This window comes from Legionella sp. JM-2024 (assembly GCF_055389095.1).
In genome coordinates this window covers 455,172-570,514 of record NZ_AP039388.1, presented here as the reverse complement: position 1 = coordinate 570,514, position 115,343 = coordinate 455,172, and the positions used below count along the sequence as shown (strand labels likewise).

The following is a 115,343-nucleotide window of genomic DNA, read 5'->3' as shown; positions in this document are numbered from 1 at the left end:
CTCTCCTAAAAGTAGCAACATGTATAGTAGAATATCAACATGGATTTCTAGAGTTTGGCGAAGAAGCTATGAAACCATTAATACTTAATGATATAGCTTCCGCTTTGGATATGCATGAATCAACAATATCACGAGTTACAACGCAAAAATTTATTAACACACCTCGCGGTGTTTTTGAACTGAAATACTTCTTTTCTAGTCATGTCAATACTGATACTGGAGGAGAATGCTCTTCCACCGCCATCCGAGCAGTAATTAAAAAATTAATTTCAGCAGAGAATAGAAAAAAACCGCTGAGTGATAGTAAAATTGCCCAACTTATTGGTGAACAAGGCATTAAGGTAGCAAGACGTACTGTTGCCAAATATCGTGAAGCAATGGGTATTCCCCCATCCAATGAAAGAAAAATTATAAGCAGTTAATTAATTGGTCAACGAAAGGAGAGTTTTATGCAAATCAACATCACTGGACATGGTATGGATGTCACTCCTGCACTAAGAGCATTCACAGAAGAAAAATTTGATAGGCTTGAGCGTCATTTCGATCACATAAGAGCAATTAATGTGGTATTTGATGTCGAAAAATTAAGACAAATCGCAGAAGCTACTGTGTTAGTTACTAAAGGCGAACTGCATGCCAGCTCAGAATCAGAAGATATGTATGCTGCCATTGATACTTTGGTGGACAAGCTAAATAGACAACTTATTAAACACAAAGAAAAACTTCTAGCGCAAAGGGATAGAGACTAAGCTGAAATTGCATATTTTTTTAAAAGCTCAATTTTAATTTACTTAGCATTTCAGTCTTCTCAGAGTATTTTGCAAACTCTCATAAAGCGATATCAAGCTTTTGAAGTTATGCCATATGCTCTGAGAAACAGGAAACAATAACTAAGATCACTAATTTAAGCACTGTACCTGACACCAGAGTCATGATACATTGTACGCGCTATGATCAAGACTAAAATTAAGATAATTAACAGACTCGGTTTACACGCTCGTGCCTCAGCGAAATTTGTCTCAACAGCAGCAAAATTTCAAAGCCATATTGATGTAACCAAAGATACTCAAACCGTTAATGGTAAAAGCATTATGGGTGTTATGATGCTTGCGGCCAACAAAGGTAGTGAATTAATTTTAGAAATAGACGGTCCTGATGAAGAAATCATGAATACGGCTTTAGTTGAATTAATTAACAATCGATTTGGTGAAAGTGAGTAACCACCATTGACTTAACGCAATAACACCAGCCTATCCCCTATCTGTTTGAAATAGACAAGATATCCTGATTTTCTTCAGATCTTTTTCTAAATTTTAAGACTTACTTCCCTAATGTCAATGAGGGATGACAACTTATATCCGAGTTCGGAATACGAGCAGCAGATTACCTTACAAACTCTCTCAATGATGAAATATAGTTTATTTTTCCTTAAATAAACACATTGATACTGAGACTTGTTTTCGAATTCAAAATTTAATTGAGCAAACCTCATTATTTATTCATATTTCTTCTTTGTCTTCTCACTTTGTGTAATGAAATGATGGTCAACATGGGACCTGACAAAGCATAAATACCAGAGCCTACAAAAAGGACTACCCCGGGATTTGCGGCAATTGCTACAAATAAAATAATCATGAATAAAACATATAAAAATGGAACCTTACCTTTAAAATCCATTTCTTTAAAACTGTAATAGCGCAAATTACTCACCATTAAAACAGAAGCCACCAAAGATAATATCGCAGTAAATAACGAAATAATTAAGTGTTGCCATTCATTTTGAAAGCATATCCAGGCAAAAGATGCCATAACAGCTGCCGCTGGTGGACATGGAAGACCTTGGAAATAACGCTTATCCGATTTTCCAATTTGAGTATTAAAACGTGCCAAACGCAAAGCAACAGCTGCGGTGTAAACAAATGCAACTAACCAACCAAACTTTCCTAATTGATGTAGAGTTAAATTATACAGAAGCAAGGATGGTGCTACTCCGAAAGTTACCATATCGGATAAACTATCATATTGAGCGCCAAACTCGGTTTGTGTGTTAGTTAAGCGAGCGATTCGTCCATCGAGACTGTCAGCAATCATACCAACAAACATTGCTACTATAGCTGCTTCATATTGACCCTTTGTTGAGGCGACTATAGAGTAAAATGCTGCAAATAAACTGACAGTCGTCAATAAATTTGGCAACAAGTAAATCCCAGAATGATTTTCTTTGTTCATTCGCGATCATACCTCATTCATCTTAAAATCATCAACATGCTAACATAAATGTGACCAAATCTACTACGGAAAACTTATTCTTAGTCTTCATTTCGGCAAAGCGAACAGAATTAGGCAATTAGTTGTCGATTTATTGCAACAAAATAGTTAATTTTTCCTGCAGGTCTATCATGATGATGGTATACTTATCATACTGTATTTAATATGCATAGAGTTATGTCTGATCGAAAGAAGAAAACAATCGTTATTGAAGGAGTTACTCCGCAAGGTAAAACCTTTCGTCCAAGCGACTGGGCTGAACGCATGAGCGGTTCTTTAGCTATTTTTAAAAACAACAGAATTTATTATTCCCCACTTTTACAACCTAGTGTAAACAGCGAGGGGTATAAATGTGTTTTACTTGATCCCAAACTAAAAGAATCAAGCCCCCAAGTTTACCAAGCAATTCTTGATTTTGCTAAAACAAACAACCTGAAAATCTGTGGTGAAGAAGATTTGTAACACTAAAAAGTACCCATCTCCTTTTGTTTTCTTTGATAAAACACATAAAGTATAACTCTAAAAAAAACTAGAAGCCTCCCGCACTTTTTATTGTTAAAGTCGCCTTAATAAAATATTCTAAGGCAGAATTAACCATAGCTATCGTATTATCAAAATTCATTGCCAGAATACCCGCAATAAGAAATAGCAACCCCTTCGACCCTTGTTGAGTTCCTGGTTGACTGGAATGGGCAAGAAGCACACATCCACGTATAAACCATAGGACACCCCCAGTGCGAATTAAAAATCCCATTGAGCTGTATATATTAGCAGGGTTATAGTTTGAATACGTTAATACATTACCCACACCAAAAGCGGTGTTTGCCATAAGATCTAATCCGGAAGGTACATAGAATAAAAGTGCTCCAAATAGTAAATACATCATGGGAGTAAACATTCTTTCATGGGATGAAGATTGAGCCCGGTGATCTCCAATTTTTTTAAATTTGCCGATAGCAGTAAAAAAGAACAAAATACCCAATAAATAAGCCCCTCCTGTGATAAGTTTTTGCACAGGATAAAGCGATTGGCTAATATTGCCCAAGATTGTTATTAAATCTATAGAGTTCATATGTTAATTATATGCGCTTAGCTCTTGCAATGCATAATTTTTCCCCTATATTAATCACTTTACAATAAAAGTTGATGTGCCCTATGCAAATAAATACCTTCCCAATCACTCTTGAAGAATCATTTATGATCTCTCCTAAGGTAAAACACTTTATATTTAATTGTGAATTATCACCACCTTTTGAATATTTACCTGGTCAATTTATTACTATTCATTTTGAACATGAAGGTAAAAATTTAAAGCGTAGTTATAGTATTGCTAATGAACCCAAACTAAATAATCGAATTGAATTTGCAGCAGGATATTTTAAAGGAGGGCCTGGTACTGAGCTTCTCTATAATTTAAAACCTGGTGATATTATTCAGATCAATGGCCCCTTTGGGCGTTTAATTTTTAAAGATGAAATTCCTGGCAGATATATATTGGTTGCTACCAGTACTGGAACTACCCCCTACAGGGCAATGCTTAAGGAGCTTGGTAAAAGAATAGAGCAACAGCCGAATTTGCAGGTGGTAATTCTTCAAGGGGTTCAACGAAGTGAAGAGATTCTTTATCCCGAGGATTTCCGAGCATTCGCTAAAAAATATCCACAAGTAAGCTTTCGCCCCTATTTAAGTCGCGTACAACCCCAAGACTTGAAGGAGAATGAAAACATTGGTTACGTACAGCATGCTTTTCCTGAGCTCAAATTAAATCCCGCTCAGGATATGGTTTATTTATGTGGAAATCCAGGTATGATCGATGAGGCATTTAACTACTTAAAAGAGCATGGTTTTGCCATGCAACAGATTGTCCGTGAAAAGTACATTTCACGCTGAAATGCAGTATCGAAAAACTATTATGAGTCTGAATCATTCTTATGGTAAAACAGACTACATTTGCCAAAGAATAACTGAACATTATTTTAATTAAATAGGTGTCAAACCAGGTACAAGGTCAACGCCCAATAATGAGGAGATAAACGCATTATGAGTTATGAAGAACTATCAAATACTATGGAGCAAATGCTGCATGAAGAAAAAGGTATTTTAGCTGCTGATGAAAGTAATAGTACAATTGGCAAGCGTTTTGAATCAATCAATACAGAAAATACAGAGCAAAATCGTAGAGATTATCGCTTATTACTGGCGACCACCCCTGATTTGGAACAATACATCAATGGAGTTATTTTATTTGAGGAGACATTTACTCAAACTGATGATCAGGGAACACCAATTCCTGAATTGTTTGCTAACAAAGGCATTATTCCTGGAATTAAAGTAGACAAGGGGCTTGTTGATTTAGCTCACACTGAGCATGAAAAAGTTACTCAAGGATTAGATGGTTTAACAGAACGCTTGCTTCATTTTAAAAAATTAGGTGCAAAATTTGCAAAATGGCGAAACGTTTATTCAATCTCGGAATATACCCCAAGCTTAACTGCAATTAAAACAGGTGCTGAAAATTTAGGTCGTTATGCTGCCGCTTGCCAATCCGTTGGAATAATTCCAATTGTTGAGCCAGAAGTACTAATGGATGGCAATCATAGCATAGAACATTGTGCTGAAGTCTGTGAAATGGTTCTCCATGAGCTGTTCCATACCTTATTTATCCATCAAGTGGAATTGGAGCATATTATTCTTAAACCAAGTATGGTTACTTGTGGTAAAGAAAACACTCCATTTAGTGATCCTGACGAAGTGGCTGACTATACAATTAGCGTATTCCGTAACAACGTCCCAGCAGCAGTACCAACTGTTAACTTCCTCTCCGGAGGTCAAACACCCCAACAAGCTACTGCCAACTTGAATGCAATCAATCAAATTGGCCACCAACCCTGGCTACTCAGCTTTTCTTATGGCAGAGCATTACAAGAGGATTGCTTAAAAACATGGAGCGGAAATAAAACAAATATTGCTAAAGCCCAAGAGGCTTTACTGAAGAGAGCCCGATTAAATAGTATGGCTTGTCTTGGGGAATATCAAAGCGATATGGAATAAGAAATGACCAAAACGACAGAAATTACTTTTATAGAATGTCGCTTTTTTTAATCATAAGTAGCCTTTCACCACAATTTTAAAATCTTGATGAAAAGCCAGATTTGAGTGCAGGTTGAATGAAAAGCATTCTGAAAAAGCGCAGCATAGATGGCTGTGCCTTTTTCAGAATGCTTTTCGTTCAAGATGCGCCAAATAGGACTTTTCTGTGAACAGTACAGAATAGTTGCAATCATAACAACTCAAAACGCGCATATAATGGCAGGTGATCTGACAACATTCGCCAAGGCTTACCCTGTAAACAAGCAACTTCCTGAACTTTCATTCCTCGAAAATACACTCTATCAACACATAAAGCCGGTCTTATTGCAGGAAAAGAACGTGCATGTTGACCTTCTATAGCCACAAAAGCTTCTTCAATCCCTAAATTTTCGGCGAGAACTTTAGAAATAACATTACGCCAGTCATTAAAATCACCCGCCATTATCAAAGGCTCATTTTGAGGAACAACGTCTTGAATACGTTGTATCAACGCTTTACATTGCTCAGTACGTTCTGCCTTAAATAAACCTAAATGAACACATAACAGATGTATTGTATTATTATCCAATTTTAATTGGGTATGAAGTATACCTCGTGACGCTCTGTTTATGTTTGAAAGATTAATACTTTCGAAACTATCGAATGGGTATTTGCTTAAAATAGCATTTCCGTGATGGCCAGACTGATATACCGCGTTCTTCGCATAGATATAATGCGGCCAAATATTTTCAGCAATGTATTCACATTGATGAGAATCAGGCCAACTAACGATTCTTTTTTCTCGCTTTCTATGTTTGCCCTGTACTTCTTGTAAAAAAACAAAATCAGGGTTTAATCCAGTAATGGCTTCACGCATTTCTGGGAGCAAAAACCTTACAGTACCAACTCCAAAACCTTTATGAATATTGTATGTTATCAGCGATACGCTGTGCACCCCTGGTTGCATAGATAATTTACTCTCATTTAGGTTTCTATAACAAGCATAATAGTAACATGACTAATTCATTGTATTAGTTATAATTATAACCTACATTTTTGAAGTGATTGGTGATTGAGTTTATTATCCTAAAATCAGGGATTCTACGTTTTTGGACGGATCCTCTGTTCATTCGGGTTATCACTTTATCGTTTGTACAAGTAAATAGGAGGTTTCACAAAAGTGTGCAATAAATTTCATAGAGATTTTTCAATTATGCGAAACCTCATATGATTATATAGCAACTTTTGCAATCCCCCTTCATGTTTCTTTAAAGTACCGAGATAGTTTGAGTGTAATTTTTGCTTTTCTTATCAATTTCTGATGAAGGCACACCATTTTTAAAAAAAACCCCATAACCAGCCGTGGAATTGATAGATTGCTCCTCAATAGAGCAACTACTTATAGGTATGGTAACTATCTTCGCTGGTCCTTTTGTTTGGTTCTGTGGTTTACTTAAATTTGCGATTTTAAGCGCTGATTTATCTGGTTCTTGGCTTGCAGTAAACTTAGGTTTTTTATCCCTTGCAACACGATATACTACTGCTTCATGACAAAGTTCCGCTAATCCTTCAACCAAACGTTGAGTACGATTTGAGAACAAACCACCATACACAACTTTTTCATTAAGATGTATCGCTTCTAGAACACCTTTAAATTGAACGATATCAAAAGTTTGATCTTTCGAGTTGAAGCAGTTTAATACGTCTTGCAATGCTTTTATTTTGGCCTGTCGTCTGGATTTATAAAAAAAACCGAAAAATCCTTGCGACTCCTGTTGAAGTTTTCTTATGTGATCCTCAATTTTCTCTTTTGCGCTTGCTAAAGCAGAAGGTAAATTTTCCGCAAGCATTTTTTGTCGTTTTAAGAGTGTTTCCAGTCGGCTTTCCTGTAATTTCATTCCTTCTTCTAGCCAGGAAGAATCATTTAATTCACCGACGTCTGCCCCTAGATATCGCAACATACCCCAAATATTTTGATGTAATGGGACAACATTTTTAGAAAGAAATCCTTTATGAAGCCCATAATGACTAAATGCGGCCGGACGTGCCTTGCGATCTATTTCATCTGAGTTGAGAGTATAATCACCAAACAAACTGTTTGCTACCTCTATAGGACCTGTCGTACAAATAACAATTGATTTTAAATAAAGTGAACGCTCCTTTTTCATTACAGTAGCTATAAATTTGTCATCATTTTGCGACAATACTTTTTTTATTTCATTATATTCGGTTCTGAAAAACAACCATTTGATGATACCAAGCTGGCTGCCAAGCTCGTTTCTTAATCTTTGGACCACTGATTTATCTGTTTCATCCAATGATTTTCTATGAAAATTTATATATTTGTCTGGATCTGTCATCACTTCATTGATATAAGCCCTGATGCCTCTGGATGTAACAGAACCATTGGGGACTTTAAGTAAGGTTGAGCGTTGAATGTAGGTGGATTCAGCACGATTTTTCATAGCCCCCACTAAATAACGGCTAAGAAAACTGTCCTGACTAAAAGCATCGACTGTTTTCTCAATATAATCATTTTCATAATGAGTTAATTTGCGAATCATTCCTTTGTGCACTTTTTCAATTTGTGGCCTGGCTTTTTGTTCATCCACCACACCTATAAACTCATTCAGAGTCAAAACCATTTCTTTATTTCCAAATAATTTTAAACTACCAATATTCAATAGTAATGGTGAGTCAACTGACACTGTGTCAGGTAAAGTAGAGGTGTCGAGAGGTACATCTAAATCAGTATAAGAACCCAGGTGATAACAGGGTGGAAGCCATCGTAAAATATCGCTGGCAACACCTAAATTGCCTCCTTCTTTTAAATGAGTAATTTCATCCTTATATAATTTATAAAGTGTTTTTTCATCTTCTGATTGAAGTTGGGTCTTAAATTCAACGGAATCGGCATCAACAGGAACAATAGAGTTTTCTTCACAAAATTGATGCAAATCAATGCGCGCTTGTTCGTTTAGCAAACTGGAGTCGTAAATGAGATGAATCGTGTCTTTGGGATTTTTTTCACGCATTGTAATCATTCGAGTCTGATTCTCGAAATTCATAAAAACACTTGGGTTATTGCTTAGCCAAATTTTTACGTGTGAATGAGGATTAAAGTGGTAAGGCATGCGTCGTTCTCCTGGATGTAGATATCACATTGAAGTTGAGTTCAATATAGAATCGTTTGCAATTAAACTGATCAAAAACAGGTTGGTTTCCATGGATTCGAATTTTTCTATTCGACATGAGATTGGCCCCATCTCCCAAGTCCGATAGGTATCCACTTATTTTGTAGCTTATGATAAAAAAAGAAAAGGAATTTGTTTTATAAGTAAACATAGTAATCTATTTACATTCGTTACTGCGAACAATTTAAACATAAAATTCTCAAGGTTTCCATAAGATAAACGAATTGATTTTGATTTCAACTGTCATTAAAAACTGAATTTACATAGTGATACATAAAGTAATAAGCTATAGGAATTATCTACAATCAAATAAAATAAATGAAAACAGTAGAATTAAATATCCCTGGCCTATCTATAGCATGTAAAACATGGGGAAATCCTAATAATCCACCAATCGTTGCTTTACATGGTTGGCTGGATAATGCCAATAGTTTTGATGAGATTGCTAAATATTTGCAAGATAATTACTATTTTATAGCAGTAGACCTTCCTGGGCATGGACATTCTTCACATTTGCCCCAAGGATGTGTTTATCATTTTACTGATGGAATATTTACTGTTGTGGAAATTATCAATGCCTTAAAATTAGATAAGCTCCACTTATTGGGACACTCTATGGGGGCTTGCTTAGGGAGTCTTGTAGCTGGCGTTGCTCCCGAGCGTTTTCTTTCATTAAGCTTGATTGAAGGGTTAGGGCCATTTTCTCACCCAGCCGAAACCGCATGCAAACAACTATCTAACTACCTGCATTATCTATCACAAAAACAATTAAAAAAAGCAAAAGGTTATAATAAATTTGAGCAGGCTGCACTTGCTCGTTCAGTTAAAGGGTATGTCTCTCTCGACATTGCCAAGTCACTTTGTGAACGCGGGACACATAAAGAAAATGGAGTTTATTATTGGAGACATGATCGCAGGTTATTGGCCCCATCTCCATTGCAAATGACTGAACCCCAGGTTCTTTCCTGTCTTCACGAAATTAAAGCTAAAACTTATCTGATTTGGGCTAGCAAAGGATTTGCATTTGACTCAGAAAAAATGAAAGCAAGAATTCAAGCAGTAAAAGATATTAAAATCGAGCGCCTGGAAGGTGGGCATCATATCCATATGGAAAAACCAGAACTTATTAGCAAGCTTTTAACAGATTTTTATCAATCATTATAAAATAGCCTCAAGCCGCTTTTTCTCTGATGAAGAAAATAATTCCGCTGTAATGTATGTTGTATTTATTCGCTTATCCGCTTCCTTACGGTCGCGGCTCGGATTATCGTTAACCGAGCCGCGAGTAAGGAAGCAGATAATAATGACTTGTTACAAAATGACTAAAGACTATCTTAATCTATATAACAGGATTGATAATTTATGGTCACTTCACTCAATGATCTCTTAACATCATCCAGGTTATAACCTAAATCTTTAGCAGCGCTAAGCATACCGCAACCACCTTCATCAAATGTTGAATAAGGTGTCCAATAATCCATATTGGATTTCACCATCACATCAAAAGCCATACGAAGGTTCCAGTTAGGTTGATTAGCTAATATATAGAATAAATGGTTATAGACTCCACTGGAGTAATGAACATCCAAACCACCATAATAATCATCAGCTACATCAATAGACATACCGTCACGACTTGGTTTGTCCATGTAACGCAAAGCGTCATAGCCGCTGTCTTCTTTCATTATTTCAGGACCGATTTGCCAACTGCTTTTGCCAACTGAATAATATTCAGCTGCTTGAGCTGCCATATCTGAAAACGCTTCATTCATGCCACCAGATTGACCAAAATATTCAAGTCCTGAATGTTGTTCCGTAAAACCATGGCTAATTTCATGACCACCGACACCCAATGAAACCAATGGATACATCATGGTATCACCATCACCAAAAGTCATTTGTTTACCATCCCAGTAGGCATTTTCATAACCTTGGCCGTAATGAACCCTCATAACCAATTGCATTGGTGATCCATCCGATTTGGTTAATGCTTCAACGCCGTACCAATCGTGATACATGTGCTTAATGACATAACCTGCATACAAAGCATCATTGGTAGGAGAGGCTGCTCCATTATCTTTATCATAACCATCTGCAGAATACCCTGTATAATAAGTATGAGTGGATTGTGTATCCAATGTATCTTTACAAGTAAATTGCATAGGTTTGTTATTTGAATAATACTTATGGCCCATGTCTACTACTTTAACATCGGTATTTTCCATAAAGCACATTTCTACGCCAGCATCACGTGTGAGATCTAATAAAGGTAAATCCTTACCAAATTGATATTCACCCATTTTATGATTTCCACCAAACCCTGTTCCTTTCGCTTGAACTGTTTCGGTTTTCACATCATTCCATTGAACAAAAGGCTTATTGGTTTCTGCATCAATAATTGCGGTAGGACGCTCTGGAATTTTATCATAGTGAGTAACAAAAATGCTGACTTTATAAGCCCAATGAGCCTGATGCTTTTCATCAATATAAACCATTGGAACTACTTGTTCTTCGCTAATTTGTTTATTAGTGTATTTATCCTTAAATTGCTGCAATGCCAAAGTAGCATTTTTAACAAATGAAGGTTTTGGCTGGCCTAATTCCGCTTGCAAGCCCTCATAAACCATACCATTCATTTTTACATCAGATTTTGCTGTTATTAAACTATGGGTAGCATTTTTACTATGAATAATGGCATAACCACCAAAAACCGGGAACCCAACATATTGTTGCTGCATACGAACGTGAGTCACTTTATTACCATCGGTATGCTGTCTTACAAATTGCAAACTGTCAGTAGAGACTGTAGCACCTTTCATAATCCCCGGTAAGGACAATTGGAATTTTTGCCTTACTTCAGAAAACGATGATTTTTGTAAAGCTATTGGATCAGCTGCCTTAACAGGTGAGGCAATTCCTAATGCAATAGCTACAGCTAAAGGTGACAAATAATAATTTGGGTGCATTGATTCTAACTCCTTAAACTAAATTCTCATGTAGCAACTCTTCCTGGAGTGCCCAGGTTTGTTATATTACCCTGGAAATTTTCAGTTAATTTATACAATTAACCTCAAAATCAAGGATGATCCAAACTAGGAAATACTTAATAATAAAAAATCAAATATTTACCTTTGTTAATTCAATTATTTGGATAGTATCCTAATATTTTTAGGCATATAACCAACTACCATTTTTCAAAATGCAAGAACATCTTTTCCAAACTTTTCCAAACTAGCACAAATTTATTATTTTTGAAAATACTAATTTTACACTAATGCAAAAATTGACCTTATCTAATATTTCGAAAAAACCAAGGATCTATGTATTCATTTCCTACAATATTTGACAATATCTGACAACATTTCTGTTAATTTTTTCTCTGTACATGACAAAAAATCTGTCATGTACAGAGTAATTTTTTGATGAACTCACCTGAAATTAAAGGTCACTTAGTGTAATTAGCGATCAACTAATATAAATCTTCTATAATAATAAACATGAGTTATCGTTAGCATGATCAATTAATGCCTAAATCTAAAAAGCCCACAACTATACAATTTAGTGATTACATAAAAACGAGCGAACAGCAAGGCTCAAACCTGGGTGGTTTTTTTATACACAAAAAAACAGGAAAAGAATACTATATTAAATGGCTACCCGAGCACCTTTTAGAAACTGAAACTCAATTTTTTCAAGTTCAAGATTTAGAAAAAGGTAAGTATAAAGACAGGCATCGAAACCGCTTTAATAATGAAGTCTTAGCTGCAAGAATCTACGAACTTTATGGTGTTTCAGTGCCAAAAATGGAGTTTATTACATTTGTTGATGAAAAAGGCGTGACAAATTATGGAATAGCCTCTGAAAAGAAAGATGACATCATGCCACTGGATCAAACTGGACAAGATTTTGATCAAGTTCGCAACAAAGCCCAGGAAGACTTTTTAATTGACGTATTACTTTCTAACTATGATGTTGTGGGTGGGTCTATGGATAATCTGTTTTATGACTCAAGGACGAAGGACCCATTCCGCATAGATCCAGGCGCAGCATTGAGATATTACGCCCAAGGTAAGCCAAAAAAAGGGGAATTTAACGCTAAAGTGGGTGAATATGAGGACATGGAAACCGGAAGACAAATAAATACACAATTTCACCCAGGTATATTAGAGAATGCTCGAATAGTATTTAAGGGTGTATCTGATTCTCCTGCTTTGTTAATCAGCCTGAGAAAACTGTTAGCAGTCACTGATGAGCAATTAAAGGCTTGCGTGGAAAACAATGGTTTTGATATCGATGATACCGGGAAAGGCCAGAAAAAAAATATGGTAATCATTAGTCAGCTTTTGGAAAGAAAGCAAAACTTAATTGCTAAAGCAGAGTCGAAGATTTTAAATCGATTAATGAATGGGTTAAAGAGCACTGTTGAGCGCAGAGATTATTTACAAAAAGCAGGTATTTCTCAGGAAGACATAACCAAAATTTGCCTGGCCATTGATCAGAATCAACCCAAAAATGCAGTAGGCAAGCTAATTCAAGCTGCACAGACTGCTGGCTCAAAACTTGATGAAAAACAAATAATGGTATTAAAAAAGCAAATAGGTAATGATGCGATAGTCAAGCTTATATCTCGTGATAAACTTGTCAACTTATTTGCAAAAAATATTCCAGAAAGCGAGTTTCAACATTTTCTTCAGTTTTTAGAAAACCAACCTGTAAGTACTTACACTCAATATTTAAAAGACACAAGTGCTATTCATACTGATGAAAAACTGGCTCAATATCTTAAATCCGTATATAAAATCTATGTCAATAATAAAGGTTCTTTACCACTGAAACATGCCATATTAACTGATGAGCAGAAGACTATTATTCATGCAAGATCAACATGGAATAACATAGTTTCTCATTGTTTTCAGGACAATAAAGATGAAATGGCGAAGAAAGAAAATGGTGTAAGAGAGAGTATTCTAAAAAAAATCAAAGCGCTGGATCCTGAGAATCCGCATCCCGAACAAACTTATGAACGAATAGTAAGCTTTGTAAAAGAACATTCTACAATTATTTTTAGTTTTGAACTAACTCCTGATAAACTAGGAAAAATAGACACACATAGAATGCTAAACTACTTTGAAAAAACCAGCTTTACCCATAAAGGGTATGAAGAGAATCGAAATAAAGTTGAAAAGAATATGTTCGGTTTTTTTAATGGGAAACGAGGCATTGAAAGTTTTAATAAATTAGCCGCCCCAAGGTATGCTGCATTAGTTTTTTTAGACGCAGACAACACCTTGGATGAAGGAATTGCATCGGTATATGGAAAATCATATGCGGTTTTTTCACCAAAGATGAAATCTCAAGCCATTTACTATCCCAGCGATTCAATGAATGATCTTGTTCAAGATATAAAATATACACCTTCAACACTACAGTATTTTGAGATACTGCTATCACAAATGGATTATGAAAGATTCTTAAATCTTCTCTTAAAAGTGGAATATAATCAGCCTTTAAACCAAGAATTATTTTCGACAAATTATATTGAATCCCATCTTCCATCGATCAATTTACTTAATAGTGAGTTTGTCAGCCATATTCATATCAGCGAAAGGGAACTATCTCAATTACCATCCGACTTTAAAGAAACATTTGAAATAACTGGCATCACGATGACGCATGGTTACGATGGTCCATATCAGAAAATGACAAGAGAACTTTATAATTCTCTTGATGATCCTTCAAAAGTACAAGCAATTATCTCCAAATTCCCCGCAGTTTTACTTACGGCAGATAAAGAAGGTCTGACCCCCTTAGAAAAAGCAGTAGAACTTGGGGCAAGAGAGACAGTTGAAGAATTTTTAAAGTATAAAGAATATATTAGCTTTCAACAATTAAATAAGGCATTAACAATTGCCGATAAGAATGAAAACAAGAAGCTTGCTGAGCTTCTGATTAAGAATGGTGCTAATAGAAAAGAAGCCAGTTTAATTGAGGATAGAAAAAGCAATAAGAATTTATCTCCCAAATTTCCTGATTTTATCTCATATATATCTCATATGATTACTTTCAGCGACAATAAGCAAAATACGATTCGGGAATTATCGTCAGAACATAAGAATTTTATTATTAGGGATACCAATGGAGAATTAGATGATATTATTTTATGGCTTCAGGGGTATTCAACTTCCCGCCCTAAAACAAAAATAGAAGGAAAAGAGCCGCTTGCATGGGCTATTGAAAATAATATAGAGGTAAAAGGAATCCCAATTCTTCTTTACGCTGCTCAACTAAATAAAAAATTGCTAAATGATCTTTCATCACGTCAAGCTATATTTGCAGTAGAGGGAAAGGATTTGATCCTATGGGCAATGGAACATGATAAAAAACTGGGGGAAAGTTCACCTTTACAGTGGGCAATTGAAAATGACTTACCAATAGAGAGGAAGTTGCCTTTAGATTGGTTAAAATCGGCAATTATACAAAAAAATAACATAAATGGAAAACCAATTATAAATTGGGCAGTTGAAAATAAAATAAAAATCCATAATAAAGATTTTTTAGAGTGGGCAGTTGAAGAAAAGCTTATCGATGGGAGTCAGATGATGGATTACATTGAAAAGAAAAAAAGTAATTATAATGAGTCCAAAGATAAAAAATTCTATATGTCTAACAGGGATGGGATATCTTTATCTTGCATAATAAATGGTTTAAATGCGCTTGACGGAAAGGGAGCGATTATTTTAAGAATGCCTGCCGCAGTATGGTTGTGTATAAAGCATCCTGATGGAAAAGTGGAAAAAATCAACGGCAATACGGTTATTCCTAATCTAAGTGATATTCTAAAAGGAGAAGACATAACGGAACAACAATTTAGTGAATTATCCACAAAAATTTATGAAAAGTATCAAGTGAACTTGCTGACTCCAAGTGATTTTGAAGCAAAAGTGGAAAAAGGTTATAACCAAATAATAAATGACTTAAAAAATCTTGAAGAGGGGTACGCAATCTCCCCCAGACTGTTTTAGGCCGTTTTAGGTAGGACAGGACTTGTATATTGCTTTTTAACTCCTATCCATTCTGATTAATACTTGTTCTGGAGTCACTTTATCTCCTTTTTGACATAACACCTCTGCAACCACACCATTCATCGGTGCTTGTATTTCTGTTTCCATTTTCATTGCTTCAATTACTAATACAACTTGCCCTGCTTTTACCTCTTCCCCAACCTGCACATAAATTGCAATAATAGAACCAGGAATCGCTACGGTAATATCCCCAGGCCCCCTCTTGTTGTTTGTAATAGAAAGAGCCTTTTTCTCCCCAAGTTCCGCACGTTCCACGACCACTTCTTCAGGAACACCGTCAACCCATAAAAAACAGGATTGTTGACCATGCTCAATCGTTCCAAAGCCTGCGACCTTTACATGATAATTTTCACCATGAAGAATAATATCAAATTCAGACATGACAGAATTATCTGGCATGCTTGATTGAGCCAACAAAGGTTCAGGAATTAATTGATTATTTTTACGTTGTTCTAAAAATTGACGTCCAATCTCGGGAAACATGGCATAGAGAAGAACATCTTCATCGCTTAGCGCCAGATCCCCTATTTCATTACGTAATTGATTTAATTCATTAGGTAACAAATCGGCAGGCCTTATTTCTATGACTTCTGTTCTTCCAATAGCCTTCTTGCGCAAAGTAGAACTAATTTTTCCAGGAGGAATCCCATATTTTCCTTGACAGTAAAGTTTCACCTCATTCGTTATTGTTTTGTATCTTTCTCCTGTTAGAACATTAATAACAGCTTGAGTTCCAACAACTTGAGACGTTGGAGTAACCAAAGGCGGATAACCTAAATCCTTACGAACACGAGGTATTTCATTATGGACTGCATCCATCTTGTCTAAAGCATTCTGTTCTTTCAACTGATTATATAAATTAGATATCATGCCACCAGGAACCTGATACAATTGAACACGAGGATCAATATTCTGCGCTTCACTTTCAAATTGAGAATATTTCTTGCGTACCGTTTTAAAATAATCATCTATTTCTAATAAAATGTTTAAATTCAATTCTGTGTCATACGGAGTGCCTGTCAACGCGGCAACCAAAGCCTCGGTAGGTGGATGTGAGGCACCTCCCGAAAAGGATGAGATCGCAGTATCAATATGATTACAACCTGCTAGAACTGCTTCATAATGACATATACTTGCCAATCCAGAAGTAGAATGACTATGTAAATGAACAGGTAATCCTGTCACTTGTTTTAAACCAGTATATAACTCAACGGCTGCTGAGGGAGTTAACAAACCCGCCATATCCTTAATAGCAATACTGTCGCATCCCATTTCGGCCAATTTTTTCCCAAGTTCCAAAAAATTGTCCAATGTATGCACTGGGCTAGTAGTATAACAAATCGCTCCTTGAGCATGCTTTTTATGTAATTTGATTGAGTCTATAGCTACTTTTAGATTTCGTGCATCGTTTAAGGCATCAAACACCCGAAATACATCCACTCCATTATTTACCGCTAATTTAACAAATGATCTAACCACATCATCCGCATAATGTCTGTAGCCTAACAAGTTTTGGCCACGTAATAGCATGGAAAGTTGGGTGTTTGGTAATGCTTGACGAAGTTGACGTAATCTAAACCAAGGATCTTCCTTTAAAAATCGCAAACAGGCATCAAAAGTGGCACCTCCCCATACTTCCATAGCCCAAAAACCAACGTTATCCATTTTATTACAGATGGGCAACATGTCTTCAGTACGCAATCTTGTGGCAATTAAACATTGATGCGCATCACGTAAGGTAACATCTGTTATAAACGTTTTAGCCATAAAGCTGTTCCTGATACTTGAAATAAATAACAATATCACAACCCTAAAATCAGAGCATCCTTCAAACTATAGCAACTTGCTATATGCTTAATTAATTTCTCGCAAAACTTGCGGAGATCTTGCCGATATCCTCTTGGATATATAGACATATTCCTAAAGTTCAGGCAAAATCTGCAAATCTCAGACTATACTGATGTCTAATGAAAAAAATTCTAGTATTACATGGTCCCAATTTAAATCTTTTAGGTTCCCGTGAGCCATCAATTTATGGACATACTTCTTTAACTCAAATAAATTCTGATTTAATCCAGGAAGCTGAAAATGCGGGTATTCAATTAAGCTGCTATCAAAGTAATGCGGAAGCAGAGCTAATTCACGCCATTCATCAGGCCAAAACTGATAAAATCAATTACATTATCATAAATCCTGCCGCATTTACTCATACAAGTGTCGCCCTGAGAGATGCTTTAAGTGCGGTTGCTATTCCATTTATTGAGGTTCACTTAAGTAACATTTTTTCCCGTGAAACTTTTCGCCACCATTCTTATTTCTCCGATATTGCCTTAGGTATAATTAGCGGTTTTGGTGCGCAAGGGTATTTACTGGCCTTACAAGCAATTATTAAAGAATTAAAGTAGAGAGAAAAAACAAATGGATATCAGAAAAATCAGAAAGCTAATTGAACTCCTGGAGGAAACTGGCATTTCAGAAATTGAAATCAAAGAAGGCGAGGAATCATTAAGACTAAGCCGTCATGGTAACATATCAACTGAAGCCCCTCAAATTCATTACGTTGCCCCACCTCCAACAAAGCAAACGGCACCAATTCCATCTTCCGGTGTCCCGGCAGGAGAATCACATGCGGTTGAAAATAAACAATCTCTCTCAACCGCTTCAGGGCATAAAATTCGTTCTCCAATGGTTGGAACAATGTACACTGCGCCATCACCAGACAACCCCCCTTTTGTAATAGTGGGACAATCCGTTAAAGCCGGTGATACCTTATGTATTATTGAAGCAATGAAAATGTTCAATGAAATTGAAGCTGATCGCGCCGGAAAGATCGTTGAAATTTTAGTAAAAAACGGGGACCCTGTTGAATATGACCAGGCCTTGTTTATTATAGAATAGAGAGGCGTGTCTATGCTCAGTAAAATAGTTATTGCTAATAGAGGCGAAATCGCACTTCGTATATTGCGTGCTTGCAAAGAGCTTGGCATTCAGACTGTCGCTGTCCACTCCGATGTTGACAAAGACTTATTGCATGTTCGTCTGGCAGATGAAACAGTATGTATAGGGCCTGCGCCCGCTCAAAAAAGTTATCTCAATATTCCGGCAATCATCTCCGCTGCGGAAATAACTGACGCGGTAGCTATACATCCTGGTTATGGATTTTTATCTGAAAATGCTGATTTTGCAGATATTGTCGAGCAAAGTGGTTTTCGTTTTATTGGACCACGTGGCGACTCTATTCGCCTGATGGGTGATAAAGTTTCTGCTATCGCTGCAATGAAAGCGGCAGGGGTTCCATGTGTTCCTGGTTCAGATGGTCCTTTAGGGGATGATGATAACCTCAATCTGGAGCTTGCGCGAAAAATTGGTTACCCAATCATTATCAAAGCCGCTGGTGGTGGCGGTGGACGAGGAATGAGAGTCGTTCACAGTGAATCCAATTTACTTAGCGCCATTGCATTAACCAGAAGCGAAGCAAAAGCAGCATTCAATAACCCAATAGTTTATATGGAGAAATTTCTGGAAAATCCACGGCATGTTGAATTCCAGGTCCTCGGCGATGGAAAAGGACATGCCATTCACTTGGGTGAACGTGATTGTTCCATGCAGAGGCGTCATCAAAAAGTAGTTGAAGAAGCCCCTGCTCCAGGAATCACTCCTGAATTAAGAGAAAAAATTGGTGCGTCAGTAATCAAAGCTTGTCAGGAATTACAATATCGAGGTGCTGGAACCTTTGAATTTTTATTCCAGGATGGCTGTTTTTATTTCATTGAAATGAATACACGTATCCAGGTTGAACATCCAGTAACTGAAATGATAACTGGTATCGATTTAATTAAAGAACAAATCAAAATTGCCAGCGATATCCCTCTTACTTTAACTCAAAAAGACATTCAGTTATGTGGTCATGCTATTGAATGCCGAATCAACGCAGAAGATCCAAAAACGTTCATGCCTTCCCCTGGAACTATAAAATTGCTCCACCAACCAGGAGGTCCCGGCATTCGCTTTGATTCTCACATCTACAGTAGCTATGTGGTACCACCTAATTACGATTCTATGATAGGAAAATTGATAAGCTATGGAGCTACAAGAGCGGAAGCAATTGCCAGAATGCGAAACGCTCTCGATGAAATTATTATTGATGGTATAAGAACCAATATTGAATTACACCAACGTATCCTTCATGACAAATCCTTTATTGAAGGTGGCACCAATATTCACTATTTAGAAAAAATGCTCAAGGATTAATAAACGTGTGGTTTCAATTAAAAATAGAACATTGTCCCAATGAAGAGATTGAGGAAATTACTGAAGAACTAGAAGAACATGGTGCTTTATCTATTATGCTCACGGATAAAAATGACAACCCTGTTCTTGAACCAGAGCCAGGCGCCATGCCTCTATGGCCGGAGGTCATTATTCATGCCTTATTTGCCCAAGCAGAAGAAGTACAGTACGTCAGAAAGCAATTAGCCGCTAAAAGACCTTCTTTACACTGCAGCTTGGAATCACTTGCTGATAAAGATTGGGAAAGAGCCTGGATGGAAGATTTTCAACCTCATCGTTTTGGTAAACGCCTGTGGGTTTGTCCAACTTGGCTAACACCACCTGAACCCGATGCCGTGAATTTAATACTGGATCCGGGATTAGCTTTTGGTACAGGGACACATGCTACAACTTCATTATGCTTAACTTGGTTAGAGCAGGCTGATTTAAAAAATAAATCAATAATAGACTATGGTTGTGGTTCAGGCATACTCTCTTTGGCTGCTATCAAATTAGGTGCCCAACACGTCTATGCTGTCGACATAGATAATCAAGCCCTGCAGGCGACTCAGAATAATGCCCATGTTAACCATATTGTTGAGAACCAACTGTCTATCAGCTCTCCAGACGCATTACAGGATCCCGTGCATCTTATTATTGCCAACATCTTGCTAGCCCCGTTAATCAGTTTAAAAGAGCGTTTTCATCAACTTCTCCCAAGAGGTGAAAAATTAGTCACATCGGGGATTTTGGAAGAGCAAGTTCCTTTGCTCATTGAAGCATATGACTCGGCATTCACTCATGTTTCAACAGAAAATTGTGATGGATGGTCTTTGCTGGTCTTTGCCAGTAAATAATAACTGTTTTCACTAAGGTAAATGTAAATGGCTAAAAAACAAATTTTCTCTTCATTCAAACCACGTCGAGCATTATTGAGTGTCTCAGATAAAAGAGGAATAAAAGAACTCGGACAAGCCTTGCATGAGCATGGTGTAGAATTAATAGCTACTGGTAATACAGCCGCTGTATTAAGGGAAAATAAATTGCCAGTAACTGATGTCAGTGATTGCACAGGATTTCCCGAGATTATGGATGGGAGGGTCAAAACGCTTCATCCTGCAATTCATGCCGGGTTATTGGCACGTGGCGAACAAGACAAACACATTTTACAAATGCATGGGATAAAACCTATTGATTTGGTAGTTGTTAATTTATATCCCTTTGAACAAGTAATTAGCCGCCCTGATTGTGATTTTAATCAAGCTATTGAGAACATTGACATTGGTGGACCAACCATGGTTCGGGCCGCTGCAAAAAATCATGCCTACACTTATGTAGTGGTTGATCCTGATGATTATTCAGAATTAATAAATTATTTACACGATCAAAAAATACCCTCTCATTGTGGGTTTGCCTTAGCCAAAAAAGCATTCGCCCATACTGCAGCCTATGACGCTGCAATTGCTAATTATTTGACCACTCTAGATAACGATTATACGCCAACTGGATTCCCGGATATTCTCACCTGTCAATTTAACAAGATCACCGATCTTCGCTATGGTGAAAATCCCCATCAACAAGCTATTTTTTATGCCGATAAAAATTCCCATCAAGGTTCTCTAGGTACGGCAACTTTGTTGCAGGGAAAACAATTATCCTATAATAATATTCTTGATGCAGATGCCGCCCTTGATTGTGTTAAATCATTTTCCAATGAAAAATCAGTTTGCGTCATCGTCAAACATACTAACCCTTGCGGCATTGCTTTAGCGGATAGTTCACTAGGTGCTTATTTAAAAGCTTTCCAGAGCGACCCTGTGTCAGCTTATGGCGGAATTATAGCGTTCAATGGGACTCTGGACGGTGATACTGCTAAAGCCATACTTGAAAAACAATTTGTCGAAGTCATTATTGCACCTGATGCTAATGAGGAAGCAAAAAAAATTCTGGCAACTAAAGAAAATATTCGTGTTTTGCTAACAGATTTTTGGCAGCAAGGCACAAGTTTTAGATTAAATATGAAAAAAGTAGATGGCGGTTTATTAGTTCAAGAACATGATTCTCTATCTCTGGAATCCTGTGAACTACAAACCGTCACCCAGATAAAACCAACCGAGCAGCAAATAGAGAATTTAATGTTTGCATGGTTAGCAGCAAAGCATGTGAAATCTAACGCAATAGTATATGCCAAAGATTTGGCTACTATAGGTATTGGAGGCGGTCAAACCAGTCGAGTAATGAGCGCTCGAATTGGTTTATGGCAAGCAGAGCAAATGGGATTTGACCCTCTGGGCTCTGTGATGGCATCAGATGCTTTTATTCCTTTTCCAGACACTATTGAAATCGCAGCAAAAGCAGGGATATCATCAATTATTCAACCAGGCGGCTCTATCAGAGACGAACAAATTATCGCTTGTGCTGAACAATATGGTATAGCGATGATTTTTACAGGAATACGTCATTTTAAACATTAGGGTCTGTTGACAATTCGCTAGATATTATGACTCAAATTCAATTGTAAGCTTGACTAACTTGAATAAAGAGCAGTATATAACGTATCATCTTCTTTTTAATTGAAGCTTTTTGAAGACTTCTTTTGTAGGCCCTTTGGATTTTGTTATAAAGCAAGACACAAGTGTTTCGAGGAGCAAAGTTTACCTATATAAGTAAATGAGAACCATAGAAACATCTCTTTTCACCTTGCTGTAAGGCAAAAGATACAGGTTATGCAAGAAGTCTAATGCGTAATCTAATCTCATTTGGAGTAATAATATGACAACTGAGCAATACCCATCCTCACTTGTCAGCCGTCTTGCAATCACAGAACCTGCGCTAGTTCCAAGTGGATACTATCGCTCGAAATTATTTATTGCCCCATTTTCTACAAATATTTTGGTTGCAGCAGCAGGGCCATTACTGTCCTTATTAGAAAGACTTTGCTTAAGTCCATCTTTACCTCCAGTAGAAGATATACGAGAAAATATACTGCATGAACTACGTGCCTTTCACAGTAAATTAGACGCATCCAAATACCCTTTGGATATTATTAGCATTGCCCAATACTTATTATCAGCTACTATTGATGAAATATTAGGTAAAAATTATCTCAGAGTTTACAACCTGACAGCAGAATTTAAATCATTTACTCCATTATCAAGCGATGGTGCGCAACCGCAACAACGTTTTTTTGAAATACTTAATTACATTAAAGAGAGACCAAACCAATTCCTTGATTTAATTGAATTAGTTTATTTTTGTCTGATTGCCGGATTTGAGGGAGAATATCATCTAAAAGCTGATGGGCGACAAGTGCTTGATAATACAATTGAAGATTTGTATCAAATAATTCAAAAACATCGTTTCAATAAACCACTTCGCTTGTTTAATGAAAATCCTATACCTAAAACTATTAAAAAAAATTATAAAGCCACTATGATCACTACTTTTGTTGCCGTAAGTGTTGTAATTCTGGCTTTCTTTACTAGCCATATTTTATTAGAAAGTAAAGCTAAAACGGTTTTATTTGGACATACTCAACTTGCTATGCTGGAAAACTAATGGACAACTCATTACGAGCATTATGTGATGCTATAAAAAAAATTCTCTCTCAACTAAAGCCACAGATTAATCAATTATCATTTATCGTCATCACTGGAAAAAATGCCCAAGGAAAATCTGCTTTGCTAAAACAGAGTAACATGGAAGAAATGCCAGTATTTAGCGAAGAGCTTGCCAAACTTTATTTTAATCAAAGAGGAATTATAGTCGAGCTTGGTGAAAATTGGCTTACTAATAGTAAAACATTATTACTAACAACACTAAAGCAATTAAATAAATGTAATCGACATCTCAAAATTACCGGTCTAATTTTATGTGTAGATGTCAATGATTTATTAATATCCGAACCAACACAATTTGCTGAACAAAAAAAATCTCATCTACAACTCATTCATCGTTTAGGTGCTAATCTGGGATATCAAGCTGAATTAGCTTTAATATTCACTAAAATGGATACTCTGGCAGGTTTTTCTGAATTTTACCAAATGGACCATACCAACGATCTATCCAAACCACTTGGATTCTCCTTGGATTGTGTAAACCAATTAAGAAAAAAAATTGAAACTTACTCTCTACAATTCAATCAATTAATTGAAGCTATTGGGCAACAGGTTATCAATAAAATGCATCCCGTACGCTCAACGATTAAACGGAGTCTGATCCGTGAATTTCCATTGCAATTAGCAAGTTTAAGAGCACCAATTCAGACATTAATTCAAGGAATTTCACCAAAATTATTTCATCTTCACTCTATTTTTTTCACAAGTGCTGAACAGGGTGGGGTAAGCATTGACAGGCTAAACAAAAAAATACAACACGAATACGCTTTGATGGTACAAGATACCTTTCCGCAAGCAACCAATTTCAGATCTTATTTTGTGGAAGGCGCTGTAAAAACAATCCAGGAACAATGTGGTCAAATACCACACATTGCAAAATTTCCTCAAAAATCATTTATTGCTATTGCGGCAAGCTTGGCTGGCCTCAGTTTATTAATTCTAATTTATAATCACTATAAAACATCCCAGATCCTGGATGAAGCCAGCAAAGAATTACTTACCTATGAAGCACTTAACAATCAGAAAAACAATGGGGCGCAAGCTTTATATCATTTATCGCAAGCGGCAAATAAAATTAACCATATAGCCTCAAATTCTATATCTCTCCCGACGGTGCATCAATTAAAATTAAATCTTCAAAGCAATACTCAAAATCGTTTACAAGGAGAATTTCTACCTTCATTAACTAATGAGTTAGAACAAGTCATTACAAATCCCAGCAACACACCCATAACTCGCTATAAAGCCCTGAAGATTTATTTAATGTTAGGACAACCAGAACATTTTACCGCGCAACCCATATTGGATTGGTTCCAGCACCAATGGCAAGGACAAACATCAGGTACTAATCAAAAACAATTAGCTCTTCTTAAGCAGACTCTTAATAAGCCACTGCAAAATATACCCATAAAATCGCAAACAATTAGCGATGCCAGAAATTATCTTAACGCACTACCAACAAGTTATTTATACTATTCGATTGCTAAAGAGTATTTCCCCATAGAAAAACAAAAAATAATCATTGAAGGTTTTAATTTACCTACTGATGAAGTGCCTATCTATTTTACCAAAACCGGATTTGCAAAAATTATTAATGAATTGCCTAAAATTACCAATACTCTTCAGGCTGAAAATTGGGTACTCTCAAGGCAGGATTTGTCTCAACTACATAACATGCTTATTCAGGCCTATTGTTTTGATTACGTCACATGGTGGCAAACCTTCATGAAGAAATCTCAACCTCTTCGTTATCAGGATTATCAACAAGGTCGTCAATTAACCAAAATAATACAACAATCAAATTCGTTTTATAAATTTGTTAATCTTATTCAACAGGAAACAAAACCAGATTTAACTGAAAACATATCCACTTTTAACCAATTCATTGCCAATCAATTTACTGATTTAAATTTAACCACATTATCTAGTATAAAAGAATTAGGTATTAGAATTTCTGAATTGGAACGATTTATTTCGACCTTATCCGTTGTAAACGACGGAGGTAGAACCGCTTTTACCATTACACGTTCTCGTTTTATTAATGAAAACTCATCTGATCCAGTGAGCATGCTTTACAATCAGGCAAGGCAATTACCTGAACCTTTAAGTACTTGGACAAAACAAATAGCCGGTGACGCTTGGGTTATATTAATTCGTGACAGTCGTCAGTATATTAACCATCAATGGCAAAAAACAGTCTATGGGGAATTCCAAAACTCTATTGCCCAACGATATCCTTTTGATTCTTCACAAACTGCAGAAATCGATATTGCAGATTTTAACCGCTTTTTCTCGGCACATGGCTTGCTGAATACCTACACTGAGCAATATATTAAACCATTCCTGGACACTTCAACTCCTGAGTGGAAACCTAAAGCGGTTAATGGTTTTATTTTACCTATTTCAAATGAAGTAATTGATGAATTGATTCGTGCCAACATTATCACTAATATGTTCTTTCCTGATCACAGTGACACAAGTAAAATTGATTTCAGTTTGCAAAAAATAAATCTTGACCCAGTAGTTTCCAGTCTACTGCTTGAAATTGGTGAAACAAAATTAATGGATAATCAAACCAGCGATTCATTTACACGTTTCAGTTGGCCTCAAAATAATGCCAAATTAGCTCTTGATTCTATTGAAGGAAATCATTATGAGCTCACAGAGCATGGAGCCTGGGCAATATTTAAATTACTTGAGAAAGTTAATGTCCTGGTTGATGATCAAGACAGCTCTAGCCTCCAAATACTTTTTGAAGTGAATAGCAACTCTGGTCGTTATTTATTAAAAACAAACAATCAGATCAACCCCTTTACACCAGGGATATTAAATGGATTTACCTTAAACGATCACATAGTGTAATTATGGAACACAATGTAAGATGCAGCATTTTTGCTGGATTATATGGAAATGCTTTGGAATGGTATGATTTTTTACTCTATGCCAGCTTTGCCCCTGTTTTTGCAGAGATTTTTTTCCCTTCAAAAATCCATTTTGTCTCTCTTATAGCAACATTCAGCCTGTTTGCAATAGGATTTATCATGCGGCCGATTGGTGGTCTTCTGTTAGGACACTACGCTGATCATGTTGGAAGACGGAAGGCATTAATACTTTCTATGTCGGTTATGACGATATCTACCACACTGATTGCTATGTTACCTGATTTTAATTCCTGGGGAATTATGGCCCCCATTTTGTTTTCCACTTTAAGGCTTATCCAGGGTCTAGCCGTTGGAGGAGAGCTCCCAGGATCCACAACTTACCTAATTGAACACATGTTTCAACACAAAAGAGGATTGGCAGGAAGTTTAGTGTTAAGCAGCGCCTTTTTAGGTATTTTTGTAGGAGCTCTTACTGCATCCATATTCAGTACTCTATTTATTGGTAATTCTTTATTTAGCTGGGGTTGGAGATATGCTTATTTATTAGGAGGCATTTTAGGAGTTTTAGGTATTTATTTACGGATTAAGAGCTTTGAGTCGCCCACATTTCTTAGAGAGAAACACACCACAGAACTTCCTGCGAAATTAGTATTTACACGATTTAAACAACAACTGTTTTTATCCATAATGATTACGAGCATTCTTGCACTTGCCAACTATATGCTTATAGCCTATGTCACCACATTTTTAGTAAAATCTGAACATTTCCTTTTAAAAGATGCTTTATTAATTAATTTAATTGCTCTCGCTCTTTTGACGGTCCTGATCCCGTTAATGGGATTTATTTCTGATTTTGTGGGCCGTAAGCCCATTTTTTTAATGGGTTTGTTCTCCCTTTTTATACTAATATTCCCATTTTTTTGGCTCTTATTAAGTGGCAATTGGTGGAAAGCGCTAAGTTGTGAGTTATTATTGTCTATGGCATTAGCCCCTATCAATGCTACGGTACCAACTATTATTGCAGAAATGTTTCCAACCAGTATACGTGCGAGTGGAATTTCTATATCTTACAATATCGGTCAAGCATTATTTGGCGGTACCATGCCTTTAGTTGCTTTTATATTGATTGAATTAAGTAGTAATAAAATGGCTCCTGCATGGTATTTGTTCATATGGACCCTGGTTGTAATATCAATAACCTTTTCTATTCGTGAAAGCTATCAGAAGGAATTAATATAAAACATGAGGTTCAATTGGTTGTTAACTACTAATTAAGCTCATTAAAGTCAACAGCATTTGTTTTATGCTTACTAATAAAGCATATATAAAAATTGTAACCATCAGGGTATATATCTTGAATCTTGGTAGAATGCCAAAGTTGCACCCAGATTGAACAAATATGGCATTCCGTCGACACGGCGTGGATAGTTACAGTAAGCCTGTGGGCTGTGAAGCTGAGAAAATCAAGTGGTTGAGAACAAAGAGAATAGAAATATCATCGCCCTCTAGTTGATTTTTGCAGGCAAACTTTTAACGTTTGGATCTTTCGAGTAGGCATCTAGAATATCGTTCACTAGCTGATTAATAACACCGCTTCTCTCTTCCTCTTCAATTAATCCAGCTTTTTCTTTCATGCCTGCCAAACGAGATTCTAACTCCTTAGTTATCGTACCATTAGGAAATAGTGCTGCTAAAAGTCGTCTAGCTTCTGAAGGGCCTAAGTGCCTATACAGGAGATTTCTTACTGTAGCATCTTCTGCAGTGGTACTAAATGCCCATAACTCCACCGGTCCTAAAGTCAATGTCAGAAGCTGGACGTTTATTCCCGTTTTAGTAGCAAACTGAGCAAGGAAAGTAGCCCCCCCTTGTCTTGGACCATGCACTCGAGTACGTAAAGCTATTTTGGCTGTTTCAGAAAGACCAAAAATTTCGCTGGTTTTCTCTACAGCCTGAGAAGGTCCTGCATCCATTACATAAATAGCAGTAGCAAAATCAATCATCACAGGATCAAAGTCATCTACTGATTGTGATAGTAAGGCAATTTGCACCTTCCATTTTCGACCTTCCCGCATGTCAATAATAACTTGTTCACGAACTGCAGTAGATTTTGCAGTACGATGAAATTCGTCATAAACAATGCGTTTATGATCCTCACGAATCTCTAATACCCTTTGTTTATGATATTCTTTATATTGTTCTGGTACATTATTCAAACTTTCTTCAGTTAAATAGTAATGTCTTGCTAATACATACCTGGCTAACATATACATAACGGCAGTTTGCCTATCAGCCGCATCGCCACCACTTTTCGCTACTTCATCTAAATCAAGTGACACCACTCTGGCATCACCAATATCAAAACTGGTAACTCTTGATAAAATAGGATATTCACGAACAGCTGCTGAAATCATTCTGGAAAAAGCATTAATTAATGATTCACCAGTAGGTGCTGTAATCTTTTCATACAAATCTTCGATTGAGGGAGTTCTACAAATAGACGCAGCATCCGCTAATAATGGCATAGCGTATCTTTGAGCTAACAATGCTTCATGAACAAACCCTGCGGAGTATAATGAGTCCGTAACTTCCCACCAAGTGGACTTAGCATCTCTCACAAATCCAATTTCCTCCAGGATACCATCTATAAATTCTTCCAAGCCTGGGGCATAAGGAGTCGGATTAAATTCGTCTGCCAAACTTTTATATAATTCATCTACCACCATACCCGCTAAATCTGCCATTCCATCATACGGCTTTGCAGCACCTAAAGGAGTAGTTAATAAAGTCATGAAATTTACTAAGAATGACCTCTCCAAAGCTGTAGGATAGCGACATCCTAATTGGGTATCGAAAGGGTTAATTGAGTAATCTGGAGTCATCCTTAGCCGATGATATGCAACCAAATGACGTTTTGATGCCGGGAGAGCTTCTTTTAATAGTGAAATTAGACCACTACTTGAGGGACCTATATCAATAATTGCTATACGTGGTAAACGCATTAAACCACCAGACAAACAAAGCGCTAAATTTAACGCGTTTGACAAGACGGATTTACCAGAACCAGGGCGAGCATAAACCAGATCGATCCAGGTCGTTTGTTCAGTAGAACCAGGTTGAAAAGGCCACGGTTTACCATCAGGTGTTCTGAAAAGTAGCGCTCCCGTCTTCCAAGGTGAAGCTGGCCGTGTAATAGGTAACATTGTTATTACATCTGTTAGAGGAGCTACAGAGGGTACCGCAGAACTGTTTAAAGTGGCAGCCAACATACTTGACACAAAACCAGCAAATGGATCTCCACAAAGTTCAGAGACATCAGTAGAACCCCAACCTTCAACAGCTTTAACAAGTTCAGAGCTTCTTCGTCTCAGTAATGGTATATTTCCTTCCGGAGCCCATGTCGTTGCAACAACACGGAGTCGAACAATAGCCTCATCCGTATTGAGTTGTATGTATTTCAATAAATTGACAGAATCACTGATCAACCGATTCTGAGCTGAACTAAAACTTAATATGGCAGCTAATAGTCCCTTCAATTTGATAGTACTTAACCCTTCACTTTCCAACAAAAAGGAAATTTTCCATGGAACATGTGAGGGAAGAATACGAGAAAATAAACTAATAAAAGGCCTCACATCCTTTGGAAATAAATCAATGTAGGTAGTAGAATAAATTTTGTCACCAACTCGAACTGTGCGTAAATCAATGATTTCAGCATCTCTTGGCAAAATTTGTTTGGACAATGGCGGCCATAATAAATCGGAAGGATCTCCCTCAAAATTATTCAGTTCTCGAACAGGTATTTTATCTCCAGGTAATGTAGCTCGCCAATCATCAGCAGTATAATCAGGATCACCTGTCATTCGAATGGCATGCACCGCTTCATGTACCTCAAGTAACTTGGCTATAATGTTCATCGCGTCCAAATCATTAAGAATTGCGCGCACATAAGCATCATGAGTATCTCTTAATTCCGGTATCGCTGCAAAAATGGTTTGTGTATTTTTAAATGGCGGAGCCTTCATATCCTTTAACATCTTCATTTTTGCTTTATTGGCAGCCTTTAACTGATCGCCTGCCAGATTAAATGGTCTGGTATATAAAACAAAATAGACTCGCTCTTCTGCACAGTACTGTGATAAATAATTCACACGTTCTTCAAATAAATCTCTTAAATTCAGTTCAAGCCTGTTTGCTGATGCCTCTGCTGGCTCATAGATATCCTTAATCATTTTTACTATGTTTTGTTTATCATGACTAAAATAAACTTGTAGTGCATGACCAGGCCTACCCATAGCAGCCTGAAATGAGTTGGACAGGCCTTCTACCAATCGATCAAATTCTTCAGGGCCAGCTAATGCAGTAATCCCTTCAATTTTTAATACAGATAGCAAAGACCCATCATGATTTACTAACACAGTAGAGCTATCTGCTGTTTCCAAATCAATATAGGACTCAGTGGTTTGCTTCAACGAAGTACTTAACCAGGCAAAGAAAGTATCAACGCCTTCAAAAAATGATTCTGACCAATTTGCCATCCTTTGTCCTCAATTTTTTATTAATAGAGCTCTCTATTTAATCTGCAATTTCTTCTAGAGCGCTGGCAGCCCATTTTTCTATCTGTTTTCGGAATTTTGCTCTGGAGGGTAGTAACCTTATGTTCTTAAAAAGTTGAGCTCTTATTTCTTCACTATTCACGCCTGAATCAATCATTAACTGTCCAAATATTGCCGGGTCACTTGTACCCTCACCAAATTTTTCCTCGACAATTTGTGAACGAAATTTAAAACTTCTATATATATTCTGTGCACTGGATTTATATCCCGTATCATTGGTTATTGCACAAAAAAGGACATGACATAAGCTATTCAATTCAGGTTGACTTAATTCCGGAAGATAGATCAGAGTACCTCCACCATAACCGCCAACACCAACTGACTCCACAAAAAAACACTGGGCACAAAAACAACAAGATGTGACCAGATTAGATAATCTATTATTTGTATAATCACCATCCAGATTAACGATATCCTGATATAAGCGAGCTTGAAACCCACAAAACTGACAGGTATACCTATCTCTGTGAAATATTTTTTGTTCGTATGATTTAAATCGCTCATCAACTTTTCTGGCAGAATACAAACGCCAGGAACCTGGTGAAGCAATTAATTTTAACTCACATCGCTGCTGATTATCCGCCATATTTTTGGTTCACATTAAGCCAGTTTTCAAAAAAACATGTGTTTTATCTTCCTACCTGACACCAGTCAGCCTAAGAATACTTACCATATCAATAGAGGCAATCATTCATTATCTATCTATAAATTAAATTGGGTAAAGCAATAAAGCTTTACCCAAATACATGAATAATATCTCTGATTAGCTAGTCTTATATACTGTTCCAGTAGGTCCAGCAGTTTTACCTCCGCTACCACCAAACATAGTCACACCTGCTACTCCCAGAATTGAAGGAAGGAACAATAATGCAGCAGCAATAAATATCAATGCTATTGGAGTTCCGATTGGAATTTGAGTCGGGTTATCCTTATGTTGCTTAAATTTCATAATCGCACCAATAGAAAAACCAAGCCCCGCTAAATAGGAACCTGCCGTAATTAATTTGGTAAGACTTGTAAATGACGTGGTAATTGTCGAAGCCATTTTGCCTAATGATACTCCCGCTGCGGCATCCTGGCAGACTAAGGCAATTAAAGCCAAACTAACTGCGCTTAAAAACCAGTATTTATAACCTGATTTATGGGTAACCTTAATGTTCACAATTCTCTCCTAGTTTTGAATAAGTTTAAGTACCATACAAAGTATTATTAATCATATTGACAGTGCCCACAATATTGATTGCCAAAATACCACCAAATACATGAATCAAACCTTTACCCGTACCTCCTGGAGGCTGTCCTTGCGACGCTGAACGTGCAATTAATACCCACCCTCTTACAAACGCAATCAATCCAATAACCCGAATAATTATTGTTAAAGGTGATCCAACAAGACTTCCGCTACCAAATAAAGTACTTAATGCATTACTGTCGCTGTTTATACTTGTATACGACAGTGGATTACTATAGCCAAACGTTGTTTGCATAACTGATGAGACTAGCGAAGGAAAATATACTAGCAATGCTCCAACCAATAAATAAATCACTGGCTCCTTAATACTAGTATTGCTTGACATCATAGTTCTGGCTTCTCCATAAACTTTTAAACTATATATTGCTTTAAACAAAAAGGCACAACCTATCAAATAGGCTCCACCAGTAATTAACCTCTGTACAGGTTCCAGTTGGTTAGCAATATTATTTAATATGTCAGCTTGCTTTACTATCCAGCATGCTACAGTACCGCCAGTACAAGTTGGATCAGCCATATACGCCTCAACTATCTTCTTGACTAAACTTTATCACTTGTCCAGAACTTGTTAAAACTCGACCCTGCAATGAATCAATTAATTTAACTACTCCATATCCGGGAATTTTTGATCCCTCTCTAACTGTAAGTGTAGAACCATTTGAACCAATTAGCCAAGCCCTTCCTGGAATTACTGCCTGTATATAATAAATAATTCTTACAGGAACAGGTCTAGAAACTTTTACGACCCTCTTCGGTGTTGTCCTTTCCATTAAGACATTGATAACTTCAGCCTGTTTGGCCATTTGGTTCGACATATTACCAATGACCTGGTTTAAATTTACAATTTGAGTGTTTAGATTTTTAATATTATTATTAACCGCGTTTATTTGTTCGCTAAGTGCATTAACTTCAGAGCGAAGACTTTGTTGCATAACTTCTATTGTTGAAACCTTTTTCTTTAAATCTGGGTCACTTTCAATAACAGTCGGTTGTACTTGTTGGGCAGGAATGATCGTTGGTATCGTTTGTGCTGGTTGGGTTGTTGTCTGTGTTACTGATGGAATAGTTGGTTGGGGTGTAACTGGTTCGGTTTTTCCTGAAAAAAACATCCAACCTATAATTTTATACATAACCATTATAAAAACGACTATCCCGACAACAATCAGGGCATTTCGTTTAACATCCTTTTTCTTTGTTACTTCTTCTTTCCCAGATTCAGATGAACCTTGTGAATCGGAATCACCCATTTGGTCCATATCATAGGAATCAAGTTCCGCAAATTTATATTCCTCATTATTTTGATCGTGCTCTGCCATTATTATCCGCCATCAAATTAAGTTATTGTAACATCCTGAGTAAATAAAATACCTAAACCTGTGCCAGAATAAACTTCCACAGTAGTTGGTGTATTAAACAATTGCTGAGCTTGTTGACTCCAAGCTTTACCAACAGTGGCGAGTCCTATCACCGCATTTTCCAATGTTGACCGTCCCACACCATTAGCCACAGTAATATTATTACCGCCACCAGTACCACCAATAGTAATCGTTGTATTTGCTGACTGGAAGGCATTACCAAAACCTTGCAAGAAAGATGAAGCAAACAAGGATCCATATCGCATTAAGTAATGATGATTGGTTCTACTGGCCAAAGCTGTTCTTGCAGTATTTGGGTCAATTGCATAGGCAGATATTGATATAGTTTTTGCTGCCCCTGAAACTGACATCGTATTAAATGTGATCACCATCTTATCTGCATTAGATGGCAAATTAAAGCTCCCTATAAGTTTTGCTCCCTTTAGCTTACCTGTAACTATAGTAGCTAAAATAGGGCCAGGCTCATCACTGTTCACTGAGGTATCCAGAACGGCAAACATAATATCACCTGTCTTAATGATTGCTTGAGCTTCAGCACTGCCTGCACCAGCGCTTATTTGTTCTCCTCCAGTAGTAGGCACACCACCCGCTCCCTGAACAGCACCTTCACCAGGTTTTGATTCCTCTGTAGCTTCTTCATATGCCTGGGTCTCAACTCTTTTCCAGTCCTGGACTAACTGATTAGCAGCTGAAAGCATATCTGATGATCTTTGTTGAATTGTTTGCTGATATTTTTGTTCAGCTAATTGTTCATTTTGCTTTTTCAAAATCGCTTGAAGCTGTTCAGCACTAGAGGACGTTTCAGAAGGTGTCGCTCTCGGAGTACCACCAGGAATAGTTGGAATTCCTGTAATATTGGAATCAACTTGTTGTAAATTGGGGCCTCCCAATCCTGCTACAGTAGACTCTTGCGGAGTGAATCCAGCATTTCTAAGTTCAGCAGCAGTAAATCCAGCTTTACTCAGTTCATCCGCAGAGTATCCTGCGTCTTTCAGCTCTTTTGCACTATACCCTGCATTCTTCAAGTCCGAAGCAGTAAATCCAGCGTCTTTCAATTCTTTTGCACTAAAGCCTGCACTCTTCAATTCTGCGGCTGAAAAACCTGCATCTTTAAGTTCTTTAGCGGAAAAACCAGCTGCCTTTAGCTGAGCAGCTGTGAATCCGGCTGCTTTTAATTCCGCCGCTGAGAAACCTGCGTCTTTAAGATCTTTAGCACTAAAACCAGCATCTTTCAATTCCTGGGCAGAAAACCCGGCATCACGTAATTCCTTAGCTGTAAATCCAGCATCTTTTAAGTCTTTGGCACTAAATCCCGCTGCTTTTAATTCAGCCGCAGTAAACCCTGCATCTTTCAGCTCCTTCGCAGTATAACCAGCTGCCTTCAGGGCTGCAGCAGAACACCCTAGTGTTTGTTTTATTGCTAAAGCACTAACACCTGCCGCCCTCGCTTTTTTTAACGACTCCACACTACAATCAGCAACACGTCCATCCGCAATAACTGACGCAGGATTCAACCCTGCATCTTCTAATTGCTTTGGGGTAAAGCCTGCTGCAAGTAACTCTTGAGGGCTAAATCCTGCATCAGCCAAAGATTGTGCGTCATACCCTGCCGCTTTTAAGGCCGCTGCACTACAACCATTTAGCTCTTTAATACGTTTGGCTGACACACCGGCAGAAAATAGTTTTTTCAGTTTTTCGGGATCACAACCAGCTGCCTTTATATCAGCGTCACTTAAAGGATTCGCTGCTCTTATTTGTGCCGGAGTAAACCCAGCGTTCGCTAAATCCGCATCAGTAAATCCTGCTGCTTTCAGTGCCTGTGCGCTACATCCAGCATATTGCCTAATCAACGCAGCACTAACTCCTGCTTCTCTTTCTTTCTTCAAAGCATCAACATCGCAACCAGCGTTCTTGACATCTTGTGGTGTGATGCCAGGGGGTAATTCTGCTTGAGCTGCCTTAATTTGGGCAGCTGAAAATCCTGCTTTAGCAAGATCTTCAGGAGTAAACCCTGCATTTAGTAAATCTCTGGCAGTAAACCCAGCATCCTTTAATTCCTCAGGAGTAAAACCTGCTCGTCTTAAGTCTGCTGCACTGAAGCCTGCATCTTTCAATTCTTTCGCACTATATCCCGCCGCTTTTAACTGCTCCGCCGTACAGCCACTAATTTTCCTAATCGCAGATGCGCTCACCCCTGCCTGGCGCAACTTGGCCAAAGCCGCTGCTCCACATCCTGCTTTGCGTACATCGTCTGCAGTAATACCATCCGGTAGACCACTAGCTTTTGCAATTTCAGCATCAGAAAACCCGGCACCTTTTAATTCCCCATCTGAAAAACCGCCATCTTTCATTTCTTGAGCTGTAAAGCCCGCATTACGTAATTCACAAGCATCAAATCCACAACTTCTTAGGCGACCCGCGCTATAGCCTGCCTCTTTTAACTGCCTGGCATTATAACCTGCTGCTTTCAGTTCCTTACATTCACAGACTTGTTCCAGTTCATTTAAAACATAGCCGCTATCCTTTAACTGAACACAACTACAGGCTGCTTTCAAATCACTTAACTGTGCCCCTTGATTCACAACTTTTGTAATTACCGATTTGCTACAACCACCATTTTGTAACTCTTGTAGCCATAAGCTCCGTTGAGGCCCACCCAAGTCTTCTTGTGCCAGAGCAGTAAAACCTACCCCCGATTGAGCACCAATGACGCCTACCCCTTCCCCTAATGCCTGGGTGCGTATAATAGTTGGAATTGCACTCCCACCTGATTTTTCAGCGCTTTCAGCCTGGGTAACATTTTGTTCTTCTTGTAGTTTGGCGTATTGAGCAGTTGGATCCAGAACCCCAGGAATAGATTGAATCCCACCTGGAACAGTTGAGACTTCAGCAGTAGCAAGAGAATCAGCACCACCTGTGCCTCTTAATTTTAAAAAACCGATTACTACTGCAATAATTAGCAATACTGCCGTAAAAATGATAATCACTCTCGTCCGAGTGTTGGAAAACAGTGACTTTAGATTTTCTTTTTTGCTCGCCATTTGCTTATAACCCTTCTACCTTGAGCTGCATGACTTTTCCATGCCAGGACACTAACAAAACCGGAGATTTTTGCATTTCATAGGCATGCATTCCATCTGCACTAGTCATACTAGCCAACCAGCCCGGTGATAATATAGTGAGATTAGTTCTAACATACATTTTTTCATTGGATAACCAAGCACGAGCATCTCCACCACTAACGACTAAACGCTTACTGCCTGGTGGCGGTACTCCTTCTAATACATGAAGAAGTAAATCATTTGCTGATGGGGGTATACCTTCTTCCGTTGGCATACTTTTAGCGTTAGGGCCATAACCCTGAATTCTTAAATCCACTCGATAATCTACAGCTTTTTGACCAGGTATAAGAGTGAGCATTACTGGAGTATTTAATCCTTTTAATCGAACTGCCAAATTACCATAGTTATATAGTTTCGAGGCTTGTATCATTAAGGTATTACTGGTTTTATCCCACTGAATATTAAATGCAGATGGATCTCCTAAATCATATGCAGAAATTGGCCAAGGAGCACCTGTTGAATCCAGAAACACTAAAGAAGATACGAAACCTTGTGATAATCTTATGACTGGAGGCGTTGATCCGGGAGATAAATTAACAAATTGAGACGTCGCGGTAGGTTTAGGTGGAGTGCCAGGAGTTGACGCTTTGGCGTATTCAGAAGTTTCATAAATTTGTTTTAATCTAACTATTTGCTCAGGATTTAATGGATACAAATTACGTGTCATATCCTTGAATGCTTTACTATCAATAACTTCCGCATCATCTTGACTAATTACCTGACCTTCACCATCGGCGCCTGGTGCTTGATTTCGTTGAGTTGCGTTAGCTTGTCCAGCTTGGGAACCAGGTGCTTGTGTGGCTGCATTAGCATTTACACCATCACCTCCATCACTACCCCCCTGTGAATCTTGGGGTGAATTTTGCGATAATTTCTGTTGTAACAAGCGTAGTTGCTGCAATGCTTGTTGAGCGTCATCTGATTGGTCAGCAGCATATGCACTGCACGACATATAAAGTGTCAGACCAATTCCTAAACAATATTTATATAATTGAAAATATTTTTTCATAATTAGGATACCCCACCGCTGGCAGGTCCAACTACGAATTGAGCGATACCTATCCCTCTAGGGGAATTCAATGTCGAAACTCTCGTTATCAGCATCGTCACCACGTTATTTTGTTGTGTGAATTCACTGGCACTTTGATAGGTAACCAATATTGGCATTTGCACTCTCCAGGAATACCTACCATTTAACACTCCTTTTTGCAAAATGATTGGAGCTCGAGTTGCCACTGCAGAAACAACTAATTTTTTTGCCTTAACAGCATCAAGGTTATTGGATTGTTGTAATGCTCCTAAAAATTGATCCCAACCTTCCGCTGTAAAAAACCCTGAAGAGGCCTGTAGTTCATCTCGATAATTCACAAAATTATATGTGAATGCTGCAATAGCTGCCTGATTAGCCCATTGTAAAACAGCAGAGTCCGATTGGTTTGGCTCATCTAAAGGAAATAAAGGAGTAATACGTCCATTAATAGTTGTTGCAAAGTACTTTGGAGCTGGTGGATGCGTAATCATATAGACTACTAGTGAAGCTAAAACAACATTCACTAAGATAGCTACTAATAACGCTAATATTACTTTGCGCTGACTATCTTTATAAAATTTATTTCTTAAAGCAACTACTGTTAAGGCATCTTCAGCCATAATATCCTCTAAAATTATTGCGGTATAACCCTTTGTAAATTATCATTTGGTGGATCTGGCTCAAGCAATGGCTCAGATGACATATTGGGAGTCAACATTGACTTAAGCTGGACAGGAGGGGCTATTCCACTAGTTGCATAAAAATCTCGTTCAGGTTCATGTATATGAATATAATAAATCAAAACTACTAACCCGCAACTCAATCCAAGAGAAATAAGCAACAGTATTAAACCACGCCTATAAATATGGACATTAAAGTTCTTATTCCGTTTTATTAAAGCCCATGCCTCTCGACTCATTTTTACCCCAATTATGCCACAGCTCGCCTAAATGTGATCTCTACCCGTGCATTTGGTGATTTATCACCACCCAACGTATAACTAGTTATAGGTTTATCACTACCCAAGCCTTGTGTAAAGATGATCCTGCTGTCAATTCCTTGTGACCAGAGGTACTCACTTACGACCCTTGATCTCGCCAAAGTTAATGCTCGCTCTCTTTTTACTGATACATATTTACTGCTGTAACTAGTTATGGTTATTGCAATTTTACGGAATTGTTTAAGAAACGTTGAAATTTCATTCAAAAGACCATATGAAGCCCAATGTAACCGAGGAGATTGATCAGCAAACAAAGCACTCGCTGGAATACTAATTAAATAATTTTGCCCCACTGATGCAACCTTTATACCTTTTTTATTTAAATCGGTCATCATTTTGATTATGGTGGCATCACAAGCACCATCAACACGACATGGTAATGCTGGAGCCTCATTATCAGAGACATAACCAGATCGATGACAAGCACTCAGGAGTAATAAGAAAAATAATCCAGTAATTCTAAACAATACATAGATGTAGTTAGTACGAACTGATCTCACCTGTTATCCCCATCTTCGAAAATAGACTAATTGTGTTATCTATGTCTAACTATCTCAAACTTTCCATTTGATAATAAAAACATACAAATCATTACGTTACAATGAATTTAATAAAAATACCATTTTTTTAAATAATTTATTTATTTAAGACAGAGTTGACTAATAGGATAAATCCACTTATGTGAATTAAGACGCATAGACAAGTAAACTTTGAAAGATCTCGATAAATTCATCAATATCTAAAGAACAGAAACTCTCCAGGAATTATAAAAAAGCTTGAAGTGGTATAAAAGTTAAAACCATCAGTCAATTAGTTATATTAATTCTTCTTCAGTCTTTTTATTAGCTTTTTCACGCTCGATGGCAATTTTAGCTGATAAATCTCTTACAATATTGGTTAATTCAGTAGCATCAATGACGTCTCTTTCTTCAGGAGGATAACTGGTCGCAATTTGAAAATCTTTGATTAATTCGTTTGATACGGTCCCAGCATACTTATCTTTAGCTCCAGCCAAACGCTCTATCATCATCATCTGATTTCTTGTTTCATTAATTGGTAATAGTGACTCAGAAAAAGTCTCTTTATCTGCAACCAATAGAGGAGGTGCCTTGGAATCCACTCTAAGTTTACTGAAAATAGTTAATGCACCTTCAATTTCCTCTTCAACAATATCTTCTACAGGTTCAGGTTCATTTTGTCCATGGTATGCGATTAAAGCTGCAACTCCTCTTTCAATTGGTTCTTCAACATTGGCTTCTTTTAATGCATTGGTAATTAGGGTAATTTCTTCACTTTCAACTACCTTATTAATACTCAAATCACCACTTTCAAGAATACGTTGAAAAGAAGCCAATTGTTTTTGTAACTTCATTAAATATTCATCTGGCGGAGGTTCTACCTTTAAAAATTGATTAATTTTCAGTTGTTTAACGGGCTTGGGATTGGCGTAAAACATTCGGGCGCGAACAATTTTTGATTTGAAAAATATATGAGCTTCACCTTCGGTTTGTTCTTTCAAATCCAAGAGATCAACACGTGCTCTCTTTTCAAAAGAAGAACTCTTTGTATCCATGTAGCTGTTAGCAATACTTGTTTCCTTGGTTTGAAATGAATCTACTTTAGTCACATAAGCTTCACCAGCTGTTTTAGTGAAGAAATCCCAGGTTTCTGTAGGATCTTCCAATTTCATACAAATTTTAATGTTCGTGTTTGCTCCAATAGAGGCTGCTTCTTCTTTGGACGCTTTTTGGAATGCTGGTAAATCTTGCCCGGCAAAGATAGCAGAAAACCCTAAAGAACGCGCCTGGGCTGGCACTACCGCAAAACCTTGAACCGCGTAATATCCATACTCATCGAGTATGCACATATAAGGAGTTGGGGCATTGGTAGGTTTTCTTAAAATAACATCGCGATAATCACCTTCTACTTCTTCTCCTAGCCCTGCCGCCATCATGGCTTTTAATGAAGAAACGATGATCTTCCCAAGGTTAGATAATTCATCTGGTGATTTTTCCAGGGCAGGTAGTAAAACCACTAAGATGCGTCTATTTAATACCACATCCTTAAAATCGACTTCCGCTAGGTTAGTACGAATAATATGCCCATAGGTATCAGCCAGAGATGAGAAACTTCGTACAAGCTGCATGGTAATAAAACCATGCTGCTCTAAAACCTGGGAAACCTGTTTCCCTTTTTTCTCTTTATTATAACCAGGCAAAGTATTTAAGTAGTTTCGTAAAGGATCGGTTACTAATTTAGGTACTGTCTCAATATTAACGCTTTCCTGGTCGTCTCGAGGGAAAACCTTGTCAATAACTATCGACTCCAGTCTTTGTAAATCAAAGTAATTTCGAATAGTATTAGCATCAAGAAGTATTGAGCCTTCATCTCGCATGTAAACCAGCAAGCGCATTAGAGCCTCAACGAAAGCTATAGCCCGTCCTTTCCACATATCTCCATCCCCTGATTGGCCAGAAGATCCCATGAGACTAACTACTAACTGGGTTAGCATACTAGAAGAACCTTGACAAAATGGATTCAGAGTATTCGACAATCTTCTTTCCTGTGGACCAACGATATCACGAGCACCAGTCATAAAATTAATTAAAAGCAAATCGTCTTCACGCCCCATACTCCTTACTAAAGAAAATACCTTGGCATAAAGAGAGTTATCACCTTTTCCATCAACATAAATAAACCCACTTCCCTGTACTAGTGCATTATATGACAGAGAAACTAAAGTTTCCGTTTTACCACTACCAGTTGAGCCGAAGATCAAGGCATGAGTACGCATATCATCATTAGCAAACCAAAGTTCCTCGCCTGTTTTTCTGTCATTACCAAAAAAAGTTATTCCTCGAGCCATATTCGGTTTATTAATACCTGGCTTCATATCGTTATAATCTTTCACACGTGCAATTTGTGGTAATCGAAAAGGTAATTTTTGCTTTCGAGTGTAACTATAAAGAAAGAATACAAATCCAATAATCATCAAAAATGTTGCTGCTTCAGAAAAATAATATGAAACAGCTGCCAAAGAAATAAGAACAATAGAAATATTAGTTGGATCTGCAAAAAAATCCGCTAACCTTTGCGTCAGGGTACGTGTATCCCTAAGCAAAAGAGTTGGGTCTAATTCATGTCGAGACTCTATACCCCGCATCATGGCTCTAACTCCTCCATTTGACGTGGTGTTAATTTCACTTCTTTTACCGCAATTTCTAACGCTCTAATCGCTTCATCTATCATTGGCACCAAAGAACGCCGCCCCATTACTTTCTCAGCTTTCCAGTGTGCAAAAGGACCTGCAACCTCTGAATACGGAGTTTGCCTACCTACACAATTAAGCATATACCATAAACGCCTATCTACAGGTTTTAACCATAAGAATTCCGAGCTTGGTACTACACCATCCTGTCGGGCTGCCTCAAGCAAAGAAGCGATGACTGTTAGCATATAAGCATGTTTAGCGACTACCTCCTGAACTAACTCACTATTCTGATATTTTTTCATCACTGGTTTAGCAACAGAAAAATCAGGTTTCCCATCAACAAATGTTTTATCCAACACTTTAAGAATATTATTTGCTGCGTCTCTATCTCTGTTCATTCGTGCAATGAAAACAGCAGATAAAGCATAGGCCTGAGGTGAGCAACGTTCAAAACCATCCCAATAAGGACCCAATTGCATGGTAAACACTCGTTTTGCATCGCCACGCTTAACTCCTGCAGTCATTTCCTCTCCAGGTAGAGGATTATCCAGCAACGCATCATCCTTTCTTAATAAATTATATTTTCGAGCAAATTCCATAGGGGTTAATGCCATGGCCCAGGGCCCTTTATTAACGTCTTGACTCACCAAATCCTCTTTAACAACTGGCATTATAGCCGGCCAATTAAATTGCTCCTGAGCTCGCAAACTTTTCATATCATGGGCTCGACGGTACTTTAAAGTAATATTTGAATTATAAAGAAGAACAGCCAATACCACCATGACACATACAACTGGATAGCGCATGTAATCACCTACGCTGCGCGACATATTCACCATTTGCTCCCAATTTACAGTAGTAGGATCAATGGTTTGCATCAAATAAATTTGATTCGCTAAAGTCTGATTATTTAAAAATAAATTAACTAATCGCGCTTGCCATATATTGATAGTAAATACAAAATTGACAATATACTGATGAGCCAATGCCCAAATAAAATACGCTGTAATAAACAACAGTATGATTATCCATACTGGCGCCATTGAATTATCTGAACCTGACTGCTGTTGTTGCTGTGCCATCGCTCTACACAATTAATTAAGAGATTCTATATATTCAAGTATATACTGCTCAGAGATATTTTTGCGAGATTTTCGTATGGGATATCAAAAATTATAGATAAATTGAAACAATTTAACCATTTTTGATTAATCGACCATTAGTATAGCGATATACGCCACTAACATGAACGAAACGACTTATATTATCCAAACTTATGGATTTATCCTTAAGTGTTAATAAGGTTTTACCTAGTTTATCAACAGGTGCCTTATCAGAAGATAATGGTAATATATCAGATTGGTTAATATAAATGGAAACATAAGCTTCATTCTGCTTATTTTCTTTCGTTTTTAATACCGCTTTTATGTCTTCTTCATCAGCATAAATAGGTCTTGAAATCATTTGACGGGGTAAACTTGCCAGTATTTTTTCCCAAGACTGAAGGTTACGCCCATCAGAGGAATACAAAGAAACATAAATTTCTTGTTGGCCGCTTCTTAAAGCAATTCGATTGGCTAAATGCGACTCCGCTTTTAATTTTGCCTGGCTACTCGCCCCTATTCTTCTTAAAAATCGATCACGAATTGTAATCAATTTTTTACCAATAACTCTTAGAAAGTTAGATTTATCCCATGGGCCTTTTTCAATAGCTTCATTTAAAGCCTGTAAAATAGCTTCTTTTTGTTCATCTGAGAGTTGATCTTTCATAACTTCAATACTTTTGAAACCCCAAATTAGGGGAAATATAAGGAAAGTATAACAGCATTTATAGAAATCACTGCAAAGAAATTAACAGATCAAGAAGATAATTTGAATCGCTGTGCTTCTTCACTTGGTTGCTCGATAGATGGATTTTCAGGCATAGTACCTGATACTTTTTCTGTTTTTGTTAAAGCAGGTTGATTTAAAACAACTCGTTCAACCTCTGTATTTAACTCTGTTAAAATTCTAACAGCGTCGCCATTGTCCGTCCCTTCTGGATTAAAGCTGACAGCCTTTGTGGCACTTCCAATACAATCTTTCACTGGAGTAATAATTTCGCTATAGGTAGTCCCTACTGTTGCGTCGGTTAACTCAATTGCCTCTGTTGTTGCCGCACTTACCTCTTTAACACGAGGTGATGAATAAAAACCAAATAGATTTCGCGGATTGTCATCAGTATTATCACCCATTCTTACCACTCCTGAGCTTAATTACTTACTTTAATTAATGTATCAAAATATATCTTTCAAAATAACCTAGCTTTATAAAAATTTCGAATTCTTTACAAAAGACTAATCATACATTAACTCATCCAAAGGAGTATAATCACGGCTAGGACCTCCTTGAATAAGTTCATTCACTACATCTGTCATACATAACAAACGCAATACATTAGGTGTCACTTCATCAAAAACAACTCGGATACCTAACAATGCACCTTCAGCCTCGTCATAAGTTGCCCCTAAACCATAACCTAGACATAAAGAGCATAATTGATCAGCTCTCTTAGCTATTGCTGGTAGCAATCCTGTATCTGAAAAAACTTCATCAAAACTTACAAATCTGTCATTCAAGTAAAATTTGGCATTCAGACTTGCTGCAATTTTTGCCATGCATTTACTAATATCTTGTTCCATTTATCTCCACCAGGGTTTCGCAGATCTGACTGAGCCAGCCAAAAAACTTCTAATCCAACGTAAAAATACAGGGACAGTAAAACCGTAGTGTTCGATTATTCCAAAAAAAACCGCAGAAATTAAAACCAAAACACCTGTCCACACTCTTATATGCATTAGAAATAAAAATATAGGAAAGGCGGCTCTTGCGTCAACCACAAAAAACCTCGCACTTCGCGCTGAGTCACGCCAATGACTTGTTGCAGAAAACCCACCTGCCATTTTCAAACCTCAAAAACATCCTTTAAGAAAAAGTATATACCTAAAAAACAGCTTACGCACCTCAAGAAACTTGAAAAATTCAATATAAATATATAAAACAATTGAAAATTACAAATACGGCAAACTTACTTAACAAATCCAGGAGATGAAGTTCGATAACCCTAAGACTTAATCCATAGGAGAATGTTTTTTACTCGGTGATGTCCCAAGCATATTAGCTAAAACATTTTGCATATCAGCCTTAGGTTCCGGTTCAGCATTAAGTCTTAACTGAGGAACTGCATGGTCCTCAGATTGTTCGTGCTCGATAATCTCGGAACGATTTGGCCTTTTTTTTCCTTGCATTTTAGCCAACATTTTAGAAGTGCTGTGGATATTCATCTGAAATCCCCTTTTAACAACTAATATTAAGATATCACAAACAAATTAAGGAATTATTAAGAATTTGTAAAAATCCAAAAAATTTGCACCGAGCCTCAAAATCCTCCTTAAAAAATTAATTTTTCTACTAATAATTAATCATAATATTTATTAATTAAACATTTTACAATATAATATCACACTGAAAATCGTCGATAAACAAACTGCTATTTTTATAATGAACTCCAAATACTTGTACCCTTTCGCATTAATGCGCAATCTGACGTATAATTATCCTAATATTTTCAAATATGTTTTTTATTTAATCTTGTTTTTTATCTTGTTGACATCAGAAGTGTGTTGGGGGAAAAAAAATGAGAACCATACCGAGGTTATTATGAGAGGAAAAAAGGAATATTTTAAACACAAATATTCACCCAGCCATTGGTCAATTGATTTCACTCGAGCAGGTACTTCAATTGCTATCATCACTGTTCGAGACAAATATCATTATTCCGTTATTCTTAATCCCACAGATTGCAGAGGTTATCGCATCATCATTCGATACCTGAACGAAGGTGACTCTAGTCTTTCATCAGCATTTAACCGTCCCTATACAGTATCTGAGCAGCGTGGTTTAAATGATGTTGCAACCCTGATGACCCAAATTTATGAAAAATTGGGGCTCATAGTACAGTTTTCACAACTAGGGAATAACTCTCACACTTTTACTGAAGAAACTGGAGCTATTCTCATTGGAAATGAAGAAGAGCCCAGCATGCTGCATTTGCATATGTGGGGCAGAGGAGACCCTGAAATGGAGTATATTCCTGGCGTTCCTCTGAGAGGGCCAATACCTGGCTTGATGTTTGATTTAATTGCAAAAAACAAAACCCATCCTATTAATCAGTATGCGGTAAAATGGGATGAAAAAGAGCTCAAAGCAAGTCTTGCGGTGTTTCAGCTTACTTTGGCCGAATATGCTAAATCACCCGAATTTATGGAGGAATTTGGCGATATATTAAAAGTAACCATTCATGATGAAAAGACGCTTAAAGAAATGGGCGAAAGCAGTTTAGGATTTTTTAGTACCTCGACTTCTTATAAATCCCCATTCGACAGCAGTGATTCTGAAGAAAAATTCAACGAAGATGATGTAAAAAAAGTTCCTTAAAAAAAGATTTGAGAGTTACAACACATCCACATTATTTAGTTCAAATTAAAAATATGAACTTTAGCTACATTATAAAATAAACAAGGAACCATATGTTTAACCAGTATGGTTCCTCGATTTAGGTTTTACTTGGGGAAAAAACTATGTTGCATTAGCTTCCGAGGTCAATTGTTTTCTTTGCATCATGAGTCTCTGTTGTAATCTCTTCAACTTTTGTGCTCTCTGTAACGTCCTTAATCCCATCAATTTTCGTACTATCTTCACTTTTCTTGAAAAGAGAATGCGACTCAAGTGCTTTCTTGACCTGTTTTTTATTGACAAGTGCCTGAGTATAAGTGGTCACATCATTGATTGCATATTGCAAGAAACCAGCACACTCTGGATTATGTTTAAAATAAGCATAAAGATCTACTTTAACACCATATTGATTGAAAATCTCCTGTACATATGGATCATGGAGAACATCAATGACTTCTAGCATCGCATGAAAACCACGTTTAGCATACACTCCTACGATTTGGACAAGAAAGAGATTAATATCGTTTTCCAAATCAAGATCTTCTTTATGGTTTTTCATGTACTTTTCTAGCATACCCACGATATTACAAGTATGGCCAGAAATAGATCCTACATAGGCAGAGTACATGCGATCCTTATTCCAAAACCATTGCATTCCATCCTTTTTATTAGGCGCAACAGTTGATGAATCTACAAGCATATTCCGCATGGGTTCGCGTTGTGCATCATAAAAAACTGGTGAATAACCACGCATAACCCCACCACCGGAATTCCATACATCCATACCTACTTTTTCAGAATCGGTTTCGAATTTTCTCTCTTTAATCTTTGTCGATTCTTCTCGTTCAACCCGATCACGTCCTTTATGTGCTTCTGCATGGTGTAATACACCAGTAATAAATAGTACTTCTTCCTCTGAAAATTTGGAGGTGTCTTTATAACCGTTGGCAAAGATACAGATTTTTTGTTCCATCTCCCGCGGAGTATCAACCTTCCCACTATCACCTAAAAAGAATTGGAGAATTTTGTTACATGCATTAAGCGTCTTTTCTCTTAATTCTTCATCTTCCGGTTCTACAGTGTCATCACCACTTGTTATGCAGACATCGAGAGTCATTTCAGAATGGGAAAGCCCGTTAATATACTGGGCAAGACGAGTTTCAAAAAATCGTCTTGCGTCATTATGCCTCGGATCAAATGACTTAAGTTTTTGAGAGGCTGTAATTATTTTTTCAACCCTATGGATTCCTAGTTGTTCAATAACTTCTGTTTCTTTTAATTTATTTATTATTTTCATAAAGCATTTGTCGTACTGAACGAACAGGTATTCTGCCGATAATTCTTGCAAAAATTTCTCATCCCCAATTTTTTGAGAAGTAAAAAAGCCAATAGTTAATAATAGAAACTCAGAAATATCGGTATTTTTACCAATGAGGGATAAATATTTTTTAATGTCTATACTTGTTTTTATATAGCTGGTATCACCAAGCGATGGCCGGAATGCAGGTAACAAGGCATCAAATGAGATATCTGTTAATTGTGATTTAATAGATTTTGCAATGCGGGTGTCCACTTTTTCAATTAAAATTGGTAACAGCGCCTTTTTCATTTTCATGCTTAAGGTACCTGTATTGCGATCAAGAGACAGCTCAGGGATAGACTGAAATGCGTTCATAAGAATGGAGAGCAAGGGCTTCTCACTTTCAGTCGCAAGCATTATTTGTACAAATTCCAAAAGTTCTGGAGATAGTGGATGTTCTTTATCCTTACTAAAGGCACCAAGCATCTCTAAATCACTCTTATAGGGTATAAGCTCCACTCGCCTTATAACTTCTGATAATAAATGTTCATTATGAGTTAATAACCCTTTTAAAAAGAGAGATTTTAATAATATCTGATCAGATTTAGGAGCATTCCCACAGGCTTCATAAATTTTTTTAAATCGAGCGAAATGTAGATCTTTAATGAAATCATCTACGATCTGTTGAGTATCGACTGGTTCAGAGTACACTCCCATGTCATGCTTGATGGCTTTTGATACTCCTGTCAGTTTTTCAACAAGGTCATCGGATACCTTAATCACATCTTTTGCTACTTCTTTTGATATTTTACTTAACTTTTCGCTCAATGCATCAGACTCTTTCTTCAGATCTTCAATCATCTCTTCCAAGCTTCTCATACCGACCTCTAATTTCAAAATATTTACTAATTTGGTAACTTATAATCCATTGTGCATATAATAAAACACAAATATTAAGGGAATATTAAACTTTCTGTCCAAAAAAAAGTAATTACTATAAATTGAACTTTCTGAAAATGAATTGATCCAAACACCCGAATAAAAGTAAAATATATGAACAGAAGTGCTTTCATTTATACAGCCGATGTGTTAGGATGTCATTCAGTTAATTCTCACAACCTTTTGTATTTTTTTAGTAGGTGATTTTCATGGGCACAGAAATTAAAGTAGCATCAACTGAATTGCATGCATTGAATAAAGCCGTATCCAAAAGTGATTATGAAACCGTCAACAACATATTGGATAAAAATCCAGAGTTATTAAATCAATATGTACCACCTACTTATGAATCGCCCCTTGCAATAGTTTTGAATAAAAAACACATAGACTATAAAATGCTTGAGATTTTGGTCGATCATGGAGTTACATTTGATTATCCTGTCAATCATCACAAAGAATTACCTATTGAATTGGCTTGTAAGAATCAAGATCTTCAATTATGCCGATTTCTTATAGAACATGGTGCTTTCGTCTCAGGTCGAGCGCCACATTTTCTACTGGTGCATAGCACAGATATCAGATACTTAAGTGAAAATAAAATTAAAAATGTATGTCAAATCATTCAATTAATGGGTGGTATAGAAGCAGTCTCTTCAACAACAGATACTGAAGGTAAAACATTTGCAGAGCAAGCGACAAATTCTCAATTAATCAATCGGTTCGGTGGCATAGTAAAATATGATTATATGCGCTTATTACTAAATGCTTACGTTGCCCCTAATGCCAAAAGTACCGGCAAGTTAGGAATTCTTATTGAGGAAGTTACCGACAAATATACTTTAAAAGAACAATATGACCGCGACAATTTAAAAGACTCTATCAAACTTTTCTATATGACCGGTTCTGAATTAATTCCTTCAAGAAAGATACCGGATCATCCAACTGATGAGATGAGTCATGATAATGAATATTCCCCTCCTGGATTTTGTCGTTAGAATTTTTATTACTCCACGAGCATCTCTGTGCAAACGCTGAATTTATATAATGAAGTGTTTGCATATCATTGTGCCCTTACTTTACTTAATTTGGATACACTTTTGCCATTAAATAAGTCATTGCGACAGATAAATAAGCAACCAGTTCTTTTTATTTATAAAAATCAAGCTTTATTGTCATAAAATCAGGTTATTTTTTTAGCTACAATAAAAAATTTATGCCAATGTTTATAATAACCTAAGGCATCAACATCATCTTTTTCTTCTTCCTCAAAAAATTCCATCTTAAATTGAGCAAATAAATTGCAAACCATTTCACGATTTAAAAAAGTCATATCAGGCCTAACTCGCCAAGAATCATGAAGACCAAAAAATGAACCGGAAAAACGGTCACCAGAATCCAATGTTTTTAAAATAATTTTCCAAAATTTATAGAAATAAACTGGTCTGAGAAAGGGAAGACTAAAACTGGCATGAATTAAATTAGCTTTAGGAAGCGAATTCAATGTTTCGAACGAAGCTAGTTTTGTCTGTAGCTGATTTACCGACGATGCACCCTGAACAACAGAAAGCAAATTAGCTATTGCAGTACGTTGTGAATCAATGGCAAGCACAGACCAACCGCATCGCAAAAGTTCAATGGTATCAAATCCTGCACCACATCCCAGATCAATAGCAAATTTCGGTTTATTAATAACTTCCTTGTCGAAATTGGTAATCGCCTTTAGCAGAAGCCCTCTCGGCGGGGTATTTTTTTTCATTAAGCGATGGTAATAAGCAATCCAATTTCTTTCATTCATTTTTTTATCCTGTCTAGTTACCAAAAGGTAACTAATTGACTGTATATCTTTATTATCTTAGGCTCAGCACTGTTCATTTTATAAAATAAAGGAGTGTATTATGAAAGAGGAACTCATTAAAAAAATTGTCGCGCAAAAGTTATTAAAAATGAATAAGGGGTGGTGTGGCCCTGGAACTTGTGTTGGATAAAATTTCTGGAACGACAGCACGTAATTCAAACAATTCGTGCTGTAAACCTTAAACTAATAAATTTCCTATAATCATGCACCCTGATTTAAAACATTTACTCAATTACAAAAATAATAAAATTATTGCCCGATATCAGGTAGACTACCCCCATGCCGCCATGCCAGCCGAAGAAGCATGGCAAGAATTAATGAAGTTTATTTGGCTATGTCATAAACATAAAGCTGACAAATTAAGTTTTCCAAATGATACAACCCTGGATTTTTACTGTGTAATTCACATAGAAATGGCTGATATTGATAATATGTGGCATACTTTTCTTTTATTCACAAGAGACTACCATGAGTTTTGTCATACTTATCTTAATGGAGTTTTCTTCCATCATGATCCATTACCAGAGCAAAACACTCCTGCTTCTGTAGAACTTTATTCATTGGAATTGAGCCGCTATTTATCTTATATCCATGATCATTTAGGCGAAGAGACTTTGTTAAAATGGTTCAGATAAAATCAAGAATGACAATGGACCTCTTGCTTTTTTATAAATTCCTTTTCTGCATTAATTATTACATCCATATTCGTTTCAGTCCAATTTGTAAGTAAAATCAATATGGTACTTAATTCTTTACCTATGCTGGTTAATGAGTATTCAACTTTCATAGGTAAAATTGGATATGATTGTCTTTGTACAAAGCCATATCGCTCCAGTTTCAGCAATGTTTGAGTCAACATTTTAGGGGATATTCCACCAATTTCTCGTTTTAATTCACCAAAGCGATATATTTTTTTAGATAAAAGAGTAATCACCAATATAGACCATTTATCGCTAATGCCTTCAAGAACATTTTGTGATGGACATTTCTCACTATAAACACTGTATTTAGGATAAGACATATTCAATCTCTCCAAATTAGAATTAATGATTATCCTCAAATTGAATAAAATGAGTACGTGCTTTATTCATCAACAACTTAAATCGTTGTAAATGTTTTTCTGTTGTCGTAGAAGAATGTAAAACAAATTCCGAAATACATAATGCAAAGATCAATCGGCGAATTTCCCAGATGGTTTCTTGAAAAATGTCTATTCTTTTTTTTGTGTATTGACTGGTTTTAAAATCAAGTTTCAAATTTTCAGAACTGATTGATATCGGGATATAATGCTTAATGACTTGTCCGCGTAATTTTTCTACAAAAAGAAACGTATTAATCTTTTCCGTGTTACATTTTGTGATTTGTTGCACAATATCGTTTAAAAACTCGTAAGTCATTATCTGATGAAATAAATAAAGTCTTTGTGAATAGCGGAACGCTTGGAATAAAAAATAATCACCTATTAAAACAATTAAAATTCCAAGTAAAGTGCATATACCACGATTAAGAACCATTACAAATGGGCCATGAGGTGATTCTGGATTTGAAGTTTGTGCCATCAGGAAAAAAACAACTAAGGTAATAAAAAAAACGGTGATGTCATAGCGCTTTACATTAAGGGAAGCAACAGACATTCCAATTAAAGAGATAATTAACACAACAGGGATCAAGCGATAATTTAATTGCATGAAGTAGATTAATGGAACTAATATCACCAAAGCTAAAAATGTTCCACCTATCCTATGAATGGCTCGTTTGATTATTAACCCTGGTTCAATTCCCGCGCTTATAACCAATACAGTTAACAATACCCACCATTTTTCAGGGAAAGTCGTAAATAAGTAAATAAGCATTGCGACCATAAACATGATCACCAAGTGTGTAAATCGTGCGTAATCAAGCTTTCTTTTTAATTCAGCTGCTTGAAGCATAATTTATTCCAGTGTATGAACGTTTGATTGAGGCAACGTACTATATAATGTTGTAATTTGGTATCCGGTTTAAAAGATAATTCAGGCAAACCGCAAGATGTTTTAGTTTTCATCCCCAGCCTTAGGGTACAAAGATTTTTTTTTATATCACGCCAAAACACTTCATTTTTTTCTTCATAATAGAGGTTATCCAGAGAAAACTGGATATTACGAATGTTGACCGACATTCGGTAGGTATGCATCATAAACTTCAATGGGACCATACTCCTATAGGCACGAACTATACTGAAATGAACAACCTCTTCCTGAATAGGACTTTGAAAATACTGATGAGTTAAGGCCCCTTCAATATCATTTTCAAGACATTGAATGACTTTTTGTAAAGCACGGTTCCATACAATTAAATATTGATTTGGGAAAAATTTTAAACAAATAAAAATCCCAATCATAGATAATGCTATTGACGATGCTATACCGTATGCTATTTGCAAATTCGCTGGAGGAACAGTACTTAACACTATCGCACCGGTAGCAATAATAAGCATTGTTAAATTTTTTAACTGATAAAAATTGTTCAATACATAAAAATAAATACACACTAGAGAAATAATTGAGAAAAAGAAAAATATCACCCGGAACGGGTAAACAAGATAATACGAAACACTCACCAAAATAATTGCCAAGGCAATAAAAATGAGTAATTTCTCTTTTTCTTTAAAACTGGTAATGAAGGGTATCTCATAAAAAGAAGCCAACAAAAAAGGTGAGATAAATGCCATATAATTGGCTGGGCGAAATATCCAATAAACGTATGCCATTATTGTTGCAATAAAAAGAGATTTATAGAGGGCTATTCGTTGGATAGCATAGGGGTCAACCTCATCAATCCATTGACTAAACCTTGATATAAACATAAGCACTGGTTCCGACTCTAAGCGGATATTCAGGATCAGGATCAGTAACCCGAATAATCACAGGGAGACGTTGAGGTAATAAAATCCACTGATTTTCATTAATAACATTTTGCAACTGGGTGCGATTATCGACCAATTGCCTATTTGCAGACCAATAATCGGAGTCCACAACCCCATGAAACATTTTTCTGCCCAAATACATTCTTGGGAATATCAACACCTTCGAACCCTTGCGTACGTCACGCAAATCAGTCTCGTTAAAATTGGCCTGAATATAAATATTATCCTGATCAACCAATGAGAACAGTGGTTGATTAATATTCACAGGTGTTCCTATGGAAAAAAACAGATTTTGAATGATCCCATTACCTTGGGCATACACATCTGTTAGTTCCAAATTGACTTTGGCATTTTTTAATCTGGCCTGAATGGATTTTATTTCATTCTCCTGGACTGTTATTTGATGCTGATCAATTTCCAACTGTTTTAATGCCGCTTGCCATTTATCTTTGGCTGCCTTTGTTTCTTGTTGAGAATTTTGCAAAGTAATCAGGGACACTGATTTTATAGCGTACCCTTTATGGTATTTTTGATCGTCTTGCGCCAACTTGATGTATATTTTTTGCTGATTTTCACTAAGTTTCAAATCGCGTTCATACGTAGTTTTTAATACGGCCAGCTCGGCATGAGCTCCAGCCAAATCAGCACTCAACTGCTCAACCATGTATTCATAAGGTTTTCTGAATACGGTGAATAATTTTTGGCCTTTACGAACTACATCACCGTTTTGCACATAAAGATCAGTAATGTATCCGTTTGCAAGAGCAGCAACAGGACGGACATTATTCACTACAAAAGCATTATCAGTAAAAGGAATCAAATAAGAAAAAATATAGATAATTGCTGTTAGAATGCCGATAAAAATAATGACATTAGTGATCGTAATCCAATGTTTCAAATGAACAAGACGCTTTTTAATCCCTTCATAATATTCAGTTAAATTTCTCATAGAATAACCAACAAATTTTCCTTTGATTTATATAGTTCCGATCATTATCTTGGCTATTATCAAACCATACAGCTATCCAGTTAAGTACAGTATCTGGAAATGAAATCACAAGCTACATAAGCCATCACACTCTTGCCTGGTTTGAGACGACTGACTGAACCTCCGTGATCCAAGTCCTTTTACAAACCATCAAAACCACGAATGGCTTGCAAAAATATTATTTTGTCCTATTTACCCTTAAGACTAACAAGTTGAATGCCAAACCAATTATCCACTATGAGCATAACCACCGGCCAAATCTTGATACAACATAACCAGTGACATGGCCAGTTCTAGCTTAGCCTGATTTGTTGAAAGTGCCAAGTTATCCAGATAAATCTTACTCTCCAATAATTCCTTATAGGACATCAATCCTGTTTTTAACAAACCACTTTGTAACCTGTATTTATGTTGATAATCCTCTTGTGCATGCCAATAGGATAAAAATTGTTCTGTCATCCCTTTATTGGCGGAGAAAGCATCATCAACTTCTTTTAAAATTAATCGAACCGTTTTAACGTATTCTGCCACTTTCGTATGATAAACTCCCTTGCTAGCTGATACTTTGCCAAAAGTATTTGGATTTATCGTCCAGTTTAAATAAGCATCAGTGGATTGTTCGAACGTGCTATCAGGTAAATGGGCTTCTCCAATGAAGTCATCCAGCTGCATAACTGGGAAAAAATTACTATAGGCAACAAATATACCTGTGCGTGCTGCTTTTAAAGCATAATAAGCCATTTTCATATCAGGACGATTGCTTAGTACTGTAGCTGGCAGACTCCCAGGTTTAAAACGAATCAAATCCATTTGAGCAAAATTATTCTTACTTCTCACCAAGCCTGGATTTTCATTAATTAAATATCGCAGAGCATTCTGGCTAACCACAATATTATGTTTCACTGGTTTTATTTGTGCTGCAACCAATCGCTCGTTGGATAGCAACTGCGCTAAATCAATATCGTTTTTTAATCCTATCTTAATTTCTTTTTTACTCAATGCAATTAATGACTTTAAGTCTCTATCCAGTTGCTCCAACAACTTTAGTTGCTCCAGTTGAGCAATTAATGTGAAGTATGCTGCTGCTACCTGACCAATTAATGTCAAACGCACACCCTCTATAGCAGCCTGCTGATATTGAACATTATATTTGGCCTGTTTTTGTTGGGTATAAAGTTGCATAATATTCAAAGCATAATTTGGCCAAACTCCATAAAACCCTCCTGGAATACCAAGCGCCGGGTTAGTAGAATATCCTCCGAATATTTGTACATAAGGAATCCAACTCAGTTTGACTTGACGCAACTCCCCCTGAGCTTGTTGCAACTTGCCTATTGCAACCTGTATGTCCATATTATTTTTTAAGCCTGTTCCAATTAAGCGATCCAGCTCTGGATCATGAAACTGCTTCCACCAAGCCAAATAAGGCAAATTTTTAACCAGTTTGTAGTCCTTAGAGCTAGAGGGGAATTGTTCAGGTGGTACAATATTAGAAATTTGTTGATCAATACTTCGACCACAACTTAATAATCCTGCTCCCATCCATAATAAGAACATCAATTTTTTAAGCATGAAAATTATCGTTTATTTTCAAGTGAATTTTAATCATTGTAATTTATAATTTGTTTAATAGTTAGAGTACATTTAAATTTCGACAAGGAGCCATCATGATAAAAAAAATAGCATTTACTATGTACCCTGTTGAGAACATGGTCAGAGCACGGCAATTTTATGAAAAAACACTCGGGCTTGAAGTCGGGAACATTTCAGCAGAAGGCGCATGGGTTGAATATGATCTGCCTCAAGGCGGTTGTTTTGCAATTACTACTTTGGCTCAAGGAGTTATGCCCAGTGCAAATTCTGGCGGAAGTATTGCTTTCGAAGTAGAAAATCTTGATAACCTGGTATCCCAGTTAAAATCGAAAGGAATTCAATTCAAAATGGATATTTTCTCTTCACCAGTTTGCAGAATGGCAATCGCTTTGGATTCCGAAGGCAATGCAATCACTCTTCATCAATTAAAATAAGCGTTGCGCTTCAAGGAATTTATCCTGATAAAGAAAGTGTTCAACGCCAACTTATTTTATAATTTCCCATAACGTGGCAACCCGTATTCCTAGCAGAATATGGGAATCACTCCAGCATATATAGATGCAATCGCTCCTATGTTATAAATTATTATATTCCCTTATCAAATCACTCAGAGAAGACAGTATGTCATTCAGTTTACTTTCAGGATAAGGAGTAGGACTCATAGAAGATTGCCAAATACCTTGAGGCCATAGAGGATCTTTTTTTCTACGAATAACAACATGTATGTGTAATTGAGGAACGACGTTACCGAGAGCCCCTATATTAAGCTTGTCCGGATTAAAGTAATCATTAACCAAGAGAGACAATTGATTAATTTCCTCCATTAATAACAATTGATCTTCCTTTTCCAGTTGATAAATCTCATGAATATTGACTCTCCTTGGAACCAAAATAAACCAGGGATAACATGCTTCATTTTTTAGAAGAACTGTAGATAAAGGCCATTCACCAAGGATAAAACAAGACGATTGAAGTCTATCATCTATACGAAACAAAATACTCTCTCTATCAATAAAGTCGAGTTATTGTAGCAAAACCTAATATTAAAATTATATAAATTACAGATAAATTTTAATAAACCTATTGAGTAATGATCCCTTTTTGCGTTATGTTGAAATTACCTATTGCAAAATAGGCGTTTAGCAATTGTCATTTAAGGAAGAATGCAATTGATCAGCTGACTGCATATGTCAGTCGACGATTGATAAGCTTTAGCATAAGGAGGATTCATGGCTAGAGGCGAAGTCAAGTGGTTTAATAACGCCAAGGGTTGGGGTTTTATTATCCCTGAAGGTGGTGGCGAAGATATTTTTGTTCATTTCTCGTCAATTCACGGCACTGGGTATAAAACACTGGTTCCAGGACAAGTGGTCACCTATGATGTCGTCAATGGTGAAAGAGGTCTACATGCCTCCAACGTTGTTGCGCTAAGTGAAAATACTGAACAAGAAGAAATAGCTTAATCAAATTGATGTAATAAACTATTTAGCGCAGCAGTATAATTAATATTTATGCTGCTGCGACCATCAACTTAAGGTATTATGTCCCTTTTTATTTTATGAGCGGGCTTTAGCTGATGCAATGTGGTTTATTACTGATAAATCTCGGCACACCTGGCAATGCTGATGTTGCATCGGTTAGGATTTATTTGCGTGAATTTCTTACTGACAAAAGAGTTGTAGACTTACCTGCTATAGTACGTTATGTTCTAGTATATTGTCTTATTTTGCCTTTCAGAACACAAAAATCAACTCATGCCTATCAATCAATATGGACTGAAAATGGCTCGCCACTCTTACATCACAGTCAAAACCTAGTCAACCAATTACGGGCAGCATTTGGCAATAAATACAAAATTGCCTTAGGAATGCGCTATGGTAACCCATCAATTAAAACTGCTCTGGAGGAACTAAAAGATTGCTGTACTGTCACGGTTTTACCCTTATTTCCTCAATACTCTTCTGCTGCTACCGGATCAGTCATTGAAAAAATCATGAGCTACTTTGCAAAACAGGAAGTCATCCCATCAATCAAGATAATTCGTGATTTTTACCTTGAACCCGATTATATCCATGCCCAAGCAAAAATCATCAAACCTTACCTTAAAGATGATTTTCACCTTCTCTTTAGCTATCATGGTATACCTGAACGTCATATTCATAAGAGTGGATGCAATACAATTTGTAAAAAAATATGCCCTCCTATATCTGACAAAAATCAAGCGTGCTATAAAGCCCAATGCCACCAAACCAGTCTATTACTAGCAAAGGAATTGCAATTAAGAAATCACCAATACACTACTGCGTTTCAATCCAGACTAGGCAAAACCCCATGGATTAAACCTTATACTGATGAAATTCTTGTTGAACTAGCAGCCATAGGTATTAAAAACCTTATTGTCACTTGTCCATCCTTTATTGCTGACTGCCTGGAAACCCTGGAAGAAATAGGGATTCGTGCAAAAGAACAATGGTTAAAACTGGGCGGGGAGCAATTTGTATTAATTCCTTGTATGAACGATCATCCTGAATGGATAAGAGCAATTCAATCTATTGTCAACAAATGATCTCAACTTACAACATCGTCAATCCCATATTTGTTTATTTCGATAAAAATTTATCATTTTAAGGAAATTTTTTATTGTAAATCGATAATTTTTGCATATAATATGCTTAATTTCACTTTAGAAGGATAGCTATAATGCAAAAAATTAAATCAATGAGTCATTTGTTTTTTCTATTATTTAAAATATTAGCTTATGGGCTCCCCCTGATAACAGCTTACTTGATTCTTTTTCATTTAGAAAACATGCTAAATTGGGGGGCATGGCATTCACTACTATCGACTCCAGTGAAAGACCCCTCCCATTTTTTTTTGCTGCATCGTTTCATTATTTTATCTATTGAATCATTACCCTTATCAATTACTGTTCTAATATGCCATCAATTGGCAAAATTGTTTCGCTTATATGAAAGTGGGCATTTATTTGAAGAAGAAAACATTAGACTTATTAAAAATATCAGTATTTACATGATATTAGGAGAATTCATCCAATTAATTTATCAACCCTTGATTACTGCGGCTCTAACTTTCACGAATCCATCTGGTCAACGAATTGCAAGCATTACCTTAGGAACAGCTAACATATCTACTTTGATCACCGCTTTTATCATTTTAGTCGCTTCATGGATTATCAAAGAAGCACACAAATTAAAAACGGACGCCTTATTAACTATTTAAAGAGGATTCGACATAGGAAACAAGTATTTTTCTTATGTCGAAATTACCATTTTTATATCGAACTCGCAATTTGAGGAGCATTAATCTATGTCAATTATTGTTAATTTGGACGTTATGATGGCAAAAAGAAAATGCCGACTTAGAGATTTAGCCGAAGCAATAGGAATTACTGAAGCCAATTTATCCATTTTAAAAAATGGCAAAGCGAAAGCAATACGCTTTGCCACTCTTGATGCAATTTGTACTTACTTACAATGCCAACCAGGTGATCTTCTTGAATATCAACCCAACAAAGATATGGATCTTATCAGAGACAGTGCTTAATTTGAGAGGAGCTTTGTACCCCTCTTTAACAGGGTATAGGCCCTATAAAAAATGATGTTCTTTTTCTTAACCAATTATCAAAAAGTTATTGATGATAAACACATTTTACAATAATTCGCCTTAAAGACTATGGCCTGAAAAACTCATTTCCTGTACTATGACGACCTTCTTTTTTTAAAATTAACCAGGATCTGTTGACATTTCATTTTCGTGATCATACTAAAGCACCTATGTACCGCGGCTAGAGAGCAATTGTCAACAGACCAATTATTCAGGAGATTAAGTTGAAAAGGATCTTTTTTTTAATGATTTTTTTTGCCTCTCAAACCATGGCTTCAATATTTACTCATGAAGACATTCAAATATTAAAAAGAAATTTTTTGAATAATATTAAACCTAATGGAGCCATTGTAGCCTCACCTTCACAACATAACCCTAATTATTATTATGATTGGATACGAGACTCTGCAATAGCCATGGGATTAATTGAAACCTGGTACGAATCCACCGACTCAATCCAATATAAAAAGCTTTTATTAGAATATGTTGCTTGGACTGAAAAAATCCAACATCAATTTGACCCAATTCCTGGGCAAGACATACTTGGAGAACCAAAATTTTATATCAATGGCAATCCTTTCGATGGAGAATGGGGAAGACCGCAAAATGATGGTCCTGCGCTCAGAGCGTCCGTTTTAATTCGTTTTGCCCAACAACTCTTAAATAGCAATGACAAAGAGTATGTAATAAAGCATCTTTACAACAATACCATGGATTCTCAATCCATGGGTGCTATCAAAATGGATTTGGAATACATCTCTCATCATTGGCAAGATGCAAATTTTGATCTGTGGGAAGAGGTTTTTGGCTATCATTTTTTTACAGCCATGGCGCAACAAAAAGCTCTAGCAGATGGCGCGGCTCTGGCTCATAAACTTCACGATGAACAAGCTGCCGTTTTTTATGAAAAACAGTCCAGATTAATCAATAGCCGGCTAAAACAACACCTCGATCAAAAAAATAAAATAATTCAAGCTTCCTTATTGCCGCATCCTGGTCCCCAAAAGACATGGGAGCTTGATTCATCTGTCATGTTAGGCATTTTAATTAACCCCCAAAAAGAAGGAATTTTTGCCCCACACCATACCTTTGTGCAAAATACAGTGAGGGCTTTGCACGAACAATTTAACTTCATGTTTCCTATCAATAAAAACCACTCCGGAGCAATATTATTTGGCCGCTACCCTGGAGACACTTATGATGGCTATCAAACGAATAGTATCGGGAATCCTTGGTTTATCTTAACAGCAACAATGGCTGAATATTATTTTACCTTGGCTGATAATATGTCTACGAACCCTAATAATTACCCTCTTATCATGAATTACATAAAGAAAGGGGATAATTATTTAAAACTGATAAAACAATATGGTCCTGAGTTGAATTTAAGTGAGCAAATCAATTTGAATACAGGAATCCAGCAAGGAGCCGCTTCTTTAACCTGGAGTTATGTTTCTGTCCTCCGAGCCATTCATTTAAGGGAACAATTGGAGAATAAAATAGAAATTATGAATGTGATATAAACTAGGGTCTGTTGACAATTCGAGCTAAAACCTACATCTCGCGACTTGTGTGTGGGATCCATGGAAGCCGTGGATAAGCCACGGCACGTCGGCATTTTAGATTGAATTTCAACACACCATAAAATACCATTGAAAATTTACCATAGGTTGGTGTTGAGCAAGTGAAACTCAATGTTCTTTTTTAAACTTTATTTCATTTGTATGGTAGAGAAATTAAGGAAGTGTTGAGCTTCACCTCACTTAGCATTGCTCATTTAGTAGTTACATATCAAATCACTTAAACTACTATTAGAAACAAGCTCCGCCTGAAATGCATCGATACCTTCTTTGACTAGATAGCTTTCCAGTTTAAAGTCCCTGCCAGGTAAAACTAACTCTTGTGCCTTTACAACATTTTTGCTGTCATCATCATAAAATTGAATGAGAAATTTACTTGGTTTTAATAAATAGTGTTCCAAATAGTATTGAATAATCGTTTGAATTGGTAAATTCTTTTCACCATGTTCTGTTAAAGCCTCTCGAGCCATATGATAAGCTTTATTTCTCTCTCCTGTTAGTGGGTCTCTTGAATTGGTTCTTGGTGGTAAAGTAATAATGCAAACCGGAAATGATAAGCATGGCATCTTATATACATTTAAAGTAAAAGCATGTACTTTTTGCCTCCTTTTCTCACAGAAAACAAACTGTTCAACCTGCTCCAAAAGACTTGGTCTCTGACCAAATATGGATGTTAGATAGATCAGAATGTTATTAGGAGAGTCTATATAAGAACAAATTGCAAATAGCCCTCCATTTCGTTGCAGTTCAACTCTCATATCTTTTTTGATGTTCAAACGTACAGATTCTGGATCGGTATCAACATCAAAAGATGCCTTGATCGTTAATGTTTTATCAAAATCAAATATTTTTAAAACCCAGTACAAATCATTTGGATCAAATAAGCCAGCTCCAAGCATTCAGGATATCCTCATTTAAGCCTGTTCAATATCAACCATGTTGACAGATTGAGACAAATAGAGAGCACAATCATTCTGATTGCCCCTCCTGATAATTACAATTTTGCGCCTAAAATATTTTCTTCTATGGGTTGTTTCATAGTTTCTGGGATGCCTGCCTTACTGGCGAGAAAAGAATATCCGCTATGTACTAATGACGCAATTGAATCTCTCTCAGTAGATTGAGTGCTAGCCTTATCTGCTCCCAACAAAGGAAATACAGTAGCAACTGCATCATCGTTAAATACTTTACTTGCTTCGAATGTTCCTGATATATCACTTATATTAGTTGTACCCTGGGTTAGCTGGTAAACATCTGTTGTTCTAAAGATATAATATCCATCACGCTCAGAATAGCGACCAACTGTATGTTGAAAAACTCGTTTAAGCGCTTCAAAACTATCAAGATTTCTAATAGCATTCCAGGCCGAATTGAGTTCATCAACTTCAAAAGCTTGTTCAGGTGTTATAAGAAGCTGATTTTGACTGCGCAATTCGTGGTACTGAGTTGTCATGGATGATAATAATGTATTCAATAAGCCTTGCTGTTCTTGCCAATAGGTTTTGAAATTTTCACATTTACTAGCTATTCTTACATGATCGAATAAAAAACCACCTATTTGAGCCCAAAATTTCGCTGTTGGCGACAATTGATTTGCCAGATTTTTAAGATCATCCAGTGATATATCTTCACAGGTAGCTGTAAAAGTGATGTAAGCATATACGCCTGGTTTATATTTTTGTATTGTTTTATTCATTTCAAAATGAAGGGCATGTTTTTTACCGCTCACAATCAACTGGTACCCTTCTTTGTTGTCATGGATAACTTTTAAAACACCGAAGCTCTCCTCATCGACCTCTTCAATAATCTGGCTAAAAAAGGATTGTGTATTATTTTCAATTTTACCACCATTAACTGTCAATAAACTACCAGCACGGGGGCCTGCAAGGAGATAATCATTACCATCAATTTTAAAAATAATTTGTAATCCGGTTCCATCAGGTATACATCCTAATGTATCCGATGCATGTGTTTCATAGTATTTAGTAGGTGATTCTTGAGGATCAAGATTTATAACTTCTAAAGGCATCATTCCTCCATTATTTGATAAAGAATAAAATGGTTAATTATAAATCAATCATAATTAAATTTTATGGTCTAAAAAGGACAATCTTAGGTTTAAAACGGACAGTATGAATGATTTTGACTATTTTTAAAGTGATGGCTACAATGAAAAAAAATACTTTTTTAACTTATGATAAAGTCTTTCTATGCAAGCAAAAAGAAAAGACCCCTGTCCCATTATTCAAATTCATTGAACATATCAACTGCCTTGAAGCTCTAAAAAGATTCAAGGCAGTTGATACATTGGTATCGCTTACTTTGCCAATCGCTTTTAATTCGTAGAAGCCAATAAGGAAGATTCTGATTTAGTGGACGCATCATCAATTTGTTCTTCCTCTCGCCCTAAAAATCGTAAAGGCTTACCCGACATGATGTAATTTTCTATCTGCTCCAAACTAATATTCTTCGTCTCTGGCATATAAACGTAAGTATAAATGAAGCCTAAAAAGCAGATTACCGCGTATAGTGCAAAAGTAATCTCTATACCAAACATCTTATGCAAGATTGGAAAACTAAAAATCACAATCGTATTAAATGACCAATTACTCATAGAAGACAAACCCATCCCCGCACCACGGACATGGAGAGGGAAAATTTCTGCCATGGCAATATGTGGAATAGGTCCTACGCTAATAGCGAACGAAAAAATATAAACCATTAAACAAATAACCGATAAATAGGATAGCCAAGCGACATGATTTAATGAAAAAAGACACAACGCAAACAAACTCAGACTGGTTCCAGCAAAACCTAGTAACAACAATTTACGCCGTCCTAATTTATCAACACACAAAATTGCGATGATAGTAACCAGCAAATTCACCATGCCAATCCCCATCGTTGCCAATATTTGACCTGTTGTACTGCCTAAACCTAAATTTTTGAATATTTCAGGCGCAAAATATATGACCACATTGATACCACTTAATTGCTGTAAACAAAATAATATCGTTCCTAACATCAATACAGGCAGTAAGGGCTTACGAAATAGAAGCAACCAATTTCCTTGTTTTGGTTCATTCGCCAACGTGGTTTCAATATCTCTTAATTCGTGTTCAATCGAGTTTGTTTTTCTCAATTTTCTTAAGGATTTTGCTGCGTCATTATGTCGTCCAACGCTACATAACCATCTGGGAGATTCAGGCATGAATAAAATCCCTATGGTCAACAACAAAGCGGGCAAAGCACTCGAAGCAAACATTACTCGCCATGCCTGATGTTCTATCAATAGATAATTCACTGAATAAGAGCAAACAATACCTACAGTTAAAGCAAGTTGATAAATAGCAACTACTGCGCCCCGTGCTTCCAACGCGGCTGTTTCTGCCAAATATAAAGGAGTTAATACCGAGGCCATTCCAATCGCAAGGCCCAAAATTAATCGAGATAAAATGAGTACCGAAATGGAATCAGCAAACCCAGCCCCTAAAGCACCAAAAAAGAACAAAAAGCCAGCAAAGGATAATAATGAACGCCTGCCAAACCGTTTAACTCCCTTTGATGCCATAAAGGCACCAATCAACATAGAACCAAACAATGCCCCAAATGGTAAGGCTGAAGCCATAACGCCTATATGTGTTACCGTGAGATCAAAATGATTTTTTACCAAATCCAGAGAACCGGCAATTATTCCCTCATCATAACCAAATAAAAAACCTGCAACTGACCCAATTATTGCGACAATCCAAGCCATCTTATGCTCCTTGATTTTAAATACTCTGTCTCAACATCTGCTCTACTATGCTCACCAGTGTCATCCTGGGCGCAGCGAAGAATCACCTGCTTTTTACCCTAAACTGAGAGGCTCTTCGTAATGCTCGGAATGTCAGCGGAGTTCAATAAAAAATAACTATATTAATTTTGTGAATGCGATTCCCGCTTAGAGCTCACTGCCCAGCACAAATCTGTAATTAAAGGCCAATCATGATTTTTTACAGCCTCTTCCGGAACGATCCAAGATCCGCCGACACAAGATACATTTGGCAACCGCAAATACTCACCATAATTCGCTGCATTAATTCCACCTGTTGGGCAAAATTTGACCTGAGGAAATAACCCCGATATCACTTTCAACATGGGAGTACCCCCAGCAATCGCAGCAGGGAAAAATTTAAAATGAGAATATCCCATGCCCAAACCCTCCATTAATTCTGAGACACTGGCGACACCTGGAATCAAAGGAATTTCACTTTTCTTTCCTGCCATTAGTAGTTCTTTCGTTTGACCAGGGCTAATTGCAAATTGAGCTCCTACAGCTAGCACTTCATGCAGTTGCTCAGGAGTAATAACAGTCCCAGCTCCAATCAATGCTTCGGGAAATGTATTGATAAGCAATTCTAGAGCGCTCATCGCAACCGGTGTCCTTAATGTCACCTCAAGTACATTAATTCCGCCAGCAAACAAAGCTTCCGCTAAGGGTACTGCTTGCTCCAATTCTCTTATGACTATCACTGGAATCACTGGAGATGTTGAAAATACTGTACTTGGTTGTATTTTCCATTCAGGAAATGACATGGGGCGCTCCTGACAAAGATTGTTTCAAACTGACACCTGCACCTAAAATTCCAGGTTGAGCTGCTACAATCACATAAGTTGGAATTAGCGCATTGAAATCGCTGAATCGACCTTTATTTTCAAATTGAGATCTGAATTCACTTTGATGTATCAAGGACAATAAGCGTGGTACAATGCCGCCAGCAATGTAAATGCCACCAAAAGCTCCATAGGTTAAGGCCAAATCACCAGCAAAAGCTCCTAAACTTGAAAAAAATTGAGCTACAGTTTTATGAGCAATAAAACACCCCTGACTTAGTGCCATAGATATAATTTGTGCTGCTGACAAAGATTCAACTTCTTTACTATGATATGCTGCTAAAGCTTGATATAGATTTTCCAAACCTTGCCCTGATAATAAACGCTCATAAGATACACGTGGATATAGATTTTTTAAGTAGTTATAAATAAACCACTCTTGCTCGGTTTTTGCTCCCCAATCCGCATGACCACCTTCCCCTGCAAAAGCAGTGTAGCTTTGTTGATTTGGGACTAAATAAGCAACGCCCAAACCTGTTCCTGCGCCTAACACCACTCTCACTTTACTACTATCCAGATAACCATTACCAACCGGAATCAGATCCTGACTCGACAGGGCAGGCAAACTCATTGCAATCGCTGTAAAATCATTCATGACTTCCAGGACATCAAGTCCGAGTTCCTGTTTTAATTCAGTTATTGAAAACTGCCAATGACAATTCGTCATACTAACCAAATCATCGATGACTGGACACGCAATCGCTATAGCAATATGTTTTATTTCCTGCAGAGAATGTCGGGCTTTATAAGTTACTAACGCGGACTCAAGACTAATGAACTCGGCACAAGGATAAATTTCGATTTTATCCATCTGCAAATTGATGAGATTCACCCTACTGAAACGAGCGAAAGTACCCCCTATATCCGCTACAATCGCATACTGCGTCAAATCATGATGCATCATAACAAAATTCATTTCCTTTAAATAAACTACAAGCGCCTTGTTCTGCACCAGTAAAATGAAATCTTAAATTACTAAATAACTCTCGACCCATACCTTGCATAGAATTATGTCCGTCCGGGCTATTCAAGGGGCGACTCGCCAATTTTTCATCAGAAACTAATAATTGGAGTATCCCTCTTGTGCAATCAATCAAAATCGTGTCACCGGTTTCTATCTTGGCAATAACCCCTCCATCTACAGCTTCAGGAGTTACATGAATTGCAGCTGGTACCTTACCCGATGCTCCAGACATACGACCGTCAGTAACCAAGGCAACCTGGAAACCTTTATCCATTAGCACACCAAGTTTTGGAGTTAATTGATGTAATTCTGGCATGCCACAGGCTTTTGGACCTTGGAAACGCACAACTACCACACAATTTTTATTAAGCAACCCCTGATTGAACAAGTGTTCAAATTCCTCTTGGCTTGCACATACTACTGCCGGGGCTTCTATGACTTGATGACCATCTTGAAGGCTGGATGTTTTAATGACAGCCCTTCCAAGATTACCACTCAAAACCTGAAGTCCACCTTGAGGTTTAAATGGAGCAGCAGCAGATGTTAAAACATCATTATTGCTGGATCTGTTTGGGCCAGCAACCCAAGTTAATCGATTATTAATTAGTTGTGGCTGTTGGGTATACTTATCTAATCCAAAACCCATCACAGTATTCACATCAGGATGAAGTAAATCAGCTTCTAACAAAGTTTTAATAAAATAAGCCATTCCCCCAGCTCTTTGAAAATGATTAATATCAGCATGGCCGTTGGGATAAATCCGAGCGATTAACGGGGTAATTGCGGATAATTGCGCAAAATCATCCCAATTTACCGAATACCCTGCCATAGCAGCTATTGCAATAAGATGCATGGTATGATTGGTAGAACCCCCTGAAGCCAATAATCCTATAATTCCATTCACAATATTTTTCACATCAAGCATCTGCCCTATTGGCATATAATCAGAATTTAAATCAGTTAATAATATGACCTGACGGGCAGCCGCTTTAGTTAGTTCATCTCGCAAAGGAGTATTGGGATTAACAAATGAAGAACCAGGAAGTTGTAACCCCATCAATTCAATCACTAATTGATTGGAATTTGCCGTACCATAAAATGTACAAGTTCCAGCAGAGTGATAGGATGCAGCCTCTACATCCAATAAAGCACTCTTATCTACTTCGCCTGCAGCATACAATTGACGAATTCTTGCTTTTTCCTGATTGGAGATACCAGAAGGCATGGGGCCAGCAGGCACGAAAATAAACGGCAGATGGCCGAAAGACAATGCTGCCATTAGTAAACCTGGAACTATTTTATCGCAAATACCTAACAGTAATCCGCCATCAAACATGTTATGTGACAAAGCAATAGCAGCAGATAAAGCGATCACATCACGACTCAGTAAACTCAACTCCATCCCTGCTTGCCCTTGAGTAATCCCATCACACATGGCAGGAACGCCACCAGCAAATTGTGCAACTCCTCCAGCAGCAGATATCGCTTCTTTAATCAAATCAGGGAAGGTAACATAAGGTTGGTGTGCTGATAGCATATCATTATAGGCAGAAATAATAGCAATGTTGGCTTTTGAATTACTTCTTAAAATGGCTTTGTCTTGTTTAAGGCAAGCAGCAAAACCATGCGCTAAATTTCCACAATGCAGAACACTGCGTTGAGGACCTTTTGTACGAGCCTTAGCAACTTGCTGTAAATACTGTAATCTTCTATGAGTACTACGATTTTGAATATTTGCAGTCACTTGATCTACTACAGGATGCATTCTTTTCCCTCATCAGTCGGAGCATACATCACTTCCACATTGACATTCGGATTATGTAAAACAGCACAAATTGGCATAACGGTTGGTTTATTACTTTCCATAGCCTGCTCTAAGACAGTCCGCTTTTTTTGACCTACTAAATGTAAAAAAATAATCCGACTATTTAATAGTCGTCTTTTTGATAAACTAATTCTAGGGAAAGGAGCCGTTTTGGGATTTACTAAAAGTACAGCTTGTGCCTTATCATCCAAACCTGAACTTAATTCATCACTACATGGAAATAACGATGCGGTATGACCATCCTCTCCCATTCCCAAAATCACCGCATCAAAAGTTGGCAAAGAATCAATTTGGTTATTCACTGCATGCAAATGACTTAAGAGATCAGTGCTTTCATCATATAAGCTTATCAGTTTGGCATTTGCTGCCTTACCTTGCAGTAAAAAATCGCGAACCAACCGTTCGTTACGTTGCGGGTCATTAAGGCTGACACAGCGCTCATCAGCCAGGGTGATAATCACTCTTTCCCAGGGCAAATCAGTTGCAGCCAACTTCTTAAATAAATCAATAGGGGTTTTACCACCCGAAACCACCAAATAAGCTTCGCCTCTTAGCTTAATAGCATCGGACAAAATAGTACTTAACTTTTCTGCCATGTCATGCGTCAACTGTTTAGCATCCATAAAACTATGAAGCGGCATTTTGATCACCCCAAACATGTGCTTGCCCATTAAATAAGCGGATGACTTCCTTAGGACCCCAGCTACCTGCTGGATAAGTATACAATGGAATATTTTCTTCTTCCCAGGCTGAGATAATACTATCGATCCATTGCCAAGCTTGCTCAATTTCTTCTCGACTTACAAATAAATATTGATTACCTAACATGACCTCTAGCAACAATCTCTCATACGCGTCCGCAATTCTTCGAGTTTTAAAACTATGATGAAAATTTAAATCCAACTTACTATCATGCAATTCCATGCGTTCGCCAAGACCTGGTATTTTATTCAATATCCTCACTTCAACACCTTCATCAGGTTGTAAACGAATAATTAACTGATTAGGTGGCAGTTCTTCTTTGATTGAGTGGAAAATATTGTAAGGCTGCGGTTTAAAATATATCACCACTTCACTTTGCTTTTTAGGCAATCTTTTACCAGTAAGCATATAAAATGGCACACCGGACCACCGCCAATTATCGACATAGGCTTTAATCGCTACAAAAGTCTCCGTTTTAGAGGATTCATTAGCTCTTTCCTCTTCCAGATAACCAGGTATTTTTTTACCATTTGTTAAATAATTAGACCTATACTGGGCTCGTATTGTATGGTCGTGTACATTTGATTTATTAATAAAACGTAACGATTTTAATACTTTTAATTTTTCACTTCGGATACTTTCTGCTGAAAGGCTCAAGGGTGGTTCCATTGCTATCAAAGATAATATTTGTAACAGATGATTTTGTAGCATATCTCTGACTTGCCCTGATTTATCGTAATATTCCCAACGACCCTCAACACCTATTTCTTCAGCAACCGAAATCTCAACTCGCTCGACAGTACGATTATCCCAATTTGTCGAAAAAACAGAATTGGCAAAACGAAGTACTAATAAATTCAATACCGTTTCTTTACCCAAATAATGATCAATACGGTAAATTTGATCTTCTGAAAAAAAACAAGCTACCTGTTCATTAGTTGCTATAGAAGAGGGTAAGTCATGACCAATTGGTTTTTCTAAAACAACTCGCGATGGCTTATCAGTTAAACCAAGACGAGAAAGACCGTGACAAGTTTGAGAATAAAGGCTTGGGGGGATTGCCAAATAAGAAATAACCACTCGGTCAGATGGATTAACGTAATCCATTAGCTTTTGATAATCATCGGGTTTATTTAAATCAAGTGTGCAGTAAATCAATTTCTCGATAAAACGTAACCAGATTGCTTCATCAATTTCAGCTAATAAAAATTTCTGAATTTTATTTTTAATCAAATCAACATAAGCAGAAAAATCCAAATCTTCTCGTGCACACCCGATAATTCTGGTTTTTTCATGAAGTAAGTTGGCAGATTCCAATTGATATAATGCAGGCAATAATTTTCGGCAAGATAAATCACCTAATGTACCAAACAAAATTAAATCACAAGGATACTTCGATTCTGCTTTTAAGAGCATATATCATCCTAAAATTACAATGGCTATGTCACTGAAACTTCATCGATTTTACATCACTGTAATCAAGCGTCAATCAAAATTGATTTTTTTCATTCTTTAATCCTGCAAAATAATATACGTCAATGAAGCCATCCATAAGCAAAATTAATTATCCTGGAAAAAGCAGTTCAATCTACTACGAGCCATTATTGCACTGAATTTTCCAGGATTATGCAAATCATGTTTGGTTCTTTGTTGTCAGACTGATATATCGTATAAAATTAGAGAATTTTGAATAAAAATTGCAAAACTTCATTTTTATGCTATATGAAATAAATAAATGTTTGTGAATAAATAAAATCACTTTAATTAGGAGCAAACCTATGCTTAACAAGAGATTTTCAGAGAGGCTGAATAAAGAATTAGACAGCATCGGCGTACCAGAAGCCACTGCTGAACGAATTGATGCACTGTCCAAACTCATTAAAATTCCAAAATTTAAGGCAGAAGCTTTACTTAATGGGATTACAAGTCCTGATGAAACAATATTAAAAACATTGGCACAAGAGCTTGAAGTTAATGCAGACTGGTTAATTGGCAAGAGTGATTCGAAATCAGGAGCTCATTAAAATTACCCATGAAATCTATGGTTCAAACTAATTGGTTTTGCCTTTTTCTCAATGTACTCAATAATTTTTCCAGCTAAATTAACATTAGTTGCTTTTTCTATACCTTCCAGGCCTGGTGAGGAGTTAATTTCTAAAACTAATGGGCCATGATTTGAACGAATTAAATCAACACCAGCAACTCTTAACCCCATGGTTTTCGCAGCGCTAATGGCAATTGCACGTTCTTGTGGAGACAATTTCACTTTAACAGCCTTTCCTCCCTGATGAACATTTGCCCGAAACTCTCCTTCTTTAGCCTGCCTCTTTACCGCAGCAACCACTTTTTCCCCAATAACAAAACAGCGTATATCTGTACCGCGAGATTCTTCAATAAATTCCTGAACCAAAATATTGGCATGCATCTCTTTGAACGCATTAATGATACTCACCGCTGATTGATGGCTGTCAGCAAGAATTACCCCTTTACCTTGTGTTCCTTCCAACAGCTTTATCACCAGAGGAGCACCTCCTACCATATGAATCAAATCTTCAGTATCATCAGGGGATTGAGCAAAACTGGTTAGCGGCATAGGGATCCCTTTGCGTGCCAACAGTTGCAATGATCGAAATTTATCCCGAGAGCGTGAAATAGCAATAGATTCATTTAGGGTGTACATCCCCATTGTTTCCATATGGCGCAAAACAGCAGTGCCGTAATAGGTAGTTGAAGCACCAATTCTTGGAATTACTGCGTCAAAATGCTGCAAAGGTGCTCCACCTCGATAATGTACCTTAGGGTTAGAGGCCGCCACATTCATATAACAATATAAAGGGTTAATAATTTTAACCTCATGACCCGCAGCTTCCCCTTCTGCCTTTAACCGTTTATGGGAATATAAATGTGGGTTAGTTGCCAATATCGCAATTTTCATGAATTAAACTTTCCTCAGTAATTTCACAGATCAATCTCAACAATCCAAACAAATTCACCTAGCTCCACTGCAATAAAGCAACTTTTAAGCATCACAACAGGGCTCCCCTCAGAATTACAGGAGCACCTACTTGGAGAAAATCGCGGTTTTTAAGCTAAGATAAATGAAATGTCAACAACCCTTACTTAAAGCCTAGATTAAAAATCACAAATTATCCTCCAAAATAAACATAACTGGAGAATAATTTTTGAATTCCTATAAATAGGGAATTAATTAACCTGGCTGCATTCCGTATGATTTGTGACATCAAATAAAACTAAGTCGGTCTTAGTCATTGCTTCCTGCATAGATAAAACATCAAGCCTCTAGCTAGGATACTAATAAGATATAATCCTTAGCTAGCATATCCGCCTGATGTGGTGTAGTAAAAAATGCATTTAACTCGCCTTGGGGATTAAATAGCATCACAGCGCCACTATGTTGTATATCATAGTTCTGAGGATCAGTGCTGTCTTTATTAGCGACTTTGGCATAGGCAATACCCATCTCATGCGTCATTAATTTAATTGAGTCCTCTTCACCTCTTGCTCCATAGAACGACTTATGAAAAGCAGTGACATAATTGCCTAATTTATCAAGATTATCTCGTTGTGGATCTATGGATATCATCACGACTTGCGGTAAATTTTTTACCCCTTTTCCTTCCAAAATTCGGTACATTTTTCCAAGTTCTGCCATCGTAGTAGGACACAGATAGCCACAATTGGTAAATCCAAAAAACACCAAAGTCCATCGACCTTGCAAGCTTGAGTTATTAAAGACTTTCTGATCCGTACCTGTCAGACTGAAATTATTAATAGTTCTTGGGTTTTCCAGATAAGTTCCATGGAGTTCAGCAACGTTGATCTTTTTCTTAAAATGAAGATTTTGAGATATATAAACGCCGGCAAACAAACTGGCCAGGGCTAACAATATGACAACTGTCAAAGTGGTCCCTTTAATTTTTATGTTCATTTTAACCCCTCAAAAATAGTGATCAATTAATAAAAATACAAACAATAGCATCAAATACACAATAGAAAACCGGAATGTTTGCATAGCCACTACAGGTTTATCAGTACGATATAATTTATGCGCCCAAACTAAAAATCTGATGCCTAGCACTAGAGCCCCGAACAAATAAACCCAACCACTCATACCCACAACAAAGGGCAAAAGACTGACAACCAGCAGCAAAACAGTATAGAGATAAACATTCAATTTGGTAAATTGAATGCCGTGCGTCACAGGTAACATTGGAATTTGGGCATCTTGATATTCCTTATATCGATAAATGGCTAAAGCCCAAAAATGAGGGGGAGTCCAGGTGAATATGATTAGTACTAATAATAATGCCTGGGGATCCAATTGATTAGTGACAGCAGTCCAACCCAGCAAAGGAGGAGCAGCGCCTGCTAAGCCACCAATGACAATATTTTGCGATGTGGCACGTTTTAGATAACCTGTGTAAACACCTGCATAACCAATCAAAGTTACAAAAGTAAGTAACGCAGTTAATTTATTAACAAAAACAACGAGCACACTCAATCCCATTATCCCAATAATCACAGCAAACCATAACGCTTGTGTTACTGAGACTCGCCCATAAGCCACTGGTCTCTTTTTTGTCCTAGCCATAATAGAATCAATATGTCTGTCTACCAAATGATTAACTGCAGCAGCGCTGCCAGCGCATAATCCAATTCCAACTAAGGTAAAGGCTATTAATCTTAAACTGACCCAACCTGGAGCTGCCAGATACATTCCTACCACTACGGTTAATAGCATGAGCAATACAACACGTGGCTTACACAGTTCTATATAGTCACGCCAATCCACTGGAAGTCGAGTGGCACATTCAGTACGCATGGTTATCACTCCCTCTGGTAAAATGCAAAGCACAAAATGCTGTTGCTAGTAATAATGCTGCTATCCCATTATGGGCGACTGCGACTTTTACTGGTAATAAATAAACCACATTCATTATTCCTAAAGTAAATTGAAGCAATACTAACGCAGTCATAATAAGAGCTGTTGCTCTTAAACGACTTGAACGAGTTTGCATCCATATCAATAATGAAAGAATCAATAGATAGGTTGCAGTCAATATGGCTCCAATTCTATGAATGAATTGAATACTAACCCGGACTTCATTTTCAAGTAATCCCCCTTGATAATTAGCCCCTACTGCAGAAAATAAATTAAATCCCTTTGCAAAATGCAATTCCGGAAGCCAAACGCCATTACATGTTGGAAAACCAACACAAGAAATACCAGCATAGTTAGCGCTTACCCAACCACCTAAGGCGATTTGCAATACAATAATAACCACACCCCAACGTAACCATGGCCGCCACTTTGGTAAATCCTGTCCACTTAACCCACTCATTTGTAAACGAAAACGACTCAAACAAGCTACGATTAACATCCCACCTAAAAGATGCCCCATCACTACTACAGGTAACAACTTTAAAGTAACAGTCCACATTCCCAATACCGCTTGAAATATAACCAACACCAATAAAGTCAACGGAAGTTGCCAAGGTAAATCGTCGCCCCGATGTCGTCTTAACAATACCCTGAATGCAATAAAAAAAATCAAAAGAGCTAAAGTTCCTGCCACATATCGATGAACCATTTCAGTCCATGCTTTTGTTGATTCAATAGGGAGATCGGGGTATTTAGCCTGAGCTTGGTGCAGCTCTTTATCTGCTCCGGGAAGCACCAATCGACCATAGCAACCTGGCCAATCCGGACAACCTAATCCCGCATCTGTTAAACGAGTATAAGCTCCTAACATAACCACCAAAAAAGCCAAAAAAACAGCAAGGGTAGCAGCTACTCGTATTGAACTATTAGACATCAATTTATCCGCTCTTAATTTCTGTTGTGTTGAGTAAAAGTTTCAGATCTTTATATATATCATCTGGATTACCTCCGGGTTGATAACTTAATATGAGGTAATTATCTGGATTCTCTATAAATATTTTTGCATGAGGAGACAAGTTTTCCAACTTAGCCATTTCGGCTGATGATAGCGCTGCAACATGTATATCCTGTTCTTTTAAAATGGGTTTCAATTCCTCAGCCAGTAACGAGTCTTTGTTGCCAAGAATTAACCACTCATCCACCTGATACAATTTTCGACCAAAAGCAAGACGAACTCTTCCTAACAAGTTAAGCTGCTTAAGGCATGTCTTATCGCATCCATCAGGAGTCCAATAGATGATGCGCCATTTTGCATTACTATCTAAAGGGTTCAGAGCTACTGGTGTGGAAAGCAAATTACCTTTATTAATTTTAGAACTACCTAACCAAGAAGGATTTTTATAAAATAAATAGGCAGCTATTCCGGGCGCAACAAAAATGACAGCCAAGAGTAAAAGTGTAATGTATTTAATGTATTGTTTATTCATTTTTCTTTAAGTTCAATGCCACGAATATAATCAGGATAACCAACGCCATAGCAAACCACTGTATTGCATAAGCGAAATGGCGCTGCGGAGGCATTGATACTATCTCCCATTCACGTACAAAACCAAAAGGTTCACTGCTATCGAGGCGAATAATAAACGGATAGACCTTTTTTTGCAAAATTTGTTTCAGTATTTCTTCATCTATAAGTTCAAGAATGGTCAGTTTATTTTCTTTTTCTTCGAAGCGAGGTCCTAATACCCACTGTTTTTTACTTGGGAAATATACTGTACCTAGCATTTTAAAACTTCCGTGGGGAATTTGAACTTCAGGAAAAATACGTCGAGTGATATCTCCAGAAACCCATCCTCTATCCACCATAACGACTGAACCATCATCAAGAAGCAGCGGAGAAATAACATCATAACCAAACTGATGCTGGTAATGTTGGTTATCAAGCAAAAACAATTCAGGTAAATAAATTCCTTGTAGCCTGATCTTTTGATACTGTTCTGGCAGTTTTTGGCCAGGCTCCCAGATCAATGGATCTTGCTTTGCCAATGCTTCTTGGGCGACTATCATTTTAGTTTTTTCATCTGCCCTTTGTATTTGCCATAATCCAAGTCCTACAAATATAGAAATAAAGAAGATAGCTAGAACAAGCATTAACCAATTTGGGGTGAAACGAAAATTAAAACAAGTTAAACTAGGCATCTATAATCAACTACTCATTAGGTTAGCTAACATTCCTCTGAAGCTAGCAATGTCAGGAGTATAACAAATGTTCACTAAAATCTTCATCATCTTTGTCATGATTCTTATTGTCGCCTCTCTAGCAAGTGGACTATTTTACTTAGTCAAAGATTCCGATAAATCAAAACGTACTGTTAAAGCATTAACCATTAGAATTGCGATTTCATTATCTTTATTTGTTTTTTTATTTATTGCATTCAAATTGGGATTGATTCAACCTCATGGAATTTAACTTTTAGGATCAATAAATTCAAGCATAGAATTATGGACGATCTCCGTGCTTGTATAAAACCACCTTTGGAAGATCCCTCGTTAACGTTTGGGGCGACAGGCTACAAAAGTTTTGCAGGGATAACATCGACTCTCAATGACGAAATCTAGCCGAATTTTTCCTTAGCTTATTGACAGTTCTATAAAGAAATACTCGTAAAACATCAAACTTATAATGCCCTTATCAACGCGATCGAAATCAGTGGTTTAGAAATTGTTCAATAGACCATCTATACTTTTGATGTAACTCATAAAAGCGACGGTGGCCATCATGATGATAGTGCTGTTTTTGCTTTATCTCATAATAGGTTTACAAATTCTATATAAACCTAATAAAACTATAATATTACAATTCCTTTTTAGTTTGTTTCTTATATTGATAAGCTTCAATTATCACAGCCATCTGGTGAGTCTATGAACAAACAAATGCGACTCCATCTTTTTGGAAATACTTCAGGATTATTCATAATTTGCTGCATTTTAATCTTCGCATTCATAGATCAATTAACTCGTCATGAACTACCTTGTCCTATATGCATTTTGCAAAGAATTTGCTATGTTGCAGTGGCACTCTGTTTTGTTATGAATTTAACATTGGGTATTAGAACTTCACATTATGGATTAATGCTTTTAGCCAGCCTTTTAGGATTGGCCATTTCAGTTCGACAGATTTATATTCATTTAACACCAGGGGATCCTGGTTATGGAAACCTTTTTTTTGGTTTACATCTTTACACTTGGTCAGCAGTAATTTTTTTAATAATTATCTTGCTAATTTCTACGGCTCTAATCCTTGATAGAGGTTTCATGCCAGAATATAGAGTGCAAAATAAGTGGGTAAAAGTAATGATATGGGTATTTTTTATCTTGATTCTTGCAAATGGAATCAGTACATTCTTAGAATGTGGACCGCATGAATGTCCAGATAACCCGAGTAATTATTATTTATTAAATAAGAATTAACGTGAGTTCGATATAAAAGGCAAGGAAATGCTCTTTATATTGTTAAACGAACGTTATCCAGTAAAATGCGCAGCATTGATACGGGATCTATTCCCAAATAGTCTGGTTCGATATCAAAAAATAGCCTCATTTTTTGATATCGAACTCACATTAATTAAGGATCTTGAGGACTTAAAATGCGTCTTTTGTTTATCAGTTTAATTCTTATCAGTGGATATATACAGGCCGATACAATAAATAATTACATGAATATTGCTAATAATATCCCGCAAATGGAAATGAAAGCAGACCCTCAAGCTCAAGCCTGGGCAAGATCCGCACGTCACGTACTCACCATTACCAGTGAAAGTATTGCTGAAACACTAGTCCAGGCTAATGAAGTCGCAAAAACGCAAGGCAAACCTATTTTTTGCTTGCCGCAAGGGGTACAACTTAATTCTTTTGTCATGAACGAGCTCATTCAACAAACTTACAAAGAGATATCCAGTCAACAAAGTGATAAAGATAAAATGACAGTTTCTCAAGTCGCTCTATTAGGTCTTGGCAAAAAATATCCCTGCGAACCGAGTCCTCAAGAGAAACAAATGCAACATATGGCGTCTATACTATCTCCTCAGTAGCACTTACTGTAATGACTCTTCCTGAATTTTTTCTACAAACGATTTAAACAAGAAAATGTTGCCTTGAAATTGTTATTACGGATATTAAACCCTGTGAATTGCTTCGCTAATACTCGCATTTTCCAAGTCCTTTATTTATTTCTATTTCCTTTAGGTAACAGGCTGGCTTCTAATAACTACTTGATGTGAGTTCCCTATCAAAAAATGATGTTATTTTTTGATAGGGAAGCAGACTATTTTGGAGCAGATCTCGTATCAATGCTGCGCGCATTTTACGGGATAACGTTCGTTTAACGATATAAAGGGCATTTCCTTGCCTTTTGTATCGAATTCCGGTTACTTACTGAACTCTTCAAACGCTTCTAAAGCCTCTGCAGCATACATCAGTGAAGGGCCGCCACCCATATAAACTGCCATGCCCAGTGTTTCTAATAACTCTTCTCTTGATGTTTGCAATTTCACCAAAGTCTGTGAGTGAAACCCTATACAACCAGGACATTGTTTCGCCACTGCTAGAGCCATAGCGATTAATTCCTTGGTTTTTTTATCCAAAACACCGTCTTTGGTTGCAGCTTGCGCCAACGCAGAAAATCCAGCCATGAACTCTGGCATTTCTTTGCGGAACTTGGCTAATTGTGTACTGATATCTTTTGTAATATGTGAGAACTTATCTGACATGGAGACACTCCTTTCCTTATTATGATTTTTTAAGCGTCTCTAATTTACAGCATAATATTATTATGCAAAAGAATTATTCTTTAATTACATCTGGAGATTTTAGGATATAGCTCGATTTAAAGTTTCCTTTGCAATGGTAAGTCTTCTTTCAATTTCCCCTAACTCAGCTTGCAAATGCAAAATTGTTGTGGGATTAGAGTAAGAATTCTTTTGTTCAAAAGTATTTATCATAGATTGATATTGCTGTTCTAATGTTCGGATATTATCTTCCATGGTTTTAATCCATTGCTGTCTTGTACTTAACATTGTTAAATCAAAAGGAGCCTTTTTTTCATGTTTAATGTTCTTTTTATCCATCTGGCACAGAATTACTAATACATTAATCTTTTGTTGAATACGTTCAGCTAAAAAATAGGCACCAGCCCCATCCTTATGTTTTTGTAACGCTTGAATATCATCCCTGATTTCTTTAATACAGTCAGATCCAGTTAATTCAATCCCTGAAGAGAATAACCCTTTTGGTAAATTATGAATGGTAATAGAAGAACTCCATCCACTGATCTTCCATTCCAGCTCTGGTAATCGTGCTGTTAACTCTGTTAATAATTCATCAATATGACTCATAATTTGAACATTACACTAACAAAAAGATTATTAAATTAACTTGTCATGTAACATTAAACAGCCGGCTCCAAATCCACTCCTTTAGATTGCAACCAGGTACTGATGAATGGGGGGGCACACATCAACACCAGGCCAACGATTAAGGTAAGTTCATACCGTGCAGTACTCCCTACATTAATCCCTTCAGGAGGAATAAAGCTAACAGCTAACGTAGTGACCACTCCAATAATACCTATACCTGCAACAAAGAGCATACCAGCGATTCCACCAGGAATTTTAAAGGGCCTTGGATGGTGTGGCTGACTTAAACGTAATTTAATTGCTGCCAAAAACATAATCAAATACATCAGCATATATAATTGAGCAGCCAATGCAGTTAATAACCAATAAGAACCATTAACACTGGGCATAAATAAAAATAAGGCTGACAATACTGTTACTATAGATGCCTGAGCATACAACATCATAGCAGGTGCACCTTTTTCATTAGTTCGTTGAAATATCTCTGGTAAATTGCCTTCTTCTGCAGCAACCAATAATCCTTTAGTTGGAGCGATGATCCAATTACTCACTCCACCTAATCCTCCCAACACCAGCATGACAGCCACTACTGGCATCATCCATTGCAAGTGATATTTAAGAAAAAATGCTGAGAATGCCTGCATAATTCCAGCAACTAAATTGATATCATTTTGCGGCAATACCACAGCGATAGCTAACGAGCCTAATATTAAAGTACTCAAAATAATTGCCACAGAATAAATCAGTGCCTTGGGAAAAGCGTGTTGAGGATTCTTAACGTCGTTCGCATGTACCGTTGCAATCTCTATCCCGCAAAACGACAATATAATGGCGGTTAATGAAACCCACATTCCTTGATCCGACAAATGCGGAACAATACTTGGTATATCAAAACTAATTTGTAAGGGGTTACCTTGAACGATCCAAACAACGCCCAAACCTATAATCAAAGACATCGGCAATAATAATCCTGCTAAAGAACAAATATTACTAAACATGGCAGATGATTTCATACCACGTAAATTCACGATAGTTGCCCCCCAAAAACAACTTACAATGACTGCCCAAAGGAAATAAGGATTAGTAGTCAAAGATGGATTAATTAGATAACCGATTGTTCCAGCAACAAAAGATAAAATCGTAGGGTACCAAATGACATTTTCTATCCATTGCAACCAAATGGCCATGAACCCTGATTTTTTACCAAAAGCCTCTTTAACCCAAATATAGACACCACCCTGCTTAGCCCACCCAGAAGCTAGCTCCGCTGAAACTAATGCAGTAGGTATAAGAAAAAATAAAGCCCCCAGAATAAAATAAAAAATCAACTGACTCCCAAATAATGCAGTAGCTGGTAAATTACGGATACTGTCCACAGAACCAACTGTAATCATAGTCAAGCTAAATATGGTGAGAGAATGTTTTTTATTACTCATTGTATTCCTTCAGTGAGGACTATTTAGAATCAAAAGTTTATTATAAAGAAATAAGCTTAAGGAAACCTTAATAATCGAATAAAAAATAACCAAATATACCCCTTAATATACTGAACAATAAAATTAATCAACCTGGGTTGAGATAATTCGCCTCATATCAGTACAAGTCCGATGGAAAAACATCATATGATGTTATGCAATGAAAAACCAGTATTCTGTACATAAAATTAATAACAAGATTTTTTCTAATGCATATTATAATTTCATATTAGACAGCACTGTATTTTCAGCAACTTAGCTATATTTCTCATTTCATACTAAAACCGGGTTGAGGCAGATCATTACAAATTGCCCTGGATCCAGAATAAAATAAAGTACCCTTTGTATTAGAAAATCTGAATTGACGAGGCCTTGAATATTGCTTCGTACGTGCTTCCTTTTGCAATCTCTCTTCAATCATTTTTATTGCCAGGGTATGCTCATTTTTAATAGCATGATCAAGAGCCGTTAAACCTTTATGATCTTTGATTTTAAGAGAGGCTCCTTTTGAAAATAATAAATTAAATAGTTTCCTGTCATTTGTTATTACTGATTTTTTACAAGCGAGCATTAACGGAGTTCGTCCCTTATTATCTCTGGGGTCAATTGCAATGCCTTTGATATTTAATAAATCCTCTACTATGCCACTACCACCATATCGACAGGCCATATGAAGCAAAGTAGCGGAATCGCTTTTACGCTTTTGATTGATTCGGTGTTGTGAAGCACTAAGCATAGCTCGAACAACTTCTCTCCTTCCTAAATAAATTGCTTTAAGTATAGGAGAGTCATCACTTAGTCGCCGTCTAGAAAAAATAGACCATCCTGAGTTTATACATTTTTTTACAGAATCCATATCTCCCTGGGTTGCAGCCATGTTAAAAAAAGCCAATCTTTCACTGTAAGATGTTTTATCTCTGAGGGGAAACGCTGGGTAAATATTCTTTAGAGTTCCTGATAGTTTTTCCTGAGAATTAGCAGAAATAAAATCAGTATTCACTGTCAATCGATTTCCCTGAAGATTGTCTACACAGACACGATAGAGCTCCTTCACCAGGTTCTTGGATGACAATTCAAAATAAGGCTTATTTTTGTCCTGTTGATATAAGTTATTAATATTGATAAAACGCCAAACATCTCCGGCTAATTTAAATCCCATGGCATGATCAGCAGTGCTAATAATTACTGCCACATTATCCTGTAGCCCCGTTTTTTTTAATAATTCAAAATATTCTGTTGCTTCTTCCTGGTTTGAAAAAGTATGTGTTTTATAAAAAATTTGTTTCACAATCGATGATTTGGAGTTTATGGCTTTCAAAATAGAATTAATATCGGGTTGCCATACCAATTTTCCGTACTTTTCTTTGTATTGTGCCGGGTCTTGAGCAATACAAATTTTCTTCCCCAATTCAGGTAACGTTTCAATGATTGACTCGTCTTTAGTTAACAGATGCTCCCTTTCTCTTTTTTCCTGAATTTGCTCTAAGGTGTTTGGTAAATCCGATTGATGAGCTCGTAAAAGATGCAGCTGACGGTAGAATAAAGTTTCTTTACCCTGAGCCACTGCCAATGCCCAATTTAGAGTGAATCCATAACAAACCCCTTCGAATTCAGGATATCCTAATCGGATTAGTGCGGTAGTAATTCCATCATGAGTTAGTTCTTTAGAATTCGGTTTGTTTATTATCGAGAAAACAGAAGTTGACACAAACTGAGGTAAAAATTTATATAAGACAAAACCACAAACTATTGCAATACAAATGAAAACAAAAAGCATATCCCTAGCTCCAATACAATCCTTAGTCGCATGAGTATAAAATTAACCAATAAAATAAGTCGAGAGGAGTGTGAGATTAGCTTCGCTTAACTGTAGAGTAGTTTATATTACTCTATAACAATTATAATCAAATTAAGAGACTACTAAAATTGATTTTCGTTTAATTAATTAAGGAGAATCATTAATACGCCTTTCTCGGTAGTATATTTTTAATTCTCTGTGTTATAGTAATTGTTTTTTTAGGTACTACATATGTTTGAAAACTTAACCGAACGTCTGACCCGCACCTTTAAAAATCTGAGGGGTCAAGGTCGTCTGACAGAAGACAATATTCAACATGCCTTGCGCGAAGTGAGGCTTTCGCTTATTGAAGCGGATGTCGCCTTACCTGTTATTAAGGAATTTATCGAACAAGTAAAACAAAAATCTCTCGGTCAGGAAGTTTTAACCAGTTTAAATCCAGACCAAGCTTTCATCAAAACCGTACATGATGAACTCATTCATGTCATGGGTGATGAACGGGTTGAACTTAATTATAAAACCCAACCTCCCGCTGTGTTTTTAATGGCTGGTTTGCAAGGTTCTGGTAAAACAACCAGTACCGCAAAACTTGCCCGATACTTAAAAGAAACCGAAAATAAAAAAGTAATGCTCGCGAGTGTTGACGTTTACAGACCAGCGGCCATTCACCAACTCAAAGTGTTGGCAGAACAAATTGATGTTGCCTTCGTCGACTCTGACCCCAAAGATCAGCCACTCACAATTGCTCAAAAAGCATTGGATAGCGCTAAAAAACAATATATGGATATCCTTATTCTCGATACTGCAGGACGTCTGCATATTGATGAAGACATGATGTCAGAAATTAAATCTTTGCACAAAGCAGTTAATCCCATTGAAACACTTTTTGTCGTCGACAGCATGACAGGTCAAGATGCGGCTAATACTGCAAAAGCGTTCCATGAAGCATTACCACTTACCGGGGTCATATTGACTAAAACAGACGGCGATGCTCGAGGTGGTGCCGCTCTGTCAGTCCGGCAAATCACCGGGAAACCAATAAAATTTATAGGTAGTGGTGAAAAAATAGAAGCCTTGGAACCTTTTCATCCAGAGCGTATTGCCTCAAGAATTCTTGGTATGGGGGATATTTTAACTCTGATTGAAGAAGTTGAACGTAAGGCCGACAAGCAGGCCAGTGAGAAGCTGGCAAAAAAATTAAAAAAGGGAAAAGGATTTGATTTAGAAGATTTTAAACAACAACTTTTGCAAATGAATAATATGGGTGGCATTGCTGGTATGATGAGTAAATTACCCGGTATGAATCAATTACCTAAACAAGCTATGCAACAAGTTAATGATAAAGCGATGGCGCAAACCATTGCCATTATTAACTCCATGACCCCTAAAGAACGCCGTATCCCCAAAATTATTGTCGGTTCCCGTAAAAAACGCATAGCTTTGGGCTCTGGAACTCAAATTCAGGACGTCAATCGATTGTTAAAACAATTTGAGCAGATGCAAAAAATGATGAAAAAATTTACCAAACCTGGTGGAATGCAGAAAATGATGCGCGGAATGGGAGGTATGGCCGGACTAAAAGGCATGTTTCCAGATGATTTAAAATAATTCGTAAGAATTACTTCACATGCCGAGGTAATTTTCGTACAATACACGGCATTTTTATATAACCACTCTAAAGTAGAGGAAAATAATGGTCGTTATACGTTTATCACGAGCTGGCGCAAAAAAGCGTCCTTTTTATCACATGGTTGTTACTGACAGCCGCAAACGTCGCGATGGAAATTACATTGAGCGTATTGGTTATTTTAACCCTATAGCACGTGGACAAGAAGTAAAACTTCACATTGATATGGATAAAATGAACCAATGGCAAAAGGTCGGTGCTAAATTATCCGATCGAGTCAGTGCCTTGGTAAAAGAATACAATAAAAACTCAGAGACAGCTGCTTAGTCCAGTGGATAAAAAGACAAACTGGGTGGTAATTGGTCGATTTGGCCGGCCTCATGGTATTAAAGGCTTTGTCACGGTTCACTCCTTTACAGATCCTAGTGATAATATCTTGCGGTACAGTGACTGGCACGTCTTTTTAAACAAACAGTGGCAACCGGTTAAGTTGTTAGCAATAGAAGTACACAATAAAACTATTATTGCTCAAATTGAAGGTTATCCTGAACGTGAATTAGTCGCTTCACTTACTAATGCGGACATTGCTGTACAAGAGTCACAGCTTGCTATTTTAGAAGCTGGTGAATATTACTGGCACCAACTGATAGGGATGAATGTTATAAACCAAACAGGTGATTCTTTTGGAACAGTTATTGAGATTATGCCTACTGGTTCGAATGATGTGCTTGTTGTGCAAGGCGAAAGGAGACATTTAATTCCCTATTTACCAGGCCAGTATGTCATTGATATCAATGAAAACCAAAAAGTGATCACTGTTGATTGGGATGTGGATTTTTAAGTGACATTGCACCTTGGAGTAATCAGCTTATTACCTGAAATAATGAGAAGCATCCATTATGGGGTAACTGGTCGTGCCATTGAACAAGGTCTAGTTAAAATTGATTACTGGAATCCTCGGGATTGGTCATCAAATTTATATAAACAAGTTGATGATAAACCCTATGGTGGTGGACCAGGAATGGTCATGATGTATGAGCCATTGCATGCGGCAATAATGCATGCTCGCAGTGAAATGAATGAACACTGCAAAACAATTTATTTAAGCCCGCAAGGCAAGGCAGTTAAACAACGCGATCTAAAGCAGATAGCTGTCAGCAAACAGCCCTTGCTATTTATTGCGGGACGATATGAAGGAATTGATGAGCGAATCATTAGTAATCATATCGATGAGGAATGGTCGCTAGGAGATTTTGTTTTAAGTGGTGGTGAATTAGCCGCAATGGTATTTATAGATGCGATAATTCGCTTAATACCAGGTAGTCTAGGACATTTGGGATCAGCTGAACAAGATTCATTTATGAATGGATTACTCGACTGTCCTCATTATACCCGACCAGCAACTATAAATGGTCTGAATGTACCTGATGTTTTGTTAGGTGGAAACCATAAGGAGATAGACCGCTGGCGTAGAAAACAATCTCTGGGTAAAACCTGGCTAAAGCGGCCGGATTTACTTGAAAGAATACAACTAAGTGAAACAGACAAGCGATTGCTTGCTGAGTTTAAATGCGAACACGGTGATTCCTGATGAGGATAAACCAATTTGAGGAGTAGTCTATGACTAATATTATTGACCAAATAAATGCTGAGCAAATGCAAGGCAAGGAAATCCCTGATTTCAGTCCAGGCGACACTGTTCTCGTTCAGGTGAAAGTAATTGAAGGTAACCGTGAGCGTCTACAGGCTTTTGAAGGAATAGTAATAGCTAAACGCAACCGTGGGTTAAATTCTGCTTTTACAGTACGTAAAATTTCTCACAACGTTGGTGTAGAGCGTGTTTTCCAAACCTACAGCCCTATCGTTGATAGTATTACTGTTAAAAGACGAGGTGATGTGCGTCGAGCTAAATTGTATTACTTAAGAAATCTTGCCGGTCGTGCTGCTCGTATTAAAGAAAAATTGGCAGGGAAAAAAGGCGATTAATTTTTGAATACTGAAATGCTCTTCGTGTCTATTTTTAATACCCCTATAGGTAATCTGGAAGTAGTACATGATGAGCATTTTATTTTTAATGTTTCCTTTTCAAAAAAATTAGGCGAACCAGCTAAAAATCGGCTCGCTCACTTAATTGCTTACGAATTAAAGTCCTATTTTGATAACCCTCATCACCGTTTTCAGCTCTCATTAAAACCTCAAGGCAGCATTTTTCAACAAAAAGTTTGGAATGCATTACTAGTAATTCCAGTGGGCAGAACCATAACTTATGGAGAACTTGCGAGCAAATTGCAAAGTAGCCCTAGAGCCATAGGTCAAGCCTGCAAGAGTAACCCTTTGGCTTTATTTATTCCTTGCCACAGAGTGGTTGGAAAAAATGACATTGGGGGATATATGGGAAATCCAGAGTCCATTACTTATAAAAAATTGTTGCTTGCTCATGAAGCAGAAACTACATAATAAACTATCTCATAATAAATAATAATAAGACCTCACATCCTGGATCTGTTTACATTTCACTTGCATGAGGCAAAAAAGCTTAGCTTAAAACAATTGGTGCATAGTATACGCAAAAAAATTTTTGCATAACCTATATATTTTGCTTTAGTGAAGGTGTAAAGGTTTCGAAGAGCAAAGTTTACATAGAGTAAATAAGCACTGCAGAAACCTTTATAGCGCGAAATAAAAGATACAGGTTATACAAGAGGCCTAATAGACACTAATTAACTTTAGGATTCTGACCCACATCAGAATTTAAATTCACAGGGGGAGTAGGCGGCTGTAATATATTAAAAAACCTCGCACTCATCCCCGTTAAGAACCTTACTGCGTTGTCTATAAAAGAGGAGGGTGAAATTTCCTTTAAAAATTCTTCCTCAAATTCAGCGGGCTGCATTTCCCAGATTTTTTTTACATACACTTCAATTTCATCATTCACCTCTGGTGTTAATTCTGTTTGCTCATTCAAATATTTGTGCAATCGGATAATGATACTGAGCCGAGAGGCTTTTAGCTTATCATTAAGAAGGTCTGTTGCTTCTAATTGAATACGATAATCATCAATAAGATATCTCAGATAAGTCACAGAATAAATTCTGTCAAATGCTTTTTTCACCTCAGCACTTTCCACTTCATTAACCCAGGTAAAGAATTTATTCTGTTCCTCCCCCAAGCAATTAAGAAAAATTTGCTTATCTAGATACATATTATTCTTATCCATCAATTGGAGTATTTCCTTGCTCGACAATTCTTTAGAACTCATATAATGTTTTTGAAGATTTTGGGCAAGATAAACCATGCATGGGAAAAGTGCTATGGAAATTGAAGTAAGTGAACAGGATAATTGTTCTCTTATAGGTCTGACTTCAAGTTCATGAACAGCATACAAAACAGCAAATTTTTTTATGTCTGCTTCACAAAAACCATTATTTAACCATTCAAATATTAACAAACTCAAGATTTCATCAGCGTCCTGATTTTTATCTTTGTTACCATAATACTCAGTAATAAATTGTGGCCATTGCAAAAAAAGAAGGTATTTCCCCTCACGCAAAGCTTGAAGATATTCCTTTGTTGATGAAAGCATAGTTATCCATTATTAAAACCTAATCACCCAATTTATAACATTAACAATATGAAAAATCTTGTGAAAATTTATTTCACGTTAAACAACATACGCTCATCAATTGTTATCCTATACTTAAAGAAAACAATAAAATAAGTGGAGAACTCTATGAAAAATAAATGGGTTATCAGCATACTGTTATCTCTCCTACCAACTGGAATCGCCCTTGCCAATTGTGATTTAACAAAATTTCGGTGGGATTGTGATATTCCAGTACAAGTCAAACCAAAACCTGGTGCCTCTTCTCTATTTTATTGTGGCAGTTCTTATGGTTATATTACAAAGCAACAATACGATACTCTGGCTCGCTATCAACGAGCTAGCGTCAATATGGTTTTAGATATTAATGGTGAGTATATTGATAGTCCATGTATAGGTGCTGAACGCTAAACAATAATTGAACTTAATCCTTCGGTTATCCGTAATAGTACAAGTCGGGATTCTGATCCAATGGCGTGCCAGGAGGAATTTCTGCGCCAAATCTTTTCCCCACTGCATAAATTGCGTTTAATGCGGTGTATAACGCTCCTTCTACCCATCCTCCGGACCAAGATACACTATCTCCTGCAATATAAATTCCTTTATCGTCTGCTGTTTTGACCGATTGAAATTGAAAATACAGTGCTTGCTGTCCTGGCCCCATTCCTGGAGATAACAATTTGAACGCTCCATTTTGATATTTTTCATTAATCCAATCAATAGAAATCACTTCGTCATTCAATGGTTTAAGATACTGATTAGCATTTCCCGAAATCTCTTCTATAACTCGTTTAAACATAACGACTCGATCTTTCGGTTCAACAGCATGCAATTTCATGGCATCCATACCCCAAGTATAACTCAGACATACGACCCCAAACTTTGTTTGGGGATAATCCAAAAAATAAATTGCGCGAGGTAAATCATCCGTTAAAAGGCATTGAGGCATTTTTTTATCAATCCAGAATTTGCTCTTTGTACAGATAAAGGTTTTTGATGAAGCAATCATAGGGGAAATCTTAACTGCGGCTCTAACCTTGTCTTCCAATAAATATACACCTTGTCGTGTTTTGCCAGTAAGGTTGATGAGATGAGCTGTGCACATGGAGCCTGTATAGATAACAGCATCAAATTCTTCCTGGTAGATTTCTCCTTTAGGATTTTTGACCATGATTATAGGGTTTCGTGTTTCAGTATTATAATCCATAGTTACAACCGGCAGATTTAGATGCAAACAGTTAGTATCAGCTAATGATATGCTTCCTAAAGGTGAAGAAACCTTCAAATGAAACATCCGTTTTGCAAATTCAGATACTCCATTACGAATTAAAATCTGATCATCAAGATAACCGTTAGCCAAAAGTCTTAGAATTTCCATAAATTCAATTTGAAAAAGAGGACTAAAACCCCCACTACCTATGCCTAAGGCACCAAATAGATTGATTTTTTCATGATCATTAATAAGAGTAGAAGTTTTTAATACCTCATAAAAGCTCTTATTGCTGTATTGATCAATAAGCTTTTGCCATATCTCACGTACCTTTTCCAAGTGTCCATCTCTCCACTCCGTATGGATCTGTTGAACAATAGGACTAATAAATTGTTTCCATACCTTGCCAATCTGATGAAACGGTTCTGGTGGCTCTTGATTAGCAACCCAATGATAAAGCGTATTTCTATAATAAATATCAGTATTTACTATTCCTGGGTCTGGGAATAATGCTTGATCACACAGGTTATTTTTTTTGCATAATGAAAGAATATTCTGCTGCTTAGTGGGATTCTCATAGCCCCTAATTCGGAAAAAGGCTGAATATCTTCATCCAATTGCTGAAAAGGTTGAGAGTATAGTCGGCCTCCAATGCGATTAGAAGCCTCATATATTACTGGTTTCACTCCCATTTTTAATAGTTCGTGAGCAGCTACTAATCCTGCAGCTCCTGCTCCAATTATTGCAACTTTCTTACCAAGTGAAGCTACGGGGATTTTACAAAGAGCCTGCTCCTTAAACAGTAAAGGTTGGTAATTATATAAAATATCTATACAAGCATTAGGAGTAAACATATACCTCATCCTTATTAATTGGACAAAATTCATTTTTAAGTATACTGAGTATAATTATAGTATGTACGTATATGACATCAATATGCATAGATAATAAACTATATGTACTATAATTAAGATACTCTCCGAACAGTTGAATCACCAATGGGAACAAAGATCCATCAAAGTTCTTTTCAAGATAATGACTTTTATCTATTTCATGATCTGGTCACAAAAGAAACAAATACTCTAAAAAAATGGGTGAAAGAAAATAAATTATCCAATGGATTACGAAAAGAGGTGGGGGTGGAATTAGAGGGATGGCTTCTGGATGAGAAATTTCAGCCGATACATTCTAACTTAAAATTTATCAAAGCCATTAAAGACCAGCATTTGGTCCCAGAAGTTGCAAAATCAACATTGGAAATAAATTCTGATCATTACTGGTTAGAAAATAGAATATTTTCACTTCTGTACGAAAATTTACAAAAATATATCCAGGCATGCTATCAAAAGGCTGATAAAGAAAATAAAAAATTCATCTACATCGGAGCCTTACCTGCTGCCCTGCCAGAAAATTTTAGTTGCCATGAATTAACCAATGAGCATCGCTACTATGCTATCGATAGCAGGATGAGCGAATTACGTCATGGGGATTCAATTCATTTTGCCATAATAAGTAATAATGGTAATGAAAAATTGATACTGCATTCCCCGTCAATCGCTATAGGAGGTGTAATTTCGGCACTGCACATACACTTACAAGTGGGATTAAAGGAATCAGCAAGATATTATAATACAGCTCAAATTATTGCTGCTCCAATGTTGGCGATAGCTGCCAACTCACTTTGTCTTTTGGGTCAACCCTTATGGTCTGAAACCAGAGTTCCTTTTTTTGAGCAACTATTCCATATTGATAAAGTACCTGGAAAAAGTCATACCACAAGAGCTTTTTTTGGCCATCATTATTTGAAAGAGTCACTATTGGAATTGTTTATTGAAAATAAGCAATGCCATGGTGCTATATTACCCTACATTGACTTATCTCATGAAGATTTGTTCCATTTGCAATTACATAATGGGACTATTTATCGCTGGAATCGCCCTGTCCTTGGATTTAATCAAGACGGCCAACCTCATTTTCGTATTGAGCATCGATTTTTATCAGCAGGACCTACCATCTTGGATATGTGTGCTAACGTAGCACTTTTTATAGGTATAGTTCATTTCTTTTCACAACAAGAAATTCCTCTGGAAGCCCAATTAGAATTCAAAAAAGCAAAATATAATTTTTATCAAGCGGCGAAATATGGATTGAATTGTCAACTCCATTGGGTAAATAACAAAATAATTGATGCATCAGAATTGCTTTTGAATATTTTGCTGCCTTTTGCTCATGAAGGATTACACCAGCTTGAAATCCATCCCGAAGACATCAAATTATATCTGACTATTATTGAAGAACGAATAAGAACCTTGAGAACCGCGAGTGACTGGCAAAGACTATTTCTAAACAAACATAACAGTGATGTGAAATGGCTCACTAAAACCTATATTGAATTGCAAAGACTCGGCTTGCCCGTACACGAATGGCCAATTTAGTATTGGTTTCCTATACTTGTATCATGGATATCAATATAAAAAAATTATGAATGCAAAAGTCCATAATACTATTCACGATACTTTAATGGCTGCGAATCCATTTAAATATCTTAATAAATTACAAATGAAACAAGTGCAGGACTTCGGCCAATTCCTTACCTTTTCTAATGAAGATATATTACAACAAGGGAAGCCTGGACTTGGTCTCTTTGTCATTTTAAATGGCAAAGTGAATATCTCAGTCATTGCTCTGGGAAGAGGCAAAATTAGTTTAGCGCAATTATCACAAGGGAATATATTTGGGGAAGTAAGTCTATTACAAAACAGCCCCTGCACCGCTTCGGTAAGAGCTCATCAGAAAGTAGAATGTTTTCTATTGGAACGAACCTGTTATGATGCGTTTTATACCCTCATGCCTGAAATAAGATACCTGATAAACCGCTCACTCATTGAAGACGTCGCACATAGACAACGCGAGATGTTGGATACAATCAAGCAATTAATGCGATATCAAAATGAATCAAAATGTACAAGATTGAATTCTTCTCGCAGCAATATCACTAAGTTATCTATCGAAGAACGTCTGGATAAATTTTCCTACCTGCATCAATTGCCTATTTTTAAATCATTTACAAAAGATGAATTTTATAATTTTCTTGAAAGTGTACAAATAATTGAAGCAAGCAAAAGGTATGCTGTGATCAAAAATCAACAAACAGATTGTCCTTGTTATTTTGTTGTAAGCGGTTCTGTGCATGGAGGGATTGAATCTGATAAACATCGAGCCAGGTTTGCTGTGCATGGACCTAATACTCTAATCTGTCCCCCTTCATTTATAGATAAAAAACCTGAAATGTTTGATTACATCACGAATGATCCCTCCGTATTACTAAAAATCAATACGGCTACACTTGAAAAGCAGGCTAGGGAAAACCCTTTATTTTGGTATAAGTGCTTTGATTTATTTTGCAAATATATTGTGTCCTTGCAAATCAAATTAAATAACTTAATGGTGCGATTAACCAATGAAAAACTGGAGACTATTATAAAGGAATAAGCCTATGTGTAGAGTAATGAGCTATCTTGGACAATCTATATTATGTGAAGAATTACTGTATAAACCAGATAATTCCTTAATTAAACAAAGTTATAGCCCCAAACTTATGCCACATATGATGCTTAATCTTGCCGGTTTTGGTCTGGCAGCTTGGGATCATTTATTTCCCAAATCATCCTTACCCTATTTATACCGAATTCACTCATTACCTTTTTATGATGAAAACCTAAGAAATATTGCTGCTAAAATCAAATCAAATTGTTTGATTGCCCATATTCGGGGAGTGGAGTACAGTGAAAAAAATGTGGTATCAAATCAGAATGTGCATCCTTTTTTATTTGCCAACACTGAGATTGCTTTTGCACACAATGGTAGTCTTGCAGGATTTGAAGACATCCGTTTTACGATGGCTAAGTACATGAAACCGGAATTCAAAAAACAAATAAAAGGAACCACTGATTCTGAATGGATGTATGCTTTATTTCTTTCCCAGTTACCAGAGAACGAGAAAGCAGATATCAATATGGTATTTGATGGGGTTTTAGGACTTATAGATATTTTGAAGTTTATTCGAAAGAAACAGCAAATCACTATTTCATCCCCACTTAATTTTTTCATTTCCAATGGATCCTTTCTGGTAGCCACCCGTTATGTTCTTGATTATGGACACTATACCCTGAGGGATTATTTATCCCCACACATGATTTATCACTCATTATGGTATACCTATGGTGAGCGGTACGGTTATTTCGATGGGGACTATAAAATGAAAATTGGGAAAAAGAAAAAAAGTATTATTATTTCTTCTGAACCACTTACCCAAGACTCTACCACCTGGATGGAGGTTCCTGAATATTCCTTTATTAGTGCTTATATCAAAGAGGGACAAGTTCAAATTAAATCTTTAGATATTCTATGATATAAGCTGCAGCAATCACAAATATTCACCTTCATAATCATTCTTCTGTATAATTCAAAAATAAATCAAATAACCCATTTTACTATGCGTATTGAAATTGATAACATTTCCATAGAAGTATTGAGAAAACCCATTAAAAATATAAACTTGCGAATTTATCCTCCTGATGGCTCAGTGAGAGTGAGTGTCCCTGTAAGATATAGTGAACGCTTAATAAGGCAACTGCTGCAAGAAAAAAGCGAGTGGATTCGCGCCCAACAAGATAGAATTCGCTCAAGAGCTTGTAGTAATGAACAATCTTTACAGACTGGCGCTACTATTCAATTTAAAGGGAAAACTTATTTATTAATTGTTGAAGAACATAATGGTCCTTTTCAAATCGCAATTCAAGATGAATTAATTCATTATTATACAAAAACCAACTCAACCCCGAGACAAAAACAAATCATTCTGGATCGTTGGTATCGAAAAGAAATGAATAATACAGTCCCCGAGTTAATCGAACAGTGGGAATCAATCATGAAGGTAAAAGTGACTCAGTGGGGCATTAAGAAAATGAAAACCCGATGGGGTTCATGTAACCCTCGTGCCCGAAGGATTTGGCTCAATCTCAATTTAATCAAAAAGCCTTTGAAATGTCTTGAATACGTTCTTGTACATGAAATGGTACATATTTTAGAGGCTAGTCACAATAAACGATTTTATGCGCTTATGACTCAATTTATGCCACAATGGCCTGAATATCAAACAATACTCGAAGGTGCTCCTAACACCGAAACCGCCCAAACCAGTGACTAGAATCATTAGACATCTTTCGAAGCTCTACTACCGTGAAAAAATACTTCGTCGATACGGTACTCGAATCCTCATGTACTGGCGCGTACATTATGGTTCTATGCTCCGTTTTTCATGATAGCAAGTTGCGAAAGATATCTACTTCATCATTATTTTCAAAAATGAATTCTTAGCGTAAAATGCCCTCTATTATATTGCTTTGTTGGTAGACAAGTTGCTTAATTCCGACTTAATTGCTCACGATATTTGCACCCAAGGATTTCATATAATTGATGGATTTCTGGAAGAGGAGTACTATCATTCTTTACGAAACATAGCTCAAGAAATGAATCAAAAAAATTTATTCAAAATCGCTAAAATTGGCCATAATACACAAGCTCAACAAAACAACACGATTAGAACTGATAAAATTTTCTGGATAGATGAAGAGTCGACTAATCCCCCCATACAAGCTTATTTAAAAAAACTTATAACCCTGGGTAATATTCTGAATCAAACCATGTATCTTGGTTTAGCAGAGTTTGAAACTCATTTTGCAATTTATCAGCCTGGAACCTTTTATAAAAGACATATCGATCAATTTGCATCTTCAAAGACCCGAAAAATCTCATGTGTCTATTATTTAAATGAAACTTGGCATAAAGAATTGGGTGGCGAACTACTGCTATACAATACAGGAGAGCAACTTATTAAAAATATATCTCCTATTGGAAATCGATTCGTCTGCTTTAATAGTGAATTGCCACATGAAGTCTGTCAAACACACCACACTCGTTTTAGCATGACTGGGTGGATGAAAACACGTTCTACCTCGCTACCTGTGAATAATAGCCTTAGCAAAATAATTCAATAGAACAGTGCTCGATACAAAAAATGAAAATTTATTTTTTAACCTCCAGAAGAGCTATTGAACTTTAAGCTGAGTTGATATTAAATGAAGCACTATGGTTCCAGGGAGTTGGAGTTATCATAATGCCTATCAGTAATGCATTTATTAAACTATTCGGTGAATTTGTTGACAACTACGAACGTAATGGAATCCCTTCATTCTACCAATGGGCAAAAGAACAGAATCATGAGGTCATCAACAAATTTTTTCATGAACTTTTAGAAATTATTAAATCGAACGTAGAGACCTTTCACGATATTAGTATCATAGAACATCTGAATGCGACCGTATTATTATCAGCTAAAACTAATCCCTATTTACTTGATTGCTGGATTACATTTATTACTAAATATAACTCAGAAACAAATAGCTTTACTCCTATTGGTAAATCAATGCACATTAAAATTGGTCCAGAAGGCACACCATCCGAACGTATCATACGAGAGTTAAAAGAAACCTTGGAAATAACACAACGATCTTTTAATTTAGCTCAGAAAGCATACTCTACTGAAGTTGAGTCATTAAAAAGGCAACTTGAAGAAACAAAACAAACTAACGTGCTGCTTACTTCACAAAACCAGATCCTAAAAGGTCAAGTTCGTTCAGAAGAAGCGTTTGTGTCACTAACCCCACAGATTGTCTCTGCCCAAGAGCAGCTAATGTCTTTAACACAATTACTAACCACTCTCAGTGGTATTACAAGTAGTAAACTCAATATAAGTACGACTCTCCCTTTTTCACAAACAACTGCATCTCCAAAAAAAACTGAACCTTTAGGGAGTTCACACCATAGTGATCACGTTTCTGTAGGGATTATTCATACAACAAATCCCGATCTGAAAGATAAACCAGATCCCACTCTTCTTCAGGATTCAGGACAATTATCCTCACCCCAAAAAATAACTATTCAAAAAGAAAGCCCCTCAAAAATAACTCCACTATCTCCACCCAAATCCAACCCAATTACCCCCACCACAAATGCTAAAAACTCAGGATTTTTTTCTGGTGATAAGTTTCTCAATGAATTAAATGCCAAGATCAAAGAAAGAAAAGAAAAACCAAAGAATGAATCTCACATTTCATCTACAGAAAAAAAAAATCTCTAGTAAACTCCTCCACTAGACCTGAATACCTGGCACTCTTGGCAAAAATGGAGGAAATCAGAAGGTCAGTTACTGGAAAATATACTTCTATTGATGATTCGTCTCCCGATTCAACCCCGCCTTCGTCACCAGAACCAATGCGCTGGGAATAGAGACTAATTAAACCTGGAAAATCAGCTCATTACGTTTGTAACTGCTTTTTTTAGGTTTCAATAAACACTCTACTGTAGAAAAAAAATTATCGTGTATAATATTCCTTTTATTTAAAAAGTACGCCATGCATGCCTTAGAAATCAAACAACTTTCAAAAACCTATGCTAATGGAGTTGAAGCCTTAAAAGGTATTGATTTAACAGTTAACACAGGTGATTTCTTTGCCCTTCTGGGCGCTAATGGTGCTGGAAAATCCACTACAATCGGTTTAATTACAACTTTAGTCAATAAAACATCAGGAAACATCAAAATTTACGGCTTTGATCTGGATACAGAACCTGAAAAAGCGAAATCCTGTTTAGGGCTTGTTCCGCAGGAAGTCAATCTTAATATTTTTGAGAATTGTGAACAAATTTTACTAAATCAGGCAGGGTATTATGGCATTTCACGAAAAAAAGCATTACCAAGAGCAGAAGCATTATTAGAACAACTTGGGCTTTGGGAAAAACGCCACTCCATAGTACGGCATTTATCTGGAGGAATGAAACGAAGACTTATGATTGCAAGAGCACTAATTCATCAACCTAAAGTACTCATTCTTGATGAACCCACTGCCGGAGTTGATATAGAAATCAGACGCAGTATGTGGGATTTTTTAACCAGAACGAATGCCGAAGGGACAACCATTATTCTTACTACCCATTATTTGGAAGAGGCTGAACAATTATGTAAAAACATTGCCATCATAGATAAAGGCCAAATCATCAAAAATACCTCTATGAAAGCACTATTACAAACATTACGCCACCAAACTTTTATTTTTAATGCTGAAAGCCCTATTGAACATTTACCCGACATGCAAACTTTCAAGGCTACTTTAATTGACGCAACAACTTTTGAGCTGCGCGTTGATAATAATTTAACTTTAAATGAAGTATTTGCTGTGCTAACAAAGCAGGGAATAAAGATACACAGCATGCGTAATAAAACAAACAGACTGGAAGAACTTTTTATGGACCTTATTAAAAATGGCGTTTAAATATCAACTCATTGCCCTATATACATTAGTAAGACGTGAACTGGTACGTATGTTTCGCATTTCGAGCCAGGTATTTTTACCTCCAGTAATCACCACAACTTTGTATTTTCTAATTTTTGGCAGTTTAATCGGACCGCGCATTGGCGATATTCAAGGTGTTGGGTACTCACAATTTATAGCACCTGGCTTAATTATGATGTCGGTTATTATCAATTCCTATGGAAATGTCTCAAACTCACTGTTTAGTGTACGATTTCAAAAAAGTATAGAAGAAATGCTGATTAGTCCTATGCACAATGGACTTTTATTATTAGGTTATGTGGTAGGAGGGGTGCTGAGAGGATTAATAGTAGCTATTCTGGTTTTTATTATTTCTACTTTTTTTCTGGCAGTTGAATTAGATCATTTGCCTATGACCTTAGTAGTTGTCATGCTTGTCTCAGCCATATTCTCACTGGCCGGGTTTACCAATGCGATGATAGCCCGTAATTTCGATGACATTATGCTGATTCCAACTTTTATCCTCACTCCTCTAACTTATTTAGGAGGAGTATTTTATAGTGTTAACATGCTGCCTTCCTTTTGGCAAAAAATATCCCTTTTTAATCCAATTTTATACATGGTTAATGCTTTAAGGCATACCATGATTGATCAGGAAGAAGTCAGTATGACTTTGGCTATGATTATTATTTGTTTGATGCTGGTGGGTTTAACTGCATTAAACATGATTCTTTTAAAAAGAGGAGTAGGGTTCCGCGAATAAAAATGCAGTAATAATCAGAACTGCGACCTGGAAGATCCCCACAAAAATGTACAATTTTAGTAATGACCTGCCATCCCCATACATCCTGTCGTCCCTGCGAAGGCAGGGATCCATTTTGCAATGTACATCCTAAGTTTCATTAGGGTATTCTATCTTGCCAACTTTACAAAAAAACTCAGGGTCTATGGAAAAGACAATGGAAAATTAACTTAATTGAGTCAAACAATTCTCAGTGGATTAATTTGAGTTATGAACTATTTTGATGGATGGATCCCTGCCTTCGCAGGGATGACAGAATGTAGAGGGATGATAGAGTGTACTGGGATGACAGAATCATTTAAAATTGTACAAATTCGTGAGGAGTTCATCAGCTCGCGACCTTCAGGGAATGAATAATAGCATAAACCGTTAAAACACTATTTACGCTTAAAACCCAACGCTTCCAGACGTTGCTCTATAGTTGGATGAGTTGAAAATGAATTGCTCAAGGATTTTACCGGATCAATATGGGAAGGATCAAAAAGATAGGAAGCTTGCCTTACCTGTTCATGAGGGGTATCCCCATAGGCTTTTGCATATTGTTCCGCATTCTGAGCATGATCCTGATTAATTTTAAGCAAAGCTCTCGCCATAGGCTCGTTATCCCTCATTAACTCAACACAGCCTGCATCAGCCATGTATTCTCGAGTTCGACTTAAAAAGAGAGCTAACAAAACAGTAATAATAGGTAAAACGTATCTTAAAATAATAATAACCATCAACAATCGGTTATCCCCTCTCCTATCTCGCTTGTAAATTACGGAATAAAACAGGACATCAATTACAATCAATAAAATGTTACTAAGAACCGCAACCATTAGCGTCAATTTAATATCATGATGCCTGATATGACTTAACTCATGTGCCATTACTGCCTGCATTTCTGCCCTGTCCAGCTTTTCCATCAAACCACGGGTAATGGCAACCATCGCCGATTTCTCACTATAACCACTGGCAAAAGCATTCATGTAATTGGCTTCTATAATGTAAACCTTGGGCATATATTGTAAGCCTGATGCCACTTTCATCTCTTCTACAACATTGTACAACTGCTTTTCTTGTAAAGTACGAGCTGTTTGTGGCGTTATTTCATAATACTCGGTGCCCAATAACATAATGCGGTCATAAAGAGCATAGGTAATTAACAAGGAAATGGCTGCGAAAGCAATCATCAATAATGTGGCATAAGGAACAACTTTAAAAGTAATCAATGCATAAATAATGTTTTCTAAAGAAGCCTGAGGATGCATGCTCTGCAAAACGAAAGTATCCACTATCAATCCTACAATGATATAAACCAAAAAAAAGATAGCAATTACCCTTCTGGTCCTTTTCTCGTTCCGCCGTAATTGTGCACGCCAATCACCTGCTGTGGCATGATAATCTGCAATCCCCATAATTTATTGCTCAAAGTTTGACTGTATAATCTTCTTTTGCTTGAATTTGCTCTTCTGGAAGCCCCCAATAAATAAATTCTTTATCCAAAGAGGAAGAAAAAATTGCAACAACCATGGATTCAAAAAATGATTTTTTCTTTGCGTTATAACGTTCTATTCCATCATTATAAGCTTGTTTAGCATAAGCTAATTTATTTTCAGTATTAACTATTTCTTCTTGTAACTGCATAACATTTTGGCTTGCTTTTAAATCAGGATATTGCTCAAAAACCAAATTTAAATTGGATGCAATTTTAGAAATCCCATTTTCTGCAGCGATTCGCCCTTGTTCATCTCCTGCTTCTTTGGCAGTCTGTGCCTGATTACGCAAAGCAACCACGTCTTTTAACGTTGTTTTTTCGTAATCCATGTATTTTTTAACTGCTTCGATCAGTGATTCAAAAACTTTGAATCGCCTATCCAATTGAATATCAATTTGCTTTTTATTGTTATTAATTGCCTCTATTAAGCTAATTAAGGTGTTATAAATACTAATAGCCCAAATAAATGCGAGCGCAATAATAATTAAGATTGCGATTAAAAATGTTTTCATTTTATTACCCTATTGAAAAAGTTCCCTCCCTAATTTATAGCCCGGAATTTCAAAAAATAACAGCGGAGTTAGGAAAAAAGAAACAACTGGTGTAAGTTTGATCTTTCATTCTGCAAATGAATTTATAATTACCCAAAAACCATTTATCCGTGCTATGCGGGGTTGGGAATTAATAAGAATTCAGTATTAGGCTTAGCTAATAACAGCTACAGGAGATAACATTTGTTTTAAGAACTGACCAGTAAAAGACCGAGAACATTGAGCAACCATTTCTGGTGTTCCTGCAGCAATAACCTGTCCTCCTTTATTGCCACCTTCAGGGCCAAGATCAATTATCCAATCAGCAGTTTTTATCACATCCAGATTATGTTCAATAATGACAATGGTATTTCCTTGTTCTCGCAAACGAGTCAGAACAGTTAATAACTGCTTGGTGTCATGAAAGTGCAATCCGGTTGTTGGCTCATCAAGAATATACAAGGTATTCCCAGTATCCCTTTTTGATAATTCTCTAGCCAATTTGATTCTCTGTGCTTCCCCTCCAGAAAGGGTGGTAGCACTTTGCCCCAATTTGATATAAGACAAGCCAACATCCATTAAAGTTTGGCATTTTCTGGCAATGACAGGAATAGCTGCAAAAAAAATGCAGGCATCTTCCACAGTCATATCCAACACTTCGTGAATATTTTTACCTTTGTATTGAATTTCCAATGTTTCCCTATTGTATCTCTTGCCCTGACAAATATCGCAAGAAACATATATATCAGGTAAAAAATGCATTTCTACTTTAATAAGACCATCGCCCTGGCAAGCTTCACAACGACCACCCTTCACATTAAAACTAAAACGGCCAGGTTGATATCCACGAGCTCTCGATTCTGGAGTGCCAGAAAATAAATCCCTGATATGAGTAAATAAACCGGTGTAAGTTGCTGGATTAGATCGAGGGGTTCTACCAATCGGGCTCTGGTCTATATCAATTACCTTATCGCAAAGATGTAATCCAGAAATTTCTTTAACCCCACCAGGAGTCATTAAGCTTGCTCTATTTAATGCATTGGCAGCAATTGGATACAAAGTATCATTAATTAGGCTGGATTTACCTGAACCAGAAACTCCTGTAATACAGGTCAACACCCCCAAAGGAATACTCACATCAATACCTCGTAAATTATTACAAGTTACTCCTTTTAAATGAATCATCCGATCATAATTGACTAAGATTCGTTTTTTTGGAATTTCTATAGCCTCTTTGCCTGCCAAATATTGACCCGTGAGCGATGCAGGATTGTTCATTACCTCTTCCGGCGACCCGCTAGCAACTATTTCACCGCCATGGACTCCAGCACCAGGACCTATATCAAGAACAAAATCAGCACTTCTAATAGCATCCTCATCATGCTCCACAACGATTACCGTATTTCCCTGGTTGCGCAAATGCATTAATGTGTTCAATAATCGATCATTGTCGCGCTGATGTAATCCTATAGATGGTTCATCCAAAATATACATTACTCCTACAAGACCTGAGCCAATTTGACTAGCTAAACGAATACGTTGAGCTTCTCCTCCAGATAAAGTTTCTGCACTACGAGCTAAAGACAAGTAATCTAAGCCTACATTCACTAGAAAACCTAAACGCTCGACAATTTCCTTATTTATTTTTGCTGCAATTTCACCTCTATACCCAGTTAACTTTAAATGTTTAAAGAATTCATAGGCTTGTTCAATAGAATAACTGGTAATCTCCGGGAGATTTTTATCATCTATAAACACATGACGCGCTTCTTCACGTAATCTTGCTCCCTGACAGGATTGACAAGGACGTGAAGATAGGTATTTGGCGAGTTCTTCCCTTACCATACCGGAATCTGATTCGCGATAGCGACGTTGCATATTGGGAATGATCCCTTCAAAGCTATGCCGCTTTACCATATACCCTCCATTAGGTCTATGATAGTTAAATTCTATGATTTCACGACCACTGCCATATAGGACAACCCGTTGCATTTCTTCGCTTAAATCACAAAATGGAGTATTGGTATCAAAATCATAGTGCCGAGCAAGCGATTCAAGCATGCTATAATAATAGGTGGTTTTCTTATCCCACCCCCTAATTGCCCCCTCTGCCAAACTGGCAGTCGCATCGTGCACTACTCTTTCAGGATCAAAAAATTGATCCACACCAAGTCCATCACATGAAGAACAAGCACCCACAGGATTATTAAATGAAAACAACCTGGGTTCCAGTTCACTTAAACTGTAACCACATTCAGGACAAGCAAACCTGGAAGAAAATAAAAGCTCTTTGAAATGACCATCGATAGGAGCAACAATCACGATACCATCTGCCAAATTAAGCGCATTTTCAAAAGATTCACTCAAACGTTGTGCTAAATCAGAACGCACTTTAAAACGATCAACAACCACTTCTACAGTATGCTTGGTGCGCAATCCTAATTTAGGAGGAGAATCCAACTCACAAAGCTCCCCATCAATACGAGCACGCACATAACCCTGTGCTTGTAATTGTTGTAGAAGTTGGACATGCTCTCCTTTTCGTTCACGAACAACAGGTGCCAAAATCATTACTTTGCTGTCTTCTGGCAAAGCCAATACCTGATCAACCATTTGACTAATAGTCTGAGCATGTAAACTAATATGGTGTGTAGGACAACGCGGCTCCCCCACTCGGGCATAAAGCAAACGCAAATAATCATAGATTTCAGTAATCGTGCCTACGGTAGAACGCGGATTATGAGAAGTAGCTTTTTGCTCTATCGAAATTGCAGGAGATAGTCCGTCAATGGAATCAACATCCGGTTTTTCCATCATGGACAAGAACTGTCGAGCATAGGCGGATAAAGATTCGACATAACGACGCTGCCCTTCTGCATACAGGGTATCGAATGCAAGGGATGATTTTCCTGAACCAGATAATCCCGTTATCACTATTAATTTGTCTCTTGGAATATCCAAATCCAAATTTTTAAGGTTATGTGTTCTCGCGCCACGGATACTGATAGTATGCATAAAATTCGTTAATTTGACTTAAAAAATACATGAGTATATCTCTGCTATAATAATAAAACAAATTGCTCAATTTGATGAGAAACAGGAATTTTAATTATGAAATTATCAATTAAAAATGTTCCTCTAATTTTCGCATTGCTTCTTTTCTCGCCTGTTTTGCAAGCCGATAGTAATCCCAGAGTCATTCAATGGGCTCAACAAACACTAATGAATACTTTATCTGTAAGCTATACTACAAAACCTAGTGATTTTAACAATGTTCGCAAAAATTATTCGCTTAATGCCTGGAGTGGAATTACTGAATTTCTAGGTGGGAATATGAACGACATACGCGCAAAGCAATTAACTCTTCATCCAACTTTACAGTCTGACACTCAAATTCTCTCTGCAGGCCTCTATTCTGGCATGAGTTATTGGATCATTAGACAATCTGTAAACATAGAGGAACTCAATACACAGTTGACTTTTACCTTAACTATACTGGGAAGATCTGCAACATCAGGATCCCCATATATAGTTCAAAGTTTAAGTATATCGAAAAGTACATTATAATTAAAAATTAAATAGACATCATCCAAAGTACGACTTATATCCATAACCAAATGTAATTAACCTCATGTAATTCACTTCCAAATATATACTCTGACTCTAAATTCTGCTTCAATATAGAAGCAATAATAGGAGAGCATTATAATGCCTAAGTGTATACATTTAATTTTCGCTACCGCGTTAATTTTTATTGCAAGTGCACTTTATGCCAGCAATCTACAGAAAATAGAACAAGAACTTAGCGACTCGGTTATTACTGGAAAAATTACTGCAAAATTTACTGAAAGCAGGCACTTGAATCCATTAAAAATCTCAATTGATACAAAAAATGGGGTCGTTACATTAAGTGGCTATGCCCCTGACAAACAAGCGTTCATAGATGCCTTGCGAATTGTCAAGAATACGAAAGGAGTAAAGGCAGTTCATGCCCATAATCTACACATAAAAAAAGTCAACACCGCATTTACTGATGCTTTCATAACAGCAGAAGTGGAAGCAGCTGTTCTAAAAGCCAAAGTATTGGATGATGAGTCGATACCTTTGGTTGGAATCAATGCAACCACAACAAATGGTGAAGTGACTTTGTCAGGGCGTGTAAGAAATGCACAATCCGTTGCCGCTATTATTAAACGGGTTAATGAGATACCCGGAGTCAAAAAAATCGTTACCAATTTAGAAATTCAGGAAAGCTCATGAGTCCATTAACTCGATTTAAATTCTTCCTATGGTTTTTTGGCCACTTTAAAGTGGCACTGATTGGACATTTAAAGCCTAAATTAATCAAACTCAACGATAATGAGATTATTGTTCGTTTACCCTTAATAAGACGCAGCCGTAACCATCTAAATTCGATGTATTTTGGCGCCTTAGCCGTTGGAGCTGATATAGCAGGGGGCTTACATGGTTTTTACCATGCTGAACTTGCTAAATGCAAAATATCTCTTGCTTTTAAATCGTTTCAGGCGCAATTTCTACGCAGGCCGGAATCAGATGTTTATTTTATATGTACAGAAGGCAATACAGTTAAAAAAATGATAGAAGAGTCCAAAAATTCTGGTGAACGAATTAATAAGTCCGTTCATATTAAGGCTTATACAGATTATTTAACTCAAGCAGAAGAAATTGCAGATTTCACTCTTGAGCTCTCCGTAAAAGTAATAAAATAACAGAGTCAAAATCATATACTTTAAGCTTTCTTTTCTTTAAACATCGTTACCTTTGTTAGCGCAAAAAAAGTAATTATTATTGAACCTATTACATTATTTGACAAAGGGGGTGACGGTGTCTAATTTTAAATCATAATGGCGTTATTTTTCCGCAAGGATTTGTCTATGATTGATCTAGTAATCGAAACCCAACCTGATGATGAAACCTGCGGCCCAACCAGCTTACACGCCATTTATTTATATTACGGTTTGGAATTGCCATTAAATGAAATCATTCAAGGTGTAGATAAATCACTTTCAGGAGGAACCTTGGCACCCATGTTGGGAAAACATGCTTTACTTAATGGATTTCGAACCACAGTTTACATCTACAACCTGAATATATTCGACCTGACCTGGTTTCATAATGGTGAGGTAGATAATTCCTTTTTGATGAGCAAGCTTGAAATTCAGATGAAATACAAAAATGACCCCTATATCACAAAAGCTACTCTAGCCTATTTAGATTATCTAAGGCTAGGTGGCAGAATCCGTTCCAACTCCCTTAATGTGGACTTATTAAAAAAATATTTTAATAGAAAAATCCCCATTTTAACTGCATTAAGTGCCACCTACTTATATCGCAGTACAAGAGAATACTTTACTCCGGAAGGCAAATCAGTTTACGATGATATTCGTGGTGAGCCTTGTGGGCATTTTGTTGTATTATGTGGTTACGACGAAAAAAAACGTCTGATAATTGTTGCCGATCCACATGCAGAAAACCCATTGTCTCATAACAATTATTATAAAGTAAGCATCAATCGCTTAATTAACTCTATAATGCTGGGTGTACTAACTTATGATGCGAATCTACTCATAATTGAACCTAAAGAGTCATAAATGCAAACAGTTATTGTTACTGATGATCTGGATAGCTGGTCTTTTTTAAGTGAACTTGCTCCAATAGTACATGCATTGGAATATCTTAGTGGTGATGAGTATCACCAAAATAAATCATTCCGAGTGATTAACTTATGCCGCTCTTATAATTACCAAACCATTGGTTACTATGTGTCTCTATTAGCCCAAGCCCGAGACCACAAAGCATTGCCCTCTGTACATAGTATTCAAGACGTTTTAAATGTCAGTTTATCCAAATTGATTTCTCAAGATACTCATGAAGAAATTCAACACAGCTTACATGATATTAAAGGAAATGAGTTTGTTCTAAGTCTATATTTTGGTCAAAATTTGGCAAAAAGATATGGTACTTTGGCTAAACAGCTCCATGGCCTTTTTCCTTTACCTCTAATTCGTTTTTATTTGGAAAAGAAAAAACAATGGCGAATTAAAACGGTAACTCCTTTATCTTTATCTGATGTACCTGAACATCATTTGGAATTCATGCGCCAGTCCGCTGAAAATTATTTATCAAAAAAAAGGGTTCATCAATGGCGTAAAAAGCAACGATTTCATGATCTGGCAATTCTTGTTGATCCCTCTGAACCTAATGCTCCCTCCAATAAAAAAGCTCTGGAACTTTTTGTTTCATGTGGTGAGGAGTTAGGATTAAACGTTGATATCATTGATAAAAATGAAGCAAAAGCAATCGCAGAATACGATGCTTTATTCATTAGGGCGACCACTTCAGTTAATCACTATACCTACCGTTTGTCGAGACGTGCTTCACAGGAGAACCTGGTAGTTATTGACGACCCCCAATCCATTATTAAATGCTCTAATAAAGTATATCTTGCTGAACTCCTAAGCAGTCATCAAATCATGACGCCTGAAACAATATTTATCAGCAAATACGATAAAAGCTTACCTGAAATTGAATTTCCATGTGTTTTAAAAAAGCCGGACAGTGCTTTTTCTCATGGGGTAGTTAAAATAGATGATGAAAAATCTTTACAGAAATCTCTAAACCAGTTTTTTAAAAATTCCGATTTAGTGGTTGTTCAGCCTTTTATTCCCACCGAATTTGATTGGCGTATAGGTATCCTTGATAATAAAGCACTTTTTGCTTGTCGGTATTTTATGGCGAAAGGCCACTGGCAAATTTATGATTGGCATTGTCCAGAAGAAAAAAAGGAAGGAGACAGTGAAACCCTCCCTATTCATGAAGTACCAGAGCCTATTATTAAAATAGCTTTAAAGAGCACACGGTTGATTGGTGACGGCCTGTATGGTGTGGACATCAAGAGCCATGGTAATAAATACTACGTCATAGAAGTTAATGATAATCCTAATATTGATTATGGCCTTGAAGACAAAATACTGGGTCAAAACTTGTATCAACAAATTATGAACGTGTTTTTACAACGGATTCGCAGGAAACATGGTTATGTCTGATTTTCCAATTTTTTCTGTTTTAGGTATAGAAATAGAATACATGTTAGTGGACAAGGATAATTTGAACGTCCAGCCTAAAAGCGACCTTATCTTAAGTGCCTTGGCAGGTCATCAGGTAAATGAAATAGAATTAGGCGACATCGCAATAAGCAATGAATTAGTATTGCATGTGCTTGAATTAAAAAATAACGGTCCTAAACCACCGTATGCTCCCATTACGGAACATTTTCAGAAAACCATTTCGGATATTCAACCCCTTCTTACTCGATATAATTTATTGCTATTGCCTACAGGAGCACATCCCTGGATGGATCCCAACACCGAAACCATTCGCTGGCCTCATGGTAACCATGATATCTATAATCAATTTAATACAATTTTCAACTGCCAAGGGCATGGTTGGGCAAATCTGCAAAGCATGCATGTCAACTTACCTTATTCTAATGAAGAAGAATTTTGTCAATTGCATAATGTCATACGTTTGATTTTACCTTTATTGCCAGCAATAGCAGCCAGTACCCCATTTTTGGATGGGCAACCTACTGGATTATTAGATTCACGATTATATTTTTATAGCCGGAATCAGCAACGTATTCCATCCATAAGTGGCGAAATTATCCCTGAGTTTATTAGAACAGAAAGAGAGTACCAAGAACAAATTCTTAATCCAATGTATCAGGATATTAGCCCCTATGATCCCGAAGGAATATTACAATATCAATGGTTAAACTCTCGTGCTGCAATTCCGAAATTTGATATGAGAGCTATTGAAATACGTATTCTTGACAGTCAAGAATGTGTGGAAGCAGACATTGCTATAGCAAAAGCAATTAATGCTATTTTAAAATATTGGCAAACAACTTCAAATTTTTATCTTGATAATCCATGCGACACCAAAATTTTAAAGTATGTTTTCGATCAAACAATAAAAAGCGGATTAACATTTCAAATAGATAATAAACATCTATTACAACAATGGCAATTGCCTACTCAGGAAATGTCAGTGAATACCATATGGTCACTTCTTATTGAAAAAATTAGTCATGAACTCGATAGGAAACAGCAATTAGCTATAGAGTTCATTTTAAGTCAAGGAAATTTGAGCGAACGAATTCTCAAGGCAAGTGGTCTAAATGCCAATCGCGACTCCTTGAAACATGTTTATAAACAATTAAGTCATTGCCTGCTCTGCAATGAACAATTTGCACCATGAAATTATGAAAAATATAGCCCTTGTAATCAGTTGTGAACATGCCGTAAATTCAGTGCCCTCTGAATATCACACCTTGTTTGCGCCCCATAAAGAATTATTAAAATCTCATCGAGGAATTGATTTTGGGGCATTAGAAATTGCCCAATCAATTCATGAGGCAAATTCTTGTGGTTTTTTTCAGGCAACTTGCACAAGATTGTTAGTTGATTGCAATAGGAGTATCAATCATCCCAATTGCTTTACTGAAATCACCAAAAATTTGCCATCACATGAAAAGGAAAAAATACTAAATCAATTTTACTTCCCTTTTCGAAACCAAGTCATAAATCATATTAACCAACTTATGAGTCAAAACTTCCAGGTTTGGCATTTATCAGTACATAGTTTTACTCCCATGATGAATGACATTATCCGCTTTGCTGATATAGGTTTTTTATATGACCCACAGAGAGATTCAGAAAAAATCCTGGCTAAACAATGGCAAAAGGAAATTAAACTACTTTATCCAGAGTTTAAGGTACGAATGAATTATCCTTATAAAGGCACTAGTAATGGATTTACCACATCTCTACGCAAAGAGTATAGTCACAATGAATATATAGGGGTCGAATTAGAAGTTAACCAAAAACTCACCCTTGATGCTCACACCCTGGACGATCTCAAAAATATTTTATCCTTAAGCGTAAATATAATAATCAAAAAGTTTACAAAAAAAACTTTTTGTTAATTTTTTTAAAATAATTTTAATGTAAAATTTGCGCTTATTTGACGGGAATTCAAAATGCCTTTTCTCAATATCGATGCCATTAAAAAATTATTAGAAGAAAAGAGACAATTAGCACACACTCAGTCTTCAGAACCCCATGATTATGCCAGTGTCAAGCAGCGTGTGCTGCAATTGGAGTTAGAGAACGAGATAGCGTATTTATCTGAGCTTCTCAAAACCCCTGAGACATTCGAAGAAGCGTTTCACAAGAGATGTGCTCAAAGAGCACAGGGCACAGCCAATGGCATTGGCTTTGACCAAATACCGTCTACCGCAAGCAATCAACTCTATTGGGAAATAGCAGAACTTGTTTTTAAACCCCAAACTATGTCCGACATGCTGGCTATCATAGCTCCACATGTGAAGAAACAACTTCAAGTATCGCTTTCGCAAGACATTTCAGGCTCATTTAAACGAGCGAAACTGGAAGGCATAGAGCCGGTTTTGGATTCAAGGGAAAGCACATCGAAATTAAAAAAAGAACCTCTTCTATCGGATTTGTCCCATTATGTGATAAGCGGGGAGATGATTTTTGATGTTCGGAATATAGAAAATATCCCGTTACGCAGTCACGTCAAATTATATGAATACTTAAAGAAAGACTATCCCGAGCTTTGTGATGCCTTGTATGAACATAATCATGCGCTCAGAACCTTGAAAGACGATATCGCCCTTTTTAAAAATCAAGGGACAACGCCCAAAGAGGCCCTGGAACTGTTAATCAAAGGATTGACACTGGGTGGCGAGAGGATGACGGGCAGTGAATACGCAGGTCAAGCCGCTGTTGAAGCCATTGATAAGTTTCACTCCTTTATGGAAAGCTTGCCTTCCGAAACACAAAATCATTTAAGAAACGCTCAAGGCAGCCATGGCAGTTTAGGAAGCATCCTCGATAATGAACTAAAAAAAGGGACTTGTGTTGAGACAGCAGCCTCTCATTTACGCGCTGTCGTAGAAGCCAATCAAAACACAACGCTATTTAATCAACCGGCTCGTATGACGAAAGAAAGCCTGAAGCAATTAATAAAAAAATACAAACACATTAATCCTCTGCAAGACGATACAGGCAATCGCAAACTGCCTGAAGAACTCATTAAAAAAGCCATACAAGGCATTGCACCCAAAAACTCCTTTGAATTCATCAGTCTGATTATGAATTTCCCCCCTGGCTTATATGAGGAATTATTAAAAAACATCAAACTCACGGAACCCGATAATACGTTAGACGATATAGCCGAGTTAATCAAACACAAATGGCTGACTGCTGAACAAGTGAACGCACTGGCCTCTGCCATCATTAGTTATTACAAAGCACTCAACCCCAATGGCAATGTTCTGCATTGGGCAGTGCTTACAAACAATGCCTTGTATATAACCAAAGCACTGGAATCCATACCACAAGAGCAAAGATTGGATACGGTTAAGGTTCAAGATGAATTTGGTAATACGGTGTTGCATGCTGCGGCAAACAACCTGCAATCCCTTAAAGCCATTCTTGAACTGATTCCTGAACAAGATAGACTAGATGTAGTGAAGATTAAAGGTCAATATGGTGATACGGTGTTGCATGCTGCGGCAAACAAACCGCAATCGCTTAAAGCCATTCTTAAGCTGATTCCTGTACAAGATAGACTAGATGTAGTGAAGATTGAAGGTCAATATGGTGATACGGTGTTGCATGCTGCAGCAAACAAACCGCAATCCCTTAAAACCATTCTTGAACTTATTCCTGTACAAGACAGACTGGGGGTAGTTAAGGTTAAAAGTGATTATGGTAATGCGGTGTTGCATACTGCAGCAAACAACCCCAAATCTCTTAAAGCCATTCTTGAACTGATTCCTGTACAAGATAGATTGGATGCAATGAAGGTCAAAAATAATTTGGATAATACGGTATTGCATACTGCATCGGACAAGTCGAAATCCCTTAAAGCCATTCTTGAACTTATTCCTGTACAAGATAGATTGGACGCCGTTATGGTTAAAGATCAACACGGTGATACGGTGTTGCATGATGCAGCAGGCAACCCGGAATCCCTTAAAACCATTCTTGAGCTGACTCCTGAACAAGTTAGATTGGATGCCGTGAAGGTTCAAAATGGATGGGATAATACGGTATTGCATTATGCCGCAGGCTACCCGGAATCCCTTAAAGCCATTCTTGAACTTATTCCTGTACAAAATAGATTGGATATCGTTCAGGTTAAAAATTTTTTTGGTAAAACAGTGTTGGATAATGCAGCAGGCAACCCAGAATCGCTTAAAACCCTTCTTGTGCTTATTCCTGCGCTGAGCAGTGAACAAGGGTATACCAATACCTTTTTTAAGAAGAACTCACCGACAAGATCTTCAGAAACATTGATGGACCAAACCGGAGAAAACTCTCTATTCAGAGAGCGGCGTGCTTGACATGAATAATAATCCAAATTCACCTCCCCAAAACTCTGGATAAACTATTTTCCTTTAACTATATAGACCGCTAGGCGGCCTATATTATGAATGTTCGTCGTACTTTTGATTTAGACATCTCCATCCAGACAACTGATGTATTTCGCTGACATCCAGGCGCAACTGATTTTTAAAGTAATGTATGAAATAAAGGATATTTTAATGATTTCCTTACTAGCAGTGATAGCAAATAGTTGGATAGATATAGAGCTATTTGGAAATTGAAAAAAATGGTTAGAGACATTTTAAAATTTGCCAAATGGAATTCCTTCGCATGATACGTATTTGCTGCATCACACTAAATTTGCTAAAAAAGGATAACTCAAGAAATGCCAATATTAAAGGTAACCAAAAATTAAGGGAAGGGGACAGTTTTTTAAAAAATTGCTCAATTTGGTTAAAAATAAAAGTGAGCGAACCGTGGGTTTTTCGTAAGTCCTGATTGTATGTTAATATTGGCTTAAGCATTTTCCTTTATAATAGTCCAAATTATTTTTTTAAATATTATAATGATTTCAGAATACATAAAGCTTTTAGAATCATTTAAGCAAAACCAGTTTTCCAAACTAATTGAGAAAATCCATTCTAAAGTTATTGAAACGTTAAAGAGTGGCCATTTCAATCCTAAACTTGCGCCCTATTTAGAAAAAATCAATAAAGACGGGGTTCCATTTACTGATTTTGATCTGGACCCGGAAAATATTTCCCAAATCAAGAAACTTATCAATGCACTTTATCATGCTCGTCTAGCTTTCCTGGATTTAGAGAATATTGATATAGGTAAATTAGACCGAAAAACTTACTCTGATCTCAAATTACTTTATAACAATACGATTCATCAAGCCTATCAGGCCGGTTATTTAATTACTAACCTGGACGTTGATTTACAAGACATGTTCAAAGAAGAATTAGCTCTTCTTCTTCCGGTGATTGGCCAACTCCAGGCCTTTGCTCACGAACATTCAGAAAGTACCATGCAACTGGCAGAATCTCTAAAAGATTTTCCTATAAGTTATAAGCTAGGGGAAATTAGTGGAATTGCTGTAGAACAAATGCAACCAAACCCTGGGGATTGGGACTACAAATTCCTCACTCAATTTAGTGCTGTATTACCAGGTTATATTGAACAACTCACTCAATATATTCAGAAATATTCTTCACAAATTAAAGAGAAAGAGCCCACCCTTAATAATGAAAAGTTAGAAGAGCTACAAAACGCTGCGTTAAAGTTACTTAACGACTTGGAACACTTAAAGGGTAATGACTTTTTTATATCCCTTAAAGTTTTAAAATATATTCATATTATCCGAAATATTATCACATTAGCTACAAGCTCTATTGAGCAAATGGGACATTTCAGTGACTCGTCCCAAGATGTTATTCGCGATAATTTGGCTCAATTAAAATATGAGGTGCTACCCACTTTATTTGGCTTAGTGGATAAAATTGAAGACAATGCCATGCTTAAACCTGGCACACTTTCTATTCCATTAATGGAAAAAATCAAACCACTTTATGACCTTTTAATTTATTATGCATCCAAGCCGGTCAATTTCAAAGAGAAAGGGGAAGAGTTACTCAGTATTGAAGATCCTCGATTCCTTGCTTTAAGACTGGAAAGAACTTATAAACGCATTGATGATGCCAATAAAGCTCTTTTTAAAATTCAAAAAGCACAAGAAGCTTTAGATAATTTTTATGAAATATTAAATAATCCACTTTATAATAATCTTCCAATACACCAATTACCCCAGGAAATAAAAAAACAGCTAATTACACATTATAAAATAATAAGTCCTTATATGATGAATGTGGATGTCGATCTCAATATATTGTTAATCGACAGCCTGCAAGGATCAGAATCCTGGTCATCTTTTCTAAGCAAACCCTGGCGTTGGCTAAGAGGTCAGCTCCCACCTGATCATGCCAGTTTCGTGATAGCACAAAAAGAAGCTTTACAAACATTAATCACTAAAAAGAAAGTAACTCAACAATTTCATATCGATTTGAATCGAGATCTTATTGAATCAGTGCACAAACAAACAAATCTGGCTTTATTCCCATATAGTGAAAAAACAAATGTTTTCACCATAGATGAAGCATCTGCTTTAAATCATGCTAATGGAGTAACAAAAGAACTCCAATTCAAATTAGAAAACGGGCATAATCTCCTGACTAATCCTGAAAATTTAACCTCTGATCAAGCTCTCGATCTCTATCAATGGTATAGAAACAAACAAGAAAAATTCAGAGTTGCTAACAAAGCTTATAACGAATTTATCGAGATATTAAAAAAACAAACTCAAAAAATGGCTAAATCAAAAGGACAAGTTCTCCATTTAAATAGCCTTGATAAAGAGACAAAAGCCAAATGCCGAAATTTGTATAATATATTCCAACCTTATTTTATTAACGGAATTCCTCCTGAACTCAGAGCTTCAGCAATAAGTTTTGATAAGTTTCTTGTTCATTCCTTTTCTGACGATACATCAGTCTATAATGCTCCTGCAGTTGACCTGTTTGAAAAGATGGATGAACATTTTCAAATTTATTTTACGGAAATTGATTTACAATGGAATAAAAAGAGTAAGCAGTATTTAAAATGGGCTCAAGAAAAATTCACTAGCGAAAACAGCTCTACCAAACTTGAACATGACAAAATAACTGAAAGTAGAGCACATCATTTAATTAAACATACCAATTTCTCAAAATACATTTCTGAATTCAGAACAGAACTCAATCAAGTCATTTCATTGTTTAATAATGCAATGAGGACTGAATTACAACAGAAATCTACGGGAATTCCCTACCCTGAATTAGAAGATAAAAACAAGGAACTTACTCAGAGCAAACAAGTTGTCGCAATAAAGCGCATATTTAACAGTCTTTATCATGTTGAAAAAATTATGCTGCAATTAGAAAAATTAGATACTCGAAGCTTGGAAAGCATCTATGTCTATCATCTAATAAAAGCTTATGATCATATTAACGAAATTAAGAAATTAGCCTTAAAACTGTCTGAAGATCCTCATTTTAAACTCATAGGAAGTGAGTTATTAGAGAAAGCTCAAACTCTTATTGCAACAATACAAGAGCATAGTGATGCTTATCAAGTATCTCCCCTGGAGGTGCCTTATAATAAAGACATTCAATACAATGCCCTTTGGTATACACTCAATGCTTTTTACATTTCTCCCAAACATATTAGAAGT

108 protein-coding genes and 1 pseudogene (2 of these 109 cut by a window edge) are annotated in these 115,343 nt (G+C 36.8%); 55 read left to right on the top strand and 54 right to left on the bottom strand.

Going from position 1 to position 115,343, the window contains the following annotated elements; translation table 11 throughout:
• From ACZ5EK_RS02535 to ACZ5EK_RS02525, 3 genes are all read left to right on the top strand, one after another.
• Window positions 1-422 carry the end of an RNA polymerase factor sigma-54 gene (locus ACZ5EK_RS02535; RefSeq protein WP_464431250.1) on the top strand. It extends 973 nt beyond the left edge of the window, so the window shows 422 of its 1,395 coding nt (coding positions 974-1,395); its start codon lies off the left edge, out of view; its stop codon occupies window positions 420-422.
• 27 nt (window positions 423-449) lie between these two features.
• A complete protein-coding gene (hpf, locus tag ACZ5EK_RS02530) occupies window positions 450-749 on the top strand; it encodes a ribosome hibernation-promoting factor, HPF/YfiA family (protein ID WP_464426368.1) in 300 nt (99 codons plus the stop codon).
• A 201-nt stretch (window positions 750-950) separates the two neighbouring features.
• Complete coding sequence (locus ACZ5EK_RS02525) at window positions 951-1,220, top strand: HPr family phosphocarrier protein (RefSeq protein ID WP_464431249.1); 270 nt, start codon at window positions 951-953, stop codon at window positions 1,218-1,220.
• A gap of 271 nt (window positions 1,221-1,491) precedes the next feature.
• Here ACZ5EK_RS02525 and pssA read toward each other — a convergent pair whose 3' ends face one another.
• Window positions 1,492-2,229, bottom strand: a complete 738-nt coding sequence (gene pssA, locus ACZ5EK_RS02520; RefSeq protein WP_464431248.1) for a CDP-diacylglycerol--serine O-phosphatidyltransferase — start codon at window positions 2,227-2,229, stop codon at window positions 1,492-1,494.
• A gap of 216 nt (window positions 2,230-2,445) precedes the next feature.
• Here pssA and ACZ5EK_RS02515 point away from each other — a divergent pair, with 216 nt between their 5' ends.
• Entirely contained in the window at window positions 2,446-2,730 is a 285-nt protein-coding gene (locus ACZ5EK_RS02515; protein ID WP_464426365.1) for a DUF3579 domain-containing protein, read from the top strand.
• 67 nt (window positions 2,731-2,797) lie between these two features.
• Here ACZ5EK_RS02515 and ACZ5EK_RS02510 read toward each other — a convergent pair whose 3' ends face one another.
• Window positions 2,798-3,340 (bottom strand): type IV secretion protein IcmC, encoded by a 543-nt coding sequence (locus ACZ5EK_RS02510; RefSeq protein WP_464431247.1) that lies wholly within the window; start codon window positions 3,338-3,340, stop codon window positions 2,798-2,800.
• A gap of 83 nt (window positions 3,341-3,423) precedes the next feature.
• On the opposite strand from ACZ5EK_RS02510, the gene ACZ5EK_RS02505 reads away from it, so the two are divergent.
• Window positions 3,424-4,158, top strand: coding sequence for a ferredoxin--NADP reductase (locus ACZ5EK_RS02505; RefSeq protein WP_464431246.1), 735 nt, complete (start codon window positions 3,424-3,426; stop codon window positions 4,156-4,158).
• Window positions 4,159-4,308: 150 nt separating this feature from the next.
• Window positions 4,309-5,319, top strand: coding sequence for a class I fructose-bisphosphate aldolase (locus ACZ5EK_RS02500; RefSeq protein WP_464431245.1), 1,011 nt, complete (start codon window positions 4,309-4,311; stop codon window positions 5,317-5,319).
• A gap of 229 nt (window positions 5,320-5,548) precedes the next feature.
• Here ACZ5EK_RS02500 and ACZ5EK_RS02495 read toward each other — a convergent pair whose 3' ends face one another.
• Window positions 5,549-6,304 carry an endonuclease/exonuclease/phosphatase family protein gene (locus tag ACZ5EK_RS02495; protein ID WP_464431244.1) on the bottom strand — a complete coding sequence of 252 codons (756 nt, stop codon included), beginning with the start codon at window positions 6,302-6,304 and terminating at the stop codon, window positions 5,549-5,551.
• A 301-nt stretch (window positions 6,305-6,605) separates the two neighbouring features.
• The gene (locus ACZ5EK_RS02490; protein WP_464431243.1) at window positions 6,606-8,471 is read right to left on the bottom strand and encodes a glycosyltransferase family 88 protein; all 1,866 of its coding nucleotides are present in this window, start codon (window positions 8,469-8,471) and stop codon (window positions 6,606-6,608) included.
• A gap of 378 nt (window positions 8,472-8,849) precedes the next feature.
• Here ACZ5EK_RS02490 and ACZ5EK_RS02485 point away from each other — a divergent pair, with 378 nt between their 5' ends.
• A complete protein-coding gene (locus ACZ5EK_RS02485; RefSeq protein ID WP_464431242.1) occupies window positions 8,850-9,695 on the top strand; it encodes an alpha/beta fold hydrolase in 846 nt (281 codons plus the stop codon).
• A gap of 170 nt (window positions 9,696-9,865) precedes the next feature.
• On the opposite strand, the gene proA is transcribed toward ACZ5EK_RS02485, so the two are convergent.
• Window positions 9,866-11,497: a zinc metalloprotease ProA gene (gene proA, locus ACZ5EK_RS02480; RefSeq protein WP_464431241.1), complete on the bottom strand. Its 1,632-nt coding sequence runs from the start codon at window positions 11,495-11,497 to the stop codon at window positions 9,866-9,868.
• Between the two features lie 558 nt (window positions 11,498-12,055).
• Between proA and ACZ5EK_RS02475 the strand changes: the two genes are divergently transcribed.
• Window positions 12,056-15,553, top strand: coding sequence for a hypothetical protein (locus tag ACZ5EK_RS02475; protein WP_464431240.1), 3,498 nt, complete (start codon window positions 12,056-12,058; stop codon window positions 15,551-15,553).
• A 36-nt stretch (window positions 15,554-15,589) separates the two neighbouring features.
• Here the strand turns inward: ACZ5EK_RS02475 and oadA are convergent, their stop codons facing one another.
• Entirely contained in the window at window positions 15,590-17,380 is a 1,791-nt protein-coding gene (gene oadA / locus ACZ5EK_RS02470) for a sodium-extruding oxaloacetate decarboxylase subunit alpha (RefSeq protein ID WP_464431239.1), read from the bottom strand.
• A gap of 200 nt (window positions 17,381-17,580) precedes the next feature.
• Here oadA and aroQ point away from each other — a divergent pair, with 200 nt between their 5' ends.
• The 8 genes from aroQ (at window position 17,581) to ACZ5EK_RS02430 (ending at window position 27,620) form a co-directional block, all read left to right on the top strand.
• The gene (gene aroQ, locus ACZ5EK_RS02465; protein ID WP_464431238.1) at window positions 17,581-18,018 is read left to right on the top strand and encodes a type II 3-dehydroquinate dehydratase; all 438 of its coding nucleotides are present in this window, start codon (window positions 17,581-17,583) and stop codon (window positions 18,016-18,018) included.
• A 13-nt stretch (window positions 18,019-18,031) separates the two neighbouring features.
• Window positions 18,032-18,511: an acetyl-CoA carboxylase biotin carboxyl carrier protein gene (accB, locus tag ACZ5EK_RS02460; RefSeq protein WP_464431237.1), complete on the top strand. Its 480-nt coding sequence runs from the start codon at window positions 18,032-18,034 to the stop codon at window positions 18,509-18,511.
• A 12-nt stretch (window positions 18,512-18,523) separates the two neighbouring features.
• Window positions 18,524-19,864: an acetyl-CoA carboxylase biotin carboxylase subunit gene (accC, locus tag ACZ5EK_RS02455; RefSeq protein WP_464431236.1), complete on the top strand. Its 1,341-nt coding sequence runs from the start codon at window positions 18,524-18,526 to the stop codon at window positions 19,862-19,864.
• A gap of 5 nt (window positions 19,865-19,869) precedes the next feature.
• Window positions 19,870-20,739, top strand: a complete 870-nt coding sequence (gene prmA, locus ACZ5EK_RS02450) for a 50S ribosomal protein L11 methyltransferase (protein ID WP_464431235.1) — start codon at window positions 19,870-19,872, stop codon at window positions 20,737-20,739.
• 27 nt (window positions 20,740-20,766) lie between these two features.
• The gene (gene purH / locus ACZ5EK_RS02445; RefSeq protein ID WP_464431234.1) at window positions 20,767-22,356 is read left to right on the top strand and encodes a bifunctional phosphoribosylaminoimidazolecarboxamide formyltransferase/IMP cyclohydrolase; all 1,590 of its coding nucleotides are present in this window, start codon (window positions 20,767-20,769) and stop codon (window positions 22,354-22,356) included.
• Window positions 22,357-22,654: 298 nt separating this feature from the next.
• A complete protein-coding gene (icmH, locus tag ACZ5EK_RS02440; RefSeq protein ID WP_464431233.1) occupies window positions 22,655-23,440 on the top strand; it encodes a type IVB secretion system protein IcmH/DotU in 786 nt (261 codons plus the stop codon).
• Complete coding sequence (gene icmF / locus ACZ5EK_RS02435; RefSeq protein ID WP_464431232.1) at window positions 23,440-26,361, top strand: type IVB secretion system protein IcmF; 2,922 nt, start codon at window positions 23,440-23,442, stop codon at window positions 26,359-26,361. The genes icmH and icmF overlap by 1 nt, the downstream gene beginning before the upstream one ends.
• 2 nt (window positions 26,362-26,363) lie before the next feature.
• The gene (locus ACZ5EK_RS02430; RefSeq protein ID WP_464431231.1) at window positions 26,364-27,620 is read left to right on the top strand and encodes an MFS transporter; all 1,257 of its coding nucleotides are present in this window, start codon (window positions 26,364-26,366) and stop codon (window positions 27,618-27,620) included.
• A gap of 266 nt (window positions 27,621-27,886) precedes the next feature.
• On the opposite strand, the gene icmB is transcribed toward ACZ5EK_RS02430, so the two are convergent.
• From icmB to ACZ5EK_RS02345, 17 genes are all read right to left on the bottom strand, one after another.
• On the bottom strand, window positions 27,887-30,916 hold the full coding sequence (gene icmB / locus ACZ5EK_RS02425) for a type IVB secretion system protein IcmB/DotO (protein WP_464431230.1): 3,030 nt from the start codon (window positions 30,914-30,916) through the stop codon (window positions 27,887-27,889).
• Between the two features lie 37 nt (window positions 30,917-30,953).
• Window positions 30,954-31,580: a type IVB secretion system protein IcmJDotN gene (gene icmJ / locus ACZ5EK_RS02420; RefSeq protein WP_464426346.1), complete on the bottom strand. Its 627-nt coding sequence runs from the start codon at window positions 31,578-31,580 to the stop codon at window positions 30,954-30,956.
• 177 nt (window positions 31,581-31,757) lie between these two features.
• Window positions 31,758-32,156: a type IV secretion protein IcmD gene (locus ACZ5EK_RS02415; RefSeq protein ID WP_464426345.1), complete on the bottom strand. Its 399-nt coding sequence runs from the start codon at window positions 32,154-32,156 to the stop codon at window positions 31,758-31,760.
• Window positions 32,157-32,181: 25 nt separating this feature from the next.
• Window positions 32,182-32,763, bottom strand: coding sequence for a type IV secretion protein IcmC (locus tag ACZ5EK_RS02410; protein ID WP_464431229.1), 582 nt, complete (start codon window positions 32,761-32,763; stop codon window positions 32,182-32,184).
• A gap of 7 nt (window positions 32,764-32,770) precedes the next feature.
• Window positions 32,771-33,565: a type IVB secretion system protein IcmG/DotF gene (gene icmG / locus ACZ5EK_RS02405; protein ID WP_464432436.1), complete on the bottom strand. Its 795-nt coding sequence runs from the start codon at window positions 33,563-33,565 to the stop codon at window positions 32,771-32,773.
• Window positions 33,566-33,579: 14 nt separating this feature from the next.
• Window positions 33,580-36,663, bottom strand: coding sequence for a type IVB secretion system protein DotG/IcmE (gene dotG / locus ACZ5EK_RS02400; RefSeq protein WP_464431228.1), 3,084 nt, complete (start codon window positions 36,661-36,663; stop codon window positions 33,580-33,582).
• A 4-nt stretch (window positions 36,664-36,667) separates the two neighbouring features.
• The gene (icmK, locus tag ACZ5EK_RS02395) at window positions 36,668-37,753 is read right to left on the bottom strand and encodes a type IVB secretion system protein IcmK/DotH (protein ID WP_464431227.1); all 1,086 of its coding nucleotides are present in this window, start codon (window positions 37,751-37,753) and stop codon (window positions 36,668-36,670) included.
• 2 nt (window positions 37,754-37,755) lie between these two features.
• Window positions 37,756-38,394, bottom strand: coding sequence for a type IVB secretion system apparatus protein IcmL/DotI (locus ACZ5EK_RS02390; protein WP_464426341.1), 639 nt, complete (start codon window positions 38,392-38,394; stop codon window positions 37,756-37,758).
• Window positions 38,395-38,408: 14 nt separating this feature from the next.
• Window positions 38,409-38,693 (bottom strand): type IVB secretion system protein IcmM/DotJ, encoded by a 285-nt coding sequence (gene icmM, locus ACZ5EK_RS02385; protein WP_464431226.1) that lies wholly within the window; start codon window positions 38,691-38,693, stop codon window positions 38,409-38,411.
• A gap of 11 nt (window positions 38,694-38,704) precedes the next feature.
• The gene (gene icmN / locus ACZ5EK_RS02380) at window positions 38,705-39,274 is read right to left on the bottom strand and encodes a type IVB secretion system protein IcmN/DotK (RefSeq protein ID WP_464431225.1); all 570 of its coding nucleotides are present in this window, start codon (window positions 39,272-39,274) and stop codon (window positions 38,705-38,707) included.
• A gap of 314 nt (window positions 39,275-39,588) precedes the next feature.
• Window positions 39,589-41,940 (bottom strand): type IVB secretion system protein IcmO/DotL, encoded by a 2,352-nt coding sequence (gene icmO, locus ACZ5EK_RS02375; RefSeq protein ID WP_464431224.1) that lies wholly within the window; start codon window positions 41,938-41,940, stop codon window positions 39,589-39,591.
• Window positions 41,937-43,067, bottom strand: coding sequence for a type IVB secretion system coupling complex protein DotM/IcmP (gene icmP / locus ACZ5EK_RS02370; protein WP_464431223.1), 1,131 nt, complete (start codon window positions 43,065-43,067; stop codon window positions 41,937-41,939). Before icmP ends, icmO begins: the two co-directional genes overlap by 4 nt.
• A 112-nt stretch (window positions 43,068-43,179) precedes the next feature.
• On the bottom strand, window positions 43,180-43,755 hold the full coding sequence (icmQ, locus tag ACZ5EK_RS02365) for a Dot/Icm secretion system protein IcmQ (protein ID WP_464426336.1): 576 nt from the start codon (window positions 43,753-43,755) through the stop codon (window positions 43,180-43,182).
• A gap of 89 nt (window positions 43,756-43,844) precedes the next feature.
• Window positions 43,845-44,219: a type IVB secretion system protein IcmR gene (locus ACZ5EK_RS02360; protein WP_464431222.1), complete on the bottom strand. Its 375-nt coding sequence runs from the start codon at window positions 44,217-44,219 to the stop codon at window positions 43,845-43,847.
• Window positions 44,220-44,321: 102 nt separating this feature from the next.
• On the bottom strand, window positions 44,322-44,666 hold the full coding sequence (gene icmS, locus ACZ5EK_RS02355) for a type IVB secretion system protein IcmS (RefSeq protein WP_464426334.1): 345 nt from the start codon (window positions 44,664-44,666) through the stop codon (window positions 44,322-44,324).
• Window positions 44,667-44,927: a type IVB secretion system protein IcmT gene (icmT, locus tag ACZ5EK_RS02350; protein WP_464431221.1), complete on the bottom strand. Its 261-nt coding sequence runs from the start codon at window positions 44,925-44,927 to the stop codon at window positions 44,667-44,669.
• A 168-nt stretch (window positions 44,928-45,095) separates the two neighbouring features.
• A complete protein-coding gene (locus ACZ5EK_RS02345) occupies window positions 45,096-45,308 on the bottom strand; it encodes a hypothetical protein (RefSeq protein WP_464431220.1) in 213 nt (70 codons plus the stop codon).
• A 376-nt stretch (window positions 45,309-45,684) separates the two neighbouring features.
• On the opposite strand from ACZ5EK_RS02345, the gene ACZ5EK_RS02340 reads away from it, so the two are divergent.
• Window positions 45,685-46,461, top strand: a complete 777-nt coding sequence (locus ACZ5EK_RS02340; protein WP_464431219.1) for a hypothetical protein — start codon at window positions 45,685-45,687, stop codon at window positions 46,459-46,461.
• Between the two features lie 151 nt (window positions 46,462-46,612).
• Here the strand turns inward: ACZ5EK_RS02340 and ceg14 are convergent, their stop codons facing one another.
• Entirely contained in the window at window positions 46,613-48,658 is a 2,046-nt protein-coding gene (gene ceg14 / locus ACZ5EK_RS02335; RefSeq protein WP_464431218.1) for a Dot/Icm T4SS effector Ceg14/sidL, read from the bottom strand.
• 269 nt (window positions 48,659-48,927) lie between these two features.
• Between ceg14 and ankJ the strand changes: the two genes are divergently transcribed.
• Window positions 48,928-49,713, top strand: a complete 786-nt coding sequence (gene ankJ, locus ACZ5EK_RS02330) for a Dot/Icm T4SS effector AnkJ/LegA11 (RefSeq protein WP_464431217.1) — start codon at window positions 48,928-48,930, stop codon at window positions 49,711-49,713.
• Between the two features lie 185 nt (window positions 49,714-49,898).
• Here ankJ and ACZ5EK_RS02325 read toward each other — a convergent pair whose 3' ends face one another.
• On the bottom strand, window positions 49,899-50,513 hold the full coding sequence (locus ACZ5EK_RS02325; RefSeq protein ID WP_464431216.1) for a class I SAM-dependent methyltransferase: 615 nt from the start codon (window positions 50,511-50,513) through the stop codon (window positions 49,899-49,901).
• A gap of 263 nt (window positions 50,514-50,776) precedes the next feature.
• On the opposite strand from ACZ5EK_RS02325, the gene ACZ5EK_RS02320 reads away from it, so the two are divergent.
• Window positions 50,777-51,208 (top strand): glycine-rich domain-containing protein, encoded by a 432-nt coding sequence (locus ACZ5EK_RS02320; RefSeq protein ID WP_464431215.1) that lies wholly within the window; start codon window positions 50,777-50,779, stop codon window positions 51,206-51,208.
• Window positions 51,209-51,210: 2 nt separating this feature from the next.
• Here the strand turns inward: ACZ5EK_RS02320 and ACZ5EK_RS02315 are convergent, their stop codons facing one another.
• From ACZ5EK_RS02315 to ACZ5EK_RS02295, 5 genes are all read right to left on the bottom strand, one after another.
• Window positions 51,211-51,594 (bottom strand): winged helix-turn-helix transcriptional regulator, encoded by a 384-nt coding sequence (locus ACZ5EK_RS02315; protein WP_464431214.1) that lies wholly within the window; start codon window positions 51,592-51,594, stop codon window positions 51,211-51,213.
• A gap of 22 nt (window positions 51,595-51,616) precedes the next feature.
• Entirely contained in the window at window positions 51,617-52,504 is an 888-nt protein-coding gene (locus ACZ5EK_RS02310; protein ID WP_464431213.1) for an FUSC family protein, read from the bottom strand.
• Window positions 52,483-53,418, bottom strand: coding sequence for a hypothetical protein (locus tag ACZ5EK_RS02305; protein WP_464431212.1), 936 nt, complete (start codon window positions 53,416-53,418; stop codon window positions 52,483-52,485). Before ACZ5EK_RS02305 ends, ACZ5EK_RS02310 begins: the two co-directional genes overlap by 22 nt.
• A complete protein-coding gene (locus ACZ5EK_RS02300) occupies window positions 53,399-54,427 on the bottom strand; it encodes an HlyD family secretion protein (protein ID WP_464431211.1) in 1,029 nt (342 codons plus the stop codon). The genes ACZ5EK_RS02305 and ACZ5EK_RS02300 overlap by 20 nt, the downstream gene beginning before the upstream one ends.
• Before the next feature lie 267 nt (window positions 54,428-54,694).
• Window positions 54,695-56,038 (bottom strand): TolC family protein, encoded by a 1,344-nt coding sequence (locus ACZ5EK_RS02295; protein WP_464431210.1) that lies wholly within the window; start codon window positions 56,036-56,038, stop codon window positions 54,695-54,697.
• A gap of 95 nt (window positions 56,039-56,133) precedes the next feature.
• On the opposite strand from ACZ5EK_RS02295, the gene ACZ5EK_RS02290 reads away from it, so the two are divergent.
• Entirely contained in the window at window positions 56,134-56,493 is a 360-nt protein-coding gene (locus ACZ5EK_RS02290; protein ID WP_464431209.1) for a VOC family protein, read from the top strand.
• 141 nt (window positions 56,494-56,634) lie between these two features.
• Here the strand turns inward: ACZ5EK_RS02290 and ACZ5EK_RS02285 are convergent, their stop codons facing one another.
• Complete coding sequence (locus ACZ5EK_RS02285) at window positions 56,635-57,054, bottom strand: HIT domain-containing protein (protein WP_464431208.1); 420 nt, start codon at window positions 57,052-57,054, stop codon at window positions 56,635-56,637.
• 234 nt (window positions 57,055-57,288) lie between these two features.
• Here ACZ5EK_RS02285 and ACZ5EK_RS02280 point away from each other — a divergent pair, with 234 nt between their 5' ends.
• From ACZ5EK_RS02280 to ACZ5EK_RS02260, 5 genes are all read left to right on the top strand, one after another.
• Window positions 57,289-57,522, top strand: coding sequence for a cold-shock protein (locus tag ACZ5EK_RS02280; RefSeq protein ID WP_464431207.1), 234 nt, complete (start codon window positions 57,289-57,291; stop codon window positions 57,520-57,522).
• Window positions 57,523-57,635: 113 nt separating this feature from the next.
• Window positions 57,636-58,625, top strand: a complete 990-nt coding sequence (hemH, locus tag ACZ5EK_RS02275) for a ferrochelatase (protein ID WP_464431206.1) — start codon at window positions 57,636-57,638, stop codon at window positions 58,623-58,625.
• Window positions 58,626-58,759: 134 nt separating this feature from the next.
• Complete coding sequence (locus tag ACZ5EK_RS02270) at window positions 58,760-59,299, top strand: DUF2975 domain-containing protein (protein WP_464431205.1); 540 nt, start codon at window positions 58,760-58,762, stop codon at window positions 59,297-59,299.
• 87 nt (window positions 59,300-59,386) lie between these two features.
• Window positions 59,387-59,623, top strand: a complete 237-nt coding sequence (locus ACZ5EK_RS02265) for a helix-turn-helix domain-containing protein (RefSeq protein WP_464431204.1) — start codon at window positions 59,387-59,389, stop codon at window positions 59,621-59,623.
• A 305-nt stretch (window positions 59,624-59,928) separates the two neighbouring features.
• The gene (locus tag ACZ5EK_RS02260; protein ID WP_464431203.1) at window positions 59,929-61,206 is read left to right on the top strand and encodes a glycoside hydrolase family 15 protein; all 1,278 of its coding nucleotides are present in this window, start codon (window positions 59,929-59,931) and stop codon (window positions 61,204-61,206) included.
• A gap of 254 nt (window positions 61,207-61,460) precedes the next feature.
• Here the strand turns inward: ACZ5EK_RS02260 and ACZ5EK_RS02255 are convergent, their stop codons facing one another.
• From ACZ5EK_RS02255 to zwf, 8 genes are all read right to left on the bottom strand, one after another.
• Complete coding sequence (locus ACZ5EK_RS02255) at window positions 61,461-62,162, bottom strand: hypothetical protein (RefSeq protein WP_464431202.1); 702 nt, start codon at window positions 62,160-62,162, stop codon at window positions 61,461-61,463.
• 95 nt (window positions 62,163-62,257) lie between these two features.
• Entirely contained in the window at window positions 62,258-63,292 is a 1,035-nt protein-coding gene (locus ACZ5EK_RS02250; protein ID WP_464431201.1) for a hypothetical protein, read from the bottom strand.
• A 306-nt stretch (window positions 63,293-63,598) separates the two neighbouring features.
• A complete protein-coding gene (locus tag ACZ5EK_RS02245; protein ID WP_464431200.1) occupies window positions 63,599-65,020 on the bottom strand; it encodes a sugar porter family MFS transporter in 1,422 nt (473 codons plus the stop codon).
• 161 nt (window positions 65,021-65,181) lie between these two features.
• The gene (locus tag ACZ5EK_RS02240; protein WP_464431199.1) at window positions 65,182-65,841 is read right to left on the bottom strand and encodes a bifunctional 4-hydroxy-2-oxoglutarate aldolase/2-dehydro-3-deoxy-phosphogluconate aldolase; all 660 of its coding nucleotides are present in this window, start codon (window positions 65,839-65,841) and stop codon (window positions 65,182-65,184) included.
• Window positions 65,828-66,823 (bottom strand): glucokinase, encoded by a 996-nt coding sequence (glk, locus tag ACZ5EK_RS02235; protein ID WP_464431198.1) that lies wholly within the window; start codon window positions 66,821-66,823, stop codon window positions 65,828-65,830. The genes ACZ5EK_RS02240 and glk overlap by 14 nt, the downstream gene beginning before the upstream one ends.
• Window positions 66,810-68,648 carry a phosphogluconate dehydratase gene (edd, locus tag ACZ5EK_RS02230; RefSeq protein ID WP_464431197.1) on the bottom strand — a complete coding sequence of 613 codons (1,839 nt, stop codon included), beginning with the start codon at window positions 68,646-68,648 and terminating at the stop codon, window positions 66,810-66,812. Before edd ends, glk begins: the two co-directional genes overlap by 14 nt.
• Window positions 68,636-69,349 carry a 6-phosphogluconolactonase gene (pgl, locus tag ACZ5EK_RS02225; protein WP_464431196.1) on the bottom strand — a complete coding sequence of 238 codons (714 nt, stop codon included), beginning with the start codon at window positions 69,347-69,349 and terminating at the stop codon, window positions 68,636-68,638. Before pgl ends, edd begins: the two co-directional genes overlap by 13 nt.
• Window positions 69,336-70,826 carry a glucose-6-phosphate dehydrogenase gene (gene zwf, locus ACZ5EK_RS02220; RefSeq protein ID WP_464431195.1) on the bottom strand — a complete coding sequence of 497 codons (1,491 nt, stop codon included), beginning with the start codon at window positions 70,824-70,826 and terminating at the stop codon, window positions 69,336-69,338. Before zwf ends, pgl begins: the two co-directional genes overlap by 14 nt.
• Window positions 70,827-71,188: 362 nt before the next feature.
• On the opposite strand from zwf, the gene ACZ5EK_RS02215 reads away from it, so the two are divergent.
• A complete protein-coding gene (locus ACZ5EK_RS02215; protein WP_464431194.1) occupies window positions 71,189-71,434 on the top strand; it encodes a hypothetical protein in 246 nt (81 codons plus the stop codon).
• Window positions 71,435-71,436: 2 nt separating this feature from the next.
• On the opposite strand, the gene rimK is transcribed toward ACZ5EK_RS02215, so the two are convergent.
• The 6 genes from rimK to ACZ5EK_RS02185 form a co-directional block, all read right to left on the bottom strand.
• Complete coding sequence (gene rimK / locus ACZ5EK_RS02210) at window positions 71,437-72,345, bottom strand: 30S ribosomal protein S6--L-glutamate ligase (RefSeq protein WP_464431193.1); 909 nt, start codon at window positions 72,343-72,345, stop codon at window positions 71,437-71,439.
• 369 nt (window positions 72,346-72,714) lie between these two features.
• Window positions 72,715-73,359, bottom strand: coding sequence for an SCO family protein (locus tag ACZ5EK_RS02205; RefSeq protein ID WP_464431192.1), 645 nt, complete (start codon window positions 73,357-73,359; stop codon window positions 72,715-72,717).
• A 9-nt stretch (window positions 73,360-73,368) separates the two neighbouring features.
• Window positions 73,369-74,253, bottom strand: a complete 885-nt coding sequence (gene cyoE, locus ACZ5EK_RS02200) for a heme o synthase (protein ID WP_464431191.1) — start codon at window positions 74,251-74,253, stop codon at window positions 73,369-73,371.
• The gene (locus ACZ5EK_RS02195) at window positions 74,243-75,247 is read right to left on the bottom strand and encodes a COX15/CtaA family protein (RefSeq protein ID WP_464431190.1); all 1,005 of its coding nucleotides are present in this window, start codon (window positions 75,245-75,247) and stop codon (window positions 74,243-74,245) included. Before ACZ5EK_RS02195 ends, cyoE begins: the two co-directional genes overlap by 11 nt.
• A 4-nt stretch (window positions 75,248-75,251) precedes the next feature.
• A complete protein-coding gene (locus ACZ5EK_RS02190; RefSeq protein ID WP_464431189.1) occupies window positions 75,252-75,800 on the bottom strand; it encodes a hypothetical protein in 549 nt (182 codons plus the stop codon).
• Window positions 75,793-76,512, bottom strand: coding sequence for an SURF1 family protein (locus ACZ5EK_RS02185; RefSeq protein ID WP_464431188.1), 720 nt, complete (start codon window positions 76,510-76,512; stop codon window positions 75,793-75,795). Before ACZ5EK_RS02185 ends, ACZ5EK_RS02190 begins: the two co-directional genes overlap by 8 nt.
• Window positions 76,513-76,579: 67 nt before the next feature.
• Here ACZ5EK_RS02185 and ACZ5EK_RS02180 point away from each other — a divergent pair, with 67 nt between their 5' ends.
• The 4 genes from ACZ5EK_RS02180 to ACZ5EK_RS02165 all read left to right on the top strand — a co-directional run bounded on the left by ACZ5EK_RS02180 (window position 76,580) and on the right by ACZ5EK_RS02165 (window position 78,404).
• Window positions 76,580-76,783 (top strand): twin transmembrane helix small protein, encoded by a 204-nt coding sequence (locus ACZ5EK_RS02180; protein ID WP_464431187.1) that lies wholly within the window; start codon window positions 76,580-76,582, stop codon window positions 76,781-76,783.
• A 309-nt stretch (window positions 76,784-77,092) separates the two neighbouring features.
• The gene (locus ACZ5EK_RS02175; protein ID WP_464426299.1) at window positions 77,093-77,239 is read left to right on the top strand and encodes a DUF5993 family protein; all 147 of its coding nucleotides are present in this window, start codon (window positions 77,093-77,095) and stop codon (window positions 77,237-77,239) included.
• Complete coding sequence (locus ACZ5EK_RS02170; protein ID WP_464431186.1) at window positions 77,236-77,784, top strand: disulfide bond formation protein B; 549 nt, start codon at window positions 77,236-77,238, stop codon at window positions 77,782-77,784. The genes ACZ5EK_RS02175 and ACZ5EK_RS02170 overlap by 4 nt, the downstream gene beginning before the upstream one ends.
• A 176-nt stretch (window positions 77,785-77,960) precedes the next feature.
• Window positions 77,961-78,404, top strand: a complete 444-nt coding sequence (locus ACZ5EK_RS02165) for a phosphatase (protein ID WP_464431185.1) — start codon at window positions 77,961-77,963, stop codon at window positions 78,402-78,404.
• Window positions 78,405-78,740: 336 nt separating this feature from the next.
• Here the strand turns inward: ACZ5EK_RS02165 and ACZ5EK_RS02160 are convergent, their stop codons facing one another.
• From ACZ5EK_RS02160 to ankG, 4 genes are all read right to left on the bottom strand, one after another.
• Entirely contained in the window at window positions 78,741-79,082 is a 342-nt protein-coding gene (locus ACZ5EK_RS02160; RefSeq protein ID WP_464426296.1) for a carboxymuconolactone decarboxylase family protein, read from the bottom strand.
• Window positions 79,083-79,181: 99 nt separating this feature from the next.
• On the bottom strand, window positions 79,182-79,706 hold the full coding sequence (priC, locus tag ACZ5EK_RS02155) for a primosomal replication protein PriC (RefSeq protein ID WP_464431184.1): 525 nt from the start codon (window positions 79,704-79,706) through the stop codon (window positions 79,182-79,184).
• 53 nt (window positions 79,707-79,759) lie between these two features.
• Window positions 79,760-81,163 (bottom strand): amino acid permease, encoded by a 1,404-nt coding sequence (locus tag ACZ5EK_RS02150; protein WP_464431183.1) that lies wholly within the window; start codon window positions 81,161-81,163, stop codon window positions 79,760-79,762.
• 307 nt (window positions 81,164-81,470) lie between these two features.
• Window positions 81,471-82,979 (bottom strand): Dot/Icm T4SS effector AnkG/AnkZ/LegA7, encoded by a 1,509-nt coding sequence (gene ankG / locus ACZ5EK_RS02145; protein WP_464431182.1) that lies wholly within the window; start codon window positions 82,977-82,979, stop codon window positions 81,471-81,473.
• A 252-nt stretch (window positions 82,980-83,231) separates the two neighbouring features.
• On the opposite strand from ankG, the gene ffh reads away from it, so the two are divergent.
• From ffh to ACZ5EK_RS02115, 6 genes are all read left to right on the top strand, one after another.
• Window positions 83,232-84,608 carry a signal recognition particle protein gene (gene ffh / locus ACZ5EK_RS02140; protein ID WP_464431181.1) on the top strand — a complete coding sequence of 459 codons (1,377 nt, stop codon included), beginning with the start codon at window positions 83,232-83,234 and terminating at the stop codon, window positions 84,606-84,608.
• Between the two features lie 85 nt (window positions 84,609-84,693).
• Window positions 84,694-84,954: a 30S ribosomal protein S16 gene (rpsP, locus tag ACZ5EK_RS02135; protein WP_464426291.1), complete on the top strand. Its 261-nt coding sequence runs from the start codon at window positions 84,694-84,696 to the stop codon at window positions 84,952-84,954.
• Between the two features lie 4 nt (window positions 84,955-84,958).
• Window positions 84,959-85,468, top strand: a complete 510-nt coding sequence (gene rimM, locus ACZ5EK_RS02130; RefSeq protein WP_464431179.1) for a ribosome maturation factor RimM — start codon at window positions 84,959-84,961, stop codon at window positions 85,466-85,468.
• On the top strand, window positions 85,469-86,218 hold the full coding sequence (trmD, locus tag ACZ5EK_RS02125) for a tRNA (guanosine(37)-N1)-methyltransferase TrmD (protein ID WP_464431177.1): 750 nt from the start codon (window positions 85,469-85,471) through the stop codon (window positions 86,216-86,218).
• 29 nt (window positions 86,219-86,247) lie between these two features.
• The gene (gene rplS, locus ACZ5EK_RS02120; RefSeq protein WP_464426288.1) at window positions 86,248-86,613 is read left to right on the top strand and encodes a 50S ribosomal protein L19; all 366 of its coding nucleotides are present in this window, start codon (window positions 86,248-86,250) and stop codon (window positions 86,611-86,613) included.
• Window positions 86,614-86,628: 15 nt separating this feature from the next.
• Window positions 86,629-87,084: a methylated-DNA--[protein]-cysteine S-methyltransferase gene (locus ACZ5EK_RS02115; RefSeq protein WP_464432435.1), complete on the top strand. Its 456-nt coding sequence runs from the start codon at window positions 86,629-86,631 to the stop codon at window positions 87,082-87,084.
• 259 nt (window positions 87,085-87,343) lie between these two features.
• Here the strand turns inward: ACZ5EK_RS02115 and ACZ5EK_RS02110 are convergent, their stop codons facing one another.
• Entirely contained in the window at window positions 87,344-88,210 is an 867-nt protein-coding gene (locus tag ACZ5EK_RS02110; RefSeq protein ID WP_464431175.1) for a helical bundle domain-containing protein, read from the bottom strand.
• Between the two features lie 147 nt (window positions 88,211-88,357).
• On the opposite strand from ACZ5EK_RS02110, the gene ACZ5EK_RS02105 reads away from it, so the two are divergent.
• Entirely contained in the window at window positions 88,358-88,639 is a 282-nt protein-coding gene (locus ACZ5EK_RS02105) for a hypothetical protein (protein ID WP_464431173.1), read from the top strand.
• 25 nt (window positions 88,640-88,664) lie between these two features.
• Here the strand turns inward: ACZ5EK_RS02105 and ACZ5EK_RS02100 are convergent.
• Window positions 88,665-90,292 (bottom strand): annotated as a pseudogene (locus ACZ5EK_RS02100) (flavin monoamine oxidase family protein).
• A 144-nt stretch (window positions 90,293-90,436) separates the two neighbouring features.
• Here ACZ5EK_RS02100 and ACZ5EK_RS02095 point away from each other — a divergent pair.
• The 9 genes from ACZ5EK_RS02095 to ACZ5EK_RS02055 all read left to right on the top strand — a co-directional run bounded on the left by ACZ5EK_RS02095 (window position 90,437) and on the right by ACZ5EK_RS02055 (window position 98,987).
• Window positions 90,437-91,873, top strand: a complete 1,437-nt coding sequence (locus ACZ5EK_RS02095) for a glutamate-cysteine ligase family protein (RefSeq protein WP_464431172.1) — start codon at window positions 90,437-90,439, stop codon at window positions 91,871-91,873.
• A 46-nt stretch (window positions 91,874-91,919) separates the two neighbouring features.
• Complete coding sequence (locus ACZ5EK_RS02090; protein ID WP_464431170.1) at window positions 91,920-92,930, top strand: cyclic nucleotide-binding domain-containing protein; 1,011 nt, start codon at window positions 91,920-91,922, stop codon at window positions 92,928-92,930.
• 4 nt (window positions 92,931-92,934) lie between these two features.
• Entirely contained in the window at window positions 92,935-93,849 is a 915-nt protein-coding gene (locus ACZ5EK_RS02085) for a class II glutamine amidotransferase (protein ID WP_464431168.1), read from the top strand.
• A gap of 84 nt (window positions 93,850-93,933) precedes the next feature.
• Window positions 93,934-94,647: a M48 family metallopeptidase gene (locus ACZ5EK_RS02080; RefSeq protein ID WP_464431166.1), complete on the top strand. Its 714-nt coding sequence runs from the start codon at window positions 93,934-93,936 to the stop codon at window positions 94,645-94,647.
• A 211-nt stretch (window positions 94,648-94,858) separates the two neighbouring features.
• The gene (locus ACZ5EK_RS02075; protein ID WP_464431165.1) at window positions 94,859-95,497 is read left to right on the top strand and encodes a 2OG-Fe(II) oxygenase; all 639 of its coding nucleotides are present in this window, start codon (window positions 94,859-94,861) and stop codon (window positions 95,495-95,497) included.
• A 119-nt stretch (window positions 95,498-95,616) separates the two neighbouring features.
• Window positions 95,617-96,639: a coiled-coil domain-containing protein gene (locus tag ACZ5EK_RS02070; RefSeq protein WP_464431163.1), complete on the top strand. Its 1,023-nt coding sequence runs from the start codon at window positions 95,617-95,619 to the stop codon at window positions 96,637-96,639.
• Between the two features lie 274 nt (window positions 96,640-96,913).
• Window positions 96,914-97,828, top strand: coding sequence for an ABC transporter ATP-binding protein (locus tag ACZ5EK_RS02065; protein ID WP_464431161.1), 915 nt, complete (start codon window positions 96,914-96,916; stop codon window positions 97,826-97,828).
• Window positions 97,818-98,591: an ABC transporter permease gene (locus tag ACZ5EK_RS02060; protein WP_464431159.1), complete on the top strand. Its 774-nt coding sequence runs from the start codon at window positions 97,818-97,820 to the stop codon at window positions 98,589-98,591. Before ACZ5EK_RS02065 ends, ACZ5EK_RS02060 begins: the two co-directional genes overlap by 11 nt.
• 249 nt (window positions 98,592-98,840) lie before the next feature.
• Entirely contained in the window at window positions 98,841-98,987 is a 147-nt protein-coding gene (locus ACZ5EK_RS02055; protein ID WP_464431157.1) for a hypothetical protein, read from the top strand.
• 20 nt (window positions 98,988-99,007) lie between these two features.
• On the opposite strand, the gene htpX is transcribed toward ACZ5EK_RS02055, so the two are convergent.
• The 3 genes from htpX to uvrA form a co-directional block, all read right to left on the bottom strand.
• On the bottom strand, window positions 99,008-100,027 hold the full coding sequence (gene htpX / locus ACZ5EK_RS02050; protein WP_464431155.1) for a zinc metalloprotease HtpX: 1,020 nt from the start codon (window positions 100,025-100,027) through the stop codon (window positions 99,008-99,010).
• Between the two features lie 10 nt (window positions 100,028-100,037).
• Entirely contained in the window at window positions 100,038-100,619 is a 582-nt protein-coding gene (locus tag ACZ5EK_RS02045; RefSeq protein ID WP_464431153.1) for a LemA family protein, read from the bottom strand.
• 192 nt (window positions 100,620-100,811) lie between these two features.
• The gene (uvrA, locus tag ACZ5EK_RS02040) at window positions 100,812-103,652 is read right to left on the bottom strand and encodes an excinuclease ABC subunit UvrA (protein ID WP_464431151.1); all 2,841 of its coding nucleotides are present in this window, start codon (window positions 103,650-103,652) and stop codon (window positions 100,812-100,814) included.
• A 96-nt stretch (window positions 103,653-103,748) separates the two neighbouring features.
• Here uvrA and ACZ5EK_RS02035 point away from each other — a divergent pair, with 96 nt between their 5' ends.
• From ACZ5EK_RS02035 to ACZ5EK_RS01995, 9 genes are all read left to right on the top strand, one after another.
• Window positions 103,749-104,204, top strand: coding sequence for a hypothetical protein (locus ACZ5EK_RS02035; RefSeq protein ID WP_464431149.1), 456 nt, complete (start codon window positions 103,749-103,751; stop codon window positions 104,202-104,204).
• Window positions 104,205-104,345: 141 nt separating this feature from the next.
• The gene (locus tag ACZ5EK_RS02030; RefSeq protein ID WP_464431147.1) at window positions 104,346-104,897 is read left to right on the top strand and encodes a BON domain-containing protein; all 552 of its coding nucleotides are present in this window, start codon (window positions 104,346-104,348) and stop codon (window positions 104,895-104,897) included.
• Window positions 104,894-105,367 carry a PaaI family thioesterase gene (locus ACZ5EK_RS02025; protein ID WP_464431145.1) on the top strand — a complete coding sequence of 158 codons (474 nt, stop codon included), beginning with the start codon at window positions 104,894-104,896 and terminating at the stop codon, window positions 105,365-105,367. The genes ACZ5EK_RS02030 and ACZ5EK_RS02025 overlap by 4 nt, the downstream gene beginning before the upstream one ends.
• Before the next feature lie 165 nt (window positions 105,368-105,532).
• Complete coding sequence (locus ACZ5EK_RS02020) at window positions 105,533-106,249, top strand: C39 family peptidase (protein WP_464426269.1); 717 nt, start codon at window positions 105,533-105,535, stop codon at window positions 106,247-106,249.
• Window positions 106,250-107,704: a RimK family protein gene (locus ACZ5EK_RS02015; protein WP_464431143.1), complete on the top strand. Its 1,455-nt coding sequence runs from the start codon at window positions 106,250-106,252 to the stop codon at window positions 107,702-107,704.
• Window positions 107,697-108,917 (top strand): glutamate-cysteine ligase family protein, encoded by a 1,221-nt coding sequence (locus ACZ5EK_RS02010; protein WP_464431141.1) that lies wholly within the window; start codon window positions 107,697-107,699, stop codon window positions 108,915-108,917. Before ACZ5EK_RS02015 ends, ACZ5EK_RS02010 begins: the two co-directional genes overlap by 8 nt.
• 4 nt (window positions 108,918-108,921) lie before the next feature.
• Entirely contained in the window at window positions 108,922-109,644 is a 723-nt protein-coding gene (locus ACZ5EK_RS02005; protein ID WP_464431139.1) for an N-formylglutamate amidohydrolase, read from the top strand.
• A 54-nt stretch (window positions 109,645-109,698) separates the two neighbouring features.
• Entirely contained in the window at window positions 109,699-112,092 is a 2,394-nt protein-coding gene (locus ACZ5EK_RS02000; protein ID WP_464431138.1) for a hypothetical protein, read from the top strand.
• 548 nt (window positions 112,093-112,640) lie between these two features.
• Window positions 112,641-115,343: the 5' portion of a protein SdhA gene (locus tag ACZ5EK_RS01995; protein WP_464431137.1), read on the top strand. Its footprint extends 1,611 nt past the window's final position; the window shows 2,703 of its 4,314 coding nt (coding positions 1-2,703); its start codon is at window positions 112,641-112,643; its stop codon lies off the right edge, out of view.

Bases quoted from the DNA above. Each gene is read 5' to 3' on its own strand.
- hpf (WP_464426368.1), top strand. From the start codon at position 450: ATGCAAATCAACATCACTGGACATGGTATGGATGTCACTCCTGCACTA.
- ACZ5EK_RS02525 (WP_464431249.1), top strand. From the start codon at position 951: ATGATCAAGACTAAAATTAAGATAATTAACAGACTCGGTTTACACGCT.
- pssA (WP_464431248.1), bottom strand. From the start codon at position 2,229: ATGAACAAAGAAAATCATTCTGGGATTTACTTGTTGCCAAATTTATTG.
- ACZ5EK_RS02515 (WP_464426365.1), top strand. From the start codon at position 2,446: ATGTCTGATCGAAAGAAGAAAACAATCGTTATTGAAGGAGTTACTCCG.
- ACZ5EK_RS02510 (WP_464431247.1), bottom strand. From the start codon at position 3,340: ATGAACTCTATAGATTTAATAACAATCTTGGGCAATATTAGCCAATCG.
- ACZ5EK_RS02505 (WP_464431246.1), top strand. From the start codon at position 3,424: ATGCAAATAAATACCTTCCCAATCACTCTTGAAGAATCATTTATGATC.
- ACZ5EK_RS02500 (WP_464431245.1), top strand. From the start codon at position 4,309: ATGAGTTATGAAGAACTATCAAATACTATGGAGCAAATGCTGCATGAA.
- ACZ5EK_RS02495 (WP_464431244.1), bottom strand. From the start codon at position 6,304: ATGCAACCAGGGGTGCACAGCGTATCGCTGATAACATACAATATTCAT.
- ACZ5EK_RS02490 (WP_464431243.1), bottom strand. From the start codon at position 8,471: ATGCCTTACCACTTTAATCCTCATTCACACGTAAAAATTTGGCTAAGC.
- ACZ5EK_RS02485 (WP_464431242.1), top strand. From the start codon at position 8,850: ATGAAAACAGTAGAATTAAATATCCCTGGCCTATCTATAGCATGTAAA.
- proA (WP_464431241.1), bottom strand. From the start codon at position 11,497: ATGCACCCAAATTATTATTTGTCACCTTTAGCTGTAGCTATTGCATTA.
- ACZ5EK_RS02475 (WP_464431240.1), top strand. From the start codon at position 12,056: ATGCCTAAATCTAAAAAGCCCACAACTATACAATTTAGTGATTACATA.
- oadA (WP_464431239.1), bottom strand. From the start codon at position 17,380: ATGGCTAAAACGTTTATAACAGATGTTACCTTACGTGATGCGCATCAA.
- aroQ (WP_464431238.1), top strand. From the start codon at position 17,581: ATGAAAAAAATTCTAGTATTACATGGTCCCAATTTAAATCTTTTAGGT.
- accB (WP_464431237.1), top strand. From the start codon at position 18,032: ATGGATATCAGAAAAATCAGAAAGCTAATTGAACTCCTGGAGGAAACT.
- accC (WP_464431236.1), top strand. From the start codon at position 18,524: ATGCTCAGTAAAATAGTTATTGCTAATAGAGGCGAAATCGCACTTCGT.
- purH (WP_464431234.1), top strand. From the start codon at position 20,767: ATGGCTAAAAAACAAATTTTCTCTTCATTCAAACCACGTCGAGCATTA.
- icmH (WP_464431233.1), top strand. From the start codon at position 22,655: ATGACAACTGAGCAATACCCATCCTCACTTGTCAGCCGTCTTGCAATC.
- icmF (WP_464431232.1), top strand. From the start codon at position 23,440: ATGGACAACTCATTACGAGCATTATGTGATGCTATAAAAAAAATTCTC.
- ACZ5EK_RS02430 (WP_464431231.1), top strand. From the start codon at position 26,364: ATGGAACACAATGTAAGATGCAGCATTTTTGCTGGATTATATGGAAAT.
- icmB (WP_464431230.1), bottom strand. From the start codon at position 30,916: ATGGCAAATTGGTCAGAATCATTTTTTGAAGGCGTTGATACTTTCTTT.
- icmJ (WP_464426346.1), bottom strand. From the start codon at position 31,580: ATGGCGGATAATCAGCAGCGATGTGAGTTAAAATTAATTGCTTCACCA.
- ACZ5EK_RS02410 (WP_464431229.1), bottom strand. From the start codon at position 32,763: ATGGCTGATCCAACTTGTACTGGCGGTACTGTAGCATGCTGGATAGTA.
- dotG (WP_464431228.1), bottom strand. From the start codon at position 36,663: ATGGCGAGCAAAAAAGAAAATCTAAAGTCACTGTTTTCCAACACTCGG.
- icmK (WP_464431227.1), bottom strand. From the start codon at position 37,753: ATGAAAAAATATTTTCAATTATATAAATATTGTTTAGGAATTGGTCTG.
- ACZ5EK_RS02390 (WP_464426341.1), bottom strand. From the start codon at position 38,394: ATGGCTGAAGATGCCTTAACAGTAGTTGCTTTAAGAAATAAATTTTAT.
- icmM (WP_464431226.1), bottom strand. From the start codon at position 38,693: ATGAGTCGAGAGGCATGGGCTTTAATAAAACGGAATAAGAACTTTAAT.
- icmO (WP_464431224.1), bottom strand. From the start codon at position 41,940: ATGATGCGGGGTATAGAGTCTCGACATGAATTAGACCCAACTCTTTTG.
- icmP (WP_464431223.1), bottom strand. From the start codon at position 43,067: ATGGCACAGCAACAACAGCAGTCAGGTTCAGATAATTCAATGGCGCCA.
- icmQ (WP_464426336.1), bottom strand. From the start codon at position 43,755: ATGAAAGATCAACTCTCAGATGAACAAAAAGAAGCTATTTTACAGGCT.
- ACZ5EK_RS02360 (WP_464431222.1), bottom strand. From the start codon at position 44,219: ATGGGTGATAATACTGATGACAATCCGCGAAATCTATTTGGTTTTTAT.
- icmS (WP_464426334.1), bottom strand. From the start codon at position 44,666: ATGGAACAAGATATTAGTAAATGCATGGCAAAAATTGCAGCAAGTCTG.
- icmT (WP_464431221.1), bottom strand. From the start codon at position 44,927: ATGGCAGGTGGGTTTTCTGCAACAAGTCATTGGCGTGACTCAGCGCGA.
- ACZ5EK_RS02345 (WP_464431220.1), bottom strand. From the start codon at position 45,308: ATGAATATCCACAGCACTTCTAAAATGTTGGCTAAAATGCAAGGAAAA.
- ACZ5EK_RS02340 (WP_464431219.1), top strand. From the start codon at position 45,685: ATGAGAGGAAAAAAGGAATATTTTAAACACAAATATTCACCCAGCCAT.
- ceg14 (WP_464431218.1), bottom strand. From the start codon at position 48,658: ATGAGAAGCTTGGAAGAGATGATTGAAGATCTGAAGAAAGAGTCTGAT.
- ankJ (WP_464431217.1), top strand. From the start codon at position 48,928: ATGGGCACAGAAATTAAAGTAGCATCAACTGAATTGCATGCATTGAAT.
- ACZ5EK_RS02325 (WP_464431216.1), bottom strand. From the start codon at position 50,513: ATGAATGAAAGAAATTGGATTGCTTATTACCATCGCTTAATGAAAAAA.
- ACZ5EK_RS02320 (WP_464431215.1), top strand. From the start codon at position 50,777: ATGCACCCTGATTTAAAACATTTACTCAATTACAAAAATAATAAAATT.
- ACZ5EK_RS02315 (WP_464431214.1), bottom strand. From the start codon at position 51,594: ATGTCTTATCCTAAATACAGTGTTTATAGTGAGAAATGTCCATCACAA.
- ACZ5EK_RS02310 (WP_464431213.1), bottom strand. From the start codon at position 52,504: ATGCTTCAAGCAGCTGAATTAAAAAGAAAGCTTGATTACGCACGATTT.
- ACZ5EK_RS02305 (WP_464431212.1), bottom strand. From the start codon at position 53,418: ATGTTTATATCAAGGTTTAGTCAATGGATTGATGAGGTTGACCCCTAT.
- ACZ5EK_RS02300 (WP_464431211.1), bottom strand. From the start codon at position 54,427: ATGAGAAATTTAACTGAATATTATGAAGGGATTAAAAAGCGTCTTGTT.
- ACZ5EK_RS02295 (WP_464431210.1), bottom strand. From the start codon at position 56,038: ATGCTTAAAAAATTGATGTTCTTATTATGGATGGGAGCAGGATTATTA.
- ACZ5EK_RS02290 (WP_464431209.1), top strand. From the start codon at position 56,134: ATGATAAAAAAAATAGCATTTACTATGTACCCTGTTGAGAACATGGTC.
- ACZ5EK_RS02280 (WP_464431207.1), top strand. From the start codon at position 57,289: ATGGCTAGAGGCGAAGTCAAGTGGTTTAATAACGCCAAGGGTTGGGGT.
- hemH (WP_464431206.1), top strand. From the start codon at position 57,636: ATGCAATGTGGTTTATTACTGATAAATCTCGGCACACCTGGCAATGCT.
- ACZ5EK_RS02270 (WP_464431205.1), top strand. From the start codon at position 58,760: ATGCAAAAAATTAAATCAATGAGTCATTTGTTTTTTCTATTATTTAAA.
- ACZ5EK_RS02265 (WP_464431204.1), top strand. From the start codon at position 59,387: ATGTCAATTATTGTTAATTTGGACGTTATGATGGCAAAAAGAAAATGC.
- ACZ5EK_RS02260 (WP_464431203.1), top strand. From the start codon at position 59,929: ATGATTTTTTTTGCCTCTCAAACCATGGCTTCAATATTTACTCATGAA.
- ACZ5EK_RS02255 (WP_464431202.1), bottom strand. From the start codon at position 62,162: ATGCTTGGAGCTGGCTTATTTGATCCAAATGATTTGTACTGGGTTTTA.
- ACZ5EK_RS02250 (WP_464431201.1), bottom strand. From the start codon at position 63,292: ATGCCTTTAGAAGTTATAAATCTTGATCCTCAAGAATCACCTACTAAA.
- ACZ5EK_RS02245 (WP_464431200.1), bottom strand. From the start codon at position 65,020: ATGGCTTGGATTGTCGCAATAATTGGGTCAGTTGCAGGTTTTTTATTT.
- ACZ5EK_RS02240 (WP_464431199.1), bottom strand. From the start codon at position 65,841: ATGTCATTTCCTGAATGGAAAATACAACCAAGTACAGTATTTTCAACA.
- glk (WP_464431198.1), bottom strand. From the start codon at position 66,823: ATGATGCATCATGATTTGACGCAGTATGCGATTGTAGCGGATATAGGG.
- edd (WP_464431197.1), bottom strand. From the start codon at position 68,648: ATGCATCCTGTAGTAGATCAAGTGACTGCAAATATTCAAAATCGTAGT.
- pgl (WP_464431196.1), bottom strand. From the start codon at position 69,349: ATGCCGCTTCATAGTTTTATGGATGCTAAACAGTTGACGCATGACATG.
- zwf (WP_464431195.1), bottom strand. From the start codon at position 70,826: ATGCTCTTAAAAGCAGAATCGAAGTATCCTTGTGATTTAATTTTGTTT.
- ACZ5EK_RS02215 (WP_464431194.1), top strand. From the start codon at position 71,189: ATGCTTAACAAGAGATTTTCAGAGAGGCTGAATAAAGAATTAGACAGC.
- rimK (WP_464431193.1), bottom strand. From the start codon at position 72,345: ATGAAAATTGCGATATTGGCAACTAACCCACATTTATATTCCCATAAA.
- ACZ5EK_RS02205 (WP_464431192.1), bottom strand. From the start codon at position 73,359: ATGAACATAAAAATTAAAGGGACCACTTTGACAGTTGTCATATTGTTA.
- cyoE (WP_464431191.1), bottom strand. From the start codon at position 74,253: ATGCGTACTGAATGTGCCACTCGACTTCCAGTGGATTGGCGTGACTAT.
- ACZ5EK_RS02195 (WP_464431190.1), bottom strand. From the start codon at position 75,247: ATGTCTAATAGTTCAATACGAGTAGCTGCTACCCTTGCTGTTTTTTTG.
- ACZ5EK_RS02190 (WP_464431189.1), bottom strand. From the start codon at position 75,800: ATGAATAAACAATACATTAAATACATTACACTTTTACTCTTGGCTGTC.
- ACZ5EK_RS02185 (WP_464431188.1), bottom strand. From the start codon at position 76,512: ATGCCTAGTTTAACTTGTTTTAATTTTCGTTTCACCCCAAATTGGTTA.
- ACZ5EK_RS02180 (WP_464431187.1), top strand. From the start codon at position 76,580: ATGTTCACTAAAATCTTCATCATCTTTGTCATGATTCTTATTGTCGCC.
- ACZ5EK_RS02175 (WP_464426299.1), top strand. From the start codon at position 77,093: ATGATGATAGTGCTGTTTTTGCTTTATCTCATAATAGGTTTACAAATT.
- ACZ5EK_RS02170 (WP_464431186.1), top strand. From the start codon at position 77,236: ATGAACAAACAAATGCGACTCCATCTTTTTGGAAATACTTCAGGATTA.
- ACZ5EK_RS02165 (WP_464431185.1), top strand. From the start codon at position 77,961: ATGCGTCTTTTGTTTATCAGTTTAATTCTTATCAGTGGATATATACAG.
- ACZ5EK_RS02160 (WP_464426296.1), bottom strand. From the start codon at position 79,082: ATGTCAGATAAGTTCTCACATATTACAAAAGATATCAGTACACAATTA.
- priC (WP_464431184.1), bottom strand. From the start codon at position 79,706: ATGAGTCATATTGATGAATTATTAACAGAGTTAACAGCACGATTACCA.
- ACZ5EK_RS02150 (WP_464431183.1), bottom strand. From the start codon at position 81,163: ATGAGTAATAAAAAACATTCTCTCACCATATTTAGCTTGACTATGATT.
- ankG (WP_464431182.1), bottom strand. From the start codon at position 82,979: ATGCTTTTTGTTTTCATTTGTATTGCAATAGTTTGTGGTTTTGTCTTA.
- ffh (WP_464431181.1), top strand. From the start codon at position 83,232: ATGTTTGAAAACTTAACCGAACGTCTGACCCGCACCTTTAAAAATCTG.
- rpsP (WP_464426291.1), top strand. From the start codon at position 84,694: ATGGTCGTTATACGTTTATCACGAGCTGGCGCAAAAAAGCGTCCTTTT.
- rplS (WP_464426288.1), top strand. From the start codon at position 86,248: ATGACTAATATTATTGACCAAATAAATGCTGAGCAAATGCAAGGCAAG.
- ACZ5EK_RS02115 (WP_464432435.1), top strand. From the start codon at position 86,629: ATGCTCTTCGTGTCTATTTTTAATACCCCTATAGGTAATCTGGAAGTA.
- ACZ5EK_RS02110 (WP_464431175.1), bottom strand. From the start codon at position 88,210: ATGCTTTCATCAACAAAGGAATATCTTCAAGCTTTGCGTGAGGGGAAA.
- ACZ5EK_RS02105 (WP_464431173.1), top strand. From the start codon at position 88,358: ATGAAAAATAAATGGGTTATCAGCATACTGTTATCTCTCCTACCAACT.
- ACZ5EK_RS02095 (WP_464431172.1), top strand. From the start codon at position 90,437: ATGGGAACAAAGATCCATCAAAGTTCTTTTCAAGATAATGACTTTTAT.
- ACZ5EK_RS02090 (WP_464431170.1), top strand. From the start codon at position 91,920: ATGAATGCAAAAGTCCATAATACTATTCACGATACTTTAATGGCTGCG.
- ACZ5EK_RS02085 (WP_464431168.1), top strand. From the start codon at position 92,935: ATGTGTAGAGTAATGAGCTATCTTGGACAATCTATATTATGTGAAGAA.
- ACZ5EK_RS02080 (WP_464431166.1), top strand. From the start codon at position 93,934: ATGCGTATTGAAATTGATAACATTTCCATAGAAGTATTGAGAAAACCC.
- ACZ5EK_RS02070 (WP_464431163.1), top strand. From the start codon at position 95,617: ATGCCTATCAGTAATGCATTTATTAAACTATTCGGTGAATTTGTTGAC.
- ACZ5EK_RS02065 (WP_464431161.1), top strand. From the start codon at position 96,914: ATGCATGCCTTAGAAATCAAACAACTTTCAAAAACCTATGCTAATGGA.
- ACZ5EK_RS02060 (WP_464431159.1), top strand. From the start codon at position 97,818: ATGGCGTTTAAATATCAACTCATTGCCCTATATACATTAGTAAGACGT.
- ACZ5EK_RS02055 (WP_464431157.1), top strand. From the start codon at position 98,841: ATGAACTATTTTGATGGATGGATCCCTGCCTTCGCAGGGATGACAGAA.
- htpX (WP_464431155.1), bottom strand. From the start codon at position 100,027: ATGGGGATTGCAGATTATCATGCCACAGCAGGTGATTGGCGTGCACAA.
- ACZ5EK_RS02045 (WP_464431153.1), bottom strand. From the start codon at position 100,619: ATGAAAACATTTTTAATCGCAATCTTAATTATTATTGCGCTCGCATTT.
- uvrA (WP_464431151.1), bottom strand. From the start codon at position 103,652: ATGCATACTATCAGTATCCGTGGCGCGAGAACACATAACCTTAAAAAT.
- ACZ5EK_RS02035 (WP_464431149.1), top strand. From the start codon at position 103,749: ATGAAATTATCAATTAAAAATGTTCCTCTAATTTTCGCATTGCTTCTT.
- ACZ5EK_RS02030 (WP_464431147.1), top strand. From the start codon at position 104,346: ATGCCTAAGTGTATACATTTAATTTTCGCTACCGCGTTAATTTTTATT.
- ACZ5EK_RS02025 (WP_464431145.1), top strand. From the start codon at position 104,894: ATGAGTCCATTAACTCGATTTAAATTCTTCCTATGGTTTTTTGGCCAC.
- ACZ5EK_RS02020 (WP_464426269.1), top strand. From the start codon at position 105,533: ATGATTGATCTAGTAATCGAAACCCAACCTGATGATGAAACCTGCGGC.
- ACZ5EK_RS02015 (WP_464431143.1), top strand. From the start codon at position 106,250: ATGCAAACAGTTATTGTTACTGATGATCTGGATAGCTGGTCTTTTTTA.
- ACZ5EK_RS02010 (WP_464431141.1), top strand. From the start codon at position 107,697: ATGTCTGATTTTCCAATTTTTTCTGTTTTAGGTATAGAAATAGAATAC.
- ACZ5EK_RS02005 (WP_464431139.1), top strand. From the start codon at position 108,922: ATGAAAAATATAGCCCTTGTAATCAGTTGTGAACATGCCGTAAATTCA.
- ACZ5EK_RS02000 (WP_464431138.1), top strand. From the start codon at position 109,699: ATGCCTTTTCTCAATATCGATGCCATTAAAAAATTATTAGAAGAAAAG.